Below are 110,560 nucleotides of genomic sequence, written 5' to 3' on the forward strand. Positions count from 1 at the left end.
TCCAGGATCTTGGCGGCCTCCTCCACCCGGCGCTTTCGCTCCTCGGCGGGGACCTTGGCGATCTTCAGGGCGAAGCCCATGTTCTCGGCCACGGTCATGTGCGGGTAGAGGGCGTAGTTCTGGAAGACCATCGCGATGTCGCGGTCCCTCGACGGCACGTCGGTGACGTCGCGGTCCCCGATGTAGATGTTCCCGGCGGTGACCTCCTCCAGGCCGGCCAGCATCCGCAGGGTGGTGGATTTGCCGCATCCGGAGGGTCCGACCAGGACCAGGAACTCCCCGTCGGCCACCTCCAGGTCCAGATCGGTGACCGAGGGCCGCTCGGCCCCCGGGTACTGACAGGTGACATTCGCGTAGCGCACAGCAGACATGGAACAAGCCTCTTTCCCGGCAGGCACGTGCCGGACGATCCGAAGGAGAAGAAGAAGAAGGAGAGTGTGGTTGAACGGTCGAAGGGACGGATGGTCGGCGCTCGGCGGGGTGCCGCCCAGGTGGAGCCGCGGGCGCGGCCCGGCCGGCGCCCGCGGAGCGTGCGGGTCAGCTGATCGCCGACTCCATCTCGGAGATCATCCGCTCGGCGGCCTCCTGCGGGCTCGCCCGGTCGAAGGCGACGTCCAGCTCGTAGCGGTAGAGGATCTCCTGGAGGGAGCTGAAGCCCAGCGGCGGGATCGGCAGGGGGTCACCGAGCTCCGGCTGGACCTCCTCGATGAACTCGGCAGCCATGGTGTCCGCCTCGTCCAGCTCGGGGAGGACCGCCTCGCGGACGGACTGGTTGGCGGGCAGCCCGCGGTCGGCGAGGTTGAGCAGGCCGGCCTCCTCGCTGTTGACCATGAAGTCGATGAACTTCTTGACCTCCTCCGGGTGCTCCGTGCGGGCGGAGCCGGACATGAACATCGCAGACTTCTGGAAGAGCTGCGCCCCGCCCTCGGCGCCGTCCGTGCTGGGGAAGCGCAGGGGGAGGAGGTCGTTGCCGGACGCCGCATTCAGGGCGCTCAGCTGGTTGGTCCACCACATGCCCATCGCGGCGCCGTTGGTGCCCGTCAGGGACTGGTCCGGGCCCGGGCTCTGGTCCTCGGTGAGCACCGAGGCCGGGGGCAGGGCCCCGTCCTCGATCAGCTGCTTCTGCAGCTCCAGGTACTCGGCCGCGTCGGCCACCTCGAAGCCGAGCTCGCCCTCTGGGGTGGTCATCTCCTTGCCCTGCTGCCGCAGCCAGATCTGGAAGCCCGCCGGCTCGTTCGGTCCGCTGGCCCCGTAGGCGTCCGAGTTCTCCGTGATCTGCGCCGCGACGTCCGAGTAGTCCTGCCAGGTCCACGTGCTGTCGTCCGGCAGCTCGACGCCGGCCTCCTCGAACAGCGCCGGGTTGGCCACCAGCGCCATGATGTTCACGCCCGTGGCCACACCGAACAGGCCCTCCTCGGTGCGGCCGCTCTCCACGACGCCCTCGTCGATCTCGCTCACGTCCACGTCGGAGAGGTCCAGCAGCGCGCCGTTGTCGGCGTACTCGCGGATGTACTTCTCCTCCATCTGGATGACGTCCGGGGCATCGCTGGAGGCCGTCTGCGTGGCCAGCTTGTCCCAGTACCCGGACCAGTCGCCGTACTCGCCGGTCACCGTGATGCCCGGGTTCTCCTCCTCGAAGGCGTCGATGATCTTCTGCGTCTGCTGGTGGCGGGTGTCCGAACCCCACCAGGCGAAACGGAGCTCGACGTCGCCGTCGGCGGCGGCGCTGTCGCCGCCGCCGCAGCCGGTGAGGGCGAGAGCCGACACGGCGAGGGCCGTGACGGCCTTGGCGAGAGGTCCGGTGCGCTTCATGTCGATCGTGTCTCCTGGGTCGGGGCGGTGGTGGAAAGCGTTTTCCCAACACTAGCTGTGATCCAGCTCACGGGTCAAGAGGTGGTGCGGACGTGTTCGGGCGGACCGGGCGACCCCGGGCCGTGCTCGACTACGCGGTGCCGAACGCTGCGCTGTCGGTGGTCCAGGCGCGGGCCTGCTCGCTGAGCGTGATGCCCAGTCCGGGGCGTGCGGGGACCAGCATGCGGCCGTCGCGGGTCTCGAGGCGCTCCTCGAAGAGGGGGTCGAGCCAGTCGAAGTGCTCCACCCAGGGCTCGCGCGGATAGGCGGCGGCCAGGTGCAGGTGGATCTCCATGGCGAAGTGCGGGGCGAGGTCCAGGCCGCGCTGGTCGGCCAGGGCGGCCAGGCGCAGGAACTGCGTGATCCCGCCCACCCGCGGGGCGTCGGGCTGGATGATGTCGCAGGCCCGGGCGTCGACGAGCCGCACGTGCTCGGCGACCGAGGCGAGCATCTCGCCGGTGGCGATCGGGGTGTCCAGGGTGGCCGTGAGCCGGGCGTGGCCCTCGGCGTCGTAGGCGTCCAGCGGCTCCTCGATCCAGGTGAGGTCGAACTCCTCGAGCCTCCGGCCCATGCGCAGGGCGGTCGCCCGGTCCCACTGCTGGTTCGCGTCGACCATGAGGGGCACGGTGGCCCCGATGTGCTCGCGCACGCCGGCCACGCGCCGGAGGTCCTCCGCCGAGTCGGGCAGGCCCACCTTGATCTTGATCCCGCCGATGCCGGCCTCGAGGGAGGCCGTGGCGCGGTCCTTGACCTCCTCCAGGGAGGCGTGCAGGAAGCCGCCGGAGGTGTTGTAGGTGCGCACCGAGTCCCGGTGGGCGCCCAGGAGCTTGGCCAGCGGCAGGCCGGCCCGCTTGGCCTTGAGGTCCCACAGGGCCACGTCGATCGCGGCCAGTGCCTGTGTGGCCACCCCGGAGCGGCCCACCGAGGCTCCCGCCCACAGCAGCTTGTCGTACACCTTGGCGATGTCGCTGGGGTCCTCGCCGATGAGCCCTTCGGCGACCTCCTTGGCGTGGGCGTACTGGGCCGGCCCGCCCGCGCGCTTGGAGTAGCTGAACCCCACTCCCGAGTGGCCCTGCTCGGTGCTGATCTCGGCGACGAGGAAGACGACCTCGGTCATCGGCCGCTGCCGGCCGGTGAACACCTTGGCGTCGGAGATCGGGGTGCTCAGCGGCAGGGTGACGGTGGACAGCTGCAGGTGGCGGACGGCGTCCGGGGTGTAGGTCATGGTGGGTCCTCGTGCTGAATGTGGGGTGGACACCACGAATAGTACAAGTTGGAAACTTGTATGACTAGAGGTCGTGCTCGAGGGGTCCTGCGCGGCCGTGGTGTCGACGGCCGCGTGCGCGGACGTGCGAAGTCCCTCCGCCGCCGGTGTCGGCCGCGGAGGGACTGGGCCCGCGGGTGCGGGCCGGGCCGCGCCGCGGGCGCCGGTCCGGCCGGCGCCCGCGGAGCGTGCGGGTCAGCTGATCGCCGACTCCATCTCGGAGATCATCCGCTCGGCGGCCTCCTGCGGGCTCGCCCGGTCGAAGAACACCTCCAGCTCGTAGCGGTACAGGATCTCCTGCAGGGTGCTGTAGCCCAGCGGCGGGATCGGCGTCGGATCGCCCAGCTCCGGCTCGATCTCCTCGAGGAACTCCGCGGAGCGGGCGTCTGCCTCGTTCATCTCCGGGACCACGGCCTCGCGCACCGACTCGTTGGCGGGCAGGCCCCGGTCGGCGAGGTTGAGCAGGCCGGCCTCCTCGCTGTTGACCATGAAGTCGATGAACTTCTTGACCTCCTCCGGGTGCTCCGTGCGGGCGGAGGCCGACATGAACATCGCCGGCTTGTAGTAGAGGGCGGCCCCCTTCGCCGTGCCGTCCATGCTCGGGAAGCGCAGCGGGACGAGGTCGTTGCCCGACGCGTCGCTGACAGAGCTCAGCTGGTTGGTCCACCACGCGCCCATCGCGGCGCCGTTGGTGCCCGTCAGGGACTGGTCCGGGTTGGGCGCCTGGTCCTCGGCCACGACCGAGGCGGGGGGCAGGGCGCCCTCCTGCATCATCCGGTGCTGCATCTCCAGGTACTCGGCGGCGTCCGCCGCGTCGAAGCCGAGCTCGCCCTCAGGGGTGGTCAGCTCCTTGCCCTGCTGGCGCAGCCAGATCTGGAAGGTGTCGGGCTCCGCCGGGCCGGCGGCGCCGTACGCGTCGCTGCCCTCCGTGACCTGCTGGGCGACGTCGGAGAAGTCCTCCCACGTCCAGGTGGTGTCGTCGGGCAGCTCGACGCCGGCCTCCTGGAAGATCGTGGGGTTGGCCATGATGGCCATGGCGTTGACGCCGGTGGTCACGCCGAACAGGCCCTCCTCGGTGCGGCCGTTCTCCACGACGTCCTCGCTGAGCTCGCCGAGATCGATGTCCGAGAGGTCCAGCAGCGCGCCGTTGTCGGCGTACTCGCGGATGTACTTCGCGTCCATCTGGATGATGTCCGGGGCGTCGTTGGAGGCCGTCTGGGTGGCGAGCTTGTCCCAGTAGCCGGCCCAGTCGCCGTACTCGCCGGTCACGGTGATGCCGGGGTTCTGCTCCTCGAAGGCGTCGATGATCTCCTGGGTGCGCTGGTGGCGGGTGTCCGAGCCCCACCAGGCGAACCGGAGCTCGACGTCGCCGTCGGCTGCGGCGCTGTCGCCGCCGCCGCAGCCGGTGAGGGCGAGGGCGGATACGGCGAGGGCCGTGACGGCCTTGGCGAGAGGTCCGGTGCGCTTCATGTCGATCGTGTCTCCTGGTGCTCGGTCCTGAGTGCTGGAAAGCGTTTTCCAAACCGTATCTGTGAGCCAGCTCACGAGTCAAGGGGTGGTGCGAGGATATTTCCGCCTCCTGCCGCGTCCCCGGCCGGCAGGGTGCCCTGCTCTGCACGAGCCACTCGGGGCGGCGATGAGGCCTGGGCGGGGCGCGGTGTTCCTCCCGGGAGAGCGCTGTGCATACTGGTGGCACCTGCCGTGCGCGGGCGTGGACGCCCGTGCGGAGCGCCCGGCCGGTCCGGCGCCGTGGAGAGGACGGGACCCATGCCGACCAGCACGCCCACCGGGAGCCCGGCCGCCGTGCAGATGCTCCCGGGCTTCTCGCTGGAGATGACGGGCCGGGACGTGCCCGCCCTGCAGGAGGCGGGCCCGGGGATCCCCCCGGGCACCCGGATCAACGTCACGTTCCTCGCTCACGAGGATCCGGCGCTGCGCGTGGCCGCCGCCCGGGCCGTGCGCGAGCACGGGTTCGTGCCGGTGCCCCACGTCTCGGCGCGGCGGCTGCGCTCCCGGGCCGAGCTCGACGCCTTCCTCGTGCACCTCGCGGAGGCCGGGGCCGCCGAGCAGGTGCTCGTCGTGGGCGGTGACCCCGGGACCGCGCAGGGTCCCTACGAGGACGCCCTCGCGGTCATCCGCAGCGGGGCCCTCCAGCGCCACGGCGTGCGCGGCGTGGGCATCGGCGGCTACCCGGAGGGCCACCCCGCCGTCGACGACGACGTCCTGTGGTCGGCGCTGGCGGCCAAGACGGCCGCCCTGCGCGAGCAGGGCCTCGAGGCCACGGTGATCACCCAGTTCGGCTTCGACACCGCCCCGGTCCTGTCGTGGCTGGCCGAGGCGCGCCGCCGCGGGATCGACGCCCCGGTGCGGATCGGCGTGCCGGGTCCGGCGGGGGTCCGCCGGCTGCTCGGCCACGCCCGCCGCTTCGGCGTGGCCACCTCGGCGGGGATCGCGCAGAAGTACGGTCTCTCCCTCACGCACCTGCTGGGCACCGCGGGTCCCGACCGCTTCCTGCACGACCTCGCCGCGGGCTACGACGCCGAAGCCCACGGTCCGGTGCGGCTGCACTTCTACACCTTCGGCGGGCTGGGGGCCACGGCCTGCTGGGTCCGGCAGTTCGGCGGGGAGCGGGTGGCGCCATGAGGCCTCCGCAGCAGTCCGTGCTCCGCCCCGACCACGCCAGCCTCGTGGTGCACGGCCGGGACCAGCCGGGCATCGTCGCCGTCGTGACCTCCGTGCTGGCCCGGCACGGGGCGAACATCGTGGCGCTGGACCAGCACTCCGACGACCCCGAGGGCGGGGCGTTCTTCCAGCGCACGGTCTTCCACCTGCCCGCCTACCCGGCGCTGCGGCCCGTGCTCGAGCAGGACCTCGCCGCGGCCCTCACGGGCGGCTTCGACCTGCAGTGGCGGTTCACGGACCTCTCGGCGCCCCGGCGGGTGGCGGTCTTCGCCTCCCGGTCCGACCACTGCCTGCTGGACCTCATCTGGCGCCAGCGCCGCGGCGAGCTGCCCGTGACGATCTCGATGGTCGTCTCCAACCACCCGGATCTGGCGCAGGAGGTCCGGGGCTTCGGCATCCCCTTCTTCCACGTCCCCACCGAGGACAAGGCGGTCGCCGAGGCGGAGCACCTGCGGTTGCTGGACGGCAACGTCGACCTCGTGGTGCTGGCCCGCTACATGCAGATCCTCTCCTCGCCGTTCCTCGAGGCCGTGGGCGTGCCGGTGATCAACATCCACCACTCGTTCCTGCCCGCCTTCGTGGGCGCGGAGCCCTACCGCAAGGCCAAGGAGCGCGGCGTGAAGATCATCGGCGCCACGGCGCACTACGTCACCGAGGACCTCGACGAGGGCCCGATCATCGAGCAGGACGTGGTGCGGGTCTCCCACCGGGACACCGCCCAGGACTTCGCCCGGCGCGGCGCCGACGTGGAGCGGCAGGTGCTCGCCCGCGCGGTGCTGTGGCACTGCCAGGACCGGGTCGTCCGCCACGCCCGCCAGACGATCGTCTTCTGACCCGCCCCGCCGCCCTCACTCCGTCCCACCTCTCCTCGCCTCACGTCGAGGCCGCAGGTGACGGCGACCCGCCCGTGCGCGCTCGCCGTCACCCGCGGTCACCCGCGCCCTCGGCGGAGGACGCGGGTCAGGGAGTGCTGGACGGGGCCCGGTTCCCACCGGGCCACCCCGTCCACGGAGCCGACGGGGTGGGCGCCGACCACCGAGTTGGTCACGAACACCTCCGTGGCCGCGGCGAGCTCCCCGAGCCGCAGCGGCCGCTCGTCGACCGGGCGCCCCGATCGGCGCAGGGCCTCGAGCGCGCGGGCCCGCACCACCCCGGGCAGGATGCGGCCGTCCGCGGGCGGGGTGACCACGGTGCCGCCGAGCACCGCGAAGACGTTGGCGCGACCGGTCTCCAGGACCGTGCCGTCGGCGTCCACCAGCAGGGGGTCGCAGCTGCGCGACCACAGCCCGGGCTCGGGCTCGTGGACGAGCACCCGCCGGTCCGCCCACTTGTGCGCGCCCAAACCGCCGGTCAGCCGCACGGGGACCAGCCGCCACGGGGGCACCGGTCCCGGCGGCAGCGCCGTGGCCGTCACCCGCACGTCCAGGGTTCCTCCCGGGGTGGGCGCCGCCGCGATCCGCAGCCGGTGGGGGCCGGTCAGCCCGGCGGCGTGCTCCAGCACCTCCTCGCGGACGCCCCGCGGCAGCTCCGTGCCGCAGCAGGCCAGGCAGCTGGCGCCGAGGCGGCGCAGATGGGCGTCGAGCTGGACGGGTTCCCGCTCCTCCACGAGGAGAGTGGTGAACACGCCCTCGGCGTGCAGCGGGGCCCGGGCCGGCAGCTCGAAGAGCGGGGCCCGGTCCGCCGGCCCGGGCGCGCTCGGCGCGCCGTGCAGGTCCCAGTCCTGCCGCAGGGCGGCGTCCAGCTCCGCCCCGACGGCGTCGAGCAGGGGCACCGCCTTGACGAGCGTCTCGTGGGCCTCGTCGGCGGGGTCCGAGTCGGCCACGATCCCGCCGCCCACGCCGAGCCGGACCCGGTTCCCGGTGAACTCGAACGTGCGGATCGCCACGTTGAGCACCAGGCCGCCCGGGCCGGCGCAGCCGACGGCGCCCGTGTAGACCTCGCGGCCGGCCGGTTCGAGCGCGTTGATGATCTCCATGGCCCGGATCTTGGGGGCACCCGTGCAGGAGCCGGGCGGAAACGTGGCCCGCAGCAGGTCGCCGTCGCCGAGGCCCGCACGCAGCCGGCCCCGCACGTCCGCCACGAGGTGGTGGACCCCGGTGTGCGGCTCGACCCGGGGTGCGGCCGGCGCCCGCACGGACCCGGGCACGCACGCCCGGGAGAGGTCGTTGCGCATCAGGTCCACGATCATGACGTTCTCGGCCCGGTTCTTCGCCGAGGCGTGCAGCTCCGCCGGGTCGGTGACGGCCGGCGCGGTGCCCTTGATGGGGGAGCTGAGCACGGCACGCCCGGTGCGGCGCAGGAACAGCTCCGGCGACAGGCTGGCCACGGCACCGCCGGGCAGCCGCAGGAAGGCCGCGAAGCGCGGGGCCAGCCGTTCGTGCCCGGCGCAGAAGAGGTCCAGGGGGTCGCCCTCGAAGCCGGCCTCGAGGCCGCGGCAGATGTTGGCCTGGAAGATGTCACCGTCCCGGATGTGCCCGAGCGCCGCGGTCACGGCGGCGGCGTGCTCCGCCGCGGAGGCGTCCGCGCGGAAGGGCCCGCACCGGTAGGCCTCCGGGCCGCTCGGGCCCGCCAGCGCCTCCCGGACGATCCGGCGGGCCGCGGCCGTCCGGGCCGGATCGGCCCCGGGCCACCGCTCGAGCACCCAGTCCCCGTGGCCGGCCGCCGGCGCAGCACGTGGTCGTAGAAGCCCAGGTGGTGCTCCGGCAGCCGCGCCGGGCGCGGCGGGGGCGCCGGGAGGCGCTCCAGCCGCCGGGACAGCTGGTAGCCGAGGTACCCGATCCAGCCCGGGCCGGCCGCCGCGGCGCCGGGCCCGTCCGCCCTCGCCCCGGCCGGCCCGGGGCCACCGTGCCCGGGTCGGCGAGCGGGACCGCCGTGCCCGAGGCCGCGAGCGGGGCCATGGTGTCCGGGCCGGCGGGCGTGGCCACCGTGCCCGAGGCCGCGGGCACGGGCACCGTGCCCGGCTCCGCGAGCGGGGCCACCGTGCCCGGCTCCGCGAGCGGGGCCACCGTGCCCGGAGCGGCCGACGGAGGCACCGTGTCCAGGGCGGCGAAGGGGTCCTCCTCCGGGGCCAGCACGTGCACGGGCCGGAAGCCGATCAGGCGTCCCCGCCGTCCCAGTCGCCGAACAGGGCCACCAGCCCGGGCTGGTCCCGCAGGGCCCGCAGCATCTGCACCGGCGACACCGCTGTGCCGGCGACCACCTCGATCTCGCGCATCCCCGGCTCAGTCCTCGACCGGGACGGCCGTGCGGCTCACGGGACCGCCCGCCTCGGCCTCCAGGCGCCACAGCGAGTTCGCCAGGTGCAGGCGCATGGCGGCCGACGCCGCCAGCGGGTCACCGGCCCGGATGGCGTCCAGGACCGCCCGGTGCTCGGCCACGACCCGGGCCGTGCGGCCGCCGGGCCCGGCGCCGTCGAGCCGGCGCGGCGGCATGGTGATCATGGCCGGACCCAGGCCGGTCAGGGCGTCGACGTAGTAGGGGTTGTGACTGGCCTCGGCCACGGTCCGGTGGAACTCGAAGTCGTGCTCCAGGGCGGCGGCCGGGTGGTCCGCGTCCTGCTCCGTGAGCAGCAGCTCCTGCTCCATCCGGGCGAGCTGCTGCTCGTCGCGGGCCGTGGCGGCCAGCGCCGCGGCCTCGGACTCCACCCCGGTGCGGAAGGCGAGCAGGCTGCGGCGGTCCCGCAGCGTCCGCACGGGCCGCCCGGCCCCGGCGGGAGCGGCCGGCGGGGTGAGGGCGAAGCTGCCGCTGCCCCGCCGCGTGTGCACGAGGCCCTCGGCCTGGAGCCGGGCGACGGCCTCCCGGACCACCGTCCGGCTCACCCCGTGCTCGGCGATCAGGCTGCTCTCGCTGGGCAGGCGCTCGCCGGGGGCGATGCGCCCGTCGACGATGCGTGCCCGCAGGTCGTCCACGAGGGCGGTGGTGAGGTTGCGGCTCATGGGCCCATGATCTCACCCGGGCGGCGTCTCCTGCCGCCCGGCCCCGGGACCCGGGCCGGAGCCGCCGGGCACCGGCGGGCGGAGGGGCGCCCCGGGGTTATCGGTCCGCGATAACCTGCCTTGGCGGGCCGTGCCGCGGACCGCGACACTGACCAGGAGAGCACCGGGCCCCGCACCCCGGGCGCCGCCGAGAAGGGAGCAGGGATGATCTTCATCGTCGTCAAGTTCAAGGTGAAGCCGGAGTGGTCGGAGCGCTGGATCGACTTCTCGCGGGACTTCACGGAGGCCACCCGCCAGGAGCCGGGCAACCTGTGGTTCGACTGGTCCCGCAGCGTGGACGACCCGAACGAGTTCGTCCTCGTCGAGGCCTTCGAGGACGACGCCGCCGGCCCGCACGTCAACAGCGAGCACTTCCGGACGTTCACGGCGGAGGCACCCCAGGCGCTCGTGGAGACCCCGCAGATCATCAGCGAGACGATCTCCGCCCAGGGCTGGAACCGGATGGGCGAGATCACCGTCGAGTGAGTCCGCGCCGCGACGTGCGGCGAGGGGTCCGCTGAGGACTCCGCCGGACCGTCCGTGGCCCGGGAGCGGCGCTCCCGGGCCATTGGCACATGCAACGCCGACCGCCACAATATGAGGCATGACCACACGTGACGCCGGCCTGGCCTCCGTCCAGAAGGCCTTCGCGCTGCTCGACGTCGTGGCGCGGGACCCCCGGGGGGCGACGGCCAAGGACATCAGCGCCGCGCTCGGGATCCCGCTGCCCTCGGTCTACCGGCTGCTGCAGACGCTCGTGGCCTCCGAGCACGTGGTCCACCTCAGGGACCAGCGGCGCTACGGGCTGGGCTACAAGGTGCACGCCCTCGACACGTCCCTGCGCCAGCAGGTCGGCACGCCCGGCACGGTCCGGCGCGCGGTCCGCGACCTGCACGCCTCGGCCGACGCCGCCGCCTACTTCGCGGTGTACCGCGGGGACGCCGTCGTGGTGGCGCACGTGGTCGACTCCCCGCGCCGGCCACGGCTCGACCCCCTGGACTTCGGGTTCACCGACGCGGCCCACGCGACGGCCTTCGGCAAGATCCTGCTCGCCCGGATGGACCGGGACGAGGTGGCGGAGTACCTCCAGCGCCACGGCATGCCCGGCCTGACGGAGCGGACGCTGCGCACGCCGGAGACCCTGCACCGGGAGCTCCGGCGGGTGCGCGCCGAGGGCATCGCGGTGGAGCGGGAGGAGTTCGTGCCCGGAGCCTCCTGCCTGGCCGCGCCCGTGCTCGACGCCGCGGGCCGCACCCTCGGCTCCGTGGCGGTGTCGTTGCGGCCGCCGGACTTCGAGCGGCGGCACCGGGCGATCACGCCGGTGCTGCGGGACGCCGCCGACCGGGTGGGCCGGGCCCTGCGCGCCGCGGAGGACTGCCCGGTCGCCCGCCGGGCCGACTGAGCGGTCCCCCGCCGCGGGGCGGCGCTACAGGTGCCGGCCGGCCAGCTGCTCGGCGATGTAGTCGGCCTGGCGTGTGGCCAGCGCCACGATCGTCAGCGTCGGGTTGGCCGCCGCCCCGGTGGTGAACAGCGACCCGTCGGAGACGAACAGGTTCGGCACGTCGTGGCTCTGGCCGAACGCGTTGGTCACCCCGTCCTCGGGGCGCTCGCTCATCCGCGCCGTGCCCATGTTGTGCGTCGCCGGGTACGGCGGAGTGCGGTGCGTGGACACCGCGCCCACGGACTCGTAGAGCAGGGAGCCCTGCTGGTAGCCGTGGTTGCGCATCGCGACGTCGTTCGGGTGGTCGTCGAAGTGTACGTTGGGCACGGGCAGCCCCAGGTGGTCGGTCACCGTGGTGTTGAGGGTCACCCGGTTGGTCTCCTGCGGCATGTCCTCGCCCACCACCCACATCCCGGCGGTGTTCTCGTAGCCGTCGAGCAGGGCGGCGAAGTCCGGTCCCCACGCGCCCGGGTCCCCGAAGCTGGCCAGGAAGGCCGGCCCCAGGGAGATCGTCTCCATGTAGTAGCCGCCGGCGAACCCCCGGTCCACGTCGTGCCGGGACTCGTCGGCGACGATCCCGGCCATCGTCTCGCCCCGGTACATGTGCACCGGGCGGTCGAACTGCGCGTAGACCGATCCGGTGGTGTGGCGCATGTAGTTGCGGCCCAGCTGCCCCGACGAGTTGGCGAGCCCGTCCGGGAACAGGGGGGACGCCGAGAGCATCAGCAGCCGCGGCGTCTCGATCGCGTTGCACGCCACGGCCACGAGCCGTGCCCGCTGCCGCTGCACCTGGCCGTCCCCGTCCACGTAGACCACGCTGTCCACCAGGCCCCTGTCCGTGTGGGTGATCTGCACGGCGTGGCAGTCCGCGCGCAGGTCGAGGCAGCCGGTGCGCAGGGCCTTGGGGATCTCCGAGACGAGCGTGGACCACTTGGACCGGTTCTTGTCGCCCTGGAAGTTGAACCCGTCCTGGACGGACGCCGGGCGCCCGTCGTACGGTTCGGCGTTGGTCCCGTACGGGCCGGTCGCGTAGTGCCGGTAGCCGAGCCTCTGCGCGCCCGCCGCGAGCACCTTGTAGTTGTTGTTCGCGGGCAGCGGGGGACGGCCGTGCCGGTGGGTGCTGCCGATCTTCCGCTCGGCGCGGTCGTAGTACGGGGCCAGGTCCTCGAGCGTGATCGGCCAGTCCAGCAGGTTCGCGCCGTCCACGCGCCCGTAGACGCTGCGCGTGCGGAACTCGTGGGCCTTGAACCGCGGCGTGGCCCCCGACCAGTGGGTGGTGGTCCCGCCGACGGCCTTGACCAGCCACGCCGGGAGGTTGGGGAAGTCCCGCGCGATCCGCCAGGACCCCGTGGTGGTCCGGGGGTCCAGCCAGGCCATCTGGTGGAAGGCCTCCCACTCGTCGTTGACCCAGTCCTCGCTGGTCAGGTGCGGCCCGGCCTCGAGCAGGACCACCTTGATGCCCTTCTCGGTCAGCTCGTGGGCCAGCGTTCCCCCGCCGGCGCCGGAGCCGATGACGACGACGGCGGAGTCGTCGTCCAGCTCGATCCGGGCGGAGCGCTGCTGGTCCTGGGGCGTGGTGGTCATGCGGTCTCTCCCGGCTCGACGACGTCCGACCCTTTGAAGAGGTCGCTGAAGGGCTGTTCGGTGGTCTCGGAGGCGCCCTGCTGGTCCAGGTTCCATCCCTCCTTGGGGGCGGCGCTCGCCACCGGGTAGCCGAGGCGGCCGCACTCTGGCAGCTCCTCCTCGGACTCCTCGACGCGCGGATCGGGCAGCCAGTCGAGGTCGTCGAAGCCGCGGTGCAGATAGCCGCCCTTCGAGAAGGACTCGCCCTCGTAGCCCAGGGCCTCCCACACCTCGTGGTCGTCGTAGAGGTGCAGCACGGTGGTGCGGCGGATGAACCCGAAGAACTCGAGGTCGGCGATCCGCTTGAGCACGTTCAGGGCGGCCTCGTCGGGGAGGTCCACGAACGGCTCCTCGCTCAGCGAGTCGAGGGTCAGCAGCCCCTGGGTCAGGGCCATCCGGAACCAGGTGGAGTTCTCGGCCTCCGCCACGATCTTCTCGGTCATCCGTTCGTACGGGCCGTCCGGGAGCTGCGGGTGCGGGAACGCGACCCGCACGATCCGCGTCAGGGTGCGCTTCGCCTCGTCCGTCAGGGCGAGGGCGTTCAGGGCGGAGTACTTCGCGGGATAGACCATGGGTCTCCTCCTCGTCGGCGCTGCCGGGTGTCACCACCGAGTGTGAGGCAGATCACCACGACGGGCCAGACGCGTTATCGCAGGGCGAGAACGCCCGCTCGGCGCGGCGACGCGTGAGAGCATGGGCCGGTCGAAGGAGGCCGCATGATCGTCGACCGACTGCCCGAGCACCTGTGCGAGGACGCCGTGGCCCTGTGGGAGGACGCGGGGCTGACCCGTCCGTGGAACGACCCGCGGGCGGACCTGGCCCGGGCCCTGGCGGGGCCCTCGTCCACGGTGCTGGCCGCCGTCGAGGAGGACGGGCTCGTGGGCACCGCGATGGTGGGCCACGACGGGCACCGGGGCTGGGTGTACTACGTGGCCGTGCGGCCCTCCCACCGGGGGAGAGGCCTGGGCCGGGCGCTGATGGCCGCGTGCGAGCAGTGGGTGGCCGGGCGCGGCATCCCGAAGATGCAGCTGATGGTGCGCACCGGCAACGCGGGCACGCGGGACTTCTACGAGCGGCTCGGCTACGCCGTGCAGGACACCGTGGTGCTCGGGAAGTTCTTCGACCCGCGGCGCCAGGCCCGGCAGAGCGGCTGAGCACCGCCGGCCACGTCCCTCAGACGCGGGGGTCCGTGATCCCGCCCGGGCAGTCGTAGTGGAAGAAGTTCCAGGCGCTGCGGCGCGCCCCGGCCCGGTAGGCGCTGTCCCAGAACTCGAGGACGGCGCCGTGCGGGTCGGCCAGCCCCCGGACGTCGTCGTAGCGCAGGACCGCCAGGTGGCTCCCGGCGCGCTCGGCCCACCGCGCCGTGTCCGGCCGCAGCGGCTCGGCGGCCAGGCCGTCCGGCTCCGGGGCGGTGTAGGAGTAGAAGGCCGGCTCGGGGAAGGCATCGTCGCCGAACCAGAACCCGGAGCTGATGACCTCCCGCGAGTACGCCTCGCCCGTCACCGGGTCCGCGCCGGGCGGGACGTCCACGGCGGTGTCGGCGAAGCGGGTCACCGCGATGTCGAAGGTGTGCCAGAAGTGGTGGACGGGACTGGTCTTGCCGGACCACTCGCCGGCGAACCGCTCGAGCAGCAGGTTCACCTGGCCCAGCACCTGCCAGTACCGGGTCACGGCGGCGGGGTCGTAGGCGGCGTGCTCGGTGTCCTCGGCGAACGGACGCCCGGAGTCGGGCAGGTCGAAGGGGCGGGGGTCGGCGATGGCGACCTCGACCCCGGCGGCCCCGAGGGCGTGCAGCAGGCGGTCGTGGAAGGCTGCCACGGACAGCCCCGGGAGGGCGAAGGAGTGCCTCAGGCCCGTGGCGGTGCTGAGGTCCAGGCGGTGGTCGAGCAGGTCGAGGTCGATCGCGAACACCGGGTCGCGGCCCATCGGGCGGGTGGTCAGGCCCCGCCCGGTGACGTGGAACGGCACGTTCCACCAGTGGTTGCGGCGGGGCGCGGCCGCCAGCCGCACCTTGCCGACCACCTGCAGGAACCGGTGCAGGGTCTCGCGGGTCTCCCGCCAGGGCTCGTAGGGCATCTCGGGGAAAGCGGCGTGGTTCATGGCGTCCTCCTCCGCCCAGTGTGCGGGTGCCCCGCCGGGAATTCCAGGGCTGGTCGAGGACCCGCCGGCGTGGGACAGTGGTGCCGGGCGCCGCGCGGCGCGGCGGCCCGCGACGCGGGGGTGGTCGGCATGGCCGAGGACGACATCGACGTGGGCGCCGGTCCGAGCGGCACCGGGTGCGCCGAGTGCCTGGCGGACGGAGGCTGGTGGGTGCACCTGCGCCGGTGCGCCCGGTGCGGGCACATCGGGTGCTGCGACACCTCCCCGGCCCAGCACGCCACCGCCCACCACCGGCGGACGGGCCACCGGTACGTGCGCAGCTTCGAGCCGGGGGAGTCCTGGTGGTGGGACTACGCCACCGGCACCTTCGTGGAGGGCCCCGAGCTCGCCCCGCCGCAGCACCGGCCGGAGGACCAGCCGGTCCCCGGCCCCGCGGGGGCGGTGCCCGCCGACTGGCGCCGGCACCTCCACCGGTGACGCCCCCCCGGGAAGCACCAGGTCCTGCCGTGATGAACGACTCCTCCGCCCGCGCCGTTACCGGTCCGGCCGGCCGCCCGCCGGCGCCGCTGGCCTGGGGGCAGGCCCGCGCCCGGTGGGTGCTCACCGCGACGGTCCTCGGCTCGGCGCTGTCCTTCCTCGACGCGACGGTCGTGAACATCGCCCTGCCCTCCCTCGGGGCCGACCTCGGGGCGGGAACGGCCGGGCTGACCTGGGTCGTCAACGCCTACGCCCTGACCCTGGCCGCGTTCGTGCTCCTGGGTGGAGCGCTGGGGGACCGGTACGGCCGGCGCCGGATCTTCCTCGTGGGGGTGACGGTCTTCGCCGCGGCGTCCGCGCTGTGCGGCCTGGCCCCGGACATCACGGTCCTCGTGCTCGCCCGGGCCGCGCAGGGCGTGGGCGGGGCGCTGCTGACGCCGGCCGGCCTCGCGATCCTGCAGGCCTCGTTCGCGCCCGAGGACCGGGCCCGGGCGATCGGAGCCTGGTCGGGCCTCACGGGGGTCGCCGCGGCGGTCGGCCCGTTCCTCGGCGGATGGCTGGTGCAGGCCGTGAGCTGGCGCTGGGTGTTCCTGATCAACCTGCCGCTCGCGCTGGCCGTCGTCGTCATCAGCCTGCGCTGCGTGCCCGAGTCCCGGGATCCCGGGGCGGCCGCACGGCCGGACCTGCCCGGCTCCGCGCTGCTCGTGCTGGCCCTCGGCTCGCTGACCTACGGGCTCACCGCGGCGGCCGAGGCGGGCCCCGGCGCCCCCGCTCCCCTCGGCCTGCTCACGGGGGGCCTGGTGCTGCTGGCCGGGTTCCTGCTGTGGGAGCGGCGGTCGCGCGCCCCGGTCCTGCCGCCCGCGGTGCTGCGGGTGCGCCTGTTCGTCGTGGTGAACGCCATCACGCTGCTGGTCTACGCGGCCCTGGGGGCGGTGTTCTTCGCCCTCGTCGTCGCCCTGCAGGTGGGCGCGGGGTTCTCCCCGCTCGCGGCCGGCCTGTCCCTGCTGCCCGTCACCCTGCTCATGCTGGTGTTCTCCGCCCCGGTGGGCGCCCTCATGAGCCGGACCGGCCCCCGTCCCCTGATGACGCTCGGCCCCCTGGTCGCAGGGCTGGGCGTGGCCCTGCTGGGCCGCATCGGGCCCGGGGCCGACTACACGCTCGACGTCCTGGTGCCCACGACCGTGTTCGGGGCCGGACTGACCCTGATCGTCACCCCGCTGACCGCGACCGTCCTGGCAGCACTGCCCGAGGAGCAGGCGGGGCTGGCCAGCGGGGTGAACAACGCCGTCGCCCGCACCGGTGGCCTGCTCGCCGTCGCCGCGCTGCCGCTGCTCGGCGGGCTCGGCGACGGCGGCCTGGCCGAACCCGAGCGGGTCCGTGACGCGTTCGTGCTGATCACCCGGGTCTGCGCCGGGACGCTGGTCGTGGGCGGGCTGCTGTCGGCGCTGCTCGTCCGGACCCCGCCGAGCAGGCCGCCTCCCGCGCGGGGCCCCGGCCGGGCGGCCGGTCCCGCCGCGGGCGGGGGTCGCGCCGACGCACTGCGCCGTGGGCGGGCCGCCCGCCGCGCTGCCTCCCACCGGGACCCGGGTGCGGCGGGGGCGGCGCCGACACATCGTTGACCCCCGCCGTGCGGCGCCTCTACCCTGAAGCCCCTCGTCACTGCACAGTTGGTCGCGAGCGCTCGGACCCGGCGGCGCACCGGGACGTCCGGTCGTCCGGGCGCGCGCGAGATCGGTGGGCACCGGTCGGCCCGCGCCGTCGCGCGATCCCGATCCGCATCCCGGTCGCCCGTCCCGAGGACGTGATGTGCCGTGCACCCTTGCCAGCCCACCGCCATTCCCGCTCCGCCCCGCACCCGTGCGCGGCGGCTCCACCGCGCACGAGCCCGCGCGGGAGCAGCCGTGCTCTCCCTCACCGTCCTCCTCGCCGCCGCCCCGGTCACCGGGGCGGGCGCGGTCCCGCGCACCGCGCCGGTGGTCACCGCGCAGGCCCCGCCCGGGCTCGAGCCGTTCTACGCGCAGGAGATCGTGTGGACCCCGTGCGGGGTGGCCGCCGAGTGCGCCACGGTGAGCGCTCCGCTGGACCACGCCGACCCCGCCGCCGGGGTGATCGACCTCGCCCTCACCCGGGTGCCGAGCACCGGCGCGGCCGCGCCGCAGGGCTCGCTGCTCGTGAACTTCGGCGGCCCGGGCGGCTCCGGCACGGCGGCGATCGAGGGGTGGGCGGCCGGCCTGGACCCGGACGTGCGCGCCGCCTACGACGTCGTGGGCTTCGACCCCCGGGGCGTGGGGTCCTCCACCGCGGTGGACTGCGTGGACGGGCCCACCGTGGACGCTTGGCGCGCCGACCCGGTGGACCCGGACACCCCGGAGGGGCTCGCCGAGCTCACCGCGCGGGCCGAGCTGTTCGCCGCGGCGTGCGCCGCCACCACCGGCCCGCTCCTGGGGGAGGTCGACACCGACAGCGCAGCCCGGGACCTGGACCTGCTGCGCGCCGTCCTGGGGGACGACCGGCTGACCTATCTCGGCTACTCCTACGGCACCGCGCTCGGCGCGGCCTACATCGAACTGTTCCCGGAGCGCACCGGCCGGTTCGTGCTGGACGCCGCGGTCGACCCGGCCCTGGACATCGCCGACCTCAGCGTCCAGCAGGCCGCCGGCTTCGAGCGGTCCCTGCGGGTCTTCGCCGCCTCCTGCCTGCCGCAGGACGGCTGCCCGCTCGAGGGCACCGTGGACGAGGCCGTCGCGGAGATCGACGCCCTGCTGGAGCGGCTCGAGACGCAGCCGCTGCCCACCGCCGACGGCCGGCCGCTCACCGTGGACGACGCGGTCTCCGGGATCATCCTGCCGCTCTACGAGGACCGGGTCTGGGGGCTCCTGGGCCAGGCCCTCGGCCGGGCCCTGGACCACGGGGACGGAACGGCGCTGATGTTCCTGGCGGACTCGGCCTACGGGCGCAGTCCCGACGGGACGTACTCCAACGCGAACGAGGCGAACACGGCCATCGACTGCCTGGACTACCCGGTGGACGACAGCCCCGCGGCCATGGCCGCCCTGGACGCGCGCCTGCAGGAGGCCGCCCCCACGCTCGGGGACTACTTCAGCCACGACGAGGCCTACTGCGGGGCCTGGCCGCACGAGCCGGTCTCCCCGCCGGCGCCGGTCGACGGGGCGGGGGCCGGGCCCGTCCTCGTGGTCGGCGGCACGGGGGACCCGGCCACGCCCTACGCCTGGTCCGAGGCGCTCGCCGAGCAGCTGGCGGGCGGGCACCTGCTCACCCGGGAGGGGGAGGGGCACGGCTCCTACCTGCGGGGCAACCTCTGCGTGGACGAGGTCGTCAACGGCTACCTGCTCCAGGGCGTGCTGCCGGCGCAGGAGCGGACCTGTTGATGCCGGGGAACCCGGGGAGGGGCGATCTCGCGCCGGCGCATGAGCGGGCCGGCGCGAGATCGCCCCCGCACCGGCCCAGCCACCAGGGAAATCAGGAAGATCCGGTGGCTCCGGCCCATCCTACTGAGCCCCCGGTCACGGTTCAGCACTTGATTTTTCCAGCAGAACGTGACTGTCCGCGGGGTACCGCGCGGGCGGCGAGGGGAGGATGCTGGACGGTGGAGAGGAGCACACCATGGGGGACCGGGACGCGCTGCGGCAGCGGGCAGTGGTGGGCGCCGCGGCCCTGTCCGGGCTATGGGTGCGCACGCAGGGCACCCCGTGGCTCCAGCCGCCGATGATCGCCGTGACGGCCGGGGCCGCCGCCGTCACGGCGGCGGCACTCCGCAGCACCGCCGGTCCGAGGCCCGCGTGAGCGCGCCGGTGCTGGTCACGGGCGCCACCGGCAACGTGGGCGGTCCCCTGGTCGAGGCGCTGCGGGCGGCCGGGGCGGCCGTGCGCCCGGCCGCCCGCCGCCCCCGGGACCCGGAGGGCGTCCGGTTCGACTTCTCGGACCCCGGGACGTGGGACGCGGCCTTCGCCGGTGTCCGCACGATGTTCCTGGTGCGCCCGCCGCAGCTCGCCGACGTGCGCCGCGACCTGGTGCCGGCCCTGGTCCGGGCCCGGGAGCGCGGGGTCCGGCACGTCGTGCTGCTGTCCGTGCAGGGCGCCGGTCTCGTGCCCGTCCTCCCGCACGCGGCTGCGGAGCGGTGGCTGCGCCGTTCGGGCCTGGCGTGGACGTTCCTGCGCCCGTCCTACTTCGACCAGAACCTCACGACCGTCTTCGCCGCGGACATCAGGGACCGGAGCCGGATCGTCGTGCCGGCCGGGAATGGGCGGACGGCCTTCGTGGACGCCCGGGACGTCGCCGCCGTCGCCGCGCGGGTCCTGCTCGACCCGCGGGCGCACGCCGGACGGATCTGGACGCCGACGGGCGAGGAGGCCCTCACCTGGGACGAGGCGGCGGCGGTGCTGGGCGAGGTGCTCGGCCGCACGATCGCCTACACCCGTCCGGGGATCCGGGCCTATGTCCGGCACGCCCGTCACCAGCTGGGGATGGACCCCGCCATGGCGGCCACGACCGCAGCCATCCACGCGACCGCGCGCCTGGGGCTCGCCGGGCGGCTCACCGGCGACGTGCGGGCCGTCACCGGCCGGGCGCCGACCTCGCTGCGCGAGTTCGCCCGCCGGGAGAGCCGGGTGTGGGCGCCCGCGCGCTGCCCGGACGCGACCGCCCCCGGCACCCCGCCGGAGCACCGGAACGGGGGACACCCGTGAGCGCCCGCCGGACCGGTCCCGGCGCGGCGTGCGCCGCGCTGCTGCTGACCGGCTGCGCCGCGGGCGGCCTCGGACCCGCCGGCGAGCAGCTGGGCGCCCCGGCCGGCGCCCCGGACCTGGAGGTGCAGACCGTCGTCGACGGGCTGAGCAACCCCTGGGACGTGGCCCTGACCCCCGGGGGCACCGCCCTGGTCACGGAGCGCGGCGGCCGCCTGCTCGCCCACGACGCGCAGGGCACCCGGGAGGTCGCGGCCGACCTGGACGACCTGTTCGTGGGCAGCGAGGCGGGGCTGATGGGGCTGGCGGTGTCCCCGGAGTTCGACCGGACCCGGGAGTTCTTCCTGTGCCACGCGACGCGCACCGAGGACGGCGGGCCGCGCGACGTCCGGGTCACCCGCTGGCGGCTCGACGGCTCCGCCCGGGCGGCCGAGCGCACCGGGACGGTGGTCGACGGGCTGCCCATCAGCACCGGCCGGCACAGCGGCTGCCGGCTGCGCTTCGCCCCGGACGGGACCCTGCGCGTGGGCACCGGGGACGCCGCCCAGGGCGAGAACCCGCAGGACCTCGGCTCGCTCGGGGGCAAGACGCTGCGGCTGCACCCCGACGGCACGGTCCCGGACGACAACCCGTTCGCCGACCGGCCGGGGAGCGCCGCCGCCGTGTACACCCTGGGCCACCGCAACGTGCAGGGCCTCGCGGTGCAGCCGGGCACGGGCGACATGTGGTCCGCGGAGCACGGCCCCGGCCGCGACGACGAGATCAACGAACTGCGCCCCGGCGGCAACTACGGGTGGGACCCGGTGCCCGGCTACGACGAGTCCACCCCGATGACCGACCTCGAGAAGTTCCCGGACGCGGTCGAGGCCGCATGGTCCTCCGGCCGCCCGACCGTGGCCGTCAGCGGCGCCGCGTTCCTGGAGGGCCCGCAGTGGGGGGCGTGGGACGGGGCCCTCGCCGTGGCGGAGCTGAAGAACACCGGCGTGGGGGTCTACCGGGTGGAGGGCGCCGGGATCACGGGCACCACGCGGATGGAGGAGCTGGAGAACGACTACGGCCGCCTGCGCTCGCTGACCCTCGACGAGGAGGGCGCGCTGTGGGTGACCACCTCCAACGGCGGCGACGACGCCGTGCTGCGCGTCACCGCCCGCCCCGCGTCCTGAGCGGCCCCTGCCGGACGCCGCCGCGCGCTGCGACCCGTCCCTTCCTCCGGTGCCGCCCGGCGGCGTGGCGCCCCGCCCTGCCGCGCGACGGCTGCGACGGCGCGCCGGGGCGAGCCCGGGCCCCGGCCCGGCGCCGAACGGTGATAAGCAGGTCCTGACGGTGTCCCCCCGACCGCCCCACCCCTCGCGCGGCGGGCCCGCCGTTCCGACCGACAGGGCGCCCCCGTGCGGCCCTGGCCCGTTCCGTCGTGCCGTGATCGGAGCCCCCCATGCACCGCCGTACCCTGCTCGCGACGGGCGCCGCCCTGGCGGTCGGCCCCGCCGTCGCGGCCCCCATCCCCGCCCTGGGAGCCACCACCGTGCTGAGACCGACGACCTCCCGGCGCCGGACGGACGCCTCCGTCCGGGCCCTGTGGCACAGCTGGACCGCGCTGCTGCGCCACGACGCGGCCCGCGGCTGGTGGGCCGTGCGCGCCGACGCCCAGGGCGGGGCGAACGCCTACGTCGCCGAGGGGCAGGGCTACGGCCTGATGCTCTGCGCCCAGCTCGCCCCCGCCGACCCCCGGGCGCGCACCTACGCCGAAGGGATCACCCGGTACGTCCTGGACCACCCCTCCCGCATCGACCCCGGACTGCACGCCGCCGAGCAGGACCACCGGATGGTCACCCAGCACGGCGGGGACAGCGCCACCGACGGGGACCTGGACATCGCCATGGGCTGGCTGATGGCCCACCGGCGGTGGGGGTCCGCCGGCACCTACGACTACCTCCGGCTGGCCCGGGACCGGATCGCCGCCGTGAAGCGCTCCCTGGTCTCGCCCACCACCGGGCTGCTCGAGCTCGGCGACTGGTCCCACGGGGCCTGGCAGAACGTCTCCCGCCCCAGCGACTGGATGATCGGGCACTTCGGGGCGTTCCACCGCGCCACCGGCGACGCGAGCTGGGGCACCGTCTGGGCCCGGCACCTGGCGGCGATCCGACGGCTGCAGTCGGTGCACGCGCCCCGGACCGGCCTGCTGCCCGACTTCACGGTCGGCCCGCCGGCGAGCATCGCCCCGGCACCGGCCCACACCCTGGAGTCCGCCCACGACGGGCACTGCTACTACAACTCCTGCCGCGTCCCGCTGCGGCTCGGCTCGTCCCGGCATCCCGAGGCGCGCGCCGCCGCGGCCCGCATCTCCCGCTGGGCCAGGACGAAGTGCGGAGGCGACCCCGCCCGCCTGCCCACCGGCTACACCCTGGGCGGGGCCACCCTGCCCGGCGGGGCCTACCAGGACCTGGCCTTCATCGCGCCCCTGGCGGTCGGCGCCCGCTGGGGCGGGGACCAGGCGTGGCTCGACGCCCTGTGGCGTCACCTGGCCGCCCGCACCCAGCTCAACGGCTACTACGCGAGCTCCCTGCAGCTGCTGTCCATGGTGCAGGTCTCCGGCACCTACGCCCTGAGCCCCTGACCGGGCGGGCGGACCCGGACGCCGGGCTCAGGACTCCGCCTGCCCCTGCCGCCAGTAGCCCATGAAGGAGACGTTGTCCTTGGGGATGCCCGCGGCGTCCACGCACAGCCGGCGCAGCGCCTTGACCGTGCCGGACTCCCCGGCGAGGAAGACGTAGGGGACGTCGGGGTGCCCGGGAGCCGCCACCGACCACGCCCGGGGCTCCTCGGGCCGCTCGCCGACCCGCAGCGGCACCGGCGCGTGCTCCCCGCGCTGCGGGCGCCGGCCCGCCAGGACGCGTCCACGGCCCCGCCGGGCAGCCCCAGCAGGCGCGCGAGCCGCGTGGCGGCCCGGTGCCCGTGCCCCGCGGGGGCCCCGCGGCCGGCGCGGGGCAGGACGTGCAGGCGCACGTCGGGCAGCTCGGCGGCCAGCCGGTGGGCCGCCACGTCGTCGTGGTGCGGCACCTCCAGCACCACGTCGAGACGGGGGCGGGAGCCGTCGGCGGCGGCCGCGCCCGGGAACTCCTCGGCGCACTTCTCGGCGAACTCCTCGGCCACGGACATCAGGGCCGGCGCCGCGGTCTCGTCCCCCACGGCCAGCACGCGCCGCGCGACGCCGTGGTCCCAGGCCGCCCACGGCCGCTCCTGGGGGCCGGGGCCCAGCAGGTAGACGCGCTCGCCGGGGGCTGCGGCCGCCGCCCACCGGCTGCCGGGCCCGTCCTGGCCGTGCCCGTCGTGCACCACGACGTCGATCACCAGCTCCGGCACCACGATCCCGCAGAAGGTGGTGCGCCGGACGCCGCGCACGGTGTAGGTGCGCATCCAGCCGCGCTCCTCGGCGGGGCGGGCGAACCAGCCCTCGCGCAGGCCCAGGGAGAGGTCCGCCCGCTCGGGTGCCCGGCCGGGCGGCGGGACGAGCAGCTTGATGTACGCGTCCCGGCACCGGGTCAGGTCCCCGGCCCCGAGCAGGGCGGGGGAGAGGCCGGCGAGCTCCGGGCCCGCCAGGGTGATGCGGCGGAAGGACGGGCACAGCTGCGTCACGGACGTCACGGCGGCCTCGACGCAGAGCACAGGGGCGGCGGGGGCGGTCCCCGGGATGCTGGTGACGGTCACGACAGGTTCCTCACGGTCTCGGCGGCGGGACGGGCGCCCGCCGCGGGGGTCGGGTCCAGGGCCACGGCGGGCGGAGCGGGGTGGGCGCCCTCCCGGGCCCGCCCGCGGGGCAGGACGACGGGGCGCCCGCCCACGGGGTCGGGCACCACGTCGGCGCGCAGCCCGAAGACCTCGGCCAGCAGCTCCGGGGTGAGCACCTCGGCCGGCGGCCCCACGGCCACGATCCGGCCCGCGGCCATCGCCACGAGCCGGTCGGCCACGCGGGCGGCCAGGTTGAGCTCGTGCAGGACGGCCACCACGGTGGCCCGGCCCCGGCGCGGCCCCTCCGGGTGCTCGAGCCCGCGCAGCATGTCCAGCAGGTCCACCTGGTGGGCCAGGTCGAGGTAGGAGGTGGGCTCGTCGAGCAGCATGGTGCGGGCCCGCTGGGCCAGGGTGAGGGCGATCCAGACCCGCTGGCGCTGCCCGCCGGAGAGCTCCTCCACGGGGCGCCCGGCGAGCTCGGTGAGCTCCGTGAGCTCCATGGCCCGCGCCACGGCCGCGTCGTCGTCGGGGGAGGGGGCGCCCCACCAGCGGCGGTGCGGGTGCCGCCCGCGCTCCACGAGCTCGGCGACGGTCAGCCCCTCCGGCACCACCGGGGACTGCGGCAGGAGGCTGACGGAGCGGGCGTACTGGCGGGAGTGCCACTCGCGCACCCCGCGGCCGTCGGCCTCGAGGGTCCCGGCCAGCGGTCTGAGCTGCCGGGACAGGCCCTTGAGCAGCGTCGTCTTGCCGCACCCGTTGGCGCCGATGAGCACGGTGGTGCCGCCGTGCGGGATGTCCAGGTCGACCTCCCGCACCACGGTGCGGTCGTCGTAGCCCAGGGACAGCCTGCGCATCCGGAACGCCGGGACCTCGCCCTCCGGGTCCGCCACGGCGTGCAGATCGGGTGTCATGCGGTACCTCCTCTCCGCTGCCGTACGAGCAGCCACAGCATCACGGGGGCGCCCACGGCCCCGGTGACCACACCGGCCGGCAGCTGCGTGCCCGCCAGCAGGTCGGAGCCGAGCGAGTCGGCGACCACCACGACCACCGCGCCCACCAGGGCGCAGGCCAGGATCGAGGTCCGGCCGCGGGTCAGGGCGGTGGCCACCGGGGTGGACATCAGGGCCACGAAGGCCAGCGGGCCGGTGGCGGCCGTCGCGGCGGCGGCCAGCAGCACGCCCAGGCCCAGGGCGAGGGCCCGGCTGCGGCCCGGGTGCGCGCCCAGTCCCGCGGCGAGCTCGGGGCCGAGCTCGGCGGGCTCGAGGGCCCGGTGCACGGCCACGGCCGCGGGCACCGCCAGCAGCAGGCAGGCGCCGAGCACGGTGATCCGCTCCCACGTGGCGGCGCTCAGGGACCCCGCAGTCCACACCGCGGCGTCCTGGGCGGAGTTCAGGGCCAGCCGCGTCAGCATGGCGGCGGTGACCGCCTGGGCCAGGGCGGCCACGCCGATCCCGGCGAGCAGGAACCGTTCGCCCACGATCCCGCCGCCGCGCAGGCGCACCGAGGCGGTGGCGATCAGGGCGGCGGCGAGCAGCGCCCCGGCCAGCGCCGTCCAGGACACGGCGGTGCCGCGCAGGCCCCACAGCGCCGTGCCCGCCACGGCGCCCGCGGCCGCCCCGTAGGTGATGCCCAGGATGTCGGGGCTGGCCAGCGGATTGCGCAGCACCCGGCGGAACAGCGCCCCGGAGCAGCCGAGGGCGGTCCCCGCCAGGGCGCCCAGCACCGCGCGCGGCAGCTTCTCCTGCAGGACGATGAAGCTCGCCCCGGGGATCTGCTCGCCGGCGAGGATCGCGAAGAAGTCGGGGATCGTCACCGTGTAGCGCCCCAGCAGCACCCGCACGGCCAGGGCCGCCAGCAGGGCGAGGGCGAGCAGGGCCACGGCGCGGCGGGTCCGCCGGGCGCGGGTGCGGCGGACCGCCCGCAGCGCCTCGGCGGCCCCGGTCCCCTCCGGGGCGGCGGGGGCCAGCACGGTGCCGGTCACAGGGTCACGCTCCGTCCCCGGCGCAGCAGCGCCAGCAGCACGGGCACGCCGAGGACCACCGTGGTGATGCCCACGTGGATCTCCTGCGGCGGGGTGAGCACGCGCCCCAGGACGTCGGCCAGCAGCAGCAGCGCCGGCCCGAGCACCGCGCTGAGCAGCACGATCCAGCGGTAGTCGCCGCCCAGGAGGCGGCGCACGGCGTGCGGGACGAGCAGGCCCACGAAGGCGATGGGCCCGGCCAGGGCGGTCGCGGAGCCCGAGAGCAGGACCACGCCCACGAAGACCAGCACGCGCTGCAGGCCCAGGTCCACACCGAGGCCGCGCGCGAGCTCGTCGCCCAGGGCCATGGCGTTGAGCCCGGAGGAGCCGCCCAGCACGAGCAGCACGCCGAGGAGCACGAGGGGGGCCACGGCGGTGAGGTCGGTGCTCTCGGCGCGGGCGACCGAGCCGATGCTCCAGAACCGGAAGCGGTCCAGCACCGCCGGCTGGCTCAGCACCACGGAGGTGGTCAGCGCGGTGAAGCCGGCGCTGACCGCGGCGCCGGAGAGGACCAGGCCCGCCGGGGTGGGGGCGCCGCCGCCCAGCCGGGAGGAGCCGAAGACGAGCACGGCGGCCACGGCGGAGCCCGTGAGTGCGAGCGCGGTCAGCTGCCACGTGGCCGCCACGCCGAGCCAGCCGAGGCCGAGCACCACGGCGCAGGAGGCGCCGGCGGTCAGGCCCAGCAGCCCCGGGTCGCCCAGGGGGTTGCGGCTGACTCCCTGCATCCCGGCGCCGGCCACGGCGAGCGCCGCCCCGACGAGCACGGCGGTGAGGGTCCGCGGGATCCGGCTCTGCACCACGGCGGCGTCGATGCCCAGCCCGGCGGTGAGCTGGGACCCGTCGTCCAGCAGGGCGGCGGGCAGCCCGGCGAGCACCTGGACCACCGTGGCGGGATCCACCGAGCGGGCGCCCCAGAACAGGGACGCCGCCGCGGAGACCGCCAGGAGCAGGAGGGCGGCGAGCAGGGCGAGGCCCCGGCGCCGCTGGGCGGCGCCGGGGATCCGGGGGGCGGCGGGGGAGGCCGTGCTGGTGCTGCTCACCGGGACCGGGGACTCACTGCCCGTCGGCGGAGGCCGCGGCCTCGGCGATGTCCGGCAGCACGTTCTCGAGCGCCCACGGGATGCTCAGCGGGGACGCCGCCGAGACCGAGAGCACCTCCTGCTGGTCGCTCTGGAGCACCAGGGCGCCGTCGGCCACCGCGGGGACGCGGCTGAGCAGGGGGTCGTTCTCGATGGCCTCGCGCACGCCCTCGTCCTCGGCCCAGCTCACGAAGACGTCCGAGGTCAGCTGGTCGGCCCGCTCCGGGGACCAGGTGATGTAGAACTCGTCCTCCTTGCCCGCGGCTGCCTCCTCGACCGCCTCGGACTGGACCATGCCGAGGGACTGGAGGAACTTGGGGCGGTTGTCCACCGCGGTGTAGGCGAAGATCTGGTCGGCCGCGGACGGGTCCAGCGTGCCGTACACGAAGGAGGTGCCCTCCAGCTCCGGGTACTCGGCGGCCGCGTCCGCGATCTGCTGCTCGACGTCCGCCACGACCTCGGCGGCCTGCTCCTCCCGGCCCAGGGCCTGGCCGATGAGCTCCGTGGAGTCCTGCCAGGACGTCCCGTAGGCCACGGCGTCCTCGGGGTAGGCCACGACGGGGGCGATCTCCGAGAGCTTGTCGTAGTCCTCCTGCGTCAGCCCGGAGTAGGCGCCCAGGATGACGTCCGGCTCCAGGGCGGCGATCGCCTCGAAGTTGATGCCGTCCGTCTCGGAGTAGGTCTCCGGGGCCTCGGCGCCGGACTCCTCGAGCGCGGCGTCGAACCAGTCCGTGGACCCGTTCTCGTTGGCGCCGAAGTCCAGGGCGGGCACCCCGACCGGGACCACGCCGAGAGCGGTCGCCACGTCGTGGTTGACCCAGGAGACCGTGGCCACGCGCTCGGGGGCCTCCTCGATCGTGGTCTCGCCGAACTCGTGCTGCACGGTGCGGGGGAACTCGCCGGTGGCGCCGGCCGCGGCGGTCGACCCGCTCCCGGACTCCCCGCCCGCCGTCCCGGTCGAGCACCCGGTGAGCAGCAGGGCCCCGGTGGTCAGCAGGGCGACCGGCGCGAGGGCGCGGCGGGCGGAGGACAGCGGGCGCGGAGCGCGGGGGAGGAGAGGGGCCACGGCCACCCTTTCGACGGACGACGGCGGGGCCGCCGGTGCGAATGCGGTTAGGGAAGGTTTGCCTAACCACCGGACACGGATCACCCTAGGGTGGAGAACTGCGAATACGCAACACGGGCATGATGTAATCGCTGCGCCGATGTGGTTAGGTAAGCCTTGCCTCACTCCGAGGCGAGCCCCCGGCCCCATCGATCCCCCTTGCGAGGAGCCCATGAACGACTTCCTGTTCACCCGTCGCACCCCGGCCCAGTACGCCGGTGCCCTGCACGGCGCCGTCGACGCGGTGGCCGTCCACCTGGCCGGCACGGAGCGCCCCCGCTCCGCCGCCACGCCCGCCGAGCTCGAGGACCTCGTCGCGCGCGTCGACCTCGACCGCCCCCTCGGGGACGTCGCCGCCGCGCTGGAGGAGACGCGCCGGCTCTACCTCGACCACGCGGTGCACTTCCACGACCCCGGCTACATGGCCCACCTCAACTGCCCGGTGGCCATCCCCGCCGTGGCCGCCGAGGCCCTCACCGCGGCCGTGAACACCGCGGTCGAGACGTGGGACCAGTCCACCACCGCGACGCTGGTGGAGCAGCGGCTCGTGGACTGGACCACCGCCCGGATCGGCTTCCCCGCGGCGGGGGAGCCGGACGGGGTGTTCACCACCGGGGGCACCCAGTCCAACCTCCAGGCCCTCTTCACCGCCCGCGAGCAGCGGCTGTCCCGCCCGCACCCGGCCCCGCGGCAGGAGCGCCTCGGGCGGCTGCGGATCGTGGCGGGCGAGCACGCGCACTTCAGCGTGGACCGGGCCGCCCACCTGCTCGGGCTGCCCGCGGACGCGGTCGTCCCCGTGCCCGCCGGCCGGGACGGGGCGCTGGACCCGGCCGCCCTCGAACGGGCCCTGCACGAGGTCGCCGCGTCCGGCGACGAGGTCGCCGCCGTGGTGGCCACCGCCGGGAGCACGGACCTCGGCGTGATCGACCCGCTGCCGGCGGTCGCGGACCTGTGCCGGGCGCACGAGGTGTGGCTGCACGTGGACGCCGCCTACGGCGGGGGCCTGCTCGTCTCGCCCACCCGGCGGCACCTGCTGGAGGGGATCGAGCGGGCCGACTCCGTGACCGTGGACTTCCACAAGTCCTGGTTCCAGCCGGTGGCCGCCTCCGCGCTGCTGCTGGCCCGGGGACGGGACCTGCGCTTCTCGACCTGGAGCGCCGAGTACCTCAACCCCCGCCACGCGGTGCGGCCCAACCTGGTGGACAAGTCCCTGCAGACCACCCGGCGCTTCGACGCGCTCAAGCTGTGGATGACCCTGCGCACCGTCGGGGCCCCGGAGCTCGGCCGGGCCCTGGACCGGGTCCTGGACCTCGCGCAGGAGGCCGGCCGGATCGTGGCGGACGCCCCCGACATGGAGCTCGTGGCCCGGCCGGTGCTCTCCACCGTCCTGTTCCGGCACCGGCCCCCGGGCACCGACGACGACGACGCGGAGCGTCTCGTCGAGCCGGTCCGGGCCGCGCTGTTCGACTCGGGGCGCGCGGTCGTGGCCTCGACCGTCGTCGGCGGCCGCCGCTGCCTGAAGTTCACCTTCCTCAACCCGGTGACCACCGCCGCGGACGTCGAGCGGGTGCTGGACCTGGTCCGCGCCGCCGCGCGGGACGCCGCGCCGCTGCCCGCCGCGGCGGGGGCGCGCTGATGGCCGCCGCGACCGGGCGCGTGCACGACCTGCTCGGCATCGGGATCGGCCCCTTCAACCTGGGCCTGGCCTGCCTCGCCGCGCCCCTGGAGGACCTCGACGCGGTGTTCCTCGACGCCCGCGAGGGCTTCGACTGGCACCCCGGACTGATGCTCGAGGACGCCACCATCCAGGTCCCGTTCCTCGCCGACCTGGTCACGCTGGCCGACCCGACCTCCCCCTGGTCGTTCCTCAACTACCTCAAGCGGACCGGGCGGCTCTACCCCTTCTACATCCGCGAGGACTTCAACCCGCTGCGCGCCGAGTACAGCGCCTACTGCCGGTGGGCGAGCGAGCGGCTGGAGAGCCTGCACTGGGGCCGCGAGGTCGTCGCCGTCGAGCGCGACGCCGCCGCGGACGCCTACACGGTCACCGCCCGCACCCGGACCGGGACGGAGCAGTGGCGGACCCGGCGCCTGGTCCTCGGCGTGGGCACCGTGCCGTGGGTGCCCGCCGGTGTCGAGCCCGGGGCCGGACCCGTCCTGCACACCAGCGACTACCTGCCCCGGCGCGAGGAGCTGCTGGGGCGGGAGAGCGTGACCGTGCTCGGCAGCGGCCAGTCCGCCGCGGAGGTCTACCGGGACCTGCTCGAGCGCGCCGGGGCGGACGGTCCCCGGGTCGACTGGATCACCCGCTCCCCACGGTTCTTCCCCATGGAGTACACCAAGCTCACCCTCGAGATGACCTCCCCCGAGTACGTCGACCACTTCCACGGCCTCGACCGGCACCGGCGGGACCGGCTCAACCGCGAGCACACGACGCTCTACAAGGGCATCAGCGCGGACCTCGTCAACGGAATCCACGAGCTGCTCTACCGCCGCTCGGTGCACGGGCACCCGGCAGGGCTGCTCACCACGAACACCTCCCTGACGGGCGCCCGGTGGGACGCCGCGGCCGGGACGGTGGAGCTGGCGTTGCGCGACGAGGAGCTCGAGCGCTGCTGGCGGTACACCACCGGCGCCTGGTGCTCGCCACCGGCTACCGCCCCGAGGTCCCGGCCTTCCTGGACCCGGTGCGCGAGGAGATCGCCTGGGACGCCGCCGGGCGCTACGACGTCTCCCGCGACTACGCGATCGACCGGGAGCGGAGCCGGATCTGGGTGCAGAACGCCGAGGTGCACACCCACGGCCTGACCGCCCCCGACCTCGGCATGGGCGCCTACCGCAACAGTGTGATCCTCCGGGCCGTGACGGGCCGGGAGGTCTATCCGGTCGAGCCCGCCATCGCCTTCCAGACCTTCGGCATTCCCCAGGAGACCGCATGAGCACCCCGCACCCCGCCCCCGTCGAGCGCTTCGCCACCCCCGGCGGCGTCCTCACCCTCGAGCCGCTGGTGCTGGACGGACCCACCGTGGAGCTCCTCCACGCGTGGCTGACCCACCCCCGGTCCCGCTTCTGGGGCCTGCTCGACGCCGACCCCGCCACCGTCCGGGGCGCCTTCGAGGCCGTCGCGGCCCACCCCCGCTGCGAGGCCCGGCTGGCCCGCCTCGACGAGGTCCCGCTGGGCGTCGTGGAGACCTACGACCCCGCCGAGGTGCTCCTCGCCGGCCGCTACGCCCACCGCGCCGGCGACGTGGGGATGCACCTGCTCCTCGCCCCGGCCCGGACCCCGGTGCCCGGCACGAGCGCCGCCCTGATGGCCGCCACGCTGCGCGGGCTGTTCGAGCGGCCCGGGACCCGGCGCGTCGTCGTCGAGCCCGACGTCCGCAACGAGGCCGTGCACCGGCTCAACGCCCGGGCGGGCTTCGAGGTCCACGGGCCCCTGCCGCTGCCGGAGAAGACGGCGCTGCTCAGCACCTGCACCCGGGAGCAGTTCGAGGCCTCGGAGCTGGCGGGGTCCGCCCGCCCGGTCCCGGCCGCCGCCGGCCCCGCCGGCCCCGCCGAGGCCGGCGGGGCCGGCCACCTGGGCCTGCACCCGATGCGCGTCGCCCACCGCCACCTGTGCTGCAAGGCCCTGGCCGAGTTCGCCCACGAGCGGCTGGTGCACCCCGAGCCGGTCGGCGAGGACGCCTTCGAGGTCCGGGCCGGGGCCGCCCGCTACCGGTTCCGGGCGCGGCGCACCCCGCTGGAGCACTGGGTGCTCGACGAGGGCTCGCTGCGCCGCACGGTGGCCGGCGCCGCCGCCGAGCCCGACGCCCAGGCCCTGGTCACCGAGCTCGCCCCGCAGCTGGGCATCCCCGCGCACCTGCTGGCCACCTACCTCGAGGAGATCGCGAGCACCCTCGCCTCCGCGGCCTACAAGCTGGTGCACCGCACCCGCCCGGCACCGGCGCTGGCGGACGCCGGCTTCCAGGAGGTCGAGGCCGCCATGACCGAGGGGCACCCCGGCTTCGTGGCCAACAACGGGCGGATCGGTCTGGGCGTCACCGAGCACGACCGGTACGCCCCCGAGGCGGCCCGGCCCGTGCACCTCGTGTGGGTGGCCACGCGCCGCCCGCTCAGCCGCCTCGACACCGGGCGCGGCCTCGACGAGGACGCCCTGTACGCCGCGGAGCTGGACCCCGGGACCCGCGCACGCTTCCGGGCCCGGCTGACCGGGCTGGGCCTGGACCCACGGGACTACCGCTTCCTGCCGGTGCACCCCCACCAGTGGGAGCACCGCGTCACCGTGACCTTCGCCCCCGACCTCGCCCGCCGGGACCTCGTGCTGCTGGGGGAGGGCGGGGACGCGCACCGCGCCCAGCAGTCCGTGCGCACCTTCTTCAACTCGACCCGCCCCGAGCGGCACTACGTGAAGACGGCCCTGGCCGTGCAGAACATGGGCTTCCTGCGCGGGCTCTCCCCCCGGTACATGCGCGACACCCCCGCGATCAACGACTGGGTGGCCGACCTCGTGGCCGCCGACCCGGTGCTGGCCCGCACCGGGTTCTCGGTCCTGCGCGAGGTCGCGGCGATCGGCTACACCGGGGACGCCTACCACCGCGCGGCCGCCTCGGGCCACGGGGAGGAGGGCCCGCACACCAAGATGCTCGCGGCGCTGTGGCGGGAGAGCCCCGTGGCGCGCACCGGACCGGGGGAGCGGCTGGCGACCCTCGCCTCCCTGCTGCACGTGGACGCCCTGGGCACCCCGCTCGTCTCCGTGCACGTGCGGGCCTCCGGGCTGAGCGCCGAGGAGTGGGTCCGGCGGCTGCTGGACGCCTACCTCGCCCCGGTCGCCCGGTGCCTGCTCGCCCACGACCTCGTGTTCATGCCCCACGGCGAGAACGTGGTCCTCGTGCTGCACGAGCACGTCCCGCGGCGGGCGATCATGAAGGACATCGGCGAGGAGGTCGCCGTCGTCACCGACCGTCCCCTGCCGGAGGGCCTCGACCGGATCCGGCACGTCGTGGACCCCGCGACCGCGGCCCTGTCCGTGCACACCGACGTGTTCGACGGCGTGCTGCGCCACCTGGCGGGCCTGCTCGAGGCCGACGGGCTGCTGGCGGCCGGCGCGTTCTGGGACCTGGCGGCGCGGTGCCTGCACGAGGTGGCCGAGGCCGATCCGGCCGGTGCGGCGCGGGTGCCGCTCTTCGCGCCCCGCTTCGAGCACTCCTGCCTCAACCGGCTGCAGCTGCTCAACACCCTGCAGATGGTCGACCTCACGGACCAGGCCGCGTCCCTGCAGTACGCCGGGACGCTGGAGAACCCGGTGGCGGCCCGGGTGCCCGTCCGCTGACCCGGCCGTTCCGTCCGCCCCGTCCCTGCGGGGCGGACGGAACGAGGGGCTCAGGCCGCGTCGCGGGCGTCGAGCTCGTGCACGACCTCCTGGAGCCGGTCGGTGGTGCAGGGGTGGGGGCCCTCCGGTCCGGTCAGGTACTCCCGGTCGAGCTGGCGGCAGATCCTGGAGTGCAGCACCTGCAGCTCGCCCATGCTCAGGGCGGCCAGGGCGGCCGGGAAGGTCTCGTCCGGCCCCAGGCAGGAGCAGGGCCGGCCCTGCGGGGACGGGGCGGGGCTGTGGCTGTGCTGGGTCACGGTGGGTGCGCTCATGGTGATGTCCTTCGCGGGAAGTGCGGTGCAGATGTGTGGAGCAGGGGCCGCACCCGAGGGGACGCGGTAATGGTCACGGTGGTGGTCACGGTGCGGGTCGCAGTGCGGGGAAAGCGGCGGTGCCCGGTCCGGCGGCCCGTTCATCGGGGAAGGACGGGCCATGCGGAGGGGCACCGGGCGGGGCGCGCGGGACGAGGGCGCAGGGACGGCGGTCCGGGATCTCCTGGTGTGCAGCCGTCACGGGGAAAGGCCGTGTGCTCGACCTGCTCCCACCGTAGGCGAGACCTCCGGTATTGACCATCCCGGCGCCGGCCGCCCGTGGGTGCCCGACGGCGACTCGGGGCGGATGCGGTCCGCGGGTCCCCATGCCCCGGCCGCAGGCGCCGCCGGTCCGTGCGCGTCCCGGCCGGAGCGTGTATGCTTCATCGGTTGTCGCATTTCGCGTTCTCGCCGGTCCGGCTGTCCGCCCCTCCGGGCGCAGCAGGTCTTCCGGACGACGTCCACGGCACGCAGCGCAGCGCCCGAGTGCCCCGGACACGGGGGACGCGCCGTGGTCCCGGACGACGGGCCGCACCCGACGAGCGGCAGGGCGCAGCGGTCCGGCGCCGCCGAGGGCGTCGGCCGCAGCACCCCGTGGACCGCTCGACGGGCGGGGTCGGGCCCGTCCCGGCGACCGGCTCCGACGGTGCCGCTCACTCGAGCGGCACCGGCCCACGGAGCTCGACACCCAGCACAGCACCCAGGCCGCGGACGTCGCCGTCCTCACCCGGGGCCGCAGTGATCTCCTGAGCTCTCCGGCGCCCGGGCACGGCACGGGGCCGGACCCGTCATCGGGCACACCGTGCGCTTCCGGGGCGCGGTCCCGCGTCCGGGACGCCCGCCCGTGGCACCGCCCCCGGTGGTGCGGTGCCCGCGCTCCAGCACTGCCACGGCACCCCCGGAGGTGCCCTGCCCCCGGCAGCGCCCTGTGCTCCGCAGCGTCCGGCAACCCGCTGCGTCCTGCACCCGGCCGGCCGCACGGCCCGCCCGGTCGGCTCCTCGGACCGACCGGCGGCGCCGGCCCGTCCGTTCCTCACCGGCGACCAGCACGGTCGCCGCCCCCGATTCTCGAAAGTTCTCATCATGAAACACACCATGTCCGTCCTGGTCCAGGTGGACCTCGACGCCACCCACGTCCGCGTCCTCGTCACGGGATGCCTCACGGAGGCCAACCAGCACGTGCTCCACCCCGTGATCGGCCGCGCCCGCACGCTCGGCGCCGCCGTGCACGTCGACCTGGACTCCGTCCGGCACCTGCAGCCCGCCGCGGCGACGCAGCTGCGCGCGGCCGTCGACCACGAGGGGGCCTCGCCCGGCCTCGGGGCCGTGCGCATCAGCGTCCCCACCGAGCCCCGCACCCATCCGCTGGGGGAGCTGCCGGTCCGACCGCTCCCGGACTCCGCGCCCCTTCCCGCGCTGGCCGCCTGAACCGCACCCGGCGGCCACCGGCTCCCGTCCGCACCCCGTTGCCGGAGCCGGCGGCGCCCTCGGTCGAAGGGGCACCGTCCTGCGCCGGGTGGGCCAGGGCACCGCGGGGCGTCGGCGAGTGGCAATTCCGCGGGTCCTGGCCCAGGATTGAGCGGTGCCCGACGACCGTTCCGCCACCGCCGCCGACCCCGCTGCCGCCCACGAACCCGTGCCGGAGCTGCTGGTCGGCCTCGTCCTCTCGCCCCAGATCGCCGGCGTCCTGCCCCGGGACCTCGCCGGCTCCCTGCTCACCCCGCTGCACGAGCGCTACCCCGGGGTGCGCTGGCGCCTGACCGCGGCCGAGGACCGGCTGGTGGTCCCACCGGCCGACGGGCTCGACCTGCTGGAGGCCGCCCGCGACCGGATGCTCGACGAGGACTGGGACCTCGTCGTCGTCCTCACGGACGTCCCGCTCAAGGACGGCCGCAGCCCGGTGCTCACGCAGCTGAGCCCCGTGCACGGCGTGGGCCTCGTCGCCGTCCCGGCCCTCGGACCGGTGCACGTGGGGCAGAAGGTCCGGCAGACCGTGGTCCGGGTGGTCGGCCACCTGCTGGGCCACGACGCCGAGGACGCGGACGACGCCGAGGCGCAGGAGGAGCTCGTCCGGCGCGCCCGGCAGCGCGCGGACGACCTCGAGGACCGGCCGGAGGACAACGCCGTGCAGTTCACCGCCCGGGTGCTGGGCGGCAACGTGCGCCTGCTGCTGGGGATGATCCGGGCCAACCGGCCCTGGACCCTGGTGGTGCGGCTGTCCCGGCTGCTCGCCCTGGCCGCGGCCACCGGGGTGCTGACCCTGGTGGCCTCGGACCTGTGGCTGCTCGCCGCCGCCTACGGGCCGTGGCGCCTGGGGCTGCTGGGCCTGCTCTCGGTGGGTGCGGTGACCGGTGCGCTGATCGTGGGCGCCCGGCTCTGGGAGCGTCCGCGACGGCGCGCCGAGCGCGAGCAGGTGGCGCTGTTCAACCTGGCCACGGCCGCGACCGTGGCCATCGGCGTGGTCGTGTTCTACGCCGCGGTCTTCGCCCTGTCCTGGCTCGGCGCCCTGCTGCTCGTGGACGGCGACGTCTTCGCGGCGGTGATCGGTGCCCGGCCGGGCGGACGAGTACGGCAAGCTGGCGTGGCTGACGGCCACGCTCGCCACCGTGGGCGGGGCCCTCGGCGCCGGGCTCGAGGACGACGACGCCGTGCGCGCCGCCGCGTACACCCGCTCGGAGCCCTGAGCGCCGCGGCGCTCAGCCGCCGGACCGGCCGGCCGGCTCCTCGCGGTGGCGCCGTGCCGGGTGGGGCAGGCGGCGAGCACGCGCACGGCGGGTCCTTCCGCTCGGCGGGCGTGCTTCGGGGCTCCGTCGCGCCGCGGTCGTGCTCCAGGAGACGGCCCAGGGGGACGCAGTGCGCCGCAGCCGCGGTGATCAGTAGACTTGGTGTCCCCGGCGTGGTCCGGGAACTCTTCCCGAGAGGACACGATGACCGCCACGCAGCAGACCCCTCCCGCGCCCCGCACCCCGCGCCGGCCGCGGCTCCGGCGCAGCAACTGCCACCGCCCCGGCATCACGCGCCGCGGCCACGGCAGGGGCTACGTGTACCGGCACGCCGACGGGACCAAGGTCGAGGCGCCCGAGGAGCTCGACCGGATCCGGGGCCTGGCGATCCCCCCGGCCTGGAAGAACGTCTGGATCAGCCCGCAGCCCAACGGCCACATCCAGGCCACCGGGACGGACGACGCCGGGCGGCGCCAGTACATCTACCACCCCCGGTGGCGGGAGCTGAAGGACCGGGAGAAGTTCGACCGGGTCCTGGACTTCGGCGACACCCTGCCCCGGGCCCGGCCGGCGGTGACGCGGCTGCTGCGCGCGGAGGGACTCACGGAGGAGAAGGCGTGCGCCGCGGCCTTCCGGCTGATGGACGACGCGGCCCTGCGGATCGGCAACGAGGAGTACGCCCAGTCCAACGGCTCCTACGGAGTGACCACCCTGCTGGTGCGGCACGTGCGGGTGGACGGGGACGACGTGCACCTGGACTTCCCCGGCAAGAGCGGGCACCAGTGGTCGCTGACCCTCCGGGACGCGGACCTCGCCGCCGCGCTGGCCCCCATGCTCGAGCGGGATCCGGACGAGCCCGCCCTGGCCTACCGGGACGAGGACGGGCAGTGGGCCACCACCACCAGCGCCCGGCTCAACGACTTCGTCCGGGACCGGTGCGGACAGGACTTCACCGCCAAGGACTTCCGCACGTGGCAGGGCACGGTGAGCGCCGCCCTCGCGCTGGCCGCCCGCGCGGACACGCGCCCCAGCCAGAGCGCCCGCAAGAAAGCCGTCTCCGCGGCCATGCGGGAGGTCGCCGAGCACCTGGGGAACACCCCCACCGTGGCCCGCAGCTCCTACGTGGACCCGCGGGTGGTCGACCGCTTCCACCACGGGGAGACCATCGACGCCGACACCTACCGGGCGGCCGAGCGGAACCTGCGGTCCTTCCTGACCTGAGGCGGTTCCGCCCGCGCGTCAGCGCCGGATGCCGTACCGGAAGTACAGGACGGGCCCGACGAAGTTGATCGCGATGATCGCCGCCCACTTGCCCTTGCCGCCGTCGACCTCCTCAGCGGGGCGCAGGGCCAGGTCCGCCCAGGCGGTGGCGGCCAGCGAGACCTGCACGGAGGCCAGCGCCAGCAGCGCCGTCTGCTGCCCGGCCGTGAGGTCCTGCCACCTGGTCCTCCACCCACGGGCGCTCCTGCGGCTGGTGCTCCTGCTCGTCCCGGTGCGGGTCATGGTCGTCCTCCCGTTGGTCGGGGACGCGGTGTCCCCCTCGGCCGGCCGCTCCTGTCACGTCGGCGCCGCGGCCAGGCGCTCGACGAGCAGTGGGTGCCGACGGATCCCGTCCCCGTGGACAGCCTCTGACGCGGGGGCGGGGCGTGGCCGGCCATGCGTGCGGCCGCCGGCGCGTTGCGCGCTGCGCTGCGTCCCACGTCCACGACGACCTCCTCCGGCCGCTCGCGGCGCGGCCCCGGTCCTCATGGTGGAGCGGGAGCCGCCGGCAGTCAACGCCGCCGTCCCGGCACGGCCCGCGTGGCTTCACACACTGGTGCCGTGCCACAGGGAGCGCAGGCCACCGCGAGGCCCAGCGCACCGGCCGGGGCGGTGACGGCAGCGCCGCCCCGGTCGCGGCGACCACCCCGCTGCGGCTCCGTGTCCCAGTGTGACCGAGGAGCACGGGCGTCCGCCGCGACCGCGGCCGGGTGGCCGGTCTAGCGTGGGGGAATGACCCGGTGCCCCACCCCGTCGCAGGCCCCGCCCGGCCTCGTCACCTGGCCGCCCGCGGCAGTGCGCGCCCAACTGCTCGCCGGCCTCACCCCCGTCCCGGACACGGGGCCGCGGTCCCGTTCCGGGAGCCGACCGGTGCCCCGCGGCCGGTGCCCCTGCTGCACTTCCCGGCGGCCGACGTCCCGGTGCCCCGGAGCCGGCCGTGACCCGGCCGCTGCCGCGCGCCGCCCGGAGGCACTGGGCTGCGCTGGAGCGCACGGGCTCCCCGGCGCCGCCCGCCGCGGCTCCCGCGGCGCTCGCCGGCCTGCCCGAGCCCGCGTGCCGCTGGCTGGCCCGCGCCGTGCCGCCCGGCACTCCGGCGTGGTCGATGGCGGAGCTGCGGATGCGCGGTGAGATCCGGCTGGGCGGCAGGTGGCGCGCCTTCTCCGCGCGCCAGCTCCTGGCACCGGGGGTCGGCTTCGTGTGGGCCGCCCGCACCCGGGTCCTCGGCCTGCCGGTGACCGGCTTCGACCGCTACGGCGCCGACGGGGGCGAGCTGCGGTGGCGGCTGCTGGGGGTCGTGCCCGTGCTGTCCGCGGCGGGCCCGGACATCACTCGCAGCGCCGCCGGGAGGCTCGCCGGCGAGGGCGTCATCGTTCCGCCGGCCTGCGTGCGCGCCGCCTGGTCCGCGGGGACGGTCCCGGGCACCGCCGTCATGTCCTGGGTCCTGGACGGAACGCCCGAGGAGTGCCTGGTCCGGGTCGACCCGGAGGGCCGGCTCGTGGAGCTGCGCATGCAGCGGTGGGGTGATCCGGACGGCACCGGATCCGGCCGTCACCCGTTCGGGGTCGCGCTGTCCGCGGAGAAGTCCTTCGACGGCGTGCGGGTGCCCACCGCGCTGCGCGCCGGATGGGGGTGGGGGACCGACCGGCAGGCCGAGGGGGAGTTCTTCCGGGCCCGGATCGAGGACGTCCGCTTCCGCTGAGCCCCTCGAACGGCGCCCCGGAGGGACCGGCCCGGAAGAGCCCGATCAGCGCGCCGGGTCCTGGTCGCCCAGGGAGTCGCCCGGCCGGTCGCCCCGGCGGTCCGGGGCCGGAGGATCCGCGGGCGCCGGGGGCATCGCCGCTTCCCGGGGCGGAGGCTCCGCAGGACCCTGGTCGAGCCGGAAGGGCGGGTACTCGTCCCGCATCAGCAGGACGTAGGCCAGCACCCGGTTGACCCAGCGGTTGATGCCCACCACGAGGGCGAACAGCTCGGGGCGGTACCGGCCCGTGAAGAGCAGGATCACAGCGGCGACGAGCACGAGCAGACCGAGCAGGGACGGCCCCCAGCTGGTCGTGGTCGTGCTGCCGTCCGTCTCCGAGACGCTGGTCCACCTGCTCCCGCCCGTGAGCACGCCCAGGACCAGCAGGTGCGGGATCGCCAGCAGCCACCACTTCACGAGCACCAGGCCGCGGGACAGCCGCTCCGGATAGGCGACCTCCAGCTCCGCGGGGTAGTCCGCGCGGGCCGGCGTGAACGGCGGGTACCGGTCGGTGCCCAGCGCCGCGTACGAGTAGAACCCCACGCGCCAGCTCCACCGCAGCACCCCGGCGCAGAAGGAGAACCACGAGGGCGGGTACCGACCCGTGAACAGGACGACGATCCCCGCCGCCACCGTGGTGACCACGAGGGCGAACCACAGCACGGCCAGCACGATCAGGTGCGGGATCACCAGCAGCCACTTCACCAGCCACAGCCACCGGGACAGCCCCGTGTCGAGGAGGCCGGTCAGGCGCACCGGATACGGCGGTGCCGGTGCCCCGTCCCGGGACGGGACCCGGCGAGGGCCGCACCCGGGCCCGTGCCGCGCGGCGGGGTGACCGGGCCGATGTCCCGGCCGAGTCCGGCGGCGCCGAGCAGCAGCAGCGGGACGCCCGCGGCCAGGCCCACCAGACCGCCGATGAGCTGGCCGCCGGCCAGCGGGCCGAGCAGGTCCGAGCGCGCCCCGACCTGCACGTCGGCCCACACGGGGCGGGCGGCGTCGGCGTTCATGACCACCAGCGTCCAGCTGCCCGAGCGCAGGTCCAGGGTGAGCTCCCGGGTGCCGGGGCCCTGGTCCGAGTCGGCCCAGAAGGTCCGGTTCCCGGGCCGGCCGGGCGCCCGCTCGCCGGGGACCCGGTCCGGGGCGTCGTCCCCGGCCTCCGTGCCGGCGCCCATCCGGGCATGGGCCACGCCGTCCAGGTACCGGTCGACGTCCTCCGAGGCGGCGACGCCCACGAAGAGCTCCTGCCCCGGGTCCACGGCCGTGACCCGGACCTGCACGCTGCCCAGCTCGTTCAGGAAGGGCACGGGGGACACCTCGGCCTCCCCGAGGTCGAGCACGGCCGGCGGTCCGACCAGGGCGTAGGTGATGGTCTGGTGCCGGTCCGGGGGCGAGCTGAGGTAGCGGCCTCCCTGCTGGGCCGAGGCGGCGGCGGCGAGGACCAGCCCGCTGACCAGCGCCGCCAGGCCCAGGGCCGTGAGAAGGGTGCCCACCACCAGCAGCACCCACTGCCCGGGCCGGGTGGGGCGCGGGCCGGGGTGCCGGCCGGCGGGAGCGGGCGGATCGGAGACGGGCTGCGCGGTCACGGGAACCCCCTGGTCGGGCGGTGGCCGGGCCGGGGACTCCCGGTCCGGTGGGCTCGGGGCGCGGCGGGACCCGCCGCGAGCGCCGCGCCGGCCCGGCGGATGCTGCCGTGCGCCGGCTCGTGGACGACCGGGGCGGTCATGGCGGGGCTCCTCTCAGTGGTCCTCCCGGCTGGGCGGCACGGGAAGGGCGCTCAGACGTGCAGGACGGCGGCTCCTGTGACCCGGTCCGCGGCCAGGTCCGCCAGGGCCCGGTCCGCGCCGCTCAACGGGTAGGGCACGGTGGTGGGACGCAGCCCCGTCCGGGCGGCCAGCCGCAGGAACTCCTCGCCGTCCTGCCGGGTGCTGGCGGTGACGCTGCGCAGCTGCCGCTCCTGGAACAGCTCGGCGGCGTAGTCGAGGGCCGGGACGTCGCTGAGGTGGATCCCGGCGACGGCGAGGGTGCCGCCGCGGTCCAGGGCACGCAGGGCCGGGGGCACGAGGGTGCCCACGGGGGCGAAGAGGATCGCCGCGTCCAGGGGCGCCGGGGGAGGCTCGTCGGCCGCTCCGACGAAGTGGGCGCCCAGCTCGCGGGCCAGCCCGCGGGCCTGCTCCGAGCGGGTCATCACGTGCACCTCTGCGCCCTGGTGCAGGGCCACCTGGGCGGCCAGGTGCGCGGACGCCCCGAACCCGTAGATGCCCAGGCGGCCTCCCGGCGGCAGCTGCGCCCGGCGCAGGGCCCGGTAGCCGATGATCCCCGCGCACGGCAGCGGGGCCGCGTGCTCGTCGTCGAACTGCTCGGGCAGCCGGTAGGCGAAGGCCTCGGGGACGAGTGTCAGCTCCGCGTAGCCGCCGTCGTGGTCCCACCCGGTGAAGCGCGGGTCCGTGCAGAGGTTCTCCTGGCCGCGGCGGCAGAACCGGCACCGCCCGCAGGTGCTGCGCGGCCACGCGACGCCCACGCGCTCGCCGGTCCGGAACCGGGAGCACCCGGGGCCCCGGCCCACGACCTCGCCGACGACCTCGTGGCCCGGGATCGTCCCGGCCCGGTGCAGGGGCAGGTCGCCCTCGGCCAGGTGCAGGTCGGTGCGGCACACGCCGCAGGTCCGGACCCGTACGAGCAGCTCCCCGGGCCCGGGCGCGGGGTCGGGGCACCGCCCGAACCGCATCGGTCCGCCGGCCACGGGGCCGGGCTCCTCGATCCACCAAGCGCGCATGGTTGCCCGTCCGTCCCCCGGCAGCCGGCCCGGCCGCAGGCCGGTTTCCTGTTCTGCTCCGAGTGTAGGAACGGATCCGCGGCCCCGGCGGGAAAGGAGGAATGTTAATGCCCGGGGCGGCGCGCGGATCCGGCGACCGGGGGTGTTCCCTTCCGGGCCGCGGGGGACGACCATGGGGGCGGAGGACCCCGGGCGCCGTCCGCGTCACGCCCGCCCGGTGGGCCCTGTCCCGGCGCGGTAGGAGAGGACGCAGACATGGCCGAGCGCATCGACCGGTGGCCCACGGGGGCGCCGTGCTGGGCGGACATCATGGTCTCCGACCTGGACCGCTCCATGGACTTCTACGCGTCCGTGCTCGGCTGGAGGTTCACGCCCTCGGACCCCGCGTACGGGGGCTACTGCAACGCCCTGGTGGACGGCGAGCCCGTGGCGGGCCTGTCCCCGGCGCTGCCGGAGACGGAGGACGACCCCCACGCCTGGGCGGTCTACCTCGCCTCCGACGACATCGTGGCGACCGGCCGGGCCGCCGTGGCCGCCGGGGCGCGCCAGCTCTTCGAGCCGATGGAGGTGGGCCGCTTCGGCACCATGGGCGTGTGGATCGATCCCACGGGGGCCGCCTTCGGGGTGTGGCAGCCGCGGGACCACACGGGCTTCAGCATCATCGGCAAGCACGGCGCCGTGGCGTGGTGCGACCTCCTGACCTCGGACCAGCAGGCCGCCGAACGGTTCTACGCGGAGGTCTTCGGCTACGACTACCAGGACATCGGGACCCGGCACGAGGCCTACGCGGTGTTCACGGTGCCGGGGATGGACCGCAGCGCGGGCGGGATCGGGGTGCCGGCCGAGGACGTCGACCACCTGCAGGAGGCGCCGCCCCTGTGGTGGGTGTGCTTCGAGGTCGACGACGCCGACACCGCCGCCGAGCGGGTGATCGGGGCCGGGGGCAGCCTGCTCGGGGAGCCGGAGGAGTTCGGCTACGGAGAGCTGGTGTTCGCCGCCGGCCCGGACGGCGAGCGCTTCGCCCTCATGGGGCCCTCCTCGGAGGACTGGGCCGAGGCGCACGACGAGGACGACGAGCGGTGAGCGCGTCCCGGGCCCGCGGCGCGCCGCCGGTCCGGGAGGCGCCTCGGGCGCTGCCGCTCAGGTGCTTCGGCGGCGGGGCCGCGGTCGAGGACCGTCGGCCGGGGCGCCGGGTTCCGTCGGCTCAGAACAGGCCCACGACGGCACCCACGAACCACAGCACGGCGAACAGCAGCACCAGGCCCAGGATGGCGGCGATCGCGATCTTGCCCTTCGCGGAGTCCCGGGGTGGTCCACGTCCAGGTCGGGGTTGTCGGGCCCGACGCCCACGCCGGCGTCGGGAGGGGTGTCGCCGGCGATGCTGCGGCCGGACTCCTCGTTCAAGGCGTCCTGGGCCTTCTCGGGGTCGTTGCGCGCCTGCTCGGGATTGATGTCGGCCACGGGGACCTGCTTTCTCGGGTCGGTCCTGCTCGGGATGTGTGTCCCAGCAGACTAGCAAGCCTGCTGGCGGTATGGGTGGGAGGGGGGCGGAGGATCGGAGGTGTGAGGCCCCGGAAACCTGCGCGCCATGTGCGTGTGGAAAGAATTGGCTGCTACTCGTGGTATCACTTGTACCGTGTGGTGCCCGTCACACCTGTCGGCAGCCCGGGGACCACGTCCCTGTTCCGTGACCCGGAGCGGGGTCTGCCGCTCGCCCTTCCGAGGAGTCCGTTCATGTCCATGCCATTCCGCCCGGGGCGCGCCCGCCGCGCCCTCGCCGTCACGTCCCTGGCCGCCGCGGCCTCCCTGGCGCTCACCGGCTGCCTTGCCTCGGACCGGGAGGAGGGCGGGTCGGGGGAGGCCGCCGCCGGCGACGTCGACGGCACGTTCGTCTTCGCGGCGTCGTCCGACCCCAAGTCCCTGGACCCCGCGTTCGCCCAGGACGGCGAGTCCTTCCGCGTCTCGCGCCAGATCTTCGAGGGGCTCGTGGGCGTGCAGGAGGGCTCCGCGGAGCCGGAGCCGCTGCTGGCGGAGTCCTGGGAGCAGTCCGAGGACGGCCGGACCTACACGTTCCAGCTCAAGGACGGCGTCACCTTCCACGACGGCACGACGTTCGACGCGGAGGCGGTCTGCGCGAACTTCGACCGCTGGTACAACTTCGAGGGCCTGCTGCAGTCCGAGAACATGGCCTACTACTACGGCTCGCTGTTCAAGGGCTTCGCGGACTCCCCGGAGCAGGCCATCTACGCCGGCTGCGAGGCCACCGGTGAGCAGGAGGCCGAGGTCACGCTGAACAAGCCGTTCGCCGGCTTCATCGCCGCCCTGTCCCTGCCGGCCTTCGCCATGCAGTCCCCCACGGCGCTCGAGGAGTACGGCGCGGACACCGCCGGCGGCACCGCGGAGTCCCCGGAGCTGTCCGAGTACGCGCAGGGCCACCCCGTGGGCACGGGCCCGTTCCGGTTCGAGTCCTGGGACGTGGGCAACCAGGTGGTCCTGTCCGCCTACGAGGACTACTGGGGCGAGCAGGGCCAGGTCACCGACGTGATCTTCCGGATCATCGACGACCCGCAGGCGCGCCGCCAGGCCCTCGAGTCCGGCAGCGTGGACGGCTACGACCTCGTGGCGCCGGCCGACACCCAGGCGCTGCAGGACGGCGGCTACAACGTGGTCACCCGCGACCCGTTCACCATCCTGTACCTCGGCTTCAACCAGGCCCAGGAGGAGCTGGCGGATCCCCAGGTCCGCCAGGCCATCGCCCACGCGATCGACAAGGAGGCCCTGGTCTCCCAGACGCTGCCCGAGGGCACCACCGTGGCCACGCAGTTCATCCCCGAGTCCGTCAACGGCTACAACGAGGACGTCACCCAGTACGAGTACGACCCCGAGAGGGCCCGCCAGCTGCTCGAGGAGGCCGGCTACGCGGACGGCCTCGAGCTGGACTTCAGCTACCCCACGGGCGTCTCGCGGCCCTACATGCCCAACCCGGAGCAGACGTTCACCACGCTCACCGCGCAGCTCGAGGAGGTGGGCATCACCGTCAACCCGCAGCCGGACAAGTGGTCCCCGGACTACCTGGACCGGGTCAACGGCACCTCCGACCACGATCTGCACCTGCTGGGCTGGACCGGTGACTACAACGACACCGACAACTTCGTGGGCGTGTTCTTCGGCCAGGAGAAGCCCGAGTTCGGCTTCGACGACCCCGAGCTGTTCCAGGCGCTGGCCGACGCCCGCGAGCTGACCAGCGTCGAGAAGCAGACCCCGGTCTACGAGGAGATCAACGACCAGATCATGCAGAAGCTGCCGGCCGTGCCCCTGGCCAACCCGGCGCCGTCGCTCGCCTTCGACGCCCGCGTGGAGTCCTACCCGGTGAGCCCGGTCAACGACGAGGTCTTCAACCGGATCCAGCTCAGCGAGTGAGCCCCGGGCCCGGGGGCGGCGCACGCGCCGTCCCCGGGCCGCCCCGTCTCCCGACGGTCTTCCCCCTGCCCCTCTCCGCCCGGAAGGACCGGAATGCTCCGCGTCATCGGCAAGCGGCTCGCCCTGCTGATCCCCACCCTCCTCGGCCTGTCGATCCTGCTCTTCGCCTGGGTCCGGGCCCTCCCCGGAGGGCCCGCCACGGCCCTGCTGGGGGACAAGGCCACCCCCGAGGCCGTGGCCCGCATCAACGAGGTCTACGGCTTCGACCGGCCCCTGGTCGAGCAGTACTTCGTCTACATGGGCCAGCTCCTCCGGGGGGACTTCGGTGCCTCCATCGTGACCGGCCGGCCCGTGGTCGAGGAGTTCCTCACCCGCTTCCCGGCCACCCTGGAGCTCGCCCTCGTGGCGCTGGTCTTCGCGGTGGGCGTGGGAGTCCCGCTGGGCTACGTGGCCGCCCGCCACCGCGGCCGGCCCCTCGACCACTCATCCGTGGTGCTGTCCCTGCTGGGGATCACCGTGCCCGTCTTCTTCCTGGCGTTCATCCTCAAGTGGCTGCTCGCCATCAAGGTGCCGCTCTTCCCCGCGGACGGGCGGCAGGACCCGCGCATCGACGCGACGCACTACACCAACTTCTTCGTCCTCGACGGTCTGCTCACCGGGGAGTGGGACGCCGCGTGGGACGCGTTCCTGCACCTGATCCTGCCCGGGGTGGCCCTGGGCACGATCCCGCTGGCGATCATCGTGCGCATCACCCGCGCCTCGGTGCTGGAGGTGCAGAGCGCCGACTACGTGCGCACCGCCCGCGCCAAGGGGCTGACGCGCAGCCTCATCCGCGGCCGCTACATCCTGCGCAACGCCATGCTGCCCGTGGTCACGACCATCGGCCTGCAGACCGGCCTGCTGATCTCCGGGGCGGTGCTGACCGAGACCGTCTTCGCGTTCAACGGCATCGGCCGGTTCCTGCGGGACGCCATCTTCAACCTGGACTACCCCGTCCTGCAGGGCTTCATCATCTTCATCGCCCTGGCCTACTCCCTGATCAACCTGCTGGTGGACATCTCCTACAGCCTCATCGACCCCCGGGTGCGTGTTCAATGAGTGCCACACTTCCCCCCGCCCCCTCCGGGCCCGCGCACACCGAGGGCCCCGAGTCCGTCGCGGTCGTCCCGGGCACCGCCGAGCAGACCGGCACGAGCCTGTGGAAGGACGCCTTCCGGCGGCTGCGCCGCAACCCCGCGGCCATCGCCGGCGCCGTGATCGTGGGCGTGTTCCTGCTCGTCGCCCTCCTCGCCCCGTGGCTCGCCCCGTTCGGCGGCGAGGAGCTGCCCGGGCGCACCGAGATCACCCCCACCGAGATCCCCGGCCCCGGCGACGTCGAGGCTACCCGCTGGGCCTGGACCGCTTCGGCGGGGACCTGCTGTCCAAGCTGATCTGGGGCGCCCGTGCCTCCCTGGTCATCGGCGTGGTCTCCACCGCGCTGGGGCTGGCCGGCGGGATGCTGCTCGGTCTGCTGGCGGGCGGCTTCGGCGGCTGGGTGGACAGCGTCATCATGCGCTTCGTCGACATCCTGCTCTCCGTGCCCAACCTGCTCCTCGCGGTGTCCATCGCCGCGATCATGGGCCAGAGCCAGTGGGCCGTGATGATCGCGATCGGCGCCTCGCAGGTGCCCATCTTCGCCCGGCTGCTGCGCTCCTCGATGCTCTCCCAGAAGGGGGCGGACTACGTCCTGGCGGCCCAGACCCTGGGACTGTCCCGGAGCACCATCACCATGAGCCACCTGCTGCCCAACAGCACCGGGCCGGTCATCGTGCAGGGCACCCTGACCCTGGCCACGGCGGTGATCGACGCGGCCGCCCTGTCCTTCCTGGGGCTGGGGGGCGGCGTGCCGCAGACGGCGGAGTGGGGCCGGATGCTCACCTACGCCCAGGCCGAGCTGGCGATCGCCCCGCAGCTGGCGTTCCTGCCCGGGCTGTGCATCGCCGTCACCGCCCTGGGCTTCACCCTGCTGGGAGAGTCCCTGCGGGAGTCCCTCGACCCCAAGTCCCGAACCGCGTGAGGTGCACCCAGCGATGACCGCAGCAGATACCGCCCCCGGGGCGGCCGACGCCCCCCTGCTCGAGGTCGAGGACCTCGCCGTGGCGTTCACGACGATGAACGGGCCGGTCCAGGCCGTCCACGCGGCGTCCCTGACGCTGCGCCAGGGACGCACCCTGGCCATCGTCGGGGAGTCCGGCTCGGGCAAGTCCACCACGGCGATGTCCGTGATCGGCCTGCTGCCCGGCAACGGCCGGGTCACCGGCGGGTCCGTGCGGTTCGCCGGACAGGAGCTCGTGGGCCTCGACGAGTCCCGGATGCGAGCCGTCCGCGGCCGCCAGATCGGCCTGGTGCCGCAGGATCCCATGTCCAACCTCAACCCCGTGACCACGGTGGGGCAGCAGGTCGCCGAGACGCTGCTCGTGCACGGCCTGGCCACCCGCAAGGACGTGCACGAGCACGTCGTCGCGGTCCTGGCGGCCGCCGGCCTGCCCGAGCCCGAGCGCCGCGCCGCCCAGTACCCGCACGAGTTCTCCGGCGGCATGCGCCAGCGCGCCCTCATCGCGATCGGGCTCGCCTGCCGGCCGCGGTTGCTCATCGCCGACGAGCCGACCTCCGCCCTGGACGTCACCGTGCAGCGGACCATCCTGGACCAGATCGAGCGGATGACCGAGGAGATCGGCACGTCCGTGCTGCTCATCACCCACGACCTCGGTCTGGCCGCCGAGCGCGCCCAGGACATCGTGGTGATGCACCGGGGCCGCATCGTGGAGGCCGGTCCGTCCGCGCAGGTGCTGGAGGACCCGCAGCACGAGTACACGCGCCGGCTCGTGCAGGCGGCGCCCTCGGTGGCGGCGGCCCGCGTCGGCGTGCCGCCGGCGGCGGGGACGGCCGCGGGCCGGCGGCGGAGCCGCAGCGGAGCCCTGCGGCGGTCCCGGGGCAGGGCTCGACGACCGTTCCCGCCGCGGTCTCCGCGGCCCCCGCTCCCGGGCCGGCCCCCGCGTCCGACCCCCGATCCGCGCGCGAGCCGCTCGTGGTGATCGAGGACCTCACGAAGGTGTTCAAGGGGCGGCTGGGACAGCCCGACTTCACGGCGGTCCGCGACGTCTCGCTCACCGTGCCCCGGGGCAGGACCGTGGCGATCGTGGGGGAGTCCGGGTCCGGCAAGACGACGACGGCGCGGATGCTGCTGAAGCTCTACGAGCCCACCTCCGGTTCGATCCGGTTCGACGGCCAGGACGTGACGGGTCTGCGCGGCAAGGAGCTGGCGGGGTTCCGGCAGCGCGTGCAGCCGATCTTCCAGGACCCCTACTCCTCCCTGAACCCCATGTTCACCATCGGGCGGATCATCGAGGAGCCGCTGTCCACCTACGGCCGCGGCGACCGGGGCGAGCGGCGGGACCGGGTGAAGTGGCTGCTCGAGGAGGTGGCCCTGCCGCCCTCCACGGTCAACCGCTACCCCAACGAGCTCTCGGGCGGCCAGCGCCAGCGCGTGGCGATCGCGCGGGCCCTGGCGCTGCAGCCGGAGCTCATCGTGTGCGACGAGCCGGTGTCCGCGCTCGACGTGCTCGTGCAGAAGCAGATCCTGGACCTGCTGGGCCGGCTGCAGGAGGAGTTCGGGCTGTCCTACCTGTTCATCTCCCACGACCTCGCGGTGGTCCGGCTCATCTCCGACGAGGTGTGCGTGATGAAGGACGGCGAGCTCGTGGAGGCGGCCCCGAGCGAGGAGATCTTCACGAACCCGCGCCACCCCTACACCCGGAGGCTGCTGGCCTCGATCCCGGGCAACGAGCTGCGCGTCGAGGCCTGAGCCCGCGCACGGGGCGGCAACGACGGGGCCGCGGACCGGCCCGTGCACCGGTGCCGCGACGCTCGGCGGCACGGACCGCGGCGCCGGCGACGGATGTCCCCGCGCCGGCGGACGACCCGGTGCTCAGAACAGCGGCGCGGCCGCGGCCAGCCCGGCGAGCACGGCGAGCACGGTGAGCGCTGCGGTGCCCACGGCGTTGAGCACCGCGTCCCGCACCTGCCCGTCGCGGGCCAGCCGCACGGTGTCGGCCATCGCGGTGGAGAAGGTGGTGTAGCCGCCGCAGAAGCCGGTGACGGCCGCGGTGACGGCCGGACCGCCCAGCGCCCCGGCCAGTGCGGCGCCGGTGAGCAGCCCGGCGAGGAAGGACCCCGTCACGTTGACGGTCACCGTGCCGACCGGGAAGGACGTCGCCGCGCGCCGGCGCAGCACCCCGTCGACGACGAACCGGGCCGTCGCCCCGACCCCGCCGAGGAGGCAGATCAGCAGGGCGGTCACGCGCGGCGTCCCCGGGCGGCGAGGAGGGCGCCGGCGAGGCACGCGGCGAAGCCGCCGGCCAGGGAGAGCCCCACGTAGGCCAGCGCCTGGCCGGGCGCCCCGGCCGAGAGCATCCGCTGCACCTCGAGGGCGAGGGAGGAGAACGTCGTGAACCCGCCCAGGAAACCGGTCCCGGCGCCCAGTCGCAGCAGCAGCCTGCGGGGGGTCTCCTCGCCGCGCAGCAGGAGGGCCTCCAGGAGCATCCCCAGCAGGAAGGACCCGAGCAGGTTCACCGCCAGGGTGGCCACCGGCCAGCCGGACACCACCGGCAGCGCCACCGAGACCCCGTGGCGGGCACCGGTCCCGAAAGCGCCGCCCAGACCCACGGCGAGGACCAGCAGCAGGCGCCGGTGCGGCGGTCGGCTCAAGAGGGCCCCTTCGTGGTCGATCTCCTCGCGGGCCTCCCGGGGGAATTCGGGAGGGCGGCTCGATCCTACCGGCCGGTCCGTAGGATGTCGGGGTGCACACCATACGCGGCGCCAGGATCCTGCTCGCCCTCAAGACGTCCCTGGCGGTGGCCCTGTCCTGGGTCGTGGCCCAGCGGATGCCGGGGGTGATCGACCAGTACCCGTACTACGCGCCCCTCGGGGCGATCTCCGCGATGTACCCCACCGTGTTCGGCTCGGTGCGCGCGGGCCTGCAGACCGTGGCCGGCATCGCCCTGGGCATCGCCCTCGCCGCCGGGGTGCTGCTGGTCGGCGACCCGAACCTGGTGACGGTCGCCGTGGCGGTGGGCATCGGCGTGCTGCTGGCCGGGATCCGCCGGCTCGGGGCCGGGGCGGAGTACGTGCCCGTGGGGGCGCTGTTCGTGCTGATCGTCGGCGGCCAGGACGCCGAGGGCTTCTCCGCCGGCTTCCTGGTCCAGATGTCCGTGGGGGTCGCGATCGGCCTGCTCGTCAACGCGCTGGTCTTCCCGCCGCTGGACTTCCGCACCGCCCGCCTGCAGCTGGACCGGCTGCAGGGCGTCGTCGTGGACTACCTCGAGGACGCCGCCGGGGAGCTGGCCGAGCCCGGGACCACCGCGGGACGGGACTGGGCGGAGCGCAACCACTCGCTCGTGCGGATCACGGCCGAGGTCCGCGAGGCCGTGGACGAGTCCGCGCAGAGCGCCCGGGGCAACCCCCGCGTGCTCCTCCGGCGCGGGCGGCAGACGGACCCGGGGTACGCCGCGATGCTCCAGCTCGAGAGCGTGGTCTTCCACCTCCGGGGGTTCACGGACGCACTGCGTGAGCTCTACGACCACAAGGGGCACGACTGGGTGATCCCCGCGGCCCTCAGCAGCCGGCTCGCCGAGGCGGCGCAGTCCTCCGCCGACGGCGTGCGGGCGTGGGCCGCGGGGGAGGACCCGGCGGAGGCCGCCGAGCGGGTCCGCTCCCTGGCGGGGCGGCTCAGCTCCGAGATCACGGACCCCTCGGGGCACGAAGGGCGCCTGGTCATCACCGCGGCCCACGACCTCGCCCGGCTCGTGGCCGTGCTGGATCCCCCCACCGCGCCCACCGAGGGCAGCAGCGCCGTGACGCGCGGCTGACGTTCCCGGACCGGCGGACCGGTCCGGCCGTGCCGAGGGCCCGTGCGGACCCTCGGCACGGCCGTACGGTTCAGGCCCGGCCGCGCCGGCGCAGCCGCAGCACGGCCGCTGCCGACAGCGCCGCCCCGGCGGCGAACAGAGCGGCCAGCAGGCCCGTGCCCGGCCCCTCGGCCGGCTCCGCGGCCGCGGTCTGCATGTTGAGCCCCGGGTTGACGGCCACCGGAGCGGTCTCGGCGGGAGCCTCCACCACGGGAGCTCCCACCACGGGAGCGGCCTCCACCGGGGCGGCGGGTGCCGGGGCCACGGGGGCACCGACGGGGAGCTGGCCGAGCCCGCCCTCGCAGGCCACGACGGCCTGCTCCAGCAGCACGAGGAGCTGGTCGACGGTCGCCTCGTCGAGCACCAGCTCCGCCAGGAGCGCGTCGAACGCCGCGCCGGTCTCGACGACCGCCGCCTCGAGGGCGGCGGGGTCCACGGTGCCGAGGGCGGCGGCCAGCGCCGCGTCCAGCTCGGCGATCGTGGCCTCTGCCTGGGCCAGGGCCACCGGGTCACCGGACTCCTGGGCCGCCGCCAGCGCCGTCGCGGCGGCCTGGAGCTCCGCCAAGCTCGGACCGCCCGCGTTCACCACCAGCGCGGTGTACTGCGCCTCGGCGGTGGCCACGGCGTCCGCGGTCCGGTCGAGGGACATGATGGCGTCGGGGGTGATGCCGGCGCCGGCCAGCGCGGCGTCGAGCTGGCTCGTGGCCTGCAGGCAGGCGGCGTCGCCGGGTGCGGCGACGGCGGCCGGGGCGCCCAGGACGAGGCCCCCCACCAGCATCGTGGCCGCGGACCCCGCGGCGGCCCAGGTCTTGGCAGCGGTCATCTCGTGTGTCTCCTGAATCCGGTCGTGGCCCCGGGCCGGTCCCGCGGGCTGCAGCGCGCGGCAGGACCCCTCCGGCGTCACCCGTCCGCGCGCGGTGGCGGAGGCGACAGGAGACGTCGTGCTGCTGGTCGCGCGGCGGCTCGCAGGGGCCCCGCCGAGCGGTAGGGCGCCTGGGCGGCGGCCGAAGGACTGCTGTGCCGTCAAACTACGTGCCGGTAGCACTTGTTGGCAATAGTGAAGGCCCCGGCCGGTGGGGCCCCGGCCGGGGCCGCGCCGGCGCCCCCGGCCGGGCCGTCAGCGCCGCGTCCGGGACCGGGGGCGTGTCCGGGCTCCCCGGGACACGCCCCCGGGGACACCGCGGCCGGGCCGCTCCCGGCGGGTCCGGTGCCGTTCGACCGTCTGGTCGTAGAAGCCCACGAGCGCCTCCGTCGCGGCCCGCCAGCCGTGCCCCTCGGCGTCGGCGCGGCCGGCCGCGCCCATGCGGGCGCGCAGCGCGTCGTCGCCGAGCAGCCGGGTGAGGTGCGCCGTGAGCTCGTCGGCGCTGCCGGGGGCGGCGAGCAGACCCGTCCGCCCGTCGGCGACCGCGAACGGGATGCCGCCGGCCCGGGCGCCGACCACCGGCACCCCGCTGGCCAGGGACTCCAGGGCCACCAGACCGAGGGTCTCGGTGGTGGACGGGAACGCGAACACGTCCGCGGACGCATAGGCGGCGGCGAGCTCCTCCCCGGCCAGCGGCCCGACGAAGGTCGTCGGGGTGCCGGCGAAGCGCCGCTCGAGCTCCGCCCGGTGCGGGCCCGTGCCGACCACGGCGAGCCGGGTGCCCGGCAACCGCCGGATCGGCTCGAGCAGGGCCTCGAGGTTCTTCTCCTTGGACAGCCGCCCCACGGAGAGCACCAGCCGCTCCTCCGGGTGCCCGCCGGTGAGGCGCCGGCGCACGGCGGGGGAGGCCTTCGCGGGCGAGAAGAGCCGGGTGTCCACGCCCTTGGGCCACAGCGCGAGGTCCCGCACGCCCATCCCGGCGGCCCGCTCGAGCATCGGCCCGGACGTGCACAGGTTGACCCGGGCCAGGTTGTGGGTGGCGCGGATCCACCGCTCCACACCCCCGCGCAGGGGTCCGAGGCCGAGGGCGCTCATGTACTGCGGCACGTCGGTGTGGAAGGAGGCCAGCAGCGGCAGGTCCCGGCACCGGGCCGAGAGGGCGCCCCAGGCGCCGAACCACACCGGGTTCACCGCGTGCACCACGTCCGGGCGGAACGCCGTCACGGCGCGCTCGGCCGCCGGGGTGGGCAGCCCGCCCCGGATGTCGGGGTACCAGGGAAAGGTGACGGACCGGGCCCGGACCACCCGGTGCGGCCCGTACGCCTCCGGCGGCCGCCCCGGGGTGAGCACCAGGACCTCGTGGCCGAGGTCGCCGAGCTCGTCGAGGGTGCGCAGCAGCCGGGTCACCACCCCGTCGACGTTGGGCAGGAAGACGTCCGTGAACAGCGCGATCCGCATCCGCCGGCTCAGGCGCCCACCGGCGCCGGGCGGGACGCCGAGGCGGGGACGCCCGGCCGGCGCCGCCCGTTCCACACGGAGGTCGCCGGGATCCGGTAGAGGTCCACGCGGTGCGCCCAGCGCTCGGCCGTCTGCTCGACCTCCAGGAGCAGACCCTCCGAGAGGGTCGTGGGCTGCAGGCCCAGGCTCAGGAAGGCCTCGTTGACCACGTGCAGGTCGTTCTCCGCGGACTCCTGGCGGGGGTTGGGCACCGTCTCGACCTGCGCGCCGGTGAGCTCGGAGACCAGCTGGGCGAGGTCGCGGACCCGGTGGGTCTCGGTCATCTGGTTGAAGATCTTCACCCGGTCCCCGGCCGCCGGGGGGTGCGCCAGGGCCAGCTCGACGCACCGGACCATGTCCTGGATGTGGATGAACGCCCGGGTCTGCCCCCCGGTGCCGTGCACCGTCAGCGGATGGCCGACCGCCGCCTGGACCAGGAACCGGTTGAGCACGGTGCCGTAGTCGCCGTCGTAGTCGAAGCGGTTGACCAGCCGCTCGTCGAGCGCCGTCTCCACGGTGCTGGTGCCCCAGATGATGCCCTGGTGCAGGTCGGTGATCCGCAGCCCGTCGTTCTTGGCGTAGAACGCGAACATGGTCTGGTCCAGCACCTTGGTCATGTGGTAGAGGGAGCCGGGGTTGGAGGGGTAGAGGATCTCCTGGGGGACGTTGCCGTGCGGGCCGGGGACCTCCACGTCCAGGTAGCCCTCGGGGATCTGCATCCCGGCGGTGCCGTACCCGTAGACGCCCATGGTGCCCAGGTGCACCAGGTGGACGTCCAGACCGGACTCCACGATCGCGCACAGCACGTTGTGCGTGGCGTTGACGTTGTTGTCCACCGTGTAGCGCTTCGTCCGGGGGGTCTTCATGGAGAAGGGCGCGGCCCGCTGCTCCGCGAAGTGCACCACGGCGTCCGGGCGCTCGCTGCGCAGCAGCCCGAGGAACTCCTCGTAGTCCTGGGCCAGGTCGAGCTCCGCGGCGTCGATCCTGCGGCCGGTGACCTCCGCCCACGCCGCGCGGCGCTCGTCCAGGTCGCGGATGGGGGTCAGCGACTCGGTGCCGAGGTCGGCGTCGATGGCGCGCCGGGAGAAGTTGTCGACGACGAGCACGTCGTGGCCCCGGGCCGACAGGTGCAGTGCGGCGGGCCAGCCGCAGAAGCCGTCGCCTCCGAGGATCGCGATCTTCACGTGGTCTCCGTTCCCGGGCCGGTCCGGCCCGCTCGTGTGGTCGTCGCTGTCAGGGTGCGCCACTCGGCTGAACCGGAAGTGAACGCGCGCGCACCAGCTGCTGGTAGGCGAACGTGCCCGGGCGGACCTCCCAGCCCGGCCCGGCCAGCGCGCGCAGCTCGTCGGGGACGTAGGCCCGGCGCAGGGAGCGCAGCCCGTCGGTGCGCAGGAAGGAGCCCGGGGCCAGGGGCAGGACGCCCACCGAGTACAGCCGGTAGGCCGCGGGGCTGCGCACCAGGTCGTTGTGCACCACGAGGCGGCGGGCCAGCCGCTCCGAGTCCGCCACGAGGCCCCGCACCTGCTCCGGGGCCAGGTGGTGGAGCAGGTGGTTGGAGACCACCACGTCGAAGGTCTCGCCCGCCGCGACGAGCTCGCGGCTGGTGGTGCGCCGGAAGGCCGGTGGCGTCAGGTGCGTCCGCCGGGCCGACCAGCGGGCGGTGCGCGCCACCGCCCACTCGTGGGCGCGGGCGTCCGGGTCCACGCCCGTGACCCGCAGGTCGACGCCGTCCCGGTGCGCCCAGCGGGCCAGGGCCCGGGCGACGTCCCCGCCGCCGGAGCCCACGTCGAGGACGGTCAGGGGCCGGCCGGGGACGGCCAGCGGGCGGATCCGCCGCCGGTAGGCGGCCGACCACCCGGCGAGCAGGAAGTTGATCGCCTCGAAGCGCGCGTAGGTGCGCCGCAGGGCGCCGAGGTCGCAGTCGGGGTCGTCCATGAGCTCCTGCAGCCCGGAGTCCCGCCGGGAGAGGTCGGGGCGCGGGTGCGGGGCGAAGCGGAGCATCTGCCCATTCTCGTGCGACCCGGCACGTTTCGCCAAGGAGCGGCGCCGCGGAGCCCTCGCGCCCGGGCGTCACTAGACTGGGCCTCCCGTCCGGTGCCGGAGGGGAGACCGGAAGGGGAGTCCCGTGGGAGACACCGTGCGGGCCTCGGGCCCGCCGCCCGGGCCGTGGATCGGCCTGGCGAGCGCGTGCTGGGCGGCCAACGCCGCGCTGGGGGCCTCCGTGGGGGCCGGGCTCGTGCACACGGGCCGGTTCCGCTGGATCCACCACGCCCTCTACATCGCCACGACGACGACGACGGCCCTGGCCACGCTGCTCGGCGCCGGCTCGTCCTCCGCCGCGCGGCGGGCGGCCGCCCGTGCGCTGGCGCCGGCGCTGCTGCCGCTGGCCGCCCTGCCGCACGTGGGCACGCCCGCCCAGGGCCACCCGCGCCGGCACGCCGTGGCGGCACTGTCCGCGGCGCCGTTCTACGCCACCGCCCTGATCCGAGCCCGCGCCGACCGCGCGCGCTGACCGCACCGACCGAACCGGAGAGCACATGGAGTTCCTCGACGTCGTCTTCAACCGCCGCACCACCAACGGGCCGTTCCTGCCGGACCCGGTGTCCCCGGAGCACCAGCGGCTGCTGCTGCGCACCGCCGCGGCGGCGCCCTCCCAGTTCAACAGCCAGCCGTGGCGCTTCGTGCTGATCGAGGACCGGGGGACCATCGACCGGATCGCCCGGATCAGTGCCGAGTCCATGACCCAGGTGATGGCGGAGGGGACGTTCTTCGACCGGTACAAGCGCTACTTCCGCTTCAGCAAGCAGGAGATGGAGGAGCAGCGCTTCGGGATGCTCTTCGACAAGCTCCCCGCCGTGCTGCGCCCGTTCACCAAGAAGGCGTTCACCCCGGGCGGGCAGGCCATGATGAACCGGCTGCGGGTGCCGCAGACGCTGGGCTCGGAGAACCACAAGCTCGTCGCCGGGGCGCCGCTGCTGCTGGGCGTGATGCTCGACCGCCGCGAGTACCGGCCCGGGGAGCTCTCCGGGTTCTACTCGCTGTTCTCGATGGGCGCGGCGATGGAGAACCTCTGGCTCACCACGGTGGAGCTGGGCATGGGCATCCAGTTCGTCTCTTTCCCCATGGAGGCCCCGGCCCGGTGGGCCGAGATCGTGGAGCTGCTGGAGGTGCCCGAGGAGCTCGAGCTCATGGCCGTCTACCGCCTCGGCTACGTGCCGGAGGCGCACCGCCGGCCCGCGATCGACTGGTCCTCCCGCGAGCGGCGGCGGATCTCCCAGTACGTCTTCCGGGAGTCCTGCGCCACCCCGCAGGAGGGCTGGGACGACTGAGCCCCGCAGCGGCGCGGCCCGGTCCTGCCGCACCCGCCGGATGCGCCCGGAAGGGCCGCGGATCGGCTAGCGTCCGTGCTGTGACCCGCGACACGGACCCGACCTTCCGCCCGCTGACCCTCCAGGACACGCCCGCGTGGTCCGCGCTGATCCGCGCGCTGGCCGCGGCGGACGGCACCGGGGAGACCTATGAGCCCGACGACCTGGCCGAGGAGCTCGTCCAGGCCGGCGTGGACGCCGCCGCGGACACCTGGGGCGTCTGGGCCGGCCGCACCCTGGTGGCCTACGGGCAGGTGCACGTGAGCACGGCCCTGACCGCCGAGGGCCTGGCCCGCGCGCACCTCGGCGGCGGGGTGCACCCGCGGTGGCGCGGCCGGGGCATCGCCACCGCGCTGTTCGAGCGCATGGAGCCGCGCGCCCTGGGGATCGCCGGCCGGCGCCACCCGGGCGCCGCCGTGCAGCTCTCCGCCTCGGGCGGGATCGACGGCGCGGAGGCCCGGACCTTCCTCGCCGGACGCGGCTACGCCCCGGCGCGGTGGTTCACCGACATGGAACGGCCGCTGCCCGGTCCGCCCCCAGGCCCGCTCGACGCCCGCGCCGAGCCGTACGAGGACGCCCTGGCCGAGGAGCTGCGGCTCGCGCACAACGACGCCTTCTCGACCCACTGGGGCTCCACGGCGCGGTCGCCGGAGGCCTGGGCGGACCTGGTGGGCGCCCGCAGCGCCCGCAAGGACCTGTGGCGGGTGGTCCGGGAGCCCGGCGGCCGGATCCTGGCCTACTGCGTCGTGAGCCAGTGGCGCGAGGGCGTCCTCTACGTGGACCTCGTGGGCACGCGGCAGGAGGCCCGCGGCCGGGGGCTGGCGCGGGCGGTGCTGCTGGGCGCCGTGGCCGCCGCCGCGGCGGACGGGGCGTGGGCCACGATGGAGCTGACCGTGGACACCGCGAACCCCACGCGCGCCGACGCGCTCTACCGCTCCGTGGGCTTCGTCCCCGTCCGGACCCAGGCCGCGTTCGCGCGCACCGTGCCGCCCGGGGCCTGAGCGCGGCCGGACGGGCGACGGGTTCGCGCGCACCGTGCCGCCCGGGGCCTGAGCGCGGCCGGACGGACGGCGGGTTCGCGCGGATCGGCGTCGCCGCCGTCGTGCTCAGCACCGTCCGGGTCCTGGTGGCGCCCTAACCCGCCTGCCGACGGTCGGTGGCCGGGCGCCGCTGAGCGGACCCGGGAGGTGCTCGGCCCGCGGGAGCTCCGGGGAGCTCCCGCGGGCCGGGAGGACCTGCCGCTGCGGGGTGGTGAGCGGTTCGGGCGCGGGACGCCTCGTGGGCGGCCTGCGCCGGTCGGGTGCGCCGTCGCCGATCAGCTGGTGCACCGTGTGATCATCAGTTCACAACCTCCACGACACCCTGCGCAAACGTCTAGTCTCAAGTTGATCAGAACGACCAAGAACGGGCTGCGTGGAGGAGTGACGGTGGTCAGCATGACGAACTCCGGGGCCGGGGGCGCCGGACTGGACGCGACGGACCGGAGGATCCTGGCGGCCCTGGACGAGGACCCGCGCATGACCGTGCTCGCCCTGGCCCAGCGCACCGGGCTGGCGCGCGGCACCATCCACGCCCGGCTCGAGCGGTACCGGACCGGGGGTGCGCTGCGCCCGCACAGCACCCGGGTGACGCCCGCCGCACTGGGCTACGGCCTGGCCGCCAGCGTGGCGGTGGAGCTGGACCAGCACCAGCTGGACCAGGCGATCGCCGGGCTGCAGGCCATCGCGCAGGTCATCGAGGTGTTCGCCCCGGCCGGGCAGACGGACCTGCTGTGCCGGGTGGTGGCGAAGGACCCCGAGGACCTCTACCGGGTCTCCGAGGAGATCCGGCTGTGCCCCGGGATCCTGCGGACCTCCACGAGCATGTTCCTGCGCACCGTCATCCCGTACCGGGTGGCGCCGCTGCTGGCGGAGGGCGCCTGAGTGCTGGCCATCTGCCGGACCGGAGGGGTACCGTAAGCACACTGGCGAATTCGCAGTCGTTCGCCATCCCGGACCGACGAGACAGATCGAAGGAGATGCCATGAGCACCAAGGTCGAGAAAACCGTTGTGGTCGACGTGCCCCTGAGCACGGTGTACAACCAGTGGACGCAGTTCGAGGACTTCCCCCAGTTCATGAACGGCGTCAAGAGCGTCCGCCAGCTGAGCGACTCCCGGCTCGAGTGGGTCGCCGAGATCGGCGGCGTCCGCCGCCAGTGGGAGGCGCGGATCGTCGACCAGGTCCCGGACAGCCGGGTCTCCTGGGCCGCCACCGAGGGAGCCACCAACGCCGGCACCGTGATGTTCCACGACGCCGGCAACGGCCGGACCGAGGTGCACCTCGTCCTGGAGTACGAGCCCGAGGGTCTCGTGGAGAAGGCCGGGGACAAGCTCAACGTGGTGGAGAACCAGGCCGAGGGCGACCTCGAGCGGTTCAAGAAGTTCATCGAGGACGAGGGGTACGCCACCGGGGCGTGGCGCGGCTCGGTCGACGAGGGCGCCCCCGTCGGCACCCCCGGCGTCGAGGCCGCCGCCGCCTCCCGCGGTGACGACGGCAAGGCCGGGATCTCCGGCAAGGTGGTCGCCGCGGGCGTCGCCGCCGCCGGCGTGGCCGCCGCCGGTGCCGCCGCGGCCGCCAAGAAGAAGGACTCCGACGAGGACACGGAGCCGGTCACCTTCGAGGCGGATGCGCCTCCGGCCCCCACGACCCCCACGGTCACGCCGGTGGCCCCCGAGACGGCCGTGCCCGGCGAGGTCCCCCCGGTCGCGCCCACCGGTCCCGCGCTGACCGATCCCGCCGTGGACGCGGACGTGGACGTCGACCCGACCTCCGGACGCACCGACGGCCGTCCCGCCGGTGGTGCGGTCTAGGACCCGCGGGCACGTGCAGGGCCCCCCGACCGCACTGCGGTCGGGGGGCCCTGCACGTGCCGGCAGCCGGAGCGCCCGGCGTGCTCAGCCGGTGACCGCCCCGACCGAGGCCGAGCGCACCAGCTTGGCGTACTTGCCCAGCACCCCGCCCTCGTACTGCGGGGGCAGCGGGGCCCATCCGCTGCGGCGCCGGGCCAGCTCCTCCTCGTCCACCTGCAGGTCGAGGCGGCGGGTGGTGAGGTCCACCCGGATCCGGTCGCCGTCGCGCACGAGGGCGACCGGTCCGCCGTCGACCGCCTCCGGCGCGATGTGGCCGATGCACAGGCCGGTGGTCCCGCCGGAGAAGCGGCCGTCCGTGAGCAGCAGGACGTCCTTGCCCAGGCCCGCGCCCTTGATCGCGCCGGTGATGGCCAGCATCTCCCGCATCCCGGGCCCGCCCTTGGGCCCCTCGTAGCGGATGACCAGCACGTCCCCGGCCGTGATCCGCCCCGCCTCCAGGGCGTCCATCGCCGCCTGCTCGCGCTCGAACACGCTGGCGGGACCCTCGAAGGCCTCGGCGTCGAACCCGGCCGACTTCACCACGGCCCCCTCCGGGGCCAGGGACCCGTGCAGGATCGTGATGCCGCCGGTGCGGTGGATCGGGTTGTCGAGGGTGCGGATGACCTCCCCGTCCACCGGGTCGGGGTCGATCACCGCGAGGTTCTCGGCGAGCGTCCGCCCGGTGACGGTGAGGACACCGCCGTGCAGCAGCCCGGCGTCGAGCAGGGCCTTCATGACCACCGGGATGCCGCCGTGGCGGTCGACGTCGTTCATCACGTAGCGGCCGAACGGCTTGACGTCGGCCAGGTGCGGGACGCGGTCGCCGATCCGGTCGAAGTCCTCCAGGGAGAGCTCGACCCCCGCCTCGTGCGCGATGGCGAGCAGGTGCAGGACGGCGTTGGTGGACCCGCCGAGGGCCATGAGCACCGTGATCGCGTTCTCGAAGGCCTCCCGGGTGAGGATGTCCCGGGCCGTGATGCCCTGGCGGAGCATCTCGACGACGGCCTCCCCGGAGCGGTGGGCGAACTGGTCGCGCCGCCGGTCCGCCGAGGGCGGGGCGGCGGAGCCGGGCAGGCTCATCCCGAGGGCCTCGGCCACGGACGCCATCGTGTTGGCCGTGTACATTCCGCCGCAGGCGCCCTCACCGGGGCAGATGGCCCGCTCGATCCGGTCCAGGTCCTGCCGGCCCATGAGCCCGGCCTTGCACGCGCCCACGGCCTCGAAGGCGTCGATCAGGGTGACGTCCTTCTCGGTCCCGTCCGTCAGCTTCACCCACCCCGGGGCGATGGTCCCGGCGTAGAGGAACACGGAGGCCAGGTCCAGGCGGGCGGCGGCCATGAGCATGCCGGGCAGGGACTTGTCGCAGCCGGCCAGCAGCACGGAGCCGTCGAGGCGCTCAGCCTGCATCACGGTCTCCACCGAGTCGGCGATGACCTCGCGGGAGACCAGCGAGAAGTGCATCCCCTGGTGGCCCATGGAGATCCCGTCCGAGACGGAGATCGTGCCGAACTGCAGCGGGTACCCGCCGCCGGCGTGGACGCCCTCCTTGGCGCCCTGGGCGAGCCGGTCCAGGGACAGGTTGCAGGGGGTGATCTCGTTCCAGGAGCTGGCGATGCCCACCTGGGGCTTCTCCCAGTCGGCGTCTCCCATGCCCACGGCGCGGAGCATTCCGCGGCTGGCGGTGGCGTCGAGGCCGTCGGTCACCTGACGGCTGCGGGGCTTGATGTCGGGGCTCATGCGGTCTCTCCCGGGTCGGCGGCGCACCGGGCGGTGCGCGGGGCAGGGCGTGCCGCGAACCTATCAACGGAACTCGCGGAGCGTCGAGGGACGTCCATCCGCGGAGCGCAACTTTGTGGGCCCCGGGGGCAGACAACACCGGCCGCGACTCCTAGGGTGGGAGCAGAGGAACCGTAAGCAACCTGATCGAAGGAGCCCGTCATGCCCGAAGGACCCGTCTCGCAGCACGCCCGGTCGATGGCCGACGACGAGGGCGGGATGCCCGAGCAGCAGCAGACCCCGCCGGGTCTGACCGCGGCCATGGACCCCGTGCCCGACCACGGGGAGTCCTCCTGGCAGGGCCGCGGCCGGCTCGAGGGGCTCAAGGCGCTGATCACCGGCGGGGACTCCGGGATCGGCCGGGCCGTGGCCATCGCCTTCGCCCGGGAGGGCGCCGACGTCGCGATCAACTACCTGCCCGAGGAGCAGGAGGACGCCCAGGACGTCGTCGGGTGGATCGAGAAGGCCGGCCGCACCGCCGTCCTGGTGCCGGGGGATCTGCGCGAGGAGCAGAGCTGCCAGGAGATCGTGGACCGCGCGGTCGAGGGCCTCGGCGGGCTCAACGTCGTGGTGAACAACGCCGGCTACCACTGGGCCCGCGGCGAGTCCGGGCTGCAGGGGCTGCGCACGGAGGACCTGGAGCGTGCCGTGCGCACCAACCTCTACGGCACCCTGTGGATCAGCCGGGCGGCGCTGCCGCACCTGGGGCGCGGCGACAGCATCATCAACACCACCTCCGTGCAGGCCTACGACCCGTCGGCGACCATGATCGACTACGCCGCCACGAAGGCTGCCCTCAACAACGTCACCGCCAACCTCGCCGCCGACCTCGGCCCGGCGGGCGTCCGGGTCAACGCCGTGGCCCCCGGGCCCGTCTGGACCCCGCTGCAGCCGGCCACCAAGGAGCCCGCCGCGGTGGCGCACATGGGCGAGGACACGCCCTTGGGGCGCATCGCCCAGCCGGCCGAGCTGGCCGGCGCCTACGTCTTCCTGGCCTGCCCGGCCGAGGCGAGCTACGTCAGCGGCACCGTCCTCGGCGTCACCGGGGGCCTGCCCGTCTTCTGAGCCGCGTCCCGACAACCCTCGACAGAAGGAGCATCCCGTGCCGAAGACCGGCAAGGACGACCACGCCAAGAAGTCCGAGCTGCCCTCCACCCTGCAGCGCTCGGGGCGGAAGGCCCAGGACACCTTCGCCAAGACCTACGACTCGGCGATGGAGGAGTACGGCGACGAGGAGCGTGCGGCCCGCACCGCCTACAGCGCGCTCAAGCACACCCACGAGAAGGTCGGCGACCACTGGGAGGCCAAGGAGGAGTACGGTCCCTCCGACGAGCACGCCGCGGGCGGGCGGGACTCCGGGGCGCGGACCGCCGGGGGCGTGGACGCCAACGCCTCGAAGCAGCACCTCTACGAGGTGGCGAAGCGGCTCGGCGTGGAGGGCCGCTCCTACATGACCAAGAAGGAGCTGGTCGAGGCCATCCAGAAGGCCAACGACGCCGCGACACGCCGGGCCCGCGGGGACTGAGCCGCCCGGCCCGGCGCTCACAGGACGCCGAGCAGCCCGCGCACCAGGGTCACCCCGCCGCCGAGGCCGGCGAGCACGAGGGCGGTGGTGCGTGCCGCGCTCAGCGGCACGCGGCGGGCGACGACCGCGCCGATCCGCACGCCCAGCAGCACGGTGAGCACCACTCCCGGCGCCACCCACCACGGGGGCAGCCCGCCCGTCCCGGCGGCCCCGAGCAGCGTCTTGGTGAGCACGGACAGGGCGCCCATCGTCATGAACACCGGCTGCAGGGTCGCGGCGAAGGACCGCTGCTCCCAGCGGGCCAGCCGGGAGTGGATGACCATGACCGGCCCGGCCACCCCGGCGGTGGTGTTGAAGAACCCGCCGATGGTCCCCGCGAGCACCGTCGGCAGCCGTCCCGGCCAGTCGGGCAGGCGGGGCAGGCCGAACATGGTGGTGAGGGCCAGCAGCACCACGCCGCCCACCACGACCTGCAGCCAGGCCGCCGGCAGCTCGCGGACCACGAGGGCGGCCGGCACGGCGCCCACGGCCGCGGCCGGGGCGATCAGTGCGAAGCGCCGCCAGTCGACGTGCTGCCACACCGAGAGCATGATGAGGAACCCGGAGACCGTCGTGGTCGCGTTGGTGACGAGCACCCCGGTGGCGGGCCCCAGCAGCAGCGCGAGGGTGGGCGCGACGACGAGCCCGACCCCGGTGCCCGAGACGCGCTGGAGCACCGAGCCCACGAGGATGGCGAGGGCGGCGACGACGACGAGTTCCACAGGCCCCATTCTGCGCCCCGGCCGGGCCCGCCCCGTCCACCCGGCCGGTGTCGTTGGCGATCCCCCGGGTGATAAGTAAGCTTGCGGTCATGCGAGGTCCCTCTCCGGGGACGACGTCCAGCGAAAGGTGCGCCATGAGCATCACCCGAGACCTGATCATCGACGGCGAGCACGTGCCCGCCCTCAGCGGCCGGACCGCCGAGGACATCAATCCCTACACGGGCGAGGTCTTCGCCACCGTCGCCGCCGGCGGTCCCGAGGACGTGACCCGCGCCGTCGACGCCGCGGCGTCGGCCGCGGAGGAGTGGGCCGGCACCACCCCCAGCGCCCGGCGCCGGATCTTCCTGCGCGCGGCCGACCTGCTGGAGGAGCGCATCGAGCAGGGCGCCGAGATCATGGCCAAGGAGGTCGGCGGCGTCCGCGGCTGGGCCGAGTTCAACACCCATCTGGCCGCCAACATCCTGCGCGAGGCCGCCGGCGCCACCACCCTGCCCCAGGGGGAGGTGCTCGCCACCGACATGCCGGGCGTGCGCTCGATGTCCGTGCGCCGGCCCTACGGGGTGGTCGCGGCGATCTCGCCCTGGAACGCCCCGTTCATCCTCGGCATGCGCTCCATCGCCGTGCCCCTGGCCGTGGGCAACACCGTGGTGCTGAAGCCCAGCGAGGACGCCCCCCTGGCGTGCGGGCTGTTCCTGGCCGACGCCCTGGTCGACGCCGGGCTGCCCGCCGGCGTGCTCAACGTGGTCACCAACGACCGCGCGGACGCCGCGGAGGTGGTCTCCGCGCTGATCTCCGACCAGCGGGTGCGGATCGTGAACTTCACCGGCTCCACCGCCGTGGGCCGCACCATCGGCACCCTCGCCGCGCAGCACCTGAAGCCGGCGGTGCTCGAGCTCGGCGGGAAGAACAGCCTGGTGGTGCTCCGGGACGCGGACCTCGACTACGCCGTGGACGCCGCGGCCTTCGGCGCCTACATGAACGCCGGGCAGATCTGCATGTCGGTGGACCGGGTGCTCGTGGACCGCAGCATCGCCGAGGAGTTCACCGAGCGCTTCGCGCGCAAGGTGCAGGACCTGCCCACCGGCGACCCGACCGACCCGGGCACGGTGATCGGCCCGGCCGTCAACGCCCGGTCGGCCGAACGGCAGTACGCGCTCGTCGACGACGCCGTGGCCAAGGGCGCCGTGCTCCGGGCCGGCGGGCACCGGCTGGAGAACTCCCTGGTCCCCGCCACCGTCCTCACGGACGTGACCCCCGAGATGGACATCTTCCACGACGAGATCTTCGGCGCCGTCACCACCGTCTTCGAGGTGGACGGCCCGGACGAGGCCGTGGAGTTCGCCAACAACACCAACTACGGTCTCACGGCCGGTGTCATCACCGAGAACCTGGGCGAGGGCATCGCGGTGGCACAGCGGCTGAAGACCGGCATCGTGCACGTCAACGACCAGTCCGTGGCCGACGAGCCGCAGGCGCCCTTCGGCGGGATCCAGGAGTCCGGGTACGGGAAGTTCGGCGGCCAGGCCGGCGTGGAGTCGTTCAGCGAGCGGCGGTGGATCACCGTCCAGGAGGAGGGCCACGCCCGGTTCCCGTTCTAGGCCCCGGCGCGCCGGCGGAGCACCCGTGACACACCAGGAGGACACCATGGACCGGACGGACAGGCTGCTGCGAGAGGTCGCCGCGTCCCGCTTCGGCATCGAGGAGCTCCGTGAGGGGCAGCCCGAGGCCATGCAGGCGGCGGCCGGGGGCCGGGACGTGCTGGCCGTGATGCCCACCGGCCACGGGAAGTCCGCGATCTACCAGGTGGTGGGCGCCGCCCTGCCCGGCACCGCCGTGGTGGTCTCCCCGCTGATCGCCCTGCAGCACGACCAGGTGGAGGCGATCAACGAGGACCTCGGCGCGGAGGTCGCCTTCGCGGTGAACTCCCGGGTCGGCGCCCGGCGCGAGCGCGCGGCGTGGGCGGCGGTGGAGGACGGGCAGGCGAAGTTCCTGTTCCTCGCCCCCGAGCAGCTGGCCCGCGAGGAGACGGTGGAGCGCCTCGCCGCGCACCGGCCGTCCCTGTTCGTGGTGGACGAGGCGCACTGCATCTCCTCGTGGGGCCACGACTTCCGCCCCGACTACCTCGTGCTCAGCGAGACCGTCGAGAGCCTGGGGCACCCGCCCGTGGTCGCGCTGACCGCCACCGCCTCCCCGCACACCCGCGCGGAGATCGTGGAACGGCTGGGCATGCGCGACCCGCTGGTGATCGTGCAGAGCTTCGACCGGCCCAACATCGAGCTGCGGGTGGTGCGCCACCACGGGTCCGGGGACAAGCGGAGGGCCCTGCTCCGGCAGGTCGAGGGCCTGGCCGGGCCCGGCCTGGTCTACGTGGCCACCCGCCGGGAGACGGAGCAGTACGCCGCCGAGCTGCGCGAGCGCGGGGTGCGCGCCGAGGCGTACCATGCCGGGCGCCGGCAGCCGGAGCGGGAGGACGTGCACGCCCGCTTCCTCGACAACGCGCTCGACGTGGTGGTGGCCACCACCGCGTTCGGGATGGGCATCGACAAGCCCGACGTGCGCTTCGTGGTGCACGCGGACATCCCCGACTCCCTGGACAGCTACTACCAGCAGATCGGGCGGGCCGGCCGGGACGGCGCGCCCGCTCTGGCCGAGCTGCACTACCGCTCCGAGGACCTGGGGCTGCAGCAGTACTTCGCCGGTGCCGCCCCCGATCCGGAGGACCTGGAGAAGGTCTTCCGGGCCGTCCGGCGGGAAGGCCGGTCCGCGCGTCCGAGCTGCGCGAGCACACCGGCCTGGGTCCGCGCGCCCAGGCCCGGGCCCTGCACCTGCTCGAGCACAGCGGCGGCGTCCGGGCCCGGCGCCGGGGCTACCGGGCCGCCCCCGGCGCCGAGGTCGGCCCCGCCGTGGCCGCCGCGCTCGAGGAGGCCGAGTCCCAGCACCGGATCGACCGGTCCCGGATCGAGATGATGCGCGGCTACGCCGAGACCGACGGGTGCCGGCGGGACTGGCTGCTGAACTACTTCGGCGAGGAGACCGACGGGTGGTGCGGCAACTGCGACCAGTGCGAGGAGGAGGGCTCCGCGGCCGAGGCCGAGGAGCGGGCCGCCGCCACGCCGCACGGCTGGGAGATCCAGACCCCGGTCGCCACCGCGAGTGGGGGCACGGGATCGTGATGGGGGCGGAGCCCGACCGGATCACGGTCCTGTTCGACTCGGTGGGCTACAAGGAGCTGTCCCTGCGGCTGATCGAGGAGCAGGACGGGCTGCTGGTGCACGAGCGGGCCAAGAGCGCGTAGCGTTTCCTGCATGGACGACGCCGTTCCCGAGATCGTCACCACCACCTGCTGCGTGGTGGGCGGCGGCCCGGCCGGGCTGATGGCCGGGGTGCTGCTCGCGCGCCAGGGCGTGGACGTGGTCGTGCTCGAGAAGCACGCCGACTTCCTGCGCGACTTCCGCGGGGACACGATCCACCCCTCCACCACGGAGCTGATGGCCGAGCTCGGCTGGCTGGACGGCTTCCTGCGCCTGCCGCACACGCGGGTGGACCGGGCGACCATCGGGCTCGGCGGGGAGAGCGTGGTCGTCGGCCGCTTCGACCGCCTGCCCGTCCGGTGCCCCTTCATCGCGTTCATGCCGCAGTGGGACTTCCTCGACTTCCTCGCCGACCGGGGCGCGGAGCTGCCCGGCTTCCGGCTCCTGCGCTCCACGCCCGCCGACGGCCTGCTCGTCGAGGACGGGCGCTGCGTCGGCGTCACCGCACGCAACCGCGCCGGGGCGCCCGTGCACGTGCGCGCCGAGCTGGTCCTGGCCACGGACGGGCGGGACTCCGTGCTGCGCGAGGCCGCCGGGCTGCGGCCGGTCGCCTCGCCCTCGCGGATGGACGTCCTGTGGTTCCGGGTGCCCCGGGTCCCGGGCCGGGAGGCGCCGCTGTTCAACGCCGGGGACGGCGCCGTGGTCGCCCTGAACCGGGGGGAGTACTGGCAGGCGGCGCTGATCATCCCGGCCGGCCAGCACGACGCGCTGCGGCAGCAGGGCATCGAGGCCCTGCGCGAGCGCGTGCGCGGGATCGCCCCGGCGCTGGCGGAGGGCCTCGCCTCGCTCGAGGGCTGGGACCAGGTGCGGCTGCTGCGGGTCCGGGTGGACCGGCTGCGCCGCTGGTGGCGCCCCGGGATCCTGTTCCTCGGCGACGCCGCCCATGCGATGTCCCCCGCCGGCGGGGTCGGCGTGAACCTGGCGATCCAGGACGCGGTCGCCGCGGCCAACCTCCTCGGACCGCGGCTGCGGGACGGGGGAGTGCGGACCCGGGACCTGGCGCGCGTGCAGCGACGGCGCGCGTGGCCGGCCCGGGTGACCCAGCTGTTCCAGCTCGTGCTGGCCCGCCGGCTCGTGCCCCGGCCCGGGGGCGGCCCCCCGAAGCCGCCGCTGCCGGTGGGCCTGGTGCGGGCGCTGCCCGTCCTGCCGCACCTGGCCGGGCGGTTCATCGGCCTGGGCCTGCGCCCGGAGCACGTCCGCCCCCACCCCCGCCTCCGGGCGAGGGCACGGGGCGGGGCCCAGGGCGGATGAGCGCGGGGGAGGACCGGCGTGCCCGCGTGGACGAGCCCCACGTGGCCCCGCTCAACACGCTGGTCCGGAGCTGGCGGGCGGGCGGCCGGTTCGTGCCGTGGGTCGACCCCGACGGCGGCGGCACCGGCACCCGCGTGCTCGCGCTCATGGAGGCACCCGGCCCGGCCACCGTGGCGGCTGGGGACCTGGGCTTCAGCTCGGAGGACAACCCCGGCCCCACCGCCCGGCTGTTCAAGACCCTGCGCGAGGAGTCCGGGCTGGCGCGCGGTGACTACCTGCGCTGGAACGTGGTGCCCTGGGCGCTGCACGACGAGGCGGGCCGGCACCGGCCGCCGCGCACCGACGACCTCGCGGAGGCGGAGCCCGCCCTCCGGGAGCTGCTCGCGGCCCTGCCCGAGCTGCGCGTCGTCGTGACCTTCGGCGCCCCGGCGCTGACCGGGATGATGCGGCTGCTCACCGTGGCGGAACCGCAGCGGCTGCTGCCGGTGCTCGGCGTCCCGCACCCGTCGCCGCGCAACGGGCACCGCCGGGCCGAGACGCACCGGCGGATCCTGGTGGCCCTGCGCACGGCCGCCGGTGCCGCCCGCGCCGCGGGCCTCAGGAACGCGGACTGAGCCGGTCCACCACGGCCAGGAGGTTCTCCAGGATCGTGTGCCGCTGCGCGCTGCCGTCCGGGAGGAGCCCGATCGAGGCGTTGTGGTAGAGCCCGTCGCCCATCTGCTGAACGGCGGTGGCGACCACGGGGTCACCCACGTCGGCGAGGACCAGCGCGTACCACGCCTCCCCGAGCCGCTGCAGGCTCGCCCGGGCGTTCTCGTCCCCCGACTGGGCCAGCCGGGAGGCCACGACGAGGGCCCGGTCGAGCTGGCTGTCCTCGAACAGCGACGTGACGAGGAAGTACCGCGCGGCGCCCTCCGGGGCCGCGGCCATCGCCTCGAGGTCCAGCTGAAGCAGCTCCTCCAGCCGCTGCAGCGTCGCGTCCACGAGGGCCCGGCGGTGCGGGAAGTGGTACAGCAGCCCGCCCTTGGACACCCCCGCGGCGCCGGCGACGGCGTCGAGGGTCGCGGCGCGCTCGCCCTCGGCGAGGACGAGCTGCTCGAAGGCGGCCAGGAGCTTGTCCCGGGCCGCAGGTGGGCGCGGCATGTGAGGAAGACCTCCCTGGATCGGATGTGCCGCCCATTGTGCCAGCCCCTCAATAACTGTACCGTCTAGACGGTACAGTTACGGAGCTGTGCGACCCGATCCGACCCCCGGAGGTGAACCATGACCACTCTGCTGACGCCCCGCCCCACGGCCGGCGCGCGCGAATGGGCCGCGCTCGCGGTCCTGATGATGCCTGTCCTGCTCGTGTCGGTGGACAACACCGCGCTGAGCTTCGCCCTGCCCACCATCTCCCAGTCCCTGCGTCCCACCGGCGAGCAGCTGCTGTGGATCGTGGACGTCTATCCCCTCGTCCTCGCGGGCCTGCTCGTGCCCATGGGCACGCTGGGGGACCGGATCGGCCGGCGCCGGCTGCTGCTGATCGGCGGGACCGGGTTCGCCGCCGTCTCCGCGGCCTCGGCCTTCGCGCCCACCGCCGAGGCGCTCGTCGCGGGGCGGGCCGCCATGGGCCTCTTCGGCGCCATGCTCATGCCCGCCACCCTGTCGCTGCTGCGCAACATCTTCCTGGACCCCGCCCAGCGGCGGATCGCCATCGCGGTGTGGGCCGGCGGGTTCAGCGGGGGCGCGGCGCTGGGCCCGGTCGTCGGCGGCTTCCTGCTCAACCACTTCTGGTGGGGCTCGGTGTTCCTGATGTCCGTGCCGGTGCTGGTCCCGCTGCTGGTGCTGGGGCCGCTGCTGGTCCCGGAGTCCCGTGACCCGCGCCCGGGCCGGTGGACGTGCCCTCCGTGCTCCTCGCCATGCTGGCGCTGACCCCGGTGGTCTACGGCATCAAGGCGGCCACCGCCTCCGGCGAGCTCTTCCACGGTCTGCTCAGCGCGCCTTCGGCGTGCTCGCGGGTCTGCTCTTCGTCCGCCGCCAGGCGACCCTGGAGCACCCGGTGCTGGACCTGGGACTGTTCCGGTCCCCGGAGTTCACGGGCGGGGTGACCGTCAACGTGCTGGGCAACGTGGGCCTCTACGGGTTCCTGTTCATGCTCACCCAGTATCTGCAGCTCGTGGTCGGCCTCGACCCGATGGCCGCGGGTCTGACCATGGTGCCCGGCCTGGCCCTGACCGTCCTCGCCGGCTTCCTGGCCGTGCGGGCGGTGCGCCGCTTCTCGGCGCGCACCGTGATCACCGCGGGCATGCTGGTGTCCGCGGCCGGCTTCCTCGTGGTCGCCCTGGCGGACCTGTCCGCCCCGGCCGGGCTCCTGGTGGCCCTGGCCGCCTTCTGCCTGGTCGGCACCGGGATCGGCTTCGCCGAGACGCTGTCCAACGACCTCGTGCTCACGGCCGCTCCGCCGCACAAGGCCGGCGCGGCCTCGGCGATCTCCGAGACCGGCTACGAGGTCGGCGCGGTGCTGGGCACGGCGGTGCTCGGCGGCCTGCTGACCGCCTTCTACCAGAGCCACCTCGACCTGCCGGCCGCCCTGGGCGCCGGCCCGTCCGCCGCCGCGCACGAGACCCTCGGCGGTGCCGTCGAGATCGCCGAAGGCGCCGGGGCGCTGGGCCCGGCCGTGCGGGACGCCGCCTTCGGTGCGTTCACCGCGGGCATGCACTGGACGGCCGTCGTCATGACCGTGCTGGTCGCCCTGGCCGGGCTCACGGTCGCCCGCGTGCTGCGGCCAGCCACGCGCTGAGCAGCTCGGCGTCGACCCGGCCGGCCCGCAGCCCCACGTGACCGTCGGGGCGCACCACCGTGCCGCCCTCGCCCGGGCGGTCCTCGAGCCGGTGGACGTGCACCCGCGGCCCCGGCGTGCCGGGCCCCGCGCCGAGGGCCGCGGCGTCCAGCCCCGGGGCCGAGCGCTCCAGCAGGACGTGGAAGCCCGGCGCCGCCGTGAGCCCGTGCAGCCGCACGGCCCGGCCGCCGCAGCGCACCAGCGCGTCCGGGAGGCGGTCCCCGGGCCGCGGCGTGCCGTGCACCCGCCCCGACGTCACGGAGAGCGGACTGCCCCGGTACCGGACGTGGAACTGGGCGAGCACGCCCATCCCCGCCGCCGTCAGCCGGTGCCACCCCAGCAGCGCCGGCGCGGCCGGAGCGGCCAGCGGGGCGACACGGCCGCGCAGGGCGCGGGGAAGGGGACCGGTGCCCGCCTCACCCCAGAACAGGACGTGCGTCAGGGCCAGCACCAGCCGGTCCGCGGGGCGGCGCTCCTGCTCGTAGGTGTCCAGCAGCACCTCCTGCGCCGGGCCCCCGGGAACCGGGGGCACGGCACAGGCCAGCTTCCAGCCGAGGTTGAGCGCGTCGAGGATGCCGGTGTTCATGCCCTGCCCGCCGGCGGGGGAGTGGGCGTGCGCGGCGTCCCCCACCAGGAACACGTCGCCCTCCCGGAAGCGCCCGGCGAGGCGGTGCTGGAGCCGGACGCGGGAGGACCAGGCCGCCCGGAGCATGCGGACGGGCAGCCCCGAGGCGTCGAGCACGGCCTGCAGCTCCTCCTCGGGAACGGGCGGGCCCGGCTGGCCGAACGGCGCCCCGGAGGGTGAGGAGCGGGTGGTCGCCAGCAGCCGCCACGGCGCCCGCTCGCCGATCGCGAAGAGGAACACCAGTCCTCCCGCCGCGGCCGCCACGTGGGCCCGCCCCGGGAGCAGGCCCTCCAGCTCGAGGTCGGCCAGCAGGATCTCCTGCCGGTACGGCCGGCCGCGCCAGGTCACCCCGGCGGCGGCGCGCACGGTGCTGCCCGGCCCGTCGCATCCGGCCAGCCAGCGGAAGGACGCCTCCTCGAGCGCTCCGTCGCGGTGCAGCACGGCCCGCTCCCCGCTGCGGCCCACGAACTCGGTGCCCCGCTCCACGGTCACGCCCCGCCGGGCCAGGGCCGCCCGCAGCACGGCCTCCACCTCGGCCTGGCGGGCCAGCACGGGGTGCGGGAACGCGGTGCCCGGCAGCGTGACGTCGTCGAGCCGGGCCGTGACCACCCGTGGACCCAGGTGCAGGTCCACCACCGGGGCGGTGTCGGCGCGGCTGAGCAGCTCGTCGGCGACCCCGAGCGGGCGCAGCCCCTCGAGGGTCCGCGGGTGCAGGATCAGGGCCCGGGACGGGCGGAACTCCTCGGTCCGGCGCTCGACCACCCGCACCCGTGCCCCGCAGTCGTGGGCCTGCAGGGCCAGGGCCAGGCCGCTCGTGCCCGCCCCGACCACGAGCACGTCGGTGGGGGCCTCCGCCCCGGCCCCCGGGGTCATGGCCCCGGGGGCGGGTCCACCGCGGTGAGCACGCTCCACGCGGGGGCGCCGTGGCCCGCCACCAGCTCCGGCTCCTGGAGCACCTCGTCGCGGTGCAGCCCGGGGAAGACCACCGCCTGCACCGACGCCGGCTCGCTGACCAGGGAGAGCACCCACCCGAGGGCCTGCACGTAGGCGCGGGCGCGCTCCGGGCCGTCCCACTCGTAGACGCCGCGGTAGCGGCCCCGGTCGTCGTGGGCCAGCCAGAGCTTGGAGACGAACCCCGGGAAGCCCGCGAACAGCGGGGTGTTGAGCTCGCTCTCCCACCGGAACAGGGTGTGCCCCCGGCCCCGCACCGCGCGCAGCCGGAAGACGACGACGAGCACGGCGGGCTCACGCGGGTCCTCGCCGTCCACCGTGGTCTCGCGGTAGACCCGGGAGCCCGTCCCGTCGGCGAAGTCCAGGCGCGCTCCCCGGTGGCCGGCCGGCTGGTGCAGGCGCCGCTCCGCGAGCAGGGCGGCCGTGGAGGACACGGACCCCGCCACGGCCCGGACCGCCGGTCCGGTCCCCAGGAACGGGCGGGTGATCGTCTGCGCTGTGCGTGGTGCTGTCATCGGATGATCCGCCTCCGGCTCGGGGACGTCCGGCCTCCAGGGTAGGACCGTGGACTCCGGCCCGTGCCCCGACCTGGGAAGTCACCGCTTTGTTGCGGCGGCCGCCGTGACCCCCGGGCGTGCCGCGGCCGCCGCGGACGTAGGCTCGGCACACAGGGCCCGTCCCGGCCCGGGCCGGAAGGAGCGATCGCGATGACGCCGCAGCAGCTGTTCGAGGACGCCGCCCGCCGCCCGTCCCAGGTGGCGCGGCAGGTGCTCGAGGGCATCCCCCTCGGCGTGCTGCACACCATGCCCGGCGGGACCTCCAACTCCGTGGCGTGGCTGGTCTGGCACGCGGCCCGGCAGCAGGACGCGCAGGTGGCCCGTCTGGCCGGCACCGAGGAGGTGTGGACGGATCAGGGCTGGAACGAACGGTTCGGCCTCCGTCTGCCCGACTCCTCGATGGGCTTCGGGCACCGGCCGGAGGACGTGGCGCGGGTCCGGGTGCCGTCCGCGGAGCTGCTCCAGGGCTATCTCGACGCGGTCGTCGAGCGCACCGTGGACTACGTGCGCGGCCTCACGGACGCGCAGCTCGACGAGGTCGTGGACCGGTCCTGGGACCCGCCCGTCACCCGGGGCGTGCGCCTGGTCAGCACGGTCGACGACGCCGCCCAGCACCTCGGCCAGGCCGCCTACGTCCGGGGCCTGGTCGACGGCGGGTGGTCGGGGCCGTATTGACGGCTGCCGGGAGCCCGTGCGGACCGGCGCCGCCGGTCCAAGCGGTTGTCTTTGCATCGAGACGTTGTGTGACAAGGCGCCGATGTGGGGACGGCCCTTTCCTCGGTGGTCACCGTCCGTTCGCTTAAGCTGAGCACGCTGGGTCCCAGCACCTCGTTCCGCCGCTCCGTTCCTGCCGTCGCCGTCGGCGACTCCCTGGGGGAAACACCGTCATGCCCCGCAACTCCTCTCACCGTCCGTCCACCGCCGGCTTGCGCCGGCGCGCCGCCTCGCCGGTCACCGCCCTGACCGCGTTCTCGGCGCTGGTCGCCGTCAGCGTGGCGGTCAGCTCCGGCATCGCCCCGGACGCCGGCCCGGCGCGCGGCTCGGCCTTCGGCACGCCCTCGGAGGCCGCGGAACAGGTGGAGCGGACCGAGAGCCGGTGGAGCCTGATGGCCGCCGGGCCCGGCCAGCCGCAGCCAGCCGGGCCGCTGCGGGAGGTCCGTTCGGTCTCCCCGGTCCGGGACGGCGGCGCCGGCGAGGGATCGTGGCGGGAGGGGGCGGGCCGCGGCGAGGGCGGCCGCGACGGGGTCTCCACCGTGCGCCCCGGACGGCAGCCGCCGCGGCTCTACCAGGGGGAGCTGCCCGTCAACACGCTCATCGCCCCCACGTCCCCGGGGGTCGTGCTGCCCGGTGGGCAGTTCGGCTGGCGGATCGCCCCCGACCGCGGCGGGCGGGAGTTCCACAACGGCACCGACGTCTCCGCCCCGCCGGGTCTGCCGGTCGTGGCGGCCCTGGACGGGGAGGTGACGGCCGTGTTCTGGGACGTGTGGGGCGGCAACCGCGTGGAGGTCACCCACGCGGACGGGCTGAAGACCACCTACAACCACCTCGAGGACGTCCGGGTGCGGGTCGGGGACCGGCTGGCCGCCTCCGAGCAGCTGGGCGCGGTCGGGGCCACGGGCATCCGCGTCACCGGCCCGCACCTGCACTTCGAGACCTGGGTGGACGGACAGGCCGTGGACCCGCAGTCCTTCGACTGGGTCGACGGCATGCGCGTGATCCCCGCGTCCCGCAGCAAGTACTCCCTGGAGGTCCCCGTCCCGCAGACCGACGACGAGCGGGCCGCCGCGGACCGGAAGGCGGCCGCCGATAAGGTCGCCGCAAAGCAGAAGGCTGCCCAGAAGAAGGCGGCCGAGAAGAAGGCTGCCGAGCAGAGATCCGCGGAGAAGAAGGTAGCGGATCGGAAGGCGGCCGAGGCGAAGAGGGTGGCCGCCGAGCACAAGGCGGCGGAGCAGAAGACCGCGCAGCAGAAGGCGGCCGCCGAGAAGCGGGCCGCTGCCGACAAGGCCGCTGCGGACAAGGCCGCCGAGTCGACGAAGTCCACGCCGCCGGCAGCGGGGACTCCCGTGCCGGAGCAGACCGGCGACGGCCCGGTGAGAATACCTCCCGTCCCGGCGGTGCCCCCGACGGGCACAGAACAGCTGCCGCCGCCAGCTCCCTCACCGACCACTCTGCCGGCGCCTGAGGTCCAGCCTGCCCCGGAGCCCGGCACGAAGCCGTCGGGGCCTCCGGCAACGCCGCCGGACCCGACCCCGACTCCGACCCCGACACCGACCGCTCCCGGGGGGATCTCGCCGACCCCTGAACCCGGAGTCGCTCCCGTCGTGGCCGACACGGCGCGGGACACCGACAAGGACGGGACTTTCGACATCGACGAGGACGACATCGACGGTGACAAGATCCTGAACGAGGCCGACGACAACATTGACGGCGATGAGTTCCTCGATGTCGTCGACCCCGACCTGGACGGCGACGGCCTGCGCAACGAGGTCGATCCGGACTTGGACGGGGACGGTCTCATCAACGAGAAGGACGAGGAGCCGCGACGACCCGCCGCCCGGACGGTGAAGGTGCCCGCCGGGGAAACCGACAAGCCCCGTGCGGAGGGCGGGAACGGCGGGTCGGGCGAGGCGACCGGCCCGGCGGCGCCGGTCGGCGACACCGGTGCGGAGGTCCCCGCCCCCTGACCGGGAGCCGGGTCCGTGCGCGTTCCCGGGAGCGGCCCGGAGTTATCCAGCAGTGACGCGGCCCCCGGCCCGGACGGCTCCGGGGCGCACTAGAATTCTGCCGCCGGTGTTCGCATTTCCGCGCGGGGGTGATGGCGATGAGCACCACGCACCGGAGGGTCCCGGAGGACACGACGGCCCGGGCGCTCCGGGAGCTGGCGGAACGGCTGACGGGTCGGTTGGTCGCACCCGGGGACCCCGACTACGACCGCGCCCGGCGGTTCTGGAACAGCCTGCTGGACGTCCGCCCCCGAGCGGTCGTGCGGGCCGGCTCCGTGCAGGACATCGATCTCGCGGTGGCCGCCGCGCAGCGCATGCGCCTGCCCCTGGCGGTCCGCGGCGGGGGGCACGGGGTGGCCGGCTCCGGCGCTATGGAGGACTGCCTGCTGCTGGACCTCGGGCGGCTGCGGCAGATCGTCGTCGACCCGGCGAACCAGCTCGTGAGCGTGGAGCCGGGCACCACCATCGGCGCTCTGGACCGGGCGACCACGGCCCACGGGCTCGCGGTCCCGCTGGGGGCGGTCAGCACGGCGGGGGTCTCGGGCCTCGCTCTCGGCGGGGGCATGGGCTGGTTGACCCGCAGCAACGGGCTGACCCTCGACAACCTCGACTCCGCGGACGTCGTGACCGCCACGGGGGACCACCTGCACGCCAGCGAGGAGGAGAACCCCGAGCTGTTCTGGGGGCTGCGCGGGGGAGGGGGCAACTTCGGGGTGGTGTCCTCCTTCACCTTCGGCGCCCGCAGGATGCCGGCCCTCGTGCTCGCGGGCAGCCTCCGCTACCGCCGGCCGCACTGGACGGGCGCCCTGCGGGCCTTCGCCCGGTGGGCGCACGACCTGCCCGACGAGCTGAACCCGATCGTCACCTTCGGGCTCGGGCCACCGGGGGACGCGGCCGGCGACGAGCCGGCGATGGCGGTGCGGTTCTGCTGGGTCGCGGAGGACCACGTCGCCGGCCGGGCCCTGGTCGACGAGCTGCGGGTCGACGCCCCGCCCGATGCGGAGGACGTGGCGGCGGTGCCGTGGCTCGACTGGCAGAGCGCCCGGGACGGGGCCTTCCCGAAGGGCTCGCGCGGGCGCTGGCAGAACCTGCCCCTCGGCCGGCTGGACGACGAGGTCGTCGACGTCGTCGTCCGCCTGGCGTCCGGGATCGCCGACCGGGGCGCCGGCCTCGACCTCCACCGCCTGGGAGGCGCGTTCGGGCGGGTGGCCGAGGAGGCCACCGCCTTCCCCAACCGCTCCGCGCCGTACTGGGTGACGTCCCACGGCGTCCGGCAGGACCCCGCGGAGGACGAGGACCTCACCGCGTTCACCCGGAGGGTCCACGCGGAGCTGCAGCCGTTCGCCGAGCACGGCCAGTACCTCAACCTCCTCGGTCCCGACTCCGCGGTGCCGGGGAACGCGGACCGGGCCGTGCGTCAGGTGTACGGGCGGGAGAAGCTGCAGCGGCTGGTCCGGCTCAAGGACCGCTACGACCCGGGCAACCTGTTCCGGCTCAACCTCAACGTCGCACCGAGCCGCCGCTGAGCCGCCGCTGCCCCTCCGGCGGGCCCGGGCGCGGCCGCGTCATCTTCCGCGGCCACTCGGTCCGCGCCCTTCCGCGGGACCGGGGCCGAGCGCTACGGTCGGGGGCATCCGGTCCCGGCGCCGAGAGGTGACGCGCATGCCGCTCTACGAGTACCGCTGCCCCGCGTGCGGGGTGTTCGAGCTCCTGCTGGGGATGGGCGCGGCCGGGCGCGAGGCGTCCTGTCCCGAGTGCGGGACCGCGGCGCGCCGGCTGCTGGGCGCGCCCGGGCTCTCCCGGGCCGGGTCCCCCGAGGCACGGCTCATCGAGCGCACCGAGGCCACCGCGGGCGAACCGGACGTCGTCGCCGCCCTGCCGTCCGGGCCCCGGCGGCCCGCCCGGCACAGCACGAACCCCCTCCACCGCAGACTTCCCCGCCCCTGAGGGGGCACCGCACCGTCCGCCACGCACGCCAGGAGGCACGTCATGCCGGATCTCATCTTTCCCCTCGACTCCTCGCGGTCCTTCGAGGACCAGCAGCTCGTCGGGCACAACCGCTGGCATCCCGAGATCCCTCCGGTGGCGACCGTGCGGCCCGGGGACACCTTCCGGGTGCACTGCCGGGAGTGGTTCGACGGCGCGATCATCAACGACGACTCCGCGGAGGACGTCCTCAACGCTCCGCTGCGGACCGTGCACAAGCTCTCCGGCCCGTTCGCGGTGGAGGGGGCCCGGCCCGGCGACCTGCTCGTCGTCGACATCCTCGACGTCGGGCCGATCCCGCAGGAGGACTCCGGGCCGCTGGCCGGACAGGGCTGGGGCTACACCGGGATCTTCGCCAGGACCAACGGGGGCGGCTTCCTCACCGACCGGTTCCCGGACGCCTACAAGGCGATCTGGGACTTCCGCGGTCAGACGGCCACCTCCCGGCACGTCCCGGAGGTGTCCTTCACGGGCATCGTCCACCCCGGCCTGATGGGGACCGCGCCCTCCGCGCAGCTGCTGGCACGGTGGAACGAGCGCGAGGGCGCGCTCATCGCGACCGATCCGGACCGGGTCCCGCCCCTCGCGCTGCCCCCGGAGCCGCAGGACGCGCTGCTGGGCGGGGTCCCGGACTCCGACGTCGACCGGGTGGCAGGAGAGGCCGCCCGCACCGCCCCGCCGAGGGAGAACGGCGGCAACCAGGACATCAAGAACCTCACCAAGGGCACACGCGTGTTCTACCCCGTGTTCGTGGACGGCGCGAACTTCTCGGTGGGGGACCTGCACTTCTCCCAGGGCGACGGTGAGATCACCTTCTGCGGCGCCATCGAGATGGGCGGGTTCATCGACTTCCACGTGGACGTCATCAAGGGCGGGATGGAGACCTACGGGGTCTCGGAGAACGCGATCTTCCTGCCGGGCAACACGGACCCGCAGTACAGCGAGTGGATCTCCTTCTCCGGCACGTCGGTGACCCTCGACGGCGAGCAGCGCTACCTCGACGCGCAGCTGTCCTACCAGCGGGCCTGCCTGCACGCGGTCGACTACCTCACGAAGTTCGGGTACTCCCCGGAGCAGGCGTACCTGCTGCTCGGCGCCGCGCCGATCGAGGGCCGCTTCTCCGGGGTGGTGGACATCCCCAACTCGTGCGCGACCGTGTACATCCCCACCGCGATCTTCGACTTCGACGTCCGGCCCTCGGCGGCGGGACCCCACCAGGTGGACCGCGGCATGGGCGCGCCCCACGCGGCAGCCTGACCCGCGGGTGGTGCGGGTGCCCGTCGGCGGCCTCCCGCGCCTGCGTCCGGCGGGGACCGGGATGGTTCGTCCGGCGGGGGCCTGGACCGGCTCAGGTCAGGGCAGGAGGTCCTGCTCCGTCCAGGACGTGGGCAGGTGCCCACCGGCGGGGAGCAGCACGAGTCTCGCCGAGGGCAGGTGCTCGGCGAGCCGGCGCGCGTGGACGGGCGGGACCACGTCGTCGTCCTCGGCGTGGACCACCACGATCTCCAGGTCCGCGAGCCGGCGGCCCACGGTGGGCGGCAGCGGGAAGCCGGGGGCGCTCCAGTCGGGGTCCTCCGCGTCCCAGAAGGGGGCGGCCACGGTCACGACCCGCTGCAGCAGCGTGGGGACGCGGTGGCAGAGGAAGCGCAGGACCTCGGACCCGCCGAGGGAGTGGCCCACGATCGCCCACGGCTCGTCCGGGATGGCCCGCACGGCCCGCCCGATCGCCTCCTGCCACAGCTCGGGGTCGGGGTCCTCGGGGCGGGGCAGGTCGGGAGCGACGACGTCGGCCTCGGGCCACTGCCTGCGCACCGCCTCGAGGAGCGGATTGCCGCCGGGGGCGGGCTGGGAGCCGGCACCGTGCAGGAAGAGGATGCGCTGGACCATGGGTCACCTCGGGAACGGGGGAGGCGACGGCGGACGCCGCCTGTTCCAGCGTCCCCGCCGCCGCGGCGGGGTGTCAAGCGTCCCGGGCCGCTCCCGGGGCCGCTCCCGGGGCCGCTCCCGGGGTCGCTGCGAGGAGCGGCAGTCCCGGGCCCTCCAGCCGGTCGAGGGCGGCGGTGCGGCCGGTCAGCAGCAGCAGGAGCGCCTCCATGCTCCCCCGGACCTCCGGGCCCTCGCCCGCGCGCCAGGCGACGTCGGTGGCCACCATCGTCAGCCCGCGCAGCCTCCGGCGGGCCCGGAACGGGAACGGCATCGACCACACCCGCTCCGCGGCCGCCCGGGCCGCCTCGGGCGGCATGGCGTGCCGGCGCCCCAGGGGCAGGACGATGTCCTGGGTGTGCACCAGCACGTCCAGCAGCGGTTCCCGGACGCTCGTGCCCGGTGGGTGACGCCTCGACCCGTCCAGCCGCCGGTAGTCGGCCACGATCTCCGCGGCGGGCCGCCGGCCGCGGTCCCGGGCGTCCAGGCGCATCGCCCGGTCGAAGTCGCCGCGCCCGCGCCACAGCGCCCGCACGAGGTCGGCGGGACCGTACTGCGCCGAGGAGATGACGTGGGCGGCGACGTCCCGCACGGCCCAGCCCGGGCAGAGCGTGGGGTGGTCCCACTCCTGCGGGCTCAGCGTCTCGAGCAGGTCCGCCAGTGCGGAGCGCTCGCGGTGGACGGCGTCCCAGACGGCGTCGCGGTCCATGGTAATCTCCCCCAGAAGTCAGTTTTCCTGACTAAATTTTCCGGCGCCGACGGCCGCGCCGTCAAGGGGTGGGCATGGACGAGGACACGGGCACGAACACGGGGCTGCTGCTGTACTACCCGTACCGGGACATGGAGATCCGGGTGATGGAGGCCCTGCACGCCGGCGGGTTCGAGGACCTCACCTACGCCCAGGCCCGGATCTTCCAGCGCATCGACCCCCAGGGCTCCCGGCTGGCCCGGCTGGCCGAGCAGGCCCGCGTGACCAAGCAGACCGCCAGCGTGCTCGTCCAGGCCCTCGAGCAGGAGGGCTACGTGGAGCGCCGCCCCGATCCGGCCGACGCCCGGGCCCGCGTCGTGACGATCGCCGCCCGCGGCCGGGCGGCCCAGGCCGCGGCGGCCGCCGTGGTCGCCGAGGTGGAGGCGCAGTGGCGCCGACGGCTCGGCGCACGGCGCTATGCCGAGCTGCGCCGGGCGCTCGCCGAGCTGCACGAGGACCCCGGCGCCGACTGACCGCGCGTCACCGAGGGACCACGGGCCCGAGCGACCACGGGCCCCGAGCGACCACGGGCCCCGAGCGAGCACGGGCCCCGAGCGAGCACGGAAAAGGGCGGTCACTCGAGCGGACCCCGGTCACTCGGTGGCGCGGAGCCCGCCGCGCGCCACAATGGGAGCATGACCGACGCCGCTCAGCAGCCCAGGACCAACCGCGCCTACTGGACCGTGGAGCCCGGCCGGGGCGAGCTGCGCACCGCGCCGCTGCCCGCCCCGGGCCCGGACGAGGTCCTGGTGCGGGCGCTGCGCTCGGGGATCAGCCGCGGCACGGAGCGGCTCGTCCACCGCGGCCTCGTCCCGGCCCGCGTGCACGAGCGCATGCGGGCCCCCTTCCAGGAGGGGACGTTCCCCGGCCCGGTGAAGTACGGGTACCTGTCGGTCGGCGTCGTGGAGCAGGGCCCGCAGCCGCTCGTGGGCCGGCGCGTGTTCGTGCTGCACCCCCACCAGGACCGCTACGTGGTCCCCGCCGCGGACGTGACCCCCGTGCCCGACGGCGTGCCCTCCGACCGCGCGGTGCTCGCCGGACCGGTGGAGACCGCCGTCAACGCGCTGTGGGAGGCGGCGCCGCGCTTCGGGGACCGCGTGGCCGTGGTCGGCGCGGGGATGATCGGGGCCTGCACGGCCGCGCTGCTGGCCCGGTTCCCGCTCGCCCGGCTCCAGCTGGTGGACCCGCAGCCGTCCCGGGCCGGGCTCGCCCGCGCGATCGGCGTGGAGCACGTGCGCCCGGAGGACGCGGCGGGGGAGTGCGACGTCGTCGTGCACGCCTCCTCCACCGCCGAGGGACTGGCCAGGGGGCTCGAGCTGCTCGGCGACGAGGGCGAACTGATCGAGATGTCCTGGTACGGCGACGAGGACCCCGCGGTGCCCCTGGGCGCGGACTTCCACGCCCGCCGGCTGCAGATCCGCGCCAGCCAGGTGGGGGTCGTCGCCCCCGCCCGCCGGGCCCGCCGCACTCCCGCCGACCGGCGCGCCGCCGCCCTGGACGCCCTGCGCGACCCCCGCTTCGACGCCCTGCTCACCGGGAGCTCGCCCTTCGAGGAGCTGCCCGCGACGATGGCGCGGCTCGCCGGGGACGCCCCCGAGGCGCTGTGCCACGTGGTGCGCTACGACTGACCACCGACCGCCCGATCCGAGGAGCACCGTGTTCACCCTGACCGTCCGAGACCACATCATGATCGCCCACAGCCTCCCGGACCCCTTCTTCGGCCCGGCCCAGAACCTGCACGGGGCCACCTTCACCGTGGAGACCACCTGGGCCCGGCCCGTGCTGGACGAGCACGGCGTGGTCCTGGACATCGGCGTGGCCTCCCAGCTGCTCTCGGGCGTGCTCGACGGGCTGCGCTACCGCAACCTCGACGACCACCCGGACTTCACGGGCCGGCTGTCCACCACGGAGGTCCTCGCCCAGTACATCGCCGAGCGGCTCGCCGCCGGGGCGGCCGGGATCGCGGGGCTCGACCGGCTGACCGTCACCCTGCGGGAGAACCCCGACGCCTGGGCCTCCTACACCCTCGAGCTGCCCGTGCTGACCGAGCGCGGCGGGCCCACCTCCCGGTGAGCACGGGCTCCGCGGTGGTCGACGTGGTGGTGCCCGACGACGGCGGGCGGCCCACCGGCGGCTCGCTCTACGACCGCCGGCTCGTGGCGGCGCTGGGCGGGCTCGGCCGCCCGGCCCGGCTCGTGCCGGTGGCCGGGGACTGGCCCGCCGCCGACGCCGCGCCCGGACCCGGCTGCGCACCGCCCTGGGCGAGCCCGCTCCCGGGCGCACGGTCGTGCTCGACGGCCTCGTCGGCTGCGCGGCCCCCGGGGTCGTGGGCGACGCCGTGCGCCGCGGCGTGCCGGTGCACCTGCTCGTGCACCTGCCGCTGCCGGCCGAGACCGGCCTGGACCCGGGGGCGGCCGCCCGGCTCGCCCGGGCCGAGGCCGCCGCGCTCGCGGCCGCCACCGGGGTGCTGACCACGAGCACCTGGGCGGCCCGCGACCTGTCCCGCCGCTACGGCACCACGGACGTGGCGGTGGCCGAACCGGGGGCGCCCCGCGGGCCGGTGTCGGCCGGGTCGGCCGTGCCGCGCCTGGTCTGCGTCGCGTCCCTGACCCCCCGCAAGAACCAGCTGCTCCTGCTGCAGGCCCTCGCCCCGCTCAGCGGGCTGCCCTGGACCCTCGAGCTCGTCGGTCCCGCGGGCGGTCCCGCCTACGGGCAGCGGCTCCGGGCCGCCGTGCGCGAGCTCCCGGACGCCTCCCGGGTGCGCCTGCACGGCCCCCTGCACGGCCCTGCGCTGGAGCGGCTGTGGACCGGCGCGGACCTGCTGCTGCTGCCCTCGAGCGCCGAGACCTACGGCATGGTCGTCACCGAGGCCCTCGGCCACGGCGTGCCCGCGGTGGTGGGGGCCGGCACCGGCGCCGTCGAGGCGCTCGACGGCGGGCCGGCTCCCGCCGCGGCGCCCCGACCCGGTGCCGCCCTCCCCCCGGACGACCCGTCCGCCTGGACCGGGGCGCTCCGCGCCTGGCTGACCGACCCCGCCGTGCGCGAGCAGTGGCGGAGCGCTGCGCTGGCCCGTCGCGCGCGCCTGCGCGGCTGGGAGGACACCGCCCGCGACGTCCTCACGGCGATCGGGCGGCCCCTCGGCCGGCCGGACGCCGCCGAGCACGACCCCGACCCCGTCACCGCGCTCGACCCCGACCCTGTCACCGCCGTCGACCCCGTCACCGCCACCCACCGAACCAGGAGACCGTCATGACGAACCACTCCGCACCCCACCGGCCCGTCGCCGGCGACTGGCTGGCCCTGCGCGAGGCCGCCGACGCCGCGGCCCGCGAGGACTCCCTGCCGCTGATCGCCCGTCTCGTCCGGCACTGGGAGGAGCTGCCGCCGGGCGACGACCCCGGTGCCGCGGGCGCCGAGCCCGTCGTGGTCGTGGACCTCGGCGCCGGGACGGGCGCGAACCGGGCGTGGCTGGCCGGCCATCTCCCCGGCCCCCAGCGCTGGGTCCTGCTCGACCACGACCGCGAGCTGCTCGAGCAGGCCGTGTCCGCCGCCCGGGCGGAGGGGGCCGACGTCGTGCCCGTGCTCGCCGGGATCGAGGAGCTCGGCCGGGTGCTCTCGGAGCACCCGGCGGCCCGGCGGCTCGTGACGTGCTCCGCCCTGCTCGACCTGCTGACCCGGGAGCAGGTGCGGGAGCTGGCCCGGGTGCTGGCCGAGGAGGCCGTCCCGGCGCTGCTGGCCCTGACGGTCGACGGCGAGGTCCTGATCGACCCGCCCCACCACCTGGACCCCTCGGTGCTGGGGGCCTTCGAGGACCACCAGCACCGCGGTGAGCTCGCCGGCACGGACGCCGTGCGGCTGGCCGCGGAGGCCCTGCGGGAGCGCGGCATGGTCGTGGACGTCACCCCCACTCCCTGGTGGATCTCCGACCAGCCGTGGGCGCGGCCCCTCCTGGAGCGGTTCCTCGGCGACCGCGCGGACGCCGCCGTGGAGCACCGGCCCGATCTCACCGCGGAGGCGCACGCCTGGCTGCGGATCCGCTGGTGGACTGTGCCCGGGGACGGCTGCGGGCCACGGTCGGGCATGCTGACGTGCTCGCCCTGCCGCCGGTCAGCTGAGGCCGCGGGCGCTCCGCTCCAGCCACAGCACGTCCCGCCCGAAGGACACCAGGAGCAGGGCCAGGGCCGCCGCCGTGGCCGCGGCGGCGAGCGGCAGGGGGATCAGCGGGACCAGGGCGCCGAGCAGCACCCCGCCCTGGATCCCGGCCACCACCCGGCGATAGGGCGAGTAGGGCAGCGGGCGGCGCCAGGCGGGCCGGGCCCGCAGGCCCAGCAGGAACAGGTAGCGCAGCGCGCCGATCAGCAGCACCCACCACGCCCCGGGCAGTCCGAGCCTGGCGGCCACCGCCAGGGAGAGGACGAGCAGCAGCGCGGCGTCGACCTCCTGGTCGAACCGTGCCCCGGCACGGGTGGCGGTGCCGGTGCGGCGGGCCACGCGGCCGTCGATGCCGTCGAGCAGCCAGGCGGGCAGGGCGAGGGCGACCACGGCCCAGCACCAGGCCCCGGCCGGACCCTGCGCCTGCCCCGCGAGCACGGGCGTCAGCCCCACGGGCAGCAGTGCCGCGCACAGGGCGACCAGCACGGAGCGCGCCACCGTGACGCGGTCGGCGGGCCCGTAGGGCTCGGTGCGGCGGCCCACCGTGCTGCGCACCACCGCCCCCAGCACCGCGAGGCCCAGCAGCGCGGAGGCCGCCAGCACGGCGGCCGGCGCGTGCGAGGCCGCACCGAGCGCGACGAGGCCGGCCCCCAGTCCCGCGAAGGCCAGGAGGCCGTCCCGGCGGGCCGAGGGGACGGACGCGGTGGAGTGGTCCAGCGGCATGGGGTCGCCTTCCGGGTGGGGGTCCTCATCCTGGGCGGGACGGCCCGCCCCGTCAATCCGGGCCGCACCGGGCGGTGGCTAGACTGCGCCCATGCCCGCCGAGACCGCACCCCCGCGCCGCGGGCGAGGTCCCCTCCGCCGGATCCTGCTGGCGGTCGCGCAGGCGGTGGCCGGGCTCGTCCTGCTGGCGGTGCTCTTCCGGACCCTCGGCACGGACTCCGCCCGCAGCGCCGTGGGCGTGCTCAGCCCCCTCACCGTGGTCCTGGCGCTGCTCGCCGGGCTCGTGGCCACGGCGGCCCAGGCCCAGCGGTGGCGGCTCGTGGCCCGCGGCCGCGGAGCACGGTTCGGTCTCCGCGAGGCCCTGGGCGAGTGCTGGGCGGCCGGGCTCGTCAACCTGCTGCTGCCCGGCGGCGTGACCGGGGACGCGGTGCGGGTCCTGCGCCGACGCCGGCGCGGCGACACCTGGCCCGGGCAGGGGGCTCCGTGGTGGGCGAGCGGCTGGCCGGGACCTCCGTGCTCCTTGCGGCCGGCGTCGTCCCGGCCCTGGCGGTCGGGCCCTGGGTGGCCGCGGCCTTCGGCGCGGGCGCCCTCGCCGTGGGGGCGGTCGCCTGGCGCGCCACGAGCGGGTCCCCGGCCCGGGACCGGGCCGCCGTGTGGTCCCTGTCGGTGCTCGCCTGGGCCTGCTACCAGGGGCTGTTCCTGCTGGCGGCCCTGCGCACCGCTCCGCAGGCACCCCTGCCGGACCTGTGGGGGACCACGGTGCTCGGCCTGGCCGGCATGTCGGTGCCCGTGGGCGTGGGCGGCTGGGGTCCGCGCGAGGGGATCACGACCCTCGCCGCGATGGCCCACGGCCTGCCCGCCGGGACGGGCTTCGCGATCTCCCTCGGCTACGGGCTGCTCGCCCTGATCTCCGCCCTGCCGGGAGCCGTGGTCCTGGCCCGCTGGCTCCTGCCCCGCCGCGCGGCAGCGGGCGCGGCTCGACCTCGTGGGAGCGGCCGACGGAGCGGGCCCGGTCCCCGGCGGCAGTTCCGTCGGCCGCGCTGAGGGCCCCGCTCCCGGCCACGGGGTCGGTCCGGCCGCGGCGGCCCCGGGGAAGCACGCCTCACACCGCCTCGACCGCCTCGGCCGGGCGGCCGAGGCCCGGGGCGCTGCCGCCGGTGAGCCGGCCAGGTCCCGGAGCAGGCCGGCGGCGACACTGATGGCGATCACCGCGGGGGCCTTGCCGGGGATGTCGGGGAGCCCGATGGGGCACGTGATGCCGTCCACGGCGCTCTCCGGGTGCCCCTCCGCGCGCAGGCGCTGCCGGAAGCGGGCCCACTTGGCCCGGGAGCCGATCAGGCCCACGGTGCCCAGGTCCGCCCGGCGCAGCGCCGCGTCGCACAGCACGAAGTCCTCGGCGTGGTCGTGGCTCATGATCAGCACGTGCGCTCCGGCCGGCAGCCCGGCCAGGACGTGCTCAGGGACGGGGCTGTGGTGGAGGTGGACCTGTGCGGTCCCGTCGGTGACGTCGGCGAGCCGGGCGGCGTCCAGCTGGCCTTCCCGGCTGTCCACCAGGTGCAGGTGCAGGGGCAGCCGGGACAGCACCCGGGCGAGCTCGTGCCCCACGTGCCCCACGCCGAACACCGCCACCGCGGGCCGGGCGCCCTGGGGCTCGAGCAGGACGCTGACCACGCCCCCGCAGCACTGCCGCCCGTGCTCCACGGCGGCGTGCTCGTTGAGCGAGAAGGTCAGCGTCTCCGGGACCGTGGCCCCGCCGGCGAGAAGGACGCGCGCCCGCTCGACCACGGTGGCCTCGAGGTTGCCCCCGCCCACGGTGTCCCACGTGGCGGTCTCGGCCACGACCATCTTGGCCCCGGCCTCCCGGGGGGCGTGCCCGCGCACCTCCGTGACGGTGGCGAGCACCCCCGGCGCGCCCGCCACGCGCAGGTGCTGCAGCGCGTCCAGCCAGTCCACGTCAGTGCGCCGCCGTGGTGGCCGGCGCCGGAGTTCCCTCCGCGTCGGCGGTCAGGGCCCGGCGCCCCTCCTGGACGGCCCAGAACACCGCCTCCGGGGTGGCCGGGCTGGCGAGCCCGACGCTCCGGCCGCCGGGGCCGAAGGCGGCCGCCGCCTCCCGCAGCGCCTCGCGCACGCTGAAGGCCAGCATGAGGGGCGGTTCCCCCACGGCCTTGGACCCGTAGACGACCCCGCTCTCGGTGGCCTGCTCGAAGAGGTGGACGTTGAACTCCTCGGGCATCTCCGAGAAGCTCGGCAGCTTGTAGGTGCTCGCCGCCTGCGTGGCCAGCCGGCCCCGGTGCGGGCCGTCGGAGACGTCCCAGCGCAGGTCCTCGAGCGTGAGCCAGCCGGCCCCCTGCACGAAGCCGCCCTCGATCTGCCCCACGTCGATCAGCGGGGAGAGGCTGTCCCCGACGTCGTGCACGATGTCGGTGCGCAGCAGCCGGTAGGCGCCGGTGAACCCGTCGACCTCCACCTCGGAGACGGAGGCGCCGTAGGAGAAGTACTTGAACGGCTCGCCCTGCATCCGGGCGCCGTCCCAGTGCAGCCCCTCGGTGCGGTAGTACCCGGCCGCCCACAGCGAGATCCGCTGGAAGTAGGCGTCGTGCGCGAGCTCCGCGAAGGACATCTGCCGGTCGTGGAAGCCGATCCCGGTCACCGTGCCGTCCACGAACCGGACGTCGTCGGGGTGGATGTCGAACTTGCGGGCGGCGACCTCGGCCAGGCGGTCGCGGATCTGCTCGCAGGCGTTCTTCACGGCCCCGCCGTTGAGGTCCGCCCCGGAACTGGCGGCCGTCGCGGAGGTGTTGGGCACCTTGTCGGTGCGGGTGGGCGCGAGCCGGACGGTCTCCAGGGGCACGCCCAGGGCCGTGGCCGCGACCTGGCGCATCTTGGTGTGCAGGCCCTGCCCCATCTCGGTGCCGCCGTGGTTGATCAGCACGGATCCGTCCTTGTAGACGTGCACGAGGGCGCCGGCCTGGTTGAAGGCGGTGAGGTTGAACGAGATGCCGAACTTCACAGGGGTGACCGCGAGCGCCCGCTTGGTGTCGGGGTGGGCGGCGTTGAACGCCGCGATCTCCTCGCGGCGGCGCTCGACCTCGGCCCGGTCGAGCAGCTGCGTCCAGATGGTGCGCAGCCGCTCGGCGTGCCGGACGGGCTGACCGTAGGGGGTGGACTGGCCGGGGACGTAGAGGTTGCGGTGGCGCAGCTCCGTGGGGTCCACCCCGAGCAGCGGGGCGCAGCGGCCCAGCACCTCCTCGATCACCAGCATGCCCTGGGGGCCGCCGAAGCCGCGGAACGCGGTCTGGGAGGTCTTGTGGGTCTTCGCGATCCGCCCGTGGACCTGCACGTTCGGGATCCAGTAGGCGTTGTCGATGTGGCACAGCGTCCGCTGCAGCACGGGCTCGGAGAGGTCCAGGCTCCACCCGCCGTCGCTGGTGACGGTGGCCTCCAGGGCCTGCAGGCGACCGCTCTCGTCGAAACCGGCCTCCCAACGGGCGTGGTAGGGGTGGCGCTTGCCGGACAGGGTGATGTCCTGGGTGCGGTTGAGCCGCAGCCGGACCGGCCGTCCCGTGAGCACCGACCCGAGGGCGGCGACGGCGGCGAAGCCGTGCGGCTGCATCTCCTTGCCGCCGAACCCGCCGCCCATGCGCAGGCACTGCACGGTGACCTCGTGGCTGTGCAGGCCCAGGACGTGGGCGACGATCTCCTGGGTCTCGGTGGGGTGCTGGGTGCTGCAGTGCACCAGCACCTGCCCGCCCTCGTCGACGTAGGCGAAGGAGGCGTGGGTCTCCAGGTAGAAGTGCTCCTGGCCGCCGAACTCGAGCTCCCCGCTGAAGCGGTGGGCGGCGGTGGCCAGCGCCGTGGCGGTGTCCCCGCGGCTGACGGTGGGCTGACCGCCCTGGAAGCTCCCGGCCCCGACGGCCTCCGCCACGGTGACCAGCGACGGCAGCGGCTCGTAGTCGACCTCGACGGCCTCGGCCCCCAGCCGGGCGGCCTCCAGGGTCTCGCCCAGCACCCAGCACACCGCGTGCCCGTGGAACATGACCTCGGAGGGGAACAGCGGCTCGTCGTGCTTGGTGCCGGCGTCGTTGACCCCGGGCACGTCCGCGGCGGTGAGCACCCGGACCACGCCGGGGACCGCCAGGGCCGGGGCCGTGCGCAGGTCCCGCACCAGGGCGTGGGCGTGCGGGGCCTGCACCGGCCAGGCGTGCAGCACGTCCTGGTGGCGCACGATCAGGTCGTCGGTGTACAGGGCCGTGCCCGTGACATGCAGGGCGGCGCTCTCGTGCGCGACGGGCACGCCCACCACGGGGTTGACGGGGCGGTCGGCGAGGGACGTCATCGGGACTCCTCCAGATCGGGAGCGGGCGCGTGCTGCGCCCAGAACTTGAGCAGGGCCTGCTCGAGCATGGCCGAGCGGTAGCGGGCGCTGGCCCGGTGGTCGTCGATCGGGGTGCCCTCGCCGGCCAGCGCGGCTGCCGCGGCGAGGACCGTGTCGCGGCTCCAGGGCGCGCCGCTGAGGATGCGCTCCGGGCCGTGCGCCCGGATCGGGGTGGCGGCCACGCCGCCCAGGCCGATCCGCGCCGAGGTGACCGTGCCGGCCTCCACGTGCACGGCGATGCCGACGGCCACGCTGGAGATGTCGTCGAAGCGCCGCTTGGCGATCTTGTGGAACGCGGTGTGCCGGGCCGGCGGCAGCGGGATCCGCACCGCGCGGATGATCTCCCCGGGGCGGCGGACGCTCTGCCGGTACCCGGTGTAGTACTCGTCCAGGGGGACCTCGCGCTCGCCCCCGGCGGAGGCCAGCACCACGGACGCCCCCAGGGCCAGCAGCGCCGGGGCCGAGTCCCCGATCGGCGAGCCGGTCCCCAGGTTGCCGCCGAACGTCGCGGCGTTGCGGATCAGGCGGGAGGCGAACTGCGGGAAGAGCTGGTCCAGCAGCGGCACCCGCCCGGCCAGGCCGCGCTCCACCTCGGACAGGCTCAGGGCCGCCCCGATCTCGACCCGCTCCGGTCCCACCTCGAGCGTGCGCAGCTGCTCGAGCCGGTCCACCGCCAGGGCCAGCGGCGGGCGGGCGTGCTGGATGTTGACGCCCACGCCCGCGTCCGTGGACCCGGCGACCAGCTGGGCCCCCGGGGTGCGCTCCAGGTGCTCGAAGAGCTCCTCCAGGGAGCCGGGGCGGACGAACCGTGCGCCGTCGGCCTCCACCCGCGTGGGCGGGGCCGGCTGCGCGGGCCGGTCCTGGCGCCGCAGCAGCGGGTCGGCCTCGGCCGGGGCGCCCAGCGCGTAGGCGGCGTCGCGGATGGGCCGGTAGCCGGTGCAGCGGCAGAGGTTGCCGCTGAGGGCGTGCAGGTCGAAACCGTTGGGCCCGCACTCGTGGCCGGCCGCGTGCTCCTCGCCGGCGACCTCGGTGCCGGTCTGCGCCTCGGGGGCCGCGCCGTGGTCCGCACCCAGGGCCTCGCGCTCGGGGCGGTAGTACTCGGCGGCCATGGAGCAGACGAAGCCGGGGGTGCAGTAGCCGCACTGGGAGCCTCCCCGGAACGCCATCTCCTGCTGGACGGGGTGCAGGGCCGCCGGCGCGCCGGTGCCGCCCGCCGCGCCGAGGCCTTCGGCGGTGACGACCTCCTGGCCGTCGAAGGCGGCGGCGGGGGGCAGGCACGCGTTGACCGAGGTCCACCGGCTGCGCCCTTCGCCGTCCGGCCGGGCGACCAGCACCGCGCAGGCCCCGCACTCGCCCTCGGCGCAGCCCTCCTTGGCGCCGGTCAGTCCCTCGCCGCGCAGCCAGTCCAGCAGCCGGGTGTGCGGGCCGACCCCGGCACCGTCCCGGGTCCGACCGTTGACCGTGACTCGGATCTCACTCATGCCTTGTCCTCCATGGCTTCGCGGAAAGAATTTCGCCGACGGGCACGGGGCGACCGCCCCTCGGCGCTCGGGTGCTGCGGGTCCTGCGCCGGCGGAATGGGCGGCCGGGCGTCCGGCGTCCCGGGCGGCCCGGTGATGGCGGACCGGGCGACGGCGGGCTCGGCGACGGCGGACTCGGTGGCGGACCGGGCGCCGGCGGCCTCTGTCCGCGTGGGCGCGACGAGTGCCACCGAGATGACGGGTGCCACCACGACGACGGGCGACCCGCTCGACGACGCGGCCCGTCGGGCATTCCTCGGTGGAGGCGCGGTGCTCCTCACGGGGCGCGGGTCCGCAGGCCCGAGACCAGGCTGCCGGTGGGGGGCGTCGATGCCCGCCGGGCCGGTGCCCGTCCACGCCGGGCGCCGGTCTGCCGGCCACCTCCGGACGTGGCCGTGGTGACCGGGCGGCGGCACGGTGTCGATCATGGCGATGAACTCCTCGATGCGGGCCACTGGCCGCGACGTGGAGTCAGGTGGTTCCCCTGGGGTACCGGGAGCTCTCTGGCGGCGGGCCAGTGCGATTCGTGGTTGCTCGCCCGGTAGATAGTCCGTTGAGGACCCGCCGTGGGCTGTCTCACACCCTAATCACGCCGCCGTGCGGCCGCAACAGGTTCGCCGCCGCACGGAGTCATGGGTGATCGCGGAAGAATTCTTCCACGATGTGTTGTAGATCACGTCGAGCTGCTCTACGTTGGCCTCAGCCAATGGCGGGTCCCGGTTGCACGGGGCTATCTACCGGGCATGATCTGACAGCCGGGTGGGCCCGCCGACGGACAAGCCGTTCCCCGGGTCCATCCACGATCCGTGAGGACCTGAGCATCATGTCGACCATCCACGAAACCACTCCGCGCACCCGCACCCACCTGGAGCGGGCCGTCGATCTCGCGGCGGAGAGCGCCGCCGGCGACGGCGGGCCGTTCGGCGCCGTCGTCGTGACCGCCGACGGGCGGGAGTTCCCCGCCGTCAACCGCGTGACCGCGGAGCACGACCCCACGGCGCACGCGGAGGTCATGGCCATCCGCAGCGCCTGCCGCGAGCTGGGCACCTTCGACCTCAGCGGCGCCGTGCTCTACAGCAGCTGCGAGCCCTGCCCGCTGTGCCTGTCGGCGTCCCTGTGGGCCCGGCTGGACGCGGTGTACTTCGCCGCCGACCGCCACGACGCGGCGGCCGGCGGCTTCGACGACGCGCAGTTCCACGAGTTCTTCGCCCAGAGCGCGCAGGAGCGGGACCGGGCCCTCCCCGTCCGCCACGTCGCCCTCGCCACGCGCACGGAACCGTTCGAGGCCTGGGCCGGCAACGCCCTGCGCACCGCGTACTGAGCCGAGCACCCCGCCGCCCCGGTCGGCTCCCACCGGGACCATCAGATCTGGACACTTCACGGGGGATCCGCCCGCACCGGACGGCCCGGGAAAAACAGAGGATCGCCGGACCTTGCGCAGCAGTGCCGACGCCTGCGCGCTGAAGGAGGCTCCTGCCATGTCATCGACCGCATCTGGCCACCAGGACAACGACCACCGGATCCGCCGCGACCGCTCGGCGCGACCGGCACCTGCACCCGGCCCCGAGGACGAGAGGCTCCCGCTGGGGCGCACCACGGCCTACGGCTTCCAGCACGTCCTCACCATGTACGGGGCCATCGTCGCCGTGCCCCTCATCATCGGGCAGGCCGCCGGCGTCTCCGGCGAGGAGATCGCCCTGCTCATCAGCTCCTGCCTGCTCATGGGCGGGATCGCCACGATCCTGCAGAGCTTCGGGGCCCCCTACCTCGGCTCCCGGCTGCCGCTGGTCCAGGGGGTCTCCTTCGCCGGGGTGGCCCCCATGCTGGCGATCCTCGCCGGGGGCGGCGACCTGTCCACCATTTTCGGGGCCGTCCTCGTCTCCTCGGTGGTGGGGTTCCTGCTCGCCGGTGCCTTCTCCCGCGTCCTGCGGCTGTTCCCGCCGGTGGTCACGGGCACGGTCATCACGGTCATCGGCATCTCCCTGCTCCCGGTGGCGATCTCCTGGGCCGCCGGCAGCGGGGAGGGTGGAGCCGCCGATCCCCGCAGCCTGGCGCTGGCCGGCATCACCCTGCTCATCGTGCTGGTGCTCTCCAAGGTGGGCGTGGGGATGATCTCGCGCCTGTCCATCCTGCTCTCCTTCGTGCTGGGCACGGCGATCGCCACCGCGATGGGGATGGTGGACTTCTCCGGCGTGGGGGAGGGCGGCATCGTGACCTTCCCGACGCCGCTGGCCTTCGGCCCCCCGAGCTTCGAGGTCGCCTCGATCATCTCGATGCTGATCGTGGTGCTGGTGACGATGACCGAGACCACGGCGGACATCCTGGCCGTGGGCGAGATCACCGGGGCCAAGGTGGACTCCCGGCGCGTGGCCAACGGCCTGCGGGCGGACATGCTGTCCTCCGCGGGAGCGCCGCTGCTCAACTCGTTCACCCAGACGGCCTTCGCGGCCAACGTCGGTCTCGTGGCGGTGACGGGCATCCGCAGCCGCTTCGTGGTCACGGCGGCGGGGATCATCATGGTCGGGCTGGGCATGTTCCCCGTCGTCGGGGAGGTCGTCGCGGCCATCCCCACGCCGGTGCTGGGCGGGGCGTCGATCGTGCTCTTCGGCACGGTGGCCTCGTCCGGGGTCCGCACGCTGGCGAAGGTGGACTTCAACCACTCCATGAACCTCGTCATCGTGGCGGTCGCCTTCGCCTTCGGTCTCATCCCGGTGGCCGCGCCCCAGTTCTACGCCGGCTTCCCCTCCTGGGCCCAGACCGTCCTCGGCTCGGGGATCAGCGCCGCGGCGGTCGTGGCCATCGCGCTCAACCTCCTGTTCAACGAACTGGCCGCCGGCAACTCCGAGCACCAGTCCGCCGTGGCGGCGGCCCCGGTCCGGGTCATCCGGGCGGACACCCTGGCGCACCTGCGGGAGGGCGACCGGATCCAGAACGGCGCCGTGGTGGGCAGCGACGGGGCCGAGGTGGCGGTCGTGGCGGAGCGTCACTTCGACGACGTCCGGAGAATGATCGACGAGGGGGAGATCACCCACACGGGGCAGATCCGGATGGTCCTCGAGGCGAAGGACGCCAGGTCCTGAGCACGCCGGTCCGCCCCGGCCTGCCGAGGCCTCGACCCCGGGGTGTCCCCGCCCCGCCCGGCGAGCCGCCGGGCGGGGCGGGGCACAGCCGGGGTGCCTCAGGCGTTCACCAGGCGGTGGGCCGCCGCGGTGTGCTCGGCCGTGAGCGCCTCCACGTCCAGTCCGGTGATCGCCCCGTCCTCCACGAGCCAGCGCCCGGCCACCATGACCCGGTCCGCCCGCTCCGCGCCGCACAGCAGCAGCGCGGAGAGCGGGTCGTGCGCCCCGGAGAAGCGCAGCCCGTCGAGGCGGAACATCGCGAGGTCCGCCTGGGCGCCCGGGCGGAGCGCGCCGAGGTCCGGGCGGCCGAGCAGGCGCGCGGAGCCGGCCGTGGCCCAGCCGAGCGCACGCTGCGGGGTCACGGCCTCGGCCCCGTAGCGCAGCCGCTGCACGTACAGGGCCTGACGGGCCTCCAGCACCAGGTTGGAGGCGTCGTTGGAGGCCGACCCGTCCACGCCGAGACCCACGGGGGAGCCTGCGTACTCGAGCTCCACGGCCCGGCAGATCCCGGAGGCCAGGCGCATGTTGGACGTGGGGCAGTGGGCCACGCCCACCCCGGCCGCGCCCAGACGGGCCAGCTCGGCGTCGTCGAAGTGGATGCCGTGGGCCAGCCAGGTCCGGTCGGTGAGCCACCCCGTGGACTCGAGGTAGTCCACCGTCCGCAGCCCGAAGCGCTCCCGGCAGAAGTCCTCCTCGTCGATGGTCTCGGCCAGGTGGGTGTGCAGCCGCACGTCGAGCTCGCCGGCCAGCACGGCGGTGTCCCGCATGATCTCCCGCGTGACCGAGAAGGGGGAGCACGGGGCCAGGGCGATCTGGGTCCGCGCGCCGTCGCCGCGCTCGTGGTGGGTCTCCACGAGCCGGGCGCTGTCGGCGAGGATGACCTCCGCCTCCTGCACCGTGTGCTGCGGGGGCAGTCCGCCGTCGCGCTCACCCAGGCTCATGGACCCGCGGGAGAGCACAGCCCGCATGCCGAGGCTGCGCGCGGCCTCCACCTGCACGTCGATCGAGTCCTCCATGCCGCCGGGGAACAGGTAGTGGTGGTCGGCGGCCGTGGTGCAGCCCGAGAGCAGCAGCTCCGCCATCGCCACCGTGGTGGCCAGCTGCAGGTCGCGGGGGCGCAGGCGGGCCCAGACCGGATAGAGGTCCCGCAGCCACGGGAACAGGGGCACGCTGACCACGGGCGCCCAGGCCCGGGTGAGGGTCTGGTAGAAGTGGTGGTGCGTGTTGATCAGCCCGGGCACCACCACGTGCTCCCGGGCGTCGAGGACCGCGCACGGCGCGGCCGGGACGCCGCCCGCGGGGACCAGCTCCACCACGGTGCCGGAGGCGGTGTCCACCACCACGCCGCCGGCCGTCCGCTCGGTGGTGTCCTCGCCGGCGTCCTCGCCGGTGTACAGGGCCAGGGGATCGCGCAGCCACAGCAGGTGGGAGCCGGGGTCGGTGGTGTGGGTGTGCACGGGGTGCTCCGATCGGTCGCAGGATCTCGTCGCCGGCGCCGTGGCCCCGGGTCCTTCCGAGGGCGGCACACGGCGCCGCCAGCTCAGTGAGGTCCTGTCTGCTGATCCAGGAGACCGCTCGTGCAGTCCCGGCGACCTTAACACCGCTGCGCGCCGCCCGACAAGCAGGTGGCCGCGGTGACGGCGCCGTGCACGGTGGAGCTCGCAGGTCCTCGGGGGGCCATGTGCTCGACGACCCGAGCGGAAGGCGCCGCCCCGGTGGCTGCCGCCGGCCGCGCTCACCCCGGCGGATGCCGACCTCGGTGGACGGGTTCCCCGCGCGGCCTCCGCCGGGGACCCGGGCCGGGAATAACCTCGCGCGGGCACGGCTTGTACGGGATGGTTCAAATTTGTAGAACTTGCGGTGCTCGCCGACACGGGTGCCGCGGGAGACCAGGAGGACGGCATGCAGTTCGGCATCTTCACCATCGGGGACGTCACCGAGGACCCCACCACGGGGCGCGTCCCCACCGAGCACGAGCGGATCAAGGCCACGGTCGAGATCGCGAAGAAGGCCGAGGAGGTGGGGCTGGACGTCTTCGCCACGGGTCAGCACCACAATCCGCCGTTCGTGGCCCCGGCCAACCCGCCCATCCTGCTCGCCGCCGTCGCGGCGCAGACCGAACGGCTGCTGCTGTCCACGGCCACGACGCTCATCACCACGACCGACCCGGTGCGCATCGCCGAGGACTACGCCTACCTGCAGCACCTGACCGACGGGCGGGTGGACCTGACGATGGGCCGCGGCAACACGGGCCCGGTCTACCCGTGGTTCGGCAAGGACATCCGCCAGGGCATCCCCCTGGCGGTCGAGAACTACAACCTGCTCCACCGGCTGTGGCGGGAGGACGTGGTCGACTGGCAGGGGAAGTTCCGCTCAGCTCTGCAGGGCTTCACCTCGACCCCGCGCCCGCTCGACGACGTGGCTCCCTTCGTGTGGCACGGGTCGATCCGCTCGCCCGAGATCCCGGAGCAGGCCGCCTACTACGGTGACGGGTTCTTCCACAACAACATCTTCTGGCCCGCCGAGCACACCCGGCGGATGGTCGACTTCTACCGGCAGCGCTACGAGCACTACGGCCACGGGTCCTACGACCAGGCGATCGTGGGGCTGGGCGGGCAGGTGTTCATGCGGCGGAACTCCCAGGACGCGGTGCGGGAGTTCCGGCCCTACTTCGACAACGCCCCGGTCTACGGCCACGGCCCCTCCCTGGAGGACTTCACGGCCCAGACCCCGCTGACCGTCGGCACCCCGGAGCAGGTGGTCGAGAAGACCCTCGCCTTCCGGGACTACGCCGGCGACTACCAGCGCCAGCTGTTCCTCATCGACCACGCGGGCCTGCCCCTGAAGACCGTCCTGGAGCAGATCGACCTGCTGGGCGAGGAGGTCGTGCCGGTGCTGCGCCGGGAGTTCGCCGCGCTCAAGCCCGCCCACGTGCCGGAGGCGCCGACCCACGCCTCGCTGGTGGCCCGCCACCGCGCCGGCCAGGACCCGGTGCCCGGGGGTGCCGCGGACTCGCCCGCCGGGCGGGCCCGTGCCGAGCAGGAGAGCCGCGCAGGCCAGGGAAGCCGCACCGGGCAGGAAAGCCGCACCGAGCAGGAGGCCCGCCGATGAGCACGCACACGCCCTCCCGGACGGCCTCGGCCCCCGGGGCTGCCCGCCCGGTCCGTCTGGTCGTGGTGTCGGCCGGGATGTCCGACGCCTCCTCGACCCGGCTGCTGGCCGACCGGCTCACCGAGGCGACCCGCGACGCCCTGGGTCCGGCCCCGGTACGGATCACCCGCGTGGACCTGCGCCCGCTGGCCCACGCCATCACCGACCACCTGCTGACCGGCTTCCCCGCCCCGGCCTTGCAGGAGGCGCTCGAGGCGGTCTCCGGCGCGGACGCCCTGATCGCGGCGACCCCGACCTTCAAGGCCTCCTACGCCGGGCTGTTCAAGTCCTTCTTCGACCTCGTCGAGGAGGACGCGCTGGAGGACCTGCCGGTGCTCGTGGCCGCCACCGGGGGCACCGCACGGCACTCGTTGATGCTCGACACCGCCCTGCGCCCCCTCTTCGCCCACCTCAAGGCGTTCGTACTGCCCCTGGGGGTCTACGCGGCCACCGAGGACTGGGCCGGGGAGGAGCTCCAGGCGCGCATCCGGCGCGCCGGCGCGCACCTGGCGTCACAGCTCGCACCCGGCCGCGCCCCGGAAGTTCCGGCCGCCGGGGAGGCGCCGGCCGGGGCGTCGGGCCGGCCGGGGGGCGACGGGTTCGCCGACGTCCCGGACTTCGCCGACCTGCTCGCCCGGACCGGGCAGTGAGCGGCCCGGCAGTGAGCGGCCCGGCAGTGAGCGGCCCGGCAGTGAGCGGCCGGGGCACGGGCGAGCACCCGTGGGACGTGTGGCAGCTGTTCTTCGAGACCTCCGCCCGGCTGACCATCGAGCTGGAGACCCGGCTGAAGGAGCACGGCTGCTCGCTGATGGACTACCAGGTGCTCCTGCTGCTGCGCAACGCGGCCCACCACCGCCTCCGGATGGGAGAGCTCGCCCAGCGGATGGTCTTCTCCCCGAGCCGGCTCAGCTACCAGATCGGAGTGCTGGAGAAGCGCGGGTGGGTCCGGCGCCGGCCGTGCCCGCAGGACAGGCGCGGGCTGGAGGCCGAGCTCACCGGCGAGGGGCTGGCCGCCTTCCGCCGCCTCCGGCCCGCCCACGCCCGCGACGTCGAGGAACTGTTCTTCGACGCCCTGGAGGGCGACGACGCGCAGCGGCTTCACGCCATCATGGAGCGCCTCGCGCGGACGGTGCACCCCTCCTGAGGCCGTCCGCCTCGATCAGTCCTCGGGGAGGTCGGCGAAGGCCTGCTTCATGTCGCGGTACCAGCCCAGCGACTGCTTCGGGTGCCGCCAGCGGCCCTTCATGGCGTCGCGCGCCTCCTGGTGGTCGGCGTCCCCGCCCCGCACCGCATCCTTGAGGTGGCGGTCCTGGGCGGTGATGACGTCGTCGGCCGTCTCGCCGCGGTGCGCGAGGTCGCAGGGCCCTCCCAGCTGGCGGCAGGTCATGGTCTTCATCGTCGGTTCCCTCTCTCTGATCCGGTGGTCCGGTTCGTGTGCTGGTGTTCGACTGTCCGACGATCGGCGCGCGGGGGATGTGACCGGCGCCGGGATCAGGCCCGTGGGCGCTGCCCGTCGCGCCGGACCACCTGCGCCAGCACCTCGGGTGCGGCACGGAAGGTGATGTGGGCGACGAGGCCGTCGACGACGGTGATGTCGAAGAGGACCCGGGCCCGGCCGCGGTGGAACCACGCCGCAGCGGGGCGGCTGCCGACGAACACCGGAAGCGCGGCGTGGGCGCTGCCGTCGAAGAACGCCGCCACCTCCTCCCGGCCGTCGATCCGCTGGGGGGTCCCGGCCAGGATCGCGGCGTCGTCGGCCGTCACGGTGACGCCCGGCGCCAGGAGGCGCACCAGGCGCTGGAGGTCGCCCTGCCGGGCAGCGGCCATGAAGGCGTCGACGACCTCCCCGTCGGCCGCCCGCCCCTCGGGGGCGGACCGGCCGACCTTGGCCCGGGCGCGGGAGGCCAGCTTGCGCGCGGCCGCCGGCGTGGTGTCCAGGACGGCGGCGATCGTGGAGAACTCGACCCCGAAGCTCTCGTGCAGGACGAACGCGACCCGCTGCTGCGGCGAGAGCCGGTCGAGCACCAGCTGGAGGGCGACGCCGACGGCATCGGCGAGCACGACCTCGTCGGCCGGGTCCGGGGCGGTGTCCGGCGGCCCGATCTCGGGGGCGGGGACCGGGGTCCGCGCCTTCAGCCGGTCCAGGCACAGACGGGTGGTCACCGTGGTCAGCCAGGCGGGCGGGTTCTCGATCTCGGCCTCCGTCCGGTGCAGCCGGAGCCAGGCCTGCTGCACCACGTCCTCGGCCTCGGCGTGATCGGCCAGGACGCCGGCCGCGAGGCGCAGCAGACGCGGCCGCTCCGCCTCGAAGATCTTCGTGCGCTCCACCGTGCTCACCGTGCCATTCTCCACCGTTCGCCCTGTGCGCTGTGGGGCCGCGGCGCCGGCGGTCAGCGGCTGCGCCGGACGGTGCGCACGCCGTACAGCACGGCGGCGAGGACCAGCAGGACGCCCAGCCCCTGGAGGCCGGGGGAGTCGTCGGCCTCTCCGTGGACGATGCCGGCGGCACCGATCGCCAGGCCGAGGACGACGAGCAGGACGGGGAGGACGTGTTTCACGGGTTTCCTCTCACAGGCTTCCGTTCACGGGAGTGGGGCGGCGGGGCAGGTCAGTCCTCGACCCACTCGAGCAGATCCCCGGGCTGGCACTCGAGCACCCGGCACATGGCGTCCAGGGTCGCGAAGCGCACCGCCTTGGCCCGGCCGTTCTTCAGCACGGCGACATTGGCGGGGGTGAGCCCGACCCGTTCGGCGAACTCGCCGACGCTCATCTTGCGCTTGGCCAGCTCGACGTCGAGGCGCACGACGATCGGCATCAGATCACCGCTTCCATGTCGGTGCGCAGGGCCGTGGCCTGGCGCAGCAGCGCCCGCATCACCACCATGAGCAGCCCCAGCACGGTGACCCCGGTCAGCATCAGGAACAGCAGCAGCGGCAGCCCGGGGTCGCCGGCGTTGAAGCCGACGAACAGGAACACGCCCAGCAGCACCGCCCACGCCGCGGCCACGGCCCACACGATCGCGTCCACCCACACCAGGGACGCCGGGCTGAAGATGCGGTCCTTCTTGACCAGGGTGAGCAGCTTCCAGGTGCACACGATCACCACCTGCGCGCACAGCACCCAGAACACCGTCACGGCGGTCGCCGGCCACCTCAGGTAGGCCATCTCGGGGTTCTCCTGGGCCATGTGCGCGAACTGCCCGGGCAGGGACATGACCTGGAACAGCACCAGGATCCCGAAGAGCAGCGCGAGGAAGACGCGGAGGGCGGCGACCGCCCGGTGTTCACGAATCATGCATCGAGTCTCGCTCGGTATCTATCGAATGTCAATAGGCGGGCGTGGGTGTGGCCCCGCCGGTGGACATCACCAGGTGACGGGGAGCTCGTGCAGGCCGTAGATGTCGGCGTCGTTCTTGAAGGGCAGCTCGTCGACGGGCACGGTGCACCGGAGGTGGGGGATGCGCCGGAACAGGGTGTCGAGGACGATCTGCAGCTCCAGGCGGGCGAGGTGCTGGCCCAGGCACTGGTGCGGGCCGTAGCCGAAGGCGAGGTGGTGGCGTCCGCCGCGGTCGATGTCGAAGGAGCCCGGGTCGGTGAACACCTCCGGATCGCGGTCGGCGGTGTTGGACAGGCCGAGAACGCCGTCCCCGGCGCGGACGAGCACCCCGCCGATCTCCACGTCCTCCAGGGCCACGCGCGAGGTGCCCAGCTCGGCGATCGTGAACCAGCGCAGCAGCTCCTCCACGGCGTCCGGGGTCCTGCTGGGATCCCGGCGGATCACGGCCAGGTCCTCGGGGTGGTCGAGCAGCGCCAGGACGCCCAGGGAGATCATGTTCGCGGTGGTCTCGTGGCCGGCCACCAGCAGCAGGAAGGCCAGGCTGACCAGCGCCTCGTGGTCGACCGGGCCCTGCTCCTGCTGCCTGCGGACCTGGCGGCCCAGCAGATCGTCGGTGGGCTCCTGCTCCTTCGCGGCGATCAGCCGGTCGAGGTAGGACAGCAGTTCGCCCAGTGCCTGCTGGATCTGCTGCACGGAGACGCCGCGGGAGAGCAGCGTGGCCGAGCGGCTCTGGAAGAAGTCGTGCTCGGCGTAGGGCACGCCGAGCAGTTCGCAGGTCACCAGCGAGGGCACCGGCAGGGACAGCGCCGGCACCAGGTCCACCGGGCGGGGCCCGGCCAGCAGGGCATCGACGCGTTCGTCCACGATCTGCTGGATGCGCGGGCGCAGGGCGGTGATCCGCTTGAGCGTGAACTCTCCCATGACGGCCCGGCGGGCGGGGCCGTGCTCGGGCGGGTCCATGCCGAGCAGGCTCAGGGAGACCGGGATCGGGTCGTGCGTGAACGCCGGGAACCCGGGGCGGTCGCGGTCGGAGCTGAACCGCGGATCGGTCAGCATGGCCCGGATGTCCTCGTGGCGGGTCAGCGCCCACACGGTCATCCCGGAGGGCAGCCTGACCCGGGCGACGGGTTGCTCGTCGCGCAGTCGCAGGTGCTCGGGCGGTGGGGCGTAGGGGCACTGCCGGGTGAGCGGCAGGGCGACGGGTTCGGTGGAGGTCATGGTGCACCCCGTCCTGGTGGCCGTACCACGTGACGTCTTCCGTGGTGTTCCACGCTACAGAGCTGCCGGAAACCCGTCCATATGCGTCATGACCAGGGGCGACGGGAGTCCGGGGGAGCGGCGGCCCGGGGGCCGCTGGTACGTTCGGCACCAGAGGGCACCAAAGGGCATCAGGCGGCACCGGACGATCCACGGGACGGGGACGTCCGGGTCCGGCCGGACGAGGAGGCGGACATGCGGGTCAGCGTGGACCGGACCAGGTGCGCCGGCTCCGGGCAGTGCTCCGCCCTGGCGCCGGCGGTCTTCGACCAGCAGGAGGACGACGGCGTGGTCCTCCTGCTCGACGCCGAACCGCCCGAGGCGCTGCACAGCGCCGTCCGCGAGGCCGCCCTGGCCTGTCCGGTCGCCGCGATCCTGCTCGACCCCTGACGGGCCGGGGTCCCTCGGCGGTGCCGGCTCCCGCGCGAGGGGGTGGTACCGGACGAGGGCCGGCCCCGGCGGGCACCGTCCGGCTCCGGGCCGCGTCACCGCGGCGTGCGCACCGGGTCAGCTCTCCCCGCGCCGGATGAGCCGGCCGCGCGGCGTCTCGAAGTCCACGGGCACCCCGCGCAGATAGGTTCGGCGCACCTTCCCGGACAGCGCCTTGCCCTGGTACGGGGTGATCGGGTTCCTGTGGTGCAGCCGTCCGGCGTCGACCACGAACGCGTCGTCGGGGGCGAAGACCACCAGGTCCGCGTCGTAGCCGAGAGCCAGCTTCCCCTTGGACCGCAGGCCGGCCCGCTGGGCGGGCCTCGTGGACATCCACTCCACCACGCGTCCCAGGTCGATCCCGCGACGGCGTGCCTCGGTCCAGATCAGGGACAGCCCCAGCTGCAGGGAGGAGACCCCGCCCCAGGCCACGCCGAAGTCGCCGTTGTCCAGGTCCTTGAGGTCCAGGGTCGAGGGGGAGTGGTCGGAGACGATGAAGTCGATGGTCCCGTCGACCAGCCCCTCCCACAGCAGCTCGCGGTTGCCGACCTCCCGCACGGGCGGGCAGCACTTGAACGCGGTGGCGCCGTTGGGCACCTCCTCGGCCAGCAGGGTCAGGTAGTGCGGGCAGGTCTCCACCGTGATGTCCAGGCCGTCCCGCTTGGCGGTGGCCAGCATGGGCAGCGCGTCCGAGGAGGACAGGTGCAGGATGTGCGAGCGCGCCCCGGTCCACCGGGTGCGCTCGATGACCTCGGCGATCGCCAGGTTCTCGGCGCCGCGGGGACGGGACCTCAGGAAGTTCTCGTAGACGTCGCCCTCGGGGTGGGGGGCGCGGTCGATGGCGCGGGAGTCCTCGGCGTGCACGATCATCAGGGAGTCGAAGGTCTTGATCTCGGCGAGGTCCTCCTCCATCTCGTCGGCCTCGAGGTGCGGGAACTCGTCCACCCCGGAGTGCAGCAGGAAGCACTTGAAGCCGAAGACGCCGTCGTCGTGCAGCTCGCGCAGGTCCGGGGTGTTGCCGGGGATCGCCCCGCCCCAGAAGCCGACGTCCACGAAGACGTTGTCCTGGGCGAAGAGCCGCTTGTACTCCAGCGCCGGCACGTTCACCGTGGCGGGGATCGAGTTGAGCGGCATGTCCAGGACCGTGGTCACCCCGCCGGCCGCGGCGGCCCGGGTCGCGGAGGCGAAGCCCTCCCACTCGGTGCGGCCGGGCTCGTTGATGTGGACGTGGGTGTCCACCAGTCCCGGCAGCAGCCTCTCGTCGTCGGCCAGCTCCAGGACCTCGCGGCCGCGCAGACCGGCGCCGAGGGGCTCGACGGCCACGATCCGGCCGCCGCGCACGCCGACCTCCCGGGGGGCGAAGTGGTCCCCGCACGAGACGTTCCTCCCGCGCACCACGAGGTCGAACTCCCGGTGGTCGCGGGCGTTGGTTCCCTGCTCGTCCGCTCCCGTGCGCGGGGCGTCGCCGGTGTCGTCGGGCAGCCCGTGCTCGCGGCGGTGGTCGGCGATCAGACGGCGGATGCGCTCGGGGTCGTTGACGTTCTCGCTGACCTCGAGCTTGTGGGCCTGTTCGGCCTCGAAGGCGTGCTGCGCGGCGGCGGGCTTGGTGGCCGCACGCGCGGAGTCCTCCTGGGCGATCGCCGCGGGGTCCTCGGGCAGCCGCTGCGGGCGCCCCGTGGGATCTGCGGCGTCGTCCCCGCCCTCGACGGGCGGCTGCCGGGGCGGCGTCTTCTCGGTCATCGAGGTTCCTTCGGGTCGTCGGCGTCCGCACCGGCCGCCGGATCGGTGAGGTCGGGCTGGGTCCCGGCGAGCAGCTCGGGAAGGTCGTGGGCCAGGCGGGCGCCCACCTGTTCGAGCAGCCGCCTCGCCTCCCGCATGCACGTGCGGGGGTCCGGCTCGAAATCGGTCAGAGCATAGGTCCGCCGGAAGCCGGCCTCGTGCAGCACGCGCGGCTCCAGGGTGGTCCGCCCGCAGACCGCGACCGCGGGCACGCCCGCGGACCGTGCGGTCTCCAGCACGCCCAGCGGCGTCTTGCCGCCGAGGGACTGCTCGTCCAGGCTGCCCTCGCCGGTGACCACGAGGTCCGCGCCGGCGAGCCGGTCCGCGAGGCCGACGAACTCGAGCACCACCGCGACGCCGGGGCGGCGCCGGGCGCCGAGCACGGCGAGGGCCGCGAAGCCCACGCCGCCGGCGGCACCGGCCCGGGCGCCTCGGCGGCGCGTGCCGCGCCGTCCCCGAGGGCGTCGGCGAGCCGGTCCCGGAGGACCGTCAGGGCGGCGTCGAGCGCCCGCACCTGATCCGGGTCCGCGCCCTTCTGCGGGCCGAAGACCGCGGCGGCGCCGCGCTCGCCCAGCAGCGGGTGGTCGACGTCGGCGGCCAGGACGAACTCGGTGCCCGCCAGGCGCGGGTCGAGGTCGGTGAGGTCCACGCGGGACAGGCCGGCCAGGGCGGTCCCGCCCCGGCCCAGCTCCTCGCCCACGGCGTCCAGCAGACGGGCGCCCAGGGCCTGCAGCAGCCCGGCCCCGCCGTCGGTGCAGGCGCTGCCCCCGACGCCGAGGACCACGCGCTCGGCCCCGGCGTCGAGGGCGGCGCGGACCAGTTCGCCGGTGCCGCGGCTCGTCGCGCCGCCGGCGTCGAGGACGGGCTGCCCGGTTTCGTCCACGGGCAGGGCGGCGAGCCCCGAGGCGAGGGCCATCTCGACCACCGCGGTGCGGTCCCGCAGGGCGAACTCCGCCTCGACGGGCTCCCCGACAGGGCCGGTGACGGTGACGGGCGAGGGGACGAACCCGGCGCCGAGGGCGGCCTCGAGGGTGCCCTCCCCGCCGTCGGCCACGGGCAGGCGGACCACCTCTGCGGTGGGGTCCACCGAGTGGATCCCCTCCTCCAGGGCCGCGGCCACGTCGGGGGCCTCGAGAGAGCCCTTGAACTTGTCCGGGGCGACGACGATGCGCACGTCCGTCCTCCTGTCTGGTCGGTGCCGGCGCGGTGCCGGCGGGTCAGTCGAGCAGGGCGATCGCGGTGGGGGCGTCCTCGCCGCGCTCGGCCAGCTGCTCGAACTCCACCACATTGTCGATCTCCGTGCCCATGGAGATGTTGGTGACCTTCTCCAGGATGACCTCCACGACCACCGGGACCCGGAACTGCTGCATCAGCTCGTGGGCCTCGGCGAAGGACTCCTGCAGCCTCTCCGGGTCGGTCACCCGCACGGCCTTGCAGCCGAGGCCCTCGGCCACCTTCACGTGATCCACACCGTAACCCTCCGTCTCCGGGGAATTGACGTTCTCGAACGCCAGCGACACGTTCTGCTCCATCTCGAACCCGCGCTGGGACTGGCGGATCAGGCCCAGGTAGGAGTTGTTCACGACCACGTGCAGATAGGGCAGGTTGAACTGGGCGCCGACGGCCAGCTCTTCGATCATGAACTGGAAGTCGTAGTCCCCCGAGAGGGCCACCACGGTCCGCTCCGGCTGGGCGCGCACCACGCCGAGGGCCGCGGGGGCGGTCCAGCCCAGGGGCCCGGCCTGGCCGGCGTTGATCCACCGGCGCGGGCCGTACACGTGCAGCAGCTGCCCGCCGGCGATCTGGGAGAGCCCGATCGTGGAGACGTAGGTGACGTCCTTGCCGAAGGCGGAGTTCATCTCCTCGTACACGCGTTGCGGCTTGATCGGCACCTGCGTGAAGTGCGTCTTGCGGTGCAGGGAGCCCTTGCGCCGGGCGCAGTCCAGCACCCACCGGCCCCGGTCCGGCACCAGCCCGCGGTCCTTGCGCTCGCGGGCGACCTCGAGCAGGACGTCCAGGGCGGCGCCCGCGTCGGAGACGATGCCCAGGTCCGGGGCGAAGACGCGCCCGATCTGGGTCGGCTCGATGTCGACGTGCACGAACGTGCGGCCGGCGGTGTAGACGTCCAGGCTGCCGGTGTGCCGGTTGGCCCACCGGTTGCCGATGCCCAGCACGAAGTCCGACTCCAGGAACGTCGCGTTGCCGTAGCGGTGGGAGGTCTGCAGGCCGACCATGCCCGCCATCAGCGGGTGGTCGTCGGGGATGGCGCCCCAGCCCATCAGCGTGGGGATCACGGGGACGTCGAGCAGCTCGGCCAGCTGGACCAGCCGCTCCGAGGCGTCGGCGTTGATGATCCCGCCGCCGGCCACGATCAGCGGGCGCTGCGCGGCGAACATCAGGTCCAGGGCCTTCTCGGCCTGGATCCGGGTGGCCGCCGGGCGCTCGGGGCGCATCGGCTCGTAGGCCTCGATGTCGAACTCGATCTCGGCCAGCTGGACGTCCAGCGGCAGGTCCAGCAGGACCGGTCCGGGGCGGCCGGAGCGCATGAGGTGGAAGGCCTTCTGGAACGCCCCGGGGACCTGGCCGGGCTCCAGCACGGTCATCGCCATCTTGGTCACCGGCGCCGCGATGGCGGCGATGTCCACGGCCTGGAAGTCCTCCTTGTGCAGCTTCGCCACGGGGGCCTGGCCGGTGATGCACAGGATCGGCACGGAGTCCGCCCAGGCGGCGTAGAGGCCGGTGACCATGTCGGTGCCGGCGGGGCCGGAGGTGCCCACGCAGATCCCGATGTTGCCCGGGGCCGCCCGGGTGTAGCCGTCGGCCATGTGCGAGGCCCCCTCGACGTGCCGGGCGAGGGTGTGGCGGATGCCCCCGTGGGCGCGCATCGCCGAGTAGAACGGGTTGATGGCGGCGCCGGGCAGCCCGAAGGCCTCGGTGGCGCCCTCCTTCTCGAGGATGGCGACGACGGCGTCGACCGTGCGCATTCTGGCCATGGTGAACTCCTTGGAAGCAGGACCCGGGGTCGGGTCGGGAAGCGGTGGGGTGGGTGGGTCAGCGGCCGGAGCGGCCGGAGAGCTCCTCGGTGAGCTTGAACAGCCCGGAGTGGTCCAGGCCGCCGTCGCCGCGGGCCACCGTGGCGGCCACGAGCTGGGCGACGAGCGCGCCCAGCGGGACGGTGACCCCGGCCTCGCGGGCGGCGGCGGTCACGATGCCCATGTCCTTGTGGTGCAGCTGGAGCCGGAAGCCGGGGTCGAAGTTGCGCTCCAGCATCTTCCGGCCCTTCTGGTCCAGGACCTTGGAGCCGGCCAGGCCGCCGCCGAGGACCGTCAGCGCGGCGTCCGTGTCGACCCCGTAGGCCTCGAGGAAGACGACGGCCTCCGCGAGCAGCTGGATGTTGCCGGCCACGATGAGCTGGTTGGCGGCCTTGACGGTCTGCCCGGAGCCGGCGGGACCCACGTGGACGACGGTCTTCCCGACGGCCTCGAGGACCGGCCGGGCGGCCTCGAAGTCCGCGGCCTCGCCCCCGACCATGATCGACAGCGCGGCGTCGATCGCGCCCTGCTCGCCGCCGGAGACGGGGGCGTCCAGCGGGCGCAGGCCCGCGCGGGCGGCCTCCTCCGAGAGCCGGGCGGCCACGTCCGGGCGGATGGAGCTCGCGTCGATCCAGATCGCGCCCTGCTTCGCGTGGGCGAGGACGCCGTCCTCGCCGGTGACGACCTCCTCCACGTCGGGGGAGTCCGGGACCATGGTGATCACGACGTCGGCCTCCCGCACGGCCTCGGCCACGCCGGCGGCGCCCCGGCCGCCGGCCTCGACGAGCTGGTCGACCTTGTCCGGGGAGCGGTTGAAGCCGACGACGTCGAAGCCCGCGGAGACGAGGTTGCGGGCCATGGGCAGGCCCATGATGCCGAGGCCGATCACGGTGACGCTGCGGATGGCGGCGGGGGCGGTGCCGCCGGCGGCGGGGGTGTTCGCGGTGCTGGTCATGGTGTGCTCCTCGAGGTGCTGGTGGTGTCGGAGAGGACGGGGCTCAGGCGCCGGTGCGGGTCGCGGACCGGGAGGAGAGCCACGCGAAGGGGTCCTCCTGGGAGGCCTTGTACTCCAGGCCCACGCGGCCGGTGTAGCCGAGCGCCCGGCTGCGGTCGATCCACTGCTGCAGCGGGAGCTCGCCGGTGCCGGGCTCGTGGCGGCCCGGCGCGTCGGCGATCTGGAGGTGCGCGAAGTCCGCCGCGTGCTGCTCGATCACCGCGGCGACGTCGTCGCCGTTGACGGCCAGGTGGTAGAAGTCGGCGAGCAGCCCGATGTTGTCCGCACCGGCCCGCCGGACCTCCGCGATGGTGTCCAGGGCGTCCTGGGCGGTCTTCAGCGGATAGGCGGGCGCGCCGGAGACCGGCTCCAGCAGCACCGTGCCGCCGATGCGCGCGACGCCCTGCGCGGCGGCCACGAGGTTCTGCACGGCCAGCGCGTCCTGGGCCTCGGGGGTGTGCTCGGGCTGCCGGTTGCCGTAGAGGGCGTTGAAGGCCGTGCAGCCGGTGCGCTCGCCGATGGCGGCGACCACGGCCACGTTCTCCGCGAACTCCGCCTCGCGGCCGATCCAGGACACGAGGCCGCGGTCCCCGCCGGGCATGTCGCCGGCGTCGAAGTTCAGCCCGCTCAGCTGCACGCCCGCGTCCTGGACCGCCGCCACGAAGGCGTCCACGTCGCGGTCCGCGGGGGCCGAGGTCGCGAAGGGCCACCAGAACTCGACGGCGTCGAAGCCGGCCGCCCGGGCCGCCGCAGGGCGCTCGAGCAGGGGCAGGTCGGTGAGCAGGATGGAGCAGTTCACGGTGTACGACATCGTTTCCTCCTGGCCGGGAGCGACGCGCTGCAGGCGTCTTTCGTATTGCGGAATTTTGTTTTCTTTGTACGAAAAGACTACGACGGGATGTGATCCAGGTCAACGTACTGCTGAAAATTAAATTTCATAATGCGGAATACTGGGACATCGTGCGGGCGGTGCCGCACGTGGAAGGACCCCGCACCACCACGGCGAGGAGGCGGTGCGGGGTCCGGTCGGGAGGGCGCCGGCCCGTGGGTCAGCGCAGTTTCATCTGCCGGTTGACGTCCTTGTAGAGCAGGTACCGGAAGCGGCCCGGGCCGCCGGCGTAGCACGCCTGCGGGCAGAAGGCCCGCAGCCACATGAAGTCGCCGGCCTCCACCTCCACCCAGTCCTGGTTGAGCCGGTAGACGGCCTTGCCCTCGAGGACGTAGAGGCCGTGCTCCATCACGTGGGTCTCCGCGAACGGGATCACCGCGCCGGGCTCGAAGGTCACGATCGTCACGTGCATGTCGTACCGGACGTCGTCGGGGTCCACGAAGCGGGTGGTCGCCCACCTGCCGTCGGTGCCCGGCATGGGGGTGGGCGCGACCTCCTGGTCGGACGTGACGAACGGCTCGGGGACCTCGACGCCCTGGACGTACTCGTAGGCCTTGCGGATCCAGTGGAAGCGGGCGGGCTCGTCGCCGGTGCCGCGCACGGTCCACTCGCACTCCGGCGGGAGGAACGCGTAGCCGCCCGGGGTCA

102 protein-coding genes and 8 pseudogenes (1 of these 110 cut by a window edge) are annotated in these 110,560 nt (G+C 74.9%); 58 read left to right on the forward strand and 52 right to left on the reverse strand.

From position 1 onward, the window contains the following. From BJF77_RS10705 to BJF77_RS10720, 4 genes are all read right to left on the reverse strand, one after another. The coding region (locus tag BJF77_RS10705; protein ID WP_139318532.1) for an ABC transporter ATP-binding protein at nucleotides 1-371 on the reverse strand (371 nt) is incomplete at its 3' end. Nucleotides 372-537: 166 nt separating this feature from the next. Then, a complete protein-coding gene (locus BJF77_RS10710) occupies nucleotides 538-1,812 on the reverse strand; it encodes an ABC transporter substrate-binding protein (protein WP_075872158.1) in 1,275 nt (424 codons plus the stop codon). A 130-nt stretch (nucleotides 1,813-1,942) separates the two neighbouring features. Then, on the reverse strand, nucleotides 1,943-3,076 hold the full coding sequence (locus tag BJF77_RS10715) for a mandelate racemase/muconate lactonizing enzyme family protein (protein WP_075872159.1): 1,134 nt from the start codon (nucleotides 3,074-3,076) through the stop codon (nucleotides 1,943-1,945). Between the two features lie 234 nt (nucleotides 3,077-3,310). Next, entirely contained in the window at nucleotides 3,311-4,585 is a 1,275-nt protein-coding gene (locus BJF77_RS10720; protein WP_075872160.1) for an ABC transporter substrate-binding protein, read from the reverse strand. Nucleotides 4,586-4,882: 297 nt separating this feature from the next. Between BJF77_RS10720 and BJF77_RS10725 the strand changes: the two genes are divergently transcribed. Further along, on the forward strand, nucleotides 4,883-5,758 hold the full coding sequence (locus BJF77_RS10725) for a methylenetetrahydrofolate reductase (RefSeq protein ID WP_075872161.1): 876 nt from the start codon (nucleotides 4,883-4,885) through the stop codon (nucleotides 5,756-5,758). Continuing rightward, nucleotides 5,755-6,630 carry a formyltetrahydrofolate deformylase gene (purU, locus tag BJF77_RS10730; protein ID WP_047803225.1) on the forward strand — a complete coding sequence of 292 codons (876 nt, stop codon included), beginning with the start codon at nucleotides 5,755-5,757 and terminating at the stop codon, nucleotides 6,628-6,630. The genes BJF77_RS10725 and purU overlap by 4 nt, the downstream gene beginning before the upstream one ends. Before the next feature lie 98 nt (nucleotides 6,631-6,728). Here purU and BJF77_RS10735 read toward each other — a convergent pair whose 3' ends face one another. From BJF77_RS10735 to BJF77_RS10740, 3 genes are all read right to left on the reverse strand, one after another. After that, nucleotides 6,729-8,384, reverse strand: coding sequence for a bifunctional anthranilate synthase component I family protein/class IV aminotransferase (locus BJF77_RS10735; RefSeq protein ID WP_369821396.1), 1,656 nt, complete (start codon nucleotides 8,382-8,384; stop codon nucleotides 6,729-6,731). Further along, a complete protein-coding gene (locus BJF77_RS22645; protein WP_369821397.1) occupies nucleotides 8,285-8,575 on the reverse strand; it encodes a hypothetical protein in 291 nt (96 codons plus the stop codon). The genes BJF77_RS10735 and BJF77_RS22645 overlap by 100 nt, the downstream gene beginning before the upstream one ends. A gap of 443 nt (nucleotides 8,576-9,018) precedes the next feature. After that, the gene (locus BJF77_RS10740) at nucleotides 9,019-9,732 is read right to left on the reverse strand and encodes a FadR/GntR family transcriptional regulator (RefSeq protein ID WP_075872163.1); all 714 of its coding nucleotides are present in this window, start codon (nucleotides 9,730-9,732) and stop codon (nucleotides 9,019-9,021) included. A 204-nt stretch (nucleotides 9,733-9,936) separates the two neighbouring features. Between BJF77_RS10740 and BJF77_RS10745 the strand changes: the two genes are divergently transcribed. Further along, the gene (locus tag BJF77_RS10745; RefSeq protein WP_075872164.1) at nucleotides 9,937-10,257 is read left to right on the forward strand and encodes a putative quinol monooxygenase; all 321 of its coding nucleotides are present in this window, start codon (nucleotides 9,937-9,939) and stop codon (nucleotides 10,255-10,257) included. A gap of 118 nt (nucleotides 10,258-10,375) precedes the next feature. Then, nucleotides 10,376-11,173, forward strand: a complete 798-nt coding sequence (locus tag BJF77_RS10750) for an IclR family transcriptional regulator (protein WP_075872165.1) — start codon at nucleotides 10,376-10,378, stop codon at nucleotides 11,171-11,173. Nucleotides 11,174-11,197: 24 nt separating this feature from the next. Here the strand turns inward: BJF77_RS10750 and BJF77_RS10755 are convergent, their stop codons facing one another. Together BJF77_RS10755 and BJF77_RS10760 are read right to left on the reverse strand one after the other, a co-directional pair. Continuing rightward, nucleotides 11,198-12,796 carry a GMC family oxidoreductase gene (locus tag BJF77_RS10755; RefSeq protein WP_047803220.1) on the reverse strand — a complete coding sequence of 533 codons (1,599 nt, stop codon included), beginning with the start codon at nucleotides 12,794-12,796 and terminating at the stop codon, nucleotides 11,198-11,200. Beyond that, a complete protein-coding gene (locus tag BJF77_RS10760; RefSeq protein WP_047803219.1) occupies nucleotides 12,793-13,407 on the reverse strand; it encodes a hypothetical protein in 615 nt (204 codons plus the stop codon). Before BJF77_RS10760 ends, BJF77_RS10755 begins: the two co-directional genes overlap by 4 nt. A 144-nt stretch (nucleotides 13,408-13,551) precedes the next feature. Here BJF77_RS10760 and BJF77_RS10765 point away from each other — a divergent pair, with 144 nt between their 5' ends. Then, nucleotides 13,552-13,989, forward strand: a complete 438-nt coding sequence (locus tag BJF77_RS10765; protein WP_047803218.1) for a GNAT family acetyltransferase — start codon at nucleotides 13,552-13,554, stop codon at nucleotides 13,987-13,989. Nucleotides 13,990-14,008: 19 nt separating this feature from the next. On the opposite strand, the gene BJF77_RS10770 is transcribed toward BJF77_RS10765, so the two are convergent. After that, entirely contained in the window at nucleotides 14,009-14,935 is a 927-nt protein-coding gene (locus tag BJF77_RS10770; protein WP_075872166.1) for a DUF5996 family protein, read from the reverse strand. 129 nt (nucleotides 14,936-15,064) lie between these two features. On the opposite strand from BJF77_RS10770, the gene BJF77_RS10775 reads away from it, so the two are divergent. From BJF77_RS10775 to BJF77_RS10805, 7 genes are all read left to right on the forward strand, one after another. After that, nucleotides 15,065-15,412 (forward strand): UBP-type zinc finger domain-containing protein, encoded by a 348-nt coding sequence (locus tag BJF77_RS10775; protein ID WP_047803234.1) that lies wholly within the window; start codon nucleotides 15,065-15,067, stop codon nucleotides 15,410-15,412. Nucleotides 15,413-15,444: 32 nt separating this feature from the next. Continuing rightward, complete coding sequence (locus BJF77_RS10780) at nucleotides 15,445-17,031, forward strand: MFS transporter (RefSeq protein ID WP_139318533.1); 1,587 nt, start codon at nucleotides 15,445-15,447, stop codon at nucleotides 17,029-17,031. 282 nt (nucleotides 17,032-17,313) lie between these two features. Next, on the forward strand, nucleotides 17,314-18,801 hold the full coding sequence (locus tag BJF77_RS10785; protein WP_158041240.1) for an alpha/beta hydrolase: 1,488 nt from the start codon (nucleotides 17,314-17,316) through the stop codon (nucleotides 18,799-18,801). Between the two features lie 235 nt (nucleotides 18,802-19,036). Continuing rightward, nucleotides 19,037-19,216, forward strand: coding sequence for a hypothetical protein (locus BJF77_RS20565; RefSeq protein ID WP_075872167.1), 180 nt, complete (start codon nucleotides 19,037-19,039; stop codon nucleotides 19,214-19,216). Further along, entirely contained in the window at nucleotides 19,213-20,118 is a 906-nt protein-coding gene (locus BJF77_RS10795) for an NmrA family NAD(P)-binding protein (RefSeq protein ID WP_158041243.1), read from the forward strand. The genes BJF77_RS20565 and BJF77_RS10795 overlap by 4 nt, the downstream gene beginning before the upstream one ends. Continuing rightward, entirely contained in the window at nucleotides 20,115-21,278 is a 1,164-nt protein-coding gene (locus BJF77_RS10800) for a sorbosone dehydrogenase family protein (protein WP_047803230.1), read from the forward strand. The genes BJF77_RS10795 and BJF77_RS10800 overlap by 4 nt, the downstream gene beginning before the upstream one ends. A gap of 269 nt (nucleotides 21,279-21,547) precedes the next feature. Then, nucleotides 21,548-22,729, forward strand: a complete 1,182-nt coding sequence (locus BJF77_RS10805; RefSeq protein WP_075872169.1) for a glycosyl hydrolase family 8 — start codon at nucleotides 21,548-21,550, stop codon at nucleotides 22,727-22,729. A gap of 27 nt (nucleotides 22,730-22,756) precedes the next feature. On the opposite strand, the gene BJF77_RS22650 is transcribed toward BJF77_RS10805, so the two are convergent. The 6 genes and pseudogenes from BJF77_RS22650 to BJF77_RS10830 all read right to left on the reverse strand — a co-directional run bounded on the left by BJF77_RS22650 (nucleotide 22,757) and on the right by BJF77_RS10830 (nucleotide 28,012). After that, nucleotides 22,757-23,410, reverse strand: coding sequence for an SIP domain-containing protein (locus BJF77_RS22650; RefSeq protein ID WP_369821398.1), 654 nt, complete (start codon nucleotides 23,408-23,410; stop codon nucleotides 22,757-22,759). Nucleotides 23,411-23,418: 8 nt separating this feature from the next. Continuing rightward, nucleotides 23,419-23,820 (reverse strand): annotated as a pseudogene (locus BJF77_RS21760) (siderophore-interacting protein); the annotation flags it as partial. After that, complete coding sequence (locus BJF77_RS10815) at nucleotides 23,817-24,752, reverse strand: ABC transporter ATP-binding protein (RefSeq protein WP_047801563.1); 936 nt, start codon at nucleotides 24,750-24,752, stop codon at nucleotides 23,817-23,819. The gene BJF77_RS10815 and the pseudogene BJF77_RS21760, both read right to left, overlap by 4 nt. Then, the gene (locus tag BJF77_RS10820; protein WP_082157141.1) at nucleotides 24,749-25,822 is read right to left on the reverse strand and encodes an iron chelate uptake ABC transporter family permease subunit; all 1,074 of its coding nucleotides are present in this window, start codon (nucleotides 25,820-25,822) and stop codon (nucleotides 24,749-24,751) included. The genes BJF77_RS10815 and BJF77_RS10820 overlap by 4 nt, the downstream gene beginning before the upstream one ends. Beyond that, complete coding sequence (locus BJF77_RS10825; RefSeq protein ID WP_075872170.1) at nucleotides 25,819-26,901, reverse strand: iron ABC transporter permease; 1,083 nt, start codon at nucleotides 26,899-26,901, stop codon at nucleotides 25,819-25,821. Before BJF77_RS10825 ends, BJF77_RS10820 begins: the two co-directional genes overlap by 4 nt. Nucleotides 26,902-26,914: 13 nt before the next feature. Beyond that, entirely contained in the window at nucleotides 26,915-28,012 is a 1,098-nt protein-coding gene (locus BJF77_RS10830) for an iron-siderophore ABC transporter substrate-binding protein (protein ID WP_075872171.1), read from the reverse strand. A 205-nt stretch (nucleotides 28,013-28,217) separates the two neighbouring features. Here BJF77_RS10830 and BJF77_RS10835 point away from each other — a divergent pair, with 205 nt between their 5' ends. The 4 genes from BJF77_RS10835 to BJF77_RS10845 are packed head-to-tail and all read left to right on the forward strand — an operon-like array spanning nucleotide 28,218 to nucleotide 33,374. Beyond that, the gene (locus BJF77_RS10835; RefSeq protein ID WP_075872172.1) at nucleotides 28,218-29,681 is read left to right on the forward strand and encodes a pyridoxal-dependent decarboxylase; all 1,464 of its coding nucleotides are present in this window, start codon (nucleotides 28,218-28,220) and stop codon (nucleotides 29,679-29,681) included. Next, a complete protein-coding gene (locus BJF77_RS10840) occupies nucleotides 29,681-30,853 on the forward strand; it encodes a lysine N(6)-hydroxylase/L-ornithine N(5)-oxygenase family protein (RefSeq protein WP_369821391.1) in 1,173 nt (390 codons plus the stop codon). Before BJF77_RS10835 ends, BJF77_RS10840 begins: the two co-directional genes overlap by 1 nt. After that, nucleotides 30,835-30,984, forward strand: coding sequence for a hypothetical protein (locus BJF77_RS22655; RefSeq protein ID WP_369821392.1), 150 nt, complete (start codon nucleotides 30,835-30,837; stop codon nucleotides 30,982-30,984). Before BJF77_RS10840 ends, BJF77_RS22655 begins: the two co-directional genes overlap by 19 nt. Continuing rightward, nucleotides 30,981-33,374 carry a GNAT family N-acetyltransferase gene (locus tag BJF77_RS10845; RefSeq protein ID WP_075872173.1) on the forward strand — a complete coding sequence of 798 codons (2,394 nt, stop codon included), beginning with the start codon at nucleotides 30,981-30,983 and terminating at the stop codon, nucleotides 33,372-33,374. Before BJF77_RS22655 ends, BJF77_RS10845 begins: the two co-directional genes overlap by 4 nt. A 50-nt stretch (nucleotides 33,375-33,424) precedes the next feature. Here BJF77_RS10845 and BJF77_RS10850 read toward each other — a convergent pair whose 3' ends face one another. Next, nucleotides 33,425-33,685, reverse strand: coding sequence for a hypothetical protein (locus BJF77_RS10850; protein ID WP_047801569.1), 261 nt, complete (start codon nucleotides 33,683-33,685; stop codon nucleotides 33,425-33,427). Nucleotides 33,686-34,807: 1,122 nt separating this feature from the next. On the opposite strand from BJF77_RS10850, the gene BJF77_RS10855 reads away from it, so the two are divergent. The 3 genes from BJF77_RS10855 to BJF77_RS10865 all read left to right on the forward strand — a co-directional run bounded on the left by BJF77_RS10855 (nucleotide 34,808) and on the right by BJF77_RS10865 (nucleotide 37,668). Continuing rightward, nucleotides 34,808-35,152 (forward strand): hypothetical protein, encoded by a 345-nt coding sequence (locus BJF77_RS10855; RefSeq protein WP_139318534.1) that lies wholly within the window; start codon nucleotides 34,808-34,810, stop codon nucleotides 35,150-35,152. Between the two features lie 1,118 nt (nucleotides 35,153-36,270). After that, the gene (locus BJF77_RS21765; protein ID WP_255396224.1) at nucleotides 36,271-36,408 is read left to right on the forward strand and encodes a hypothetical protein; all 138 of its coding nucleotides are present in this window, start codon (nucleotides 36,271-36,273) and stop codon (nucleotides 36,406-36,408) included. A 243-nt stretch (nucleotides 36,409-36,651) separates the two neighbouring features. Beyond that, the gene (locus tag BJF77_RS10865; RefSeq protein WP_047801572.1) at nucleotides 36,652-37,668 is read left to right on the forward strand and encodes a DNA topoisomerase IB; all 1,017 of its coding nucleotides are present in this window, start codon (nucleotides 36,652-36,654) and stop codon (nucleotides 37,666-37,668) included. Nucleotides 37,669-37,686: 18 nt separating this feature from the next. On the opposite strand, the gene BJF77_RS10870 is transcribed toward BJF77_RS10865, so the two are convergent. Further along, nucleotides 37,687-37,950, reverse strand: a complete 264-nt coding sequence (locus tag BJF77_RS10870) for a hypothetical protein (protein ID WP_075872175.1) — start codon at nucleotides 37,948-37,950, stop codon at nucleotides 37,687-37,689. 694 nt (nucleotides 37,951-38,644) lie between these two features. On the opposite strand from BJF77_RS10870, the gene BJF77_RS10875 reads away from it, so the two are divergent. Continuing rightward, a complete protein-coding gene (locus BJF77_RS10875) occupies nucleotides 38,645-39,406 on the forward strand; it encodes a DUF6544 family protein (RefSeq protein WP_083665105.1) in 762 nt (253 codons plus the stop codon). Nucleotides 39,407-39,451: 45 nt separating this feature from the next. Here the strand turns inward: BJF77_RS10875 and BJF77_RS21770 are convergent, their stop codons facing one another. The 3 genes from BJF77_RS21770 to BJF77_RS10890 all read right to left on the reverse strand — a co-directional run bounded on the left by BJF77_RS21770 (nucleotide 39,452) and on the right by BJF77_RS10890 (nucleotide 42,221). Further along, nucleotides 39,452-40,201, reverse strand: a complete 750-nt coding sequence (locus tag BJF77_RS21770) for a DUF4389 domain-containing protein (protein ID WP_075872176.1) — start codon at nucleotides 40,199-40,201, stop codon at nucleotides 39,452-39,454. After that, on the reverse strand, nucleotides 40,192-41,031 hold the full coding sequence (locus BJF77_RS21775; protein ID WP_075872177.1) for a hypothetical protein: 840 nt from the start codon (nucleotides 41,029-41,031) through the stop codon (nucleotides 40,192-40,194). The genes BJF77_RS21770 and BJF77_RS21775 overlap by 10 nt, the downstream gene beginning before the upstream one ends. Nucleotides 41,032-41,222: 191 nt before the next feature. After that, the gene (locus BJF77_RS10890; protein WP_075872178.1) at nucleotides 41,223-42,221 is read right to left on the reverse strand and encodes a zinc-dependent alcohol dehydrogenase family protein; all 999 of its coding nucleotides are present in this window, start codon (nucleotides 42,219-42,221) and stop codon (nucleotides 41,223-41,225) included. 255 nt (nucleotides 42,222-42,476) lie between these two features. Here BJF77_RS10890 and BJF77_RS10895 point away from each other — a divergent pair, with 255 nt between their 5' ends. Then, nucleotides 42,477-43,304 carry a VOC family protein gene (locus BJF77_RS10895; RefSeq protein ID WP_075872179.1) on the forward strand — a complete coding sequence of 276 codons (828 nt, stop codon included), beginning with the start codon at nucleotides 42,477-42,479 and terminating at the stop codon, nucleotides 43,302-43,304. Between the two features lie 57 nt (nucleotides 43,305-43,361). On the opposite strand, the gene BJF77_RS10900 is transcribed toward BJF77_RS10895, so the two are convergent. Further along, complete coding sequence (locus BJF77_RS10900; protein ID WP_255396225.1) at nucleotides 43,362-43,682, reverse strand: hypothetical protein; 321 nt, start codon at nucleotides 43,680-43,682, stop codon at nucleotides 43,362-43,364. Nucleotides 43,683-43,955: 273 nt separating this feature from the next. Here BJF77_RS10900 and BJF77_RS10905 point away from each other — a divergent pair, with 273 nt between their 5' ends. From BJF77_RS10905 to BJF77_RS21780, 4 genes and pseudogenes are all read left to right on the forward strand, one after another. Continuing rightward, a complete protein-coding gene (locus BJF77_RS10905) occupies nucleotides 43,956-45,641 on the forward strand; it encodes an ABC transporter substrate-binding protein (protein WP_139318535.1) in 1,686 nt (561 codons plus the stop codon). 93 nt (nucleotides 45,642-45,734) lie between these two features. Then, complete coding sequence (locus BJF77_RS10910; RefSeq protein ID WP_075872180.1) at nucleotides 45,735-46,739, forward strand: ABC transporter permease; 1,005 nt, start codon at nucleotides 45,735-45,737, stop codon at nucleotides 46,737-46,739. Beyond that, a pseudogene (locus BJF77_RS10915) lies at nucleotides 46,736-47,697 on the forward strand (ABC transporter permease). Before BJF77_RS10910 ends, BJF77_RS10915 begins: the two are co-directional and overlap by 4 nt. Before the next feature lie 13 nt (nucleotides 47,698-47,710). Further along, nucleotides 47,711-49,485: pseudogene (locus tag BJF77_RS21780) on the forward strand (dipeptide ABC transporter ATP-binding protein). Between the two features lie 123 nt (nucleotides 49,486-49,608). On the opposite strand, the gene BJF77_RS10925 reads toward BJF77_RS21780, so the two are convergent. Both BJF77_RS10925 and BJF77_RS10930 read right to left on the reverse strand, forming a co-directional pair. Next, the gene (locus tag BJF77_RS10925; protein WP_047801581.1) at nucleotides 49,609-49,980 is read right to left on the reverse strand and encodes a CrcB family protein; all 372 of its coding nucleotides are present in this window, start codon (nucleotides 49,978-49,980) and stop codon (nucleotides 49,609-49,611) included. Then, nucleotides 49,977-50,387: a CrcB family protein gene (locus BJF77_RS10930; RefSeq protein WP_075872181.1), complete on the reverse strand. Its 411-nt coding sequence runs from the start codon at nucleotides 50,385-50,387 to the stop codon at nucleotides 49,977-49,979. The genes BJF77_RS10925 and BJF77_RS10930 overlap by 4 nt, the downstream gene beginning before the upstream one ends. 92 nt (nucleotides 50,388-50,479) lie before the next feature. Here BJF77_RS10930 and BJF77_RS10935 point away from each other — a divergent pair, with 92 nt between their 5' ends. Further along, entirely contained in the window at nucleotides 50,480-51,547 is a 1,068-nt protein-coding gene (locus BJF77_RS10935) for an aromatic acid exporter family protein (protein ID WP_075872182.1), read from the forward strand. A gap of 70 nt (nucleotides 51,548-51,617) precedes the next feature. Here the strand turns inward: BJF77_RS10935 and BJF77_RS10940 are convergent, their stop codons facing one another. The 4 genes from BJF77_RS10940 to BJF77_RS10955 all read right to left on the reverse strand — a co-directional run bounded on the left by BJF77_RS10940 (nucleotide 51,618) and on the right by BJF77_RS10955 (nucleotide 55,946). Next, on the reverse strand, nucleotides 51,618-52,409 hold the full coding sequence (locus BJF77_RS10940) for a hypothetical protein (protein WP_075872183.1): 792 nt from the start codon (nucleotides 52,407-52,409) through the stop codon (nucleotides 51,618-51,620). Nucleotides 52,410-52,703: 294 nt separating this feature from the next. Then, a complete protein-coding gene (locus BJF77_RS10945) occupies nucleotides 52,704-53,906 on the reverse strand; it encodes a glycosyltransferase family 1 protein (protein WP_075872240.1) in 1,203 nt (400 codons plus the stop codon). 8 nt (nucleotides 53,907-53,914) lie between these two features. Beyond that, nucleotides 53,915-55,129 carry an NAD-dependent epimerase/dehydratase family protein gene (locus tag BJF77_RS10950; RefSeq protein ID WP_075872184.1) on the reverse strand — a complete coding sequence of 405 codons (1,215 nt, stop codon included), beginning with the start codon at nucleotides 55,127-55,129 and terminating at the stop codon, nucleotides 53,915-53,917. 49 nt (nucleotides 55,130-55,178) lie between these two features. Beyond that, nucleotides 55,179-55,946 carry a methyltransferase domain-containing protein gene (locus BJF77_RS10955; protein ID WP_047801584.1) on the reverse strand — a complete coding sequence of 256 codons (768 nt, stop codon included), beginning with the start codon at nucleotides 55,944-55,946 and terminating at the stop codon, nucleotides 55,179-55,181. A gap of 124 nt (nucleotides 55,947-56,070) precedes the next feature. On the opposite strand from BJF77_RS10955, the gene BJF77_RS10960 reads away from it, so the two are divergent. The 5 genes from BJF77_RS10960 to BJF77_RS10980 all read left to right on the forward strand — a co-directional run bounded on the left by BJF77_RS10960 (nucleotide 56,071) and on the right by BJF77_RS10980 (nucleotide 60,163). Then, nucleotides 56,071-56,457, forward strand: a complete 387-nt coding sequence (locus tag BJF77_RS10960) for a hypothetical protein (protein ID WP_255396226.1) — start codon at nucleotides 56,071-56,073, stop codon at nucleotides 56,455-56,457. Nucleotides 56,458-56,482: 25 nt separating this feature from the next. Further along, nucleotides 56,483-57,274: a nitroreductase family protein gene (locus BJF77_RS10965; RefSeq protein ID WP_047801585.1), complete on the forward strand. Its 792-nt coding sequence runs from the start codon at nucleotides 56,483-56,485 to the stop codon at nucleotides 57,272-57,274. Between the two features lie 80 nt (nucleotides 57,275-57,354). Continuing rightward, the gene (locus BJF77_RS10970) at nucleotides 57,355-58,314 is read left to right on the forward strand and encodes a GNAT family N-acetyltransferase (protein WP_075872185.1); all 960 of its coding nucleotides are present in this window, start codon (nucleotides 57,355-57,357) and stop codon (nucleotides 58,312-58,314) included. 435 nt (nucleotides 58,315-58,749) lie between these two features. Continuing rightward, a complete protein-coding gene (locus BJF77_RS10975) occupies nucleotides 58,750-59,235 on the forward strand; it encodes an Lrp/AsnC family transcriptional regulator (RefSeq protein ID WP_047801664.1) in 486 nt (161 codons plus the stop codon). 100 nt (nucleotides 59,236-59,335) lie between these two features. Further along, nucleotides 59,336-60,163 carry an SRPBCC family protein gene (locus BJF77_RS10980; RefSeq protein ID WP_075872186.1) on the forward strand — a complete coding sequence of 276 codons (828 nt, stop codon included), beginning with the start codon at nucleotides 59,336-59,338 and terminating at the stop codon, nucleotides 60,161-60,163. An 84-nt stretch (nucleotides 60,164-60,247) separates the two neighbouring features. Here the strand turns inward: BJF77_RS10980 and ilvD are convergent, their stop codons facing one another. After that, on the reverse strand, nucleotides 60,248-61,939 hold the full coding sequence (gene ilvD / locus BJF77_RS10985; protein ID WP_075872187.1) for a dihydroxy-acid dehydratase: 1,692 nt from the start codon (nucleotides 61,937-61,939) through the stop codon (nucleotides 60,248-60,250). A gap of 201 nt (nucleotides 61,940-62,140) precedes the next feature. On the opposite strand from ilvD, the gene BJF77_RS10990 reads away from it, so the two are divergent. Then, nucleotides 62,141-63,043, forward strand: a complete 903-nt coding sequence (locus tag BJF77_RS10990) for an SDR family oxidoreductase (protein WP_047801588.1) — start codon at nucleotides 62,141-62,143, stop codon at nucleotides 63,041-63,043. Nucleotides 63,044-63,080: 37 nt separating this feature from the next. Further along, nucleotides 63,081-63,503, forward strand: coding sequence for a ChaB family protein (locus tag BJF77_RS10995; RefSeq protein WP_047801589.1), 423 nt, complete (start codon nucleotides 63,081-63,083; stop codon nucleotides 63,501-63,503). 17 nt (nucleotides 63,504-63,520) lie between these two features. Here the strand turns inward: BJF77_RS10995 and BJF77_RS11000 are convergent, their stop codons facing one another. Further along, on the reverse strand, nucleotides 63,521-64,273 hold the full coding sequence (locus tag BJF77_RS11000; RefSeq protein WP_047801590.1) for a TSUP family transporter: 753 nt from the start codon (nucleotides 64,271-64,273) through the stop codon (nucleotides 63,521-63,523). 125 nt (nucleotides 64,274-64,398) lie between these two features. On the opposite strand from BJF77_RS11000, the gene BJF77_RS11005 reads away from it, so the two are divergent. The 6 genes from BJF77_RS11005 to BJF77_RS11020 are packed head-to-tail and all read left to right on the forward strand — an operon-like array spanning nucleotide 64,399 to nucleotide 69,440. Then, nucleotides 64,399-65,862, forward strand: coding sequence for an aldehyde dehydrogenase family protein (locus BJF77_RS11005; RefSeq protein ID WP_075872188.1), 1,464 nt, complete (start codon nucleotides 64,399-64,401; stop codon nucleotides 65,860-65,862). A gap of 25 nt (nucleotides 65,863-65,887) precedes the next feature. Beyond that, complete coding sequence (locus tag BJF77_RS11010) at nucleotides 65,888-67,231, forward strand: ATP-dependent DNA helicase RecQ (protein WP_369821393.1); 1,344 nt, start codon at nucleotides 65,888-65,890, stop codon at nucleotides 67,229-67,231. Beyond that, nucleotides 67,168-67,437 carry a RecQ family zinc-binding domain-containing protein gene (locus tag BJF77_RS22660; protein WP_369821394.1) on the forward strand — a complete coding sequence of 90 codons (270 nt, stop codon included), beginning with the start codon at nucleotides 67,168-67,170 and terminating at the stop codon, nucleotides 67,435-67,437. The genes BJF77_RS11010 and BJF77_RS22660 overlap by 64 nt, the downstream gene beginning before the upstream one ends. Next, complete coding sequence (locus tag BJF77_RS22665; protein WP_369821395.1) at nucleotides 67,437-67,559, forward strand: hypothetical protein; 123 nt, start codon at nucleotides 67,437-67,439, stop codon at nucleotides 67,557-67,559. The genes BJF77_RS22660 and BJF77_RS22665 overlap by 1 nt, the downstream gene beginning before the upstream one ends. A gap of 10 nt (nucleotides 67,560-67,569) precedes the next feature. Next, nucleotides 67,570-68,826, forward strand: a complete 1,257-nt coding sequence (locus BJF77_RS11015; RefSeq protein WP_075872189.1) for an FAD-dependent oxidoreductase — start codon at nucleotides 67,570-67,572, stop codon at nucleotides 68,824-68,826. Nucleotides 68,827-68,852: 26 nt separating this feature from the next. After that, complete coding sequence (locus tag BJF77_RS11020; protein WP_158041245.1) at nucleotides 68,853-69,440, forward strand: uracil-DNA glycosylase; 588 nt, start codon at nucleotides 68,853-68,855, stop codon at nucleotides 69,438-69,440. Here the strand turns inward: BJF77_RS11020 and BJF77_RS11025 are convergent. Then, nucleotides 69,424-69,969 carry a TetR/AcrR family transcriptional regulator gene (locus BJF77_RS11025; protein ID WP_047801595.1) on the reverse strand — a complete coding sequence of 182 codons (546 nt, stop codon included), beginning with the start codon at nucleotides 69,967-69,969 and terminating at the stop codon, nucleotides 69,424-69,426. The genes BJF77_RS11020 and BJF77_RS11025 overlap by 17 nt on opposite strands. A 120-nt stretch (nucleotides 69,970-70,089) precedes the next feature. Between BJF77_RS11025 and BJF77_RS11030 the strand changes: the two are divergent. Beyond that, a pseudogene (locus BJF77_RS11030) lies at nucleotides 70,090-71,605 on the forward strand (MFS transporter). Here the strand turns inward: BJF77_RS11030 and BJF77_RS11035 are convergent. Beyond that, nucleotides 71,568-73,142 carry an FAD-dependent monooxygenase gene (locus BJF77_RS11035; protein ID WP_075872191.1) on the reverse strand — a complete coding sequence of 525 codons (1,575 nt, stop codon included), beginning with the start codon at nucleotides 73,140-73,142 and terminating at the stop codon, nucleotides 71,568-71,570. The pseudogene BJF77_RS11030 and the gene BJF77_RS11035 sit on opposite strands and share 38 nt — an antisense overlap. After that, nucleotides 73,139-73,735, reverse strand: coding sequence for a hypothetical protein (locus tag BJF77_RS11040; RefSeq protein ID WP_047801598.1), 597 nt, complete (start codon nucleotides 73,733-73,735; stop codon nucleotides 73,139-73,141). The genes BJF77_RS11035 and BJF77_RS11040 overlap by 4 nt, the downstream gene beginning before the upstream one ends. 192 nt (nucleotides 73,736-73,927) lie before the next feature. Here BJF77_RS11040 and BJF77_RS11045 point away from each other — a divergent pair, with 192 nt between their 5' ends. The 5 genes from BJF77_RS11045 to fmdA all read left to right on the forward strand — a co-directional run bounded on the left by BJF77_RS11045 (nucleotide 73,928) and on the right by fmdA (nucleotide 79,743). After that, the gene (locus tag BJF77_RS11045; protein ID WP_047801599.1) at nucleotides 73,928-74,452 is read left to right on the forward strand and encodes a DinB family protein; all 525 of its coding nucleotides are present in this window, start codon (nucleotides 73,928-73,930) and stop codon (nucleotides 74,450-74,452) included. A gap of 212 nt (nucleotides 74,453-74,664) precedes the next feature. Next, the gene (locus BJF77_RS22355; RefSeq protein ID WP_075872192.1) at nucleotides 74,665-76,461 is read left to right on the forward strand and encodes a M23 family metallopeptidase; all 1,797 of its coding nucleotides are present in this window, start codon (nucleotides 74,665-74,667) and stop codon (nucleotides 76,459-76,461) included. A 137-nt stretch (nucleotides 76,462-76,598) separates the two neighbouring features. After that, the gene (locus BJF77_RS11055; RefSeq protein WP_075872193.1) at nucleotides 76,599-78,026 is read left to right on the forward strand and encodes an FAD-binding oxidoreductase; all 1,428 of its coding nucleotides are present in this window, start codon (nucleotides 76,599-76,601) and stop codon (nucleotides 78,024-78,026) included. A gap of 136 nt (nucleotides 78,027-78,162) precedes the next feature. Continuing rightward, nucleotides 78,163-78,447, forward strand: a complete 285-nt coding sequence (locus tag BJF77_RS11060; RefSeq protein WP_075872194.1) for an FmdB family zinc ribbon protein — start codon at nucleotides 78,163-78,165, stop codon at nucleotides 78,445-78,447. Between the two features lie 42 nt (nucleotides 78,448-78,489). Continuing rightward, entirely contained in the window at nucleotides 78,490-79,743 is a 1,254-nt protein-coding gene (gene fmdA / locus BJF77_RS11065) for a formamidase (RefSeq protein ID WP_075872195.1), read from the forward strand. A gap of 96 nt (nucleotides 79,744-79,839) precedes the next feature. Here the strand turns inward: fmdA and BJF77_RS11070 are convergent, their stop codons facing one another. Further along, nucleotides 79,840-80,373: an alpha/beta fold hydrolase gene (locus BJF77_RS11070; RefSeq protein ID WP_047801603.1), complete on the reverse strand. Its 534-nt coding sequence runs from the start codon at nucleotides 80,371-80,373 to the stop codon at nucleotides 79,840-79,842. A 73-nt stretch (nucleotides 80,374-80,446) separates the two neighbouring features. After that, nucleotides 80,447-81,118, reverse strand: coding sequence for a maleylpyruvate isomerase family mycothiol-dependent enzyme (locus BJF77_RS11075; protein ID WP_075872196.1), 672 nt, complete (start codon nucleotides 81,116-81,118; stop codon nucleotides 80,447-80,449). Between the two features lie 74 nt (nucleotides 81,119-81,192). Between BJF77_RS11075 and BJF77_RS11080 the strand changes: the two genes are divergently transcribed. The 5 genes and pseudogenes from BJF77_RS11080 to BJF77_RS22670 all read left to right on the forward strand — a co-directional run. Further along, complete coding sequence (locus BJF77_RS11080) at nucleotides 81,193-81,630, forward strand: MarR family winged helix-turn-helix transcriptional regulator (RefSeq protein WP_075872197.1); 438 nt, start codon at nucleotides 81,193-81,195, stop codon at nucleotides 81,628-81,630. Between the two features lie 162 nt (nucleotides 81,631-81,792). Beyond that, the gene (locus BJF77_RS11085; RefSeq protein WP_075872198.1) at nucleotides 81,793-82,785 is read left to right on the forward strand and encodes a zinc-binding alcohol dehydrogenase; all 993 of its coding nucleotides are present in this window, start codon (nucleotides 81,793-81,795) and stop codon (nucleotides 82,783-82,785) included. Nucleotides 82,786-82,813: 28 nt separating this feature from the next. Then, a complete protein-coding gene (locus BJF77_RS11090) occupies nucleotides 82,814-83,230 on the forward strand; it encodes a 6-carboxytetrahydropterin synthase (RefSeq protein ID WP_075872199.1) in 417 nt (138 codons plus the stop codon). Nucleotides 83,231-83,444: 214 nt separating this feature from the next. Further along, a complete protein-coding gene (locus tag BJF77_RS11095; RefSeq protein ID WP_075872200.1) occupies nucleotides 83,445-84,410 on the forward strand; it encodes a glycosyltransferase in 966 nt (321 codons plus the stop codon). Then, nucleotides 84,407-84,856 (forward strand): annotated as a pseudogene (locus BJF77_RS22670) (class I SAM-dependent methyltransferase); the annotation flags it as partial. The gene BJF77_RS11095 and the pseudogene BJF77_RS22670, both read left to right, overlap by 4 nt. A gap of 408 nt (nucleotides 84,857-85,264) precedes the next feature. Here the strand turns inward: BJF77_RS22670 and BJF77_RS11105 are convergent. Continuing rightward, nucleotides 85,265-86,032: a CDP-alcohol phosphatidyltransferase family protein gene (locus BJF77_RS11105; protein ID WP_075872201.1), complete on the reverse strand. Its 768-nt coding sequence runs from the start codon at nucleotides 86,030-86,032 to the stop codon at nucleotides 85,265-85,267. Nucleotides 86,033-86,123: 91 nt separating this feature from the next. Between BJF77_RS11105 and BJF77_RS22675 the strand changes: the two are divergent. Next, nucleotides 86,124-86,471: pseudogene (locus BJF77_RS22675) on the forward strand (lysylphosphatidylglycerol synthase domain-containing protein); the annotation flags it as partial. Between the two features lie 44 nt (nucleotides 86,472-86,515). Further along, a complete protein-coding gene (locus BJF77_RS21790) occupies nucleotides 86,516-87,076 on the forward strand; it encodes a hypothetical protein (protein WP_255396236.1) in 561 nt (186 codons plus the stop codon). A gap of 192 nt (nucleotides 87,077-87,268) precedes the next feature. On the opposite strand, the pseudogene xdhC reads toward BJF77_RS21790, so the two are convergent. The 3 genes and pseudogenes from xdhC to BJF77_RS11125 form a co-directional block, all read right to left on the reverse strand. After that, a pseudogene (gene xdhC / locus BJF77_RS11115) lies at nucleotides 87,269-87,985 on the reverse strand (xanthine dehydrogenase accessory protein XdhC); the annotation flags it as partial. 1 nt (nucleotide 87,986) lies between these two features. Next, on the reverse strand, nucleotides 87,987-90,368 hold the full coding sequence (xdhB, locus tag BJF77_RS11120) for a xanthine dehydrogenase molybdopterin binding subunit (protein WP_075872202.1): 2,382 nt from the start codon (nucleotides 90,366-90,368) through the stop codon (nucleotides 87,987-87,989). Beyond that, nucleotides 90,365-91,888 (reverse strand): xanthine dehydrogenase small subunit, encoded by a 1,524-nt coding sequence (locus tag BJF77_RS11125; protein ID WP_075872203.1) that lies wholly within the window; start codon nucleotides 91,886-91,888, stop codon nucleotides 90,365-90,367. Before BJF77_RS11125 ends, xdhB begins: the two co-directional genes overlap by 4 nt. A gap of 862 nt (nucleotides 91,889-92,750) precedes the next feature. On the opposite strand from BJF77_RS11125, the gene BJF77_RS11135 reads away from it, so the two are divergent. After that, nucleotides 92,751-93,248, forward strand: coding sequence for a nucleoside deaminase (locus tag BJF77_RS11135; RefSeq protein WP_075872205.1), 498 nt, complete (start codon nucleotides 92,751-92,753; stop codon nucleotides 93,246-93,248). Between the two features lie 157 nt (nucleotides 93,249-93,405). Continuing rightward, nucleotides 93,406-95,007: a nucleobase:cation symporter-2 family protein gene (locus BJF77_RS11140; RefSeq protein ID WP_083665110.1), complete on the forward strand. Its 1,602-nt coding sequence runs from the start codon at nucleotides 93,406-93,408 to the stop codon at nucleotides 95,005-95,007. Between the two features lie 98 nt (nucleotides 95,008-95,105). Here BJF77_RS11140 and BJF77_RS11145 read toward each other — a convergent pair whose 3' ends face one another. Then, nucleotides 95,106-96,503, reverse strand: a complete 1,398-nt coding sequence (locus BJF77_RS11145; RefSeq protein ID WP_139318537.1) for an 8-oxoguanine deaminase — start codon at nucleotides 96,501-96,503, stop codon at nucleotides 95,106-95,108. A gap of 445 nt (nucleotides 96,504-96,948) precedes the next feature. Between BJF77_RS11145 and BJF77_RS11150 the strand changes: the two genes are divergently transcribed. From BJF77_RS11150 to BJF77_RS11160, 3 genes are read left to right on the forward strand one after another with little or no spacing between them, the layout of a single operon-like run. Further along, nucleotides 96,949-98,157 carry an LLM class flavin-dependent oxidoreductase gene (locus BJF77_RS11150; protein ID WP_047801671.1) on the forward strand — a complete coding sequence of 403 codons (1,209 nt, stop codon included), beginning with the start codon at nucleotides 96,949-96,951 and terminating at the stop codon, nucleotides 98,155-98,157. Further along, nucleotides 98,154-98,846, forward strand: a complete 693-nt coding sequence (locus tag BJF77_RS11155) for a CE1759 family FMN reductase (protein WP_075872206.1) — start codon at nucleotides 98,154-98,156, stop codon at nucleotides 98,844-98,846. The genes BJF77_RS11150 and BJF77_RS11155 overlap by 4 nt, the downstream gene beginning before the upstream one ends. Before the next feature lie 41 nt (nucleotides 98,847-98,887). Next, complete coding sequence (locus BJF77_RS11160; RefSeq protein ID WP_255396227.1) at nucleotides 98,888-99,340, forward strand: MarR family winged helix-turn-helix transcriptional regulator; 453 nt, start codon at nucleotides 98,888-98,890, stop codon at nucleotides 99,338-99,340. Between the two features lie 15 nt (nucleotides 99,341-99,355). Here BJF77_RS11160 and BJF77_RS11165 read toward each other — a convergent pair whose 3' ends face one another. From BJF77_RS11165 to BJF77_RS11185, 6 genes are all read right to left on the reverse strand, one after another. After that, nucleotides 99,356-99,592 (reverse strand): hypothetical protein, encoded by a 237-nt coding sequence (locus tag BJF77_RS11165; protein WP_075872207.1) that lies wholly within the window; start codon nucleotides 99,590-99,592, stop codon nucleotides 99,356-99,358. A gap of 95 nt (nucleotides 99,593-99,687) precedes the next feature. Then, nucleotides 99,688-100,533 (reverse strand): sigma-70 family RNA polymerase sigma factor, encoded by an 846-nt coding sequence (locus BJF77_RS11170; RefSeq protein WP_255396228.1) that lies wholly within the window; start codon nucleotides 100,531-100,533, stop codon nucleotides 99,688-99,690. A 53-nt stretch (nucleotides 100,534-100,586) separates the two neighbouring features. Beyond that, nucleotides 100,587-100,754, reverse strand: coding sequence for a hypothetical protein (locus BJF77_RS20830; protein ID WP_187347273.1), 168 nt, complete (start codon nucleotides 100,752-100,754; stop codon nucleotides 100,587-100,589). 50 nt (nucleotides 100,755-100,804) lie between these two features. Next, entirely contained in the window at nucleotides 100,805-101,011 is a 207-nt protein-coding gene (locus BJF77_RS11175; protein ID WP_047801617.1) for a helix-turn-helix transcriptional regulator, read from the reverse strand. After that, entirely contained in the window at nucleotides 101,011-101,490 is a 480-nt protein-coding gene (locus BJF77_RS11180; protein ID WP_047801618.1) for a DUF2975 domain-containing protein, read from the reverse strand. The genes BJF77_RS11175 and BJF77_RS11180 overlap by 1 nt, the downstream gene beginning before the upstream one ends. Before the next feature lie 69 nt (nucleotides 101,491-101,559). Next, nucleotides 101,560-102,750: a cytochrome P450 gene (locus tag BJF77_RS11185; RefSeq protein WP_075872208.1), complete on the reverse strand. Its 1,191-nt coding sequence runs from the start codon at nucleotides 102,748-102,750 to the stop codon at nucleotides 101,560-101,562. Nucleotides 102,751-102,984: 234 nt separating this feature from the next. On the opposite strand from BJF77_RS11185, the gene BJF77_RS11190 reads away from it, so the two are divergent. Further along, a complete protein-coding gene (locus BJF77_RS11190; RefSeq protein WP_047801620.1) occupies nucleotides 102,985-103,179 on the forward strand; it encodes a ferredoxin in 195 nt (64 codons plus the stop codon). A 117-nt stretch (nucleotides 103,180-103,296) separates the two neighbouring features. Here the strand turns inward: BJF77_RS11190 and allB are convergent, their stop codons facing one another. The 6 genes and pseudogenes from allB to BJF77_RS11220 form a co-directional block, all read right to left on the reverse strand. Next, nucleotides 103,297-104,958 (reverse strand): allantoinase AllB, encoded by a 1,662-nt coding sequence (allB, locus tag BJF77_RS11195; RefSeq protein ID WP_255396229.1) that lies wholly within the window; start codon nucleotides 104,956-104,958, stop codon nucleotides 103,297-103,299. Then, nucleotides 104,955-106,171 (reverse strand): annotated as a pseudogene (locus BJF77_RS11200) (glycerate kinase). Before BJF77_RS11200 ends, allB begins: the two are co-directional and overlap by 4 nt. A gap of 43 nt (nucleotides 106,172-106,214) precedes the next feature. Continuing rightward, nucleotides 106,215-107,990, reverse strand: coding sequence for a glyoxylate carboligase (gene gcl, locus BJF77_RS11205; RefSeq protein ID WP_075872209.1), 1,776 nt, complete (start codon nucleotides 107,988-107,990; stop codon nucleotides 106,215-106,217). Nucleotides 107,991-108,048: 58 nt separating this feature from the next. Continuing rightward, nucleotides 108,049-108,984 carry a 2-hydroxy-3-oxopropionate reductase gene (locus tag BJF77_RS11210; RefSeq protein WP_075872210.1) on the reverse strand — a complete coding sequence of 312 codons (936 nt, stop codon included), beginning with the start codon at nucleotides 108,982-108,984 and terminating at the stop codon, nucleotides 108,049-108,051. 43 nt (nucleotides 108,985-109,027) lie between these two features. Then, a complete protein-coding gene (locus tag BJF77_RS11215; protein ID WP_075872211.1) occupies nucleotides 109,028-109,834 on the reverse strand; it encodes a hydroxypyruvate isomerase family protein in 807 nt (268 codons plus the stop codon). A 238-nt stretch (nucleotides 109,835-110,072) separates the two neighbouring features. Beyond that, a protein-coding gene (locus tag BJF77_RS11220) for a bifunctional allantoicase/(S)-ureidoglycine aminohydrolase (protein ID WP_075872212.1) crosses the window boundary here: on the reverse strand, nucleotides 110,073-110,560 show its 3' portion. It continues 334 nt past the right edge of the window; the window shows 488 of its 822 coding nt (coding positions 335-822); its start codon lies beyond the right edge, outside the window; its stop codon occupies nucleotides 110,073-110,075.

This window comes from Kocuria sp. CNJ-770 (assembly GCF_001942375.1).
GTDB lineage: Bacteria > Actinomycetota > Actinomycetes > Actinomycetales > Micrococcaceae > Kocuria > Kocuria oceani.

What these genes read in the sequence shown, in the direction of transcription:
- BJF77_RS10710 (WP_075872158.1), bottom strand. Translation starts at nt 1,812, where the DNA reads ATGAAGCGCACCGGACCTCTCGCCAAGGCCGTCACGGCCCTCGCCGTG.
- BJF77_RS10715 (WP_075872159.1), bottom strand. Translation starts at nt 3,076, where the DNA reads ATGACCTACACCCCGGACGCCGTCCGCCACCTGCAGCTGTCCACCGTC.
- BJF77_RS10720 (WP_075872160.1), bottom strand. Translation starts at nt 4,585, where the DNA reads ATGAAGCGCACCGGACCTCTCGCCAAGGCCGTCACGGCCCTCGCCGTA.
- BJF77_RS10725 (WP_075872161.1), top strand. Translation starts at nt 4,883, where the DNA reads ATGCCGACCAGCACGCCCACCGGGAGCCCGGCCGCCGTGCAGATGCTC.
- purU (WP_047803225.1), top strand. Translation starts at nt 5,755, where the DNA reads ATGAGGCCTCCGCAGCAGTCCGTGCTCCGCCCCGACCACGCCAGCCTC.
- BJF77_RS10740 (WP_075872163.1), bottom strand. Translation starts at nt 9,732, where the DNA reads ATGAGCCGCAACCTCACCACCGCCCTCGTGGACGACCTGCGGGCACGC.
- BJF77_RS10745 (WP_075872164.1), top strand. Translation starts at nt 9,937, where the DNA reads ATGATCTTCATCGTCGTCAAGTTCAAGGTGAAGCCGGAGTGGTCGGAG.
- BJF77_RS10750 (WP_075872165.1), top strand. Translation starts at nt 10,376, where the DNA reads ATGACCACACGTGACGCCGGCCTGGCCTCCGTCCAGAAGGCCTTCGCG.
- BJF77_RS10755 (WP_047803220.1), bottom strand. Translation starts at nt 12,796, where the DNA reads ATGACCACCACGCCCCAGGACCAGCAGCGCTCCGCCCGGATCGAGCTG.
- BJF77_RS10760 (WP_047803219.1), bottom strand. Translation starts at nt 13,407, where the DNA reads ATGGTCTATCCCGCGAAGTACTCCGCCCTGAACGCCCTCGCCCTGACG.
- BJF77_RS10765 (WP_047803218.1), top strand. Translation starts at nt 13,552, where the DNA reads ATGATCGTCGACCGACTGCCCGAGCACCTGTGCGAGGACGCCGTGGCC.
- BJF77_RS10770 (WP_075872166.1), bottom strand. Translation starts at nt 14,935, where the DNA reads ATGAACCACGCCGCTTTCCCCGAGATGCCCTACGAGCCCTGGCGGGAG.
- BJF77_RS10775 (WP_047803234.1), top strand. Translation starts at nt 15,065, where the DNA reads ATGGCCGAGGACGACATCGACGTGGGCGCCGGTCCGAGCGGCACCGGG.
- BJF77_RS10780 (WP_139318533.1), top strand. Translation starts at nt 15,445, where the DNA reads ATGAACGACTCCTCCGCCCGCGCCGTTACCGGTCCGGCCGGCCGCCCG.
- BJF77_RS20565 (WP_075872167.1), top strand. Translation starts at nt 19,037, where the DNA reads ATGGGGGACCGGGACGCGCTGCGGCAGCGGGCAGTGGTGGGCGCCGCG.
- BJF77_RS10805 (WP_075872169.1), top strand. Translation starts at nt 21,548, where the DNA reads ATGCACCGCCGTACCCTGCTCGCGACGGGCGCCGCCCTGGCGGTCGGC.
- BJF77_RS10815 (WP_047801563.1), bottom strand. Translation starts at nt 24,752, where the DNA reads ATGACACCCGATCTGCACGCCGTGGCGGACCCGGAGGGCGAGGTCCCG.
- BJF77_RS10835 (WP_075872172.1), top strand. Translation starts at nt 28,218, where the DNA reads ATGAACGACTTCCTGTTCACCCGTCGCACCCCGGCCCAGTACGCCGGT.
- BJF77_RS10840 (WP_369821391.1), top strand. Translation starts at nt 29,681, where the DNA reads ATGGCCGCCGCGACCGGGCGCGTGCACGACCTGCTCGGCATCGGGATC.
- BJF77_RS10845 (WP_075872173.1), top strand. Translation starts at nt 30,981, where the DNA reads ATGAGCACCCCGCACCCCGCCCCCGTCGAGCGCTTCGCCACCCCCGGC.
- BJF77_RS10850 (WP_047801569.1), bottom strand. Translation starts at nt 33,685, where the DNA reads ATGAGCGCACCCACCGTGACCCAGCACAGCCACAGCCCCGCCCCGTCC.
- BJF77_RS10855 (WP_139318534.1), top strand. Translation starts at nt 34,808, where the DNA reads ATGAAACACACCATGTCCGTCCTGGTCCAGGTGGACCTCGACGCCACC.
- BJF77_RS10865 (WP_047801572.1), top strand. Translation starts at nt 36,652, where the DNA reads ATGACCGCCACGCAGCAGACCCCTCCCGCGCCCCGCACCCCGCGCCGG.
- BJF77_RS10870 (WP_075872175.1), bottom strand. Translation starts at nt 37,950, where the DNA reads ATGACCCGCACCGGGACGAGCAGGAGCACCAGCCGCAGGAGCGCCCGT.
- BJF77_RS10890 (WP_075872178.1), bottom strand. Translation starts at nt 42,221, where the DNA reads ATGCGCGCTTGGTGGATCGAGGAGCCCGGCCCCGTGGCCGGCGGACCG.
- BJF77_RS10895 (WP_075872179.1), top strand. Translation starts at nt 42,477, where the DNA reads ATGGCCGAGCGCATCGACCGGTGGCCCACGGGGGCGCCGTGCTGGGCG.
- BJF77_RS10905 (WP_139318535.1), top strand. Translation starts at nt 43,956, where the DNA reads ATGTCCATGCCATTCCGCCCGGGGCGCGCCCGCCGCGCCCTCGCCGTC.
- BJF77_RS10910 (WP_075872180.1), top strand. Translation starts at nt 45,735, where the DNA reads ATGCTCCGCGTCATCGGCAAGCGGCTCGCCCTGCTGATCCCCACCCTC.
- BJF77_RS10940 (WP_075872183.1), bottom strand. Translation starts at nt 52,409, where the DNA reads ATGACCGCTGCCAAGACCTGGGCCGCCGCGGGGTCCGCGGCCACGATG.
- BJF77_RS10945 (WP_075872240.1), bottom strand. Translation starts at nt 53,906, where the DNA reads ATGCGGATCGCGCTGTTCACGGACGTCTTCCTGCCCAACGTCGACGGG.
- BJF77_RS10955 (WP_047801584.1), bottom strand. Translation starts at nt 55,946, where the DNA reads ATGCTCCGCTTCGCCCCGCACCCGCGCCCCGACCTCTCCCGGCGGGAC.
- BJF77_RS10965 (WP_047801585.1), top strand. Translation starts at nt 56,483, where the DNA reads ATGGAGTTCCTCGACGTCGTCTTCAACCGCCGCACCACCAACGGGCCG.
- BJF77_RS10975 (WP_047801664.1), top strand. Translation starts at nt 58,750, where the DNA reads ATGACGAACTCCGGGGCCGGGGGCGCCGGACTGGACGCGACGGACCGG.
- BJF77_RS10980 (WP_075872186.1), top strand. Translation starts at nt 59,336, where the DNA reads ATGAGCACCAAGGTCGAGAAAACCGTTGTGGTCGACGTGCCCCTGAGC.
- ilvD (WP_075872187.1), bottom strand. Translation starts at nt 61,939, where the DNA reads ATGAGCCCCGACATCAAGCCCCGCAGCCGTCAGGTGACCGACGGCCTC.
- BJF77_RS10990 (WP_047801588.1), top strand. Translation starts at nt 62,141, where the DNA reads ATGCCCGAAGGACCCGTCTCGCAGCACGCCCGGTCGATGGCCGACGAC.
- BJF77_RS11000 (WP_047801590.1), bottom strand. Translation starts at nt 64,273, where the DNA reads ATGGGGCCTGTGGAACTCGTCGTCGTCGCCGCCCTCGCCATCCTCGTG.
- BJF77_RS11005 (WP_075872188.1), top strand. Translation starts at nt 64,399, where the DNA reads ATGAGCATCACCCGAGACCTGATCATCGACGGCGAGCACGTGCCCGCC.
- BJF77_RS22665 (WP_369821395.1), top strand. Translation starts at nt 67,437, where the DNA reads ATGGGGGCGGAGCCCGACCGGATCACGGTCCTGTTCGACTCGGTGGGC.
- BJF77_RS11015 (WP_075872189.1), top strand. Translation starts at nt 67,570, where the DNA reads ATGGACGACGCCGTTCCCGAGATCGTCACCACCACCTGCTGCGTGGTG.
- BJF77_RS11025 (WP_047801595.1), bottom strand. Translation starts at nt 69,969, where the DNA reads ATGCCGCGCCCACCTGCGGCCCGGGACAAGCTCCTGGCCGCCTTCGAG.
- BJF77_RS11035 (WP_075872191.1), bottom strand. Translation starts at nt 73,142, where the DNA reads ATGACCCCGGGGGCCGGGGCGGAGGCCCCCACCGACGTGCTCGTGGTC.
- BJF77_RS11040 (WP_047801598.1), bottom strand. Translation starts at nt 73,735, where the DNA reads ATGACAGCACCACGCACAGCGCAGACGATCACCCGCCCGTTCCTGGGG.
- BJF77_RS11045 (WP_047801599.1), top strand. Translation starts at nt 73,928, where the DNA reads ATGACGCCGCAGCAGCTGTTCGAGGACGCCGCCCGCCGCCCGTCCCAG.
- BJF77_RS22355 (WP_075872192.1), top strand. Translation starts at nt 74,665, where the DNA reads ATGCCCCGCAACTCCTCTCACCGTCCGTCCACCGCCGGCTTGCGCCGG.
- BJF77_RS11055 (WP_075872193.1), top strand. Translation starts at nt 76,599, where the DNA reads ATGAGCACCACGCACCGGAGGGTCCCGGAGGACACGACGGCCCGGGCG.
- BJF77_RS11060 (WP_075872194.1), top strand. Translation starts at nt 78,163, where the DNA reads ATGCCGCTCTACGAGTACCGCTGCCCCGCGTGCGGGGTGTTCGAGCTC.
- fmdA (WP_075872195.1), top strand. Translation starts at nt 78,490, where the DNA reads ATGCCGGATCTCATCTTTCCCCTCGACTCCTCGCGGTCCTTCGAGGAC.
- BJF77_RS11070 (WP_047801603.1), bottom strand. Translation starts at nt 80,373, where the DNA reads ATGGTCCAGCGCATCCTCTTCCTGCACGGTGCCGGCTCCCAGCCCGCC.
- BJF77_RS11075 (WP_075872196.1), bottom strand. Translation starts at nt 81,118, where the DNA reads ATGGACCGCGACGCCGTCTGGGACGCCGTCCACCGCGAGCGCTCCGCA.
- BJF77_RS11080 (WP_075872197.1), top strand. Translation starts at nt 81,193, where the DNA reads ATGGACGAGGACACGGGCACGAACACGGGGCTGCTGCTGTACTACCCG.
- BJF77_RS11085 (WP_075872198.1), top strand. Translation starts at nt 81,793, where the DNA reads ATGACCGACGCCGCTCAGCAGCCCAGGACCAACCGCGCCTACTGGACC.
- BJF77_RS11105 (WP_075872201.1), bottom strand. Translation starts at nt 86,032, where the DNA reads ATGCCGCTGGACCACTCCACCGCGTCCGTCCCCTCGGCCCGCCGGGAC.
- xdhB (WP_075872202.1), bottom strand. Translation starts at nt 90,368, where the DNA reads ATGACGTCCCTCGCCGACCGCCCCGTCAACCCCGTGGTGGGCGTGCCC.
- BJF77_RS11125 (WP_075872203.1), bottom strand. Translation starts at nt 91,888, where the DNA reads ATGAGTGAGATCCGAGTCACGGTCAACGGTCGGACCCGGGACGGTGCC.
- BJF77_RS11135 (WP_075872205.1), top strand. Translation starts at nt 92,751, where the DNA reads ATGTCGACCATCCACGAAACCACTCCGCGCACCCGCACCCACCTGGAG.
- BJF77_RS11140 (WP_083665110.1), top strand. Translation starts at nt 93,406, where the DNA reads ATGTCATCGACCGCATCTGGCCACCAGGACAACGACCACCGGATCCGC.
- BJF77_RS11150 (WP_047801671.1), top strand. Translation starts at nt 96,949, where the DNA reads ATGCAGTTCGGCATCTTCACCATCGGGGACGTCACCGAGGACCCCACC.
- BJF77_RS11155 (WP_075872206.1), top strand. Translation starts at nt 98,154, where the DNA reads ATGAGCACGCACACGCCCTCCCGGACGGCCTCGGCCCCCGGGGCTGCC.
- BJF77_RS11165 (WP_075872207.1), bottom strand. Translation starts at nt 99,592, where the DNA reads ATGAAGACCATGACCTGCCGCCAGCTGGGAGGGCCCTGCGACCTCGCG.
- BJF77_RS11175 (WP_047801617.1), bottom strand. Translation starts at nt 101,011, where the DNA reads ATGCCGATCGTCGTGCGCCTCGACGTCGAGCTGGCCAAGCGCAAGATG.
- BJF77_RS11180 (WP_047801618.1), bottom strand. Translation starts at nt 101,490, where the DNA reads ATGATTCGTGAACACCGGGCGGTCGCCGCCCTCCGCGTCTTCCTCGCG.
- BJF77_RS11185 (WP_075872208.1), bottom strand. Translation starts at nt 102,750, where the DNA reads ATGACCTCCACCGAACCCGTCGCCCTGCCGCTCACCCGGCAGTGCCCC.
- BJF77_RS11190 (WP_047801620.1), top strand. Translation starts at nt 102,985, where the DNA reads ATGCGGGTCAGCGTGGACCGGACCAGGTGCGCCGGCTCCGGGCAGTGC.
- allB (WP_255396229.1), bottom strand. Translation starts at nt 104,958, where the DNA reads ATGACCGAGAAGACGCCGCCCCGGCAGCCGCCCGTCGAGGGCGGGGAC.
- gcl (WP_075872209.1), bottom strand. Translation starts at nt 107,990, where the DNA reads ATGGCCAGAATGCGCACGGTCGACGCCGTCGTCGCCATCCTCGAGAAG.
- BJF77_RS11210 (WP_075872210.1), bottom strand. Translation starts at nt 108,984, where the DNA reads ATGACCAGCACCGCGAACACCCCCGCCGCCGGCGGCACCGCCCCCGCC.
- BJF77_RS11215 (WP_075872211.1), bottom strand. Translation starts at nt 109,834, where the DNA reads ATGTCGTACACCGTGAACTGCTCCATCCTGCTCACCGACCTGCCCCTG.